We start from the raw sequence: 111,229 nt of genomic DNA, 5'->3' as shown, positions 1-111,229 counted from the left end.
TGGCAGCTTTTTCATAGAAAAAATCATAGCTTGTTAACGGTGCCTCATGATTCAGGATTCTTCTGAACTGATTTTCAATAGATGTGCGATGCACAGACCTTAGCAGGGAGGTATTGAAAGCGCGTTCGTTTTCGGCGAGCTGTAGGCGATTAGGGTCATATACGACGTCGCCGAGAGCTGACAGGATGTTGTCGGCTACTTCTTGAGGGAGGTCATCTATTATGTTTTGGTAGTAGTCTGCGTCTTGGCCGAGGGAATAAAAGTCGTCAGGCAACATGTCAAACTGCTGCGGGATTCTCTCTTCAGTCCACCCTTGGTTCTGGCCGACAAAGCCTATTTTAATGCTGCCCAGGGATTTCTCATTACCTTGCTCGTCAAAGAGGGTAATGCTAAATAATGTCTTGTGGCCGTAATCATCCCAGTTGTCTGGCTTTAGATAGCACGCATTGCGAGCCTGGCCTGGAAAATGGCTGCGCCATGCTAGCTTGTGGAATGTCAGTCTCATTGTGCTGGTCTCTCTTCGCTGTGAATCATCATTATGTATATTGTCATTTCGGAATTACATGTAATTGGATGACATGGGGGTGTGGTTGTCAGTTTTTTTCTAATAATCTTCTTCTGTTTTGTAACTCATTAATCAGCTTGGCGTCGATCCAGTAAGTACGAAAAAGGGAAGCGATAAATTCAAGATATGGCTGCAGTGCACATTACGGAGCAACGAGCACCGTGTCTACGGTTTGCCCTTGGTCGATTTCTGTTAGGTTCTGTACGAAAAGTACTGCCGTAGGCACCGCAGCGTGCAGGCCAGCGTGACCATAGCGGCAAAACTTCTTGCCAGCTTGTCGTAGCGAGTGCCAATCCTGCGGCTCTCCTTCAGCCAGCCGAACATCCGCTCGATGATGTTGCGCTGCCGGTATTTCGGGCGGTCGAACAGCCTTGGTAGGCCTGGCTTGGGCTTGCGTTTCATGGTTCGCAGCGGAATCACAGGCTGCATCCGGTAGCGGTCGCAGTACTGGCGCAAGTGCTCTGCATCGTAGCCCTTGTCTGCCAGCAACCAGCGGCAGCGCTTGCGAGGTCGGCCTGGCTTGCCAGGGATGCGAACCTGATCCAGGAGTGCCTGAGCATTCGAGATGTCGCTGGCCTGGCCCGGTGACAGCAAAAAGCGCAGAGGCACGCCGTTGGCATCGCAAACCATATGGATCTTGGTGGTCAGGCCACCTCTGCTGCGCCCCAGCGCATGGTCTACCGGCTCTTTTGGTCCCCCTTTTTCCCGGCGCCAGAAGAGGCTCGGGTTGCTCGCACCGCTGTGGAGTCAATCATCCAGGTATCCAGATCGATCAGCCCTTCCTGATTCAGGCGAATGTGCAGGCGCTCAAGTACCTGGTCGAACGTGCCGTCATCCCGCCAGTCACGAAAGCGCTGATACACCGTCGACCATGGGCCGAACCGCTCTGGCAGGTCGCGCCAGGCGGCACCTGAGCACAGGATCCAGAGGGTTCCGTTGAGCATCAGTCGGTCATCACTGCGAGGTCGCCCCATCTTCTGTTCGGGGGAAACCAGATCGGCGATCAACTCCCGCGGCGTCTGGGAGTTCGTAGCGCTTTGCCATGCGGGCCTCCAGCCTGTCATGGCGCCAATTCTACCCGTTCAGACTTTTCGTACAGAACCTAAGAAGCAATGGCAATAGAGCCCTTGCACCGCACTTTGCCTCATCTGAACGACTTACCGGAGCATATGCGTGCCCCATCCCCCATCTGAAACTCAGCACCTTGGCTTGCTGCTCAGTACGACATGGCATCATGTAGACTGCCCAGCAGTTAAGTGGGCGAAAGTTAAAATTTGAACCAGCTGAAATCGACACACCGATAGCAGTGAGTTCCGCTTGAAGCAGGAAATACCGCGCATGTCATAGGCGATCAATCGTGTCACCAAGTACACGCATGTCGCGTTCTTTGATGCTGCGACAAAACGGAACAGAGCGGCATTTCTCTATGAGGTGGTGACGGCATCCCCGCCGGTACACCACTCGCATACTCCTCACGTGCATCGGTGTTGGGTTCACATAGCAGACACGGTATCGAAGCGGCCTGACCAATCTTTTTAGTCGCACAGTTTTGAACGCGTCGACCAAGAGCACGTCATCGAACACGCTCACAAAGCCCTGTCACCCGTGGACCAACGGACAGGCCGAGCGCATGAAGAGAACCGTGAACGAGGCCACCATCAAATCGTTCCATTACCCGTGTTTTGATGCGCTGGAGACTCATGTGATGACCATTGTCACGACATGCAAACTTGCCAAGCAACTGAGGGCTCTACGGTAGCGTACCCCGCTCAAAACGATCAGGGATGCCCGGAATCGAGCACCGGACCGTTTCGAGCTTGGCCCGCACAACCGCTCCCCAGGGCTATACGCCTAGGGCCCCACAGAAAATAGTACATCTTCAGCAGGGGTTCTAATACACCTACGGCAAGAAGATGCTGCGCGAGATCGACAGCCGCGTGCGCTTCCTGCGCAAGCGCCTGGAGAACCTCAAGGTGGTCGACCAGCGTCCGGCCGACCCGGACAGGGTCTACTTCGGCGCCTGGGTGACTCTCGAGGACGAGGACGGCGAGACCGCACGCTACCGCATCGTCGGCCCCGACGAGCTCGACCTGCGGCAGAACCTGATCAGCATCGACTCGCCGCTGGCCCGCGCCCTGGTCGGCAAGGTCCTCGACGCCGAGGTGACGGTGCACACGCCGACCGGCGAGCGCACCTGGTACGTGGTGGAGATCGACTATCCCTGAGGCTCAGCGCCGACTGACGCAGCCGCGGCTCAGGCGCTCGTCCAGCGACAGCTTGCCGGCGCCATCGATCAGCAGCGCCACGCTGACGGCCAGCAGCGCCAGGGCGTATTCGTAGCCGTTGTTGGTGATGAAGAAGCCGTTGACCCAGTGCACGCTGAACATCGCCACCAGCGAGACCACCGCCAGCACCACAGCCGCCGGACGCACCAGCAGGCCGAGCAGCAGTGCCAGGCCGCCGAAGAACTCGCCGCTGCCGGCCAGCAGCGCCATCAGGTAACCGGGGGCCAGGCCGATCGACTCCATCCACTGGCCGACACCAGCCAGACCATGGCCGCCGAACCAGCCGAACAGCTTCTGCGCGCCGTGGGCCATGAAGGTCAGTCCGACCACCACGCGCAGCACGGTCAGACCATAGCCGCCGCGGGTGGACAGCAGGGAGGCACAGAAAGCATTCATGGACAGATCCTCATCAGATAGGTGATGAGGAGAATCTAGCCTAAAAATTCGAAGCGAAAGGCGCAAAAAACCCGGCAATAATATCCAAAATTCAGATGAATTCAGGGCTCCAGCCGATAACGCTCGCGGCTGTAGGCCAGGTGGTACTTGTTGACGCTGGCGACGTAGCTGACCACCCCCATGCCCAGACGCTCGGCGGCCACCCGCTCGACCTGGAAGAACCACTGGTTGGGATTGAGGCCGCGCCGCCGGGCCTCGGCGCGCAGGCTCTGCACCCGCTGCGGGCCGAGGTTGTAGGCGGCCAGGGTGAAGGCCAGGCGCTCGCGCTCGTTGAGCTGGGCGCCGGCGAAGTAGCGGCGGCGCAGCATCGCCAGATAGCGAGCGCCCGCCTGCACGTTGCCGTCGAGGCTGGCGATGTTGCCCACGCCGACGCTGCGCGCGGTGGCCGGGGTGATCTGCAGCAGGCCGCTGGCGCCACCGGCACCGCGCGCGCGCGGATTCAGGGTCGACTCCTTGTAGGCCAGCGCCGCCAGCAGCAGCCAGTCCAGCGACTGCGCCTGGGCATGGCGCATCAGGGTCGGGCGCACCCGCGCCAGGCGCTGGCGCTCGGTACGCCCGAGTGGCTGGTGCACCTTGTAGGAGCGCCGGTAGACGCGCTGGAAGGTCGCGTCCTGGTCGGCCGGCGCGCGGTAGTCGCGCAGGAAACGATCGACGCTGGCGCGCAGGTTGGGCGCCTGGCGATGCACGTACCAGCTCAGTTCGCCCCTGCCCAGCACCAGGTGGCGGTCGATGCGCAGCTTGGGCAGCACCTTGGCCCAGCGTTCGGCAATCGGCAGCTCCACCGCGGTCATCGGCAGGATGCCGGCGTGTACCATCTCCAGAACGTCTTCCACCGCCAGGGTGGGGTCCTGCCAGTCGGCGACGATCGGCGTCTTCAGCCCACCGTTGAGCTTCTGCAAGGCCTCGCGGATGGCGCTGCCGGCCGGCAGCGCCAGGCTGCGCCCGGCGAGCTGCTCGACCCGCTGGTAGCGGCGGTTGCCCTGGCGCGACACCACTACCAGCGCCACCTCGCGGCGGGTCGGCGCACTGGCGCGCACCGCCATGCCGGGGCGCGGCGCCAGCAGCTCGCCGGGCGCCACCAGGTCGCCCTCGCCGCGCAGCAACGCCGCCAGCAGTTGCTCCTTGGGCAGCGGGATCAGCTTCAGGCGCACCTCGCGCCCGTCGCGGGCTCCGCGGTTGAGGTACTGCTCGAAGGCGCGCAGGCGTCGGTACTCGACGCCGATCGGCTCGCCGCGCACCTCGCCGGAACTGTGCCGGCTCTGGTTGACCAGCACGCGCAGCTGCCCGCTGGCACGCACGGCCGCCAGGTCGCGGGCCGTCGCGCCCGCCTCCCAGCGCTCCGGCGGGCCGGCCAGACGTGCACTGGCGCCCGGTGGCCACAGCGCCAGCAGGATCATCAGCAGCGCCAGGCAGGCGGCCAGGCGGCTGCCGGCAACGTCTGTCTTGCGGTTAAATAGGCTGTTTTTCGTCAATCTCGAATTCCCTTCGGGGGCATTCGGCCAGGATACGGGGCCTGCACCATGCAACTGATCGACATCGGCGTCAATCTGACCCACGCCTCATTCGCCCGCGAGCGCGAGGCGTTCCTGCAGCGCGCGCAGGCTGCCGGGGTGTGCCAGATGGTGCTCACCGGGACCTCGCCGGAGGACAGCGAGGCCGCCCTGGCGCTGTGCCGCGAGTTCGACCCCGAGGGACGACGGCTGTTCTGCACCGCCGGTCTGCACCCGCACGAAGCCAGCCAGTGGAGCGCCGACAGCGCCCGCCGCCTGCGCGACCTGCTGGGCGAGGCGCCGGTGCGCGCGGTAGGGGAATGCGGGCTGGACTTCAACCGCGACTTCTCGCCGCGCCCTGCACAGGAGCGGGCGCTGGAGGAGCAGCTGGCGCTGGCCTGCGAGCTGGGCCGGCCGGTGTTCCTGCACGAGCGCGAGGCCAGCGAGCGCCTGCTGGCGATCCTGCGTCACTACCGCGACCGTCTGCCGGCGGCGGTGGTGCACTGCTTCACCGGCGAGAAACGCGCACTCTATGCCTATCTCGACCTCGACCTGCACATCGGCATCACCGGCTGGATCTGCGACGAGCGCCGCGGCACCCACCTGCACGAACTGGTGCGCGAGATCCCCTCCGACCGCCTGATGCTGGAGAGCGATGCCCCCTACCTGCTGCCGCGCACCCTGCGCCCGCGACCGAAGCACGGCCACAACGAGCCGGCGTTCCTGGTCGCGGTGCTCGAGGAAGTGGCCCGCCATCGCGGCGAGACGCCCGAGCAGCTGGCAGCACGCAGCACCGCCTGTGCACGTGCCTTCTTCGGCCTGCCGCAGCTCTGAGCGCCGGGCTCAGATGCCGCGTACCAGGCGCTGCTGCAACTGCAGCAGCGCCGCGTCGGACTCCACCTCGGCCGCTGCCAGCTCGCGCTGCCAATGGGCGAGGCAGGGCCGCAGATCCTCTTCCGCCTCGGCGCGCCGGCACCACTGCAGGCGGTCGTGCCAGTCGCCCAGCGCCGCCTGGGCAGCCTTGAGCGCATCGACCGGCACCGCCAGCTGCTGCGGCCAGGCCTCGGCGGCATAGCGCACGCGCTTGACCAGCAGGCGCAGGCGGTGACGGTCGTGGGCCGGATCGACCAGGGCGATCTGCAGACGCTGGCGCTGGCGCAGCAGGCGGCGGTGGACCTTCTTCTGCCCGCGCCTGAGCAGCCCTTCGCGGTCGGCCTCGCGCAGCAGCCCCGGCCACTGCCCGAGGGCATGCTGCAGATGGCTCAGCGCCGGTGCGGCGAGCAGGCGCGGATAGCCCCTGGCGAGCGCCCGGCGCCGGCGCTCGGCCGCCGCCACCTGGCCGGTCCGTTCCAGCTCGGCGGCCAGCACCTCCAGATCGCGCAGCGGGCTGCTGAGACGCCCGACCTCGGCGCTGACCGCCTCCAGGGTCTCGACGCCCGGCAGGCCACGCAGCGGGCGCAGCAGGCTGCGCAGCCGGCGCACGACGATCCGCAGGTCGTGCAGCGCCTCGCTGTCGGTACACGCCGCCAGCCGCGCCCCGGTAGCCACAAGCGCCACGTCGAGGGCTATGAAGCGCGCGATCAGCCGATTGACCTGGGCCGTCATGGACTTTCCTCCCGCAGCAATTGAGCGCTCTCAGATGGGCGAGCATAGCAGTTGTCCGGCGGCTGCCCGCCCGCGCCGTCCAGGGGGCGCAGCGGCGCATCCCGCCAGAGATGCGGCAGCCTGCGGCGCAGCCGGCGCAGGGCGCGACGCAGGGCCCCGGGGTCGGGGCTGGCGTCGGCATAGCGCTGCTGGGCGAAACGGCGGGCGAAGGCGTGGATTTCCTCGGCCTGGGCGGGCAGCGCCCGGGCGGCGCGCTCGGCGAAGGCCAGCGGCCCCTCCCCCGCCTGGCGACGCAGGCCGTGGCGCGCCAGCAGGCGCTCGAAGCGCTGATAGAGACGCAGCAGGGGATCGTGCTCGCGTTGCCACGGCTTGAGCAGCAACAACGCCAGGGCGCCCAGCAGCAGCGCCGCACTGGCGACCAGCAGCAGGCCCAGACGGCGGCCATCGACCTGGCCGAACCAGTCCCTGAGCAGCGCCAGCTGCGCCTCGCCCTGGTAACCGAGCACCTGGCGCTGCCAGGCGTAGTTGAGGCTGTCCCACGACAGGCGCAGGCTGTTGAGCCATTCGACGTGGCGGTAGCGCAGCGGCGACAGTGCCGTGCCGGCGCGGAAGGCATCCTCGGCCGGCAGCGCCTGCTCCAGGCCCTGCTCGATGCGCTCGGGCGCGACCTGGAAGGTGGGATCGACGCTCACCCAGCCGCGTCCGGGCAGCCAGTACTCGACCCAGGCGTGGGCGTCGAACTGGCGCACCATCACGTAGTTGCCGTCCGGGTTGTACTCGCCGCCCTGGTAGCCGGCCACTACCCGCGCCGGGACACCGGCGGCGCGCAGCACGAAGGTCATCGCCCCGGCGTAGTGGGCGCAGAAGCCGCGCCGGCTGTCGAACAGGAAGTGGTCCACCGTGTCGGCACCGGCCAGCGGCGGCTTGAGGGTGTAGAAGAAGCGTTCGCGGGCGAAGTGGGCCAGCAGCGCGTCTACCAGCGCCTGTGGCTGCGCATGTCGCTGGCGCAGCTGCGCCGCCCAGCGCCGCGCCCGCGGATTGCCGTCCTCCGGCAGCTGCAGGGCGACACCGAGGCGCGGGCTGGCCTGCGGCTCGCGCAGCGCCTGCGGCCAGGAGGTCACCCGGTACAGCAGGTTCTGCTCCACCGGGCGACGGCGCTGCAGGCGGAAGTCGCCCATCAGGCGGGTCTGCTCCAGCTCGGTGCGCGCGGTGTCGAGGGCGAACAGCCAGGGCTGGCCGCTCGCCTGCATGACGATGCTGTAGGACAGCGACGGTCCCTCGGCGCGCCAGGCCGGCTCGGCGCGCGGCGGCTCGGGCAGCTGCGACCAGCGCCGGCCGTCGAAGTGCTCGAAGGTCAGCGCGCGCCAGTACAGCTCGCTGCGCGGCGGCAGCGGGCCGTCGAAACTGGCGCGGAAGGCCAGCTCGGAGGACTGGCTGAGTTCGGCGATGTCGCCCGGCGTCATGCTCTCGGCCAGTCCGCGGCCGCCGCCCTCGCCCGCCATCGGCACCGACCACAGCGGCCCCAGACGCGGGAACAGCACGAACAGCACCAGCATCAGCGGCACCGCCTGCAGCAGCAGGCTGGCGGCCAGGCGCAGGGTCGGCCAGGGTTTCTCGCTCAGGCCGCTGTGCTGCAGGCCGATCAGCGCAGCCAGCAGCGCGATGACCGGCAGCAGGCTGTACAGCGCCGCCGGCAGGCTGTCGTCGAACAGGTAGCTGGTCAGCACCACGAAGAAGCCGAGGAACACCAGCACCAGGGCGTCGCGGCGGGTCTTCAGCTCCACCAGCTTGAGCAGGAAGGTGGACACCAGCAGCGCCACCCCGGCGTCCAGGCCGATCAGCGAACCGCGCGAGGCATACACGCCGACGGCCGCCGCCAGCAGCATGAAGCCCTTGGTCAGCGCACCCGGATAGGTGGTGCGCATGCGGAACACCTGGATGCGCCAGGTGGCGCACACCAGCCACAGGCCGGCGATCCACACCGGCAGGTGGCCCAGGTGCGGCAGGATCACCAGGGCCTGGGCCACCAGCAGCCAGAGCAGGCTGACGCGCGGAATCGCCGGGGAGGCCTTGCGGGCGCGCCACCAGCTCATGGCCGCGCCTCCCCCGGCCGTGCCGGCTGGCCGAACAGCGCCAGCTCGCGCAGGCACAGCTCGCGCTGCGCGGCGCCACTGGCCGGCGCCAGGCTCACCCCGGGCAGGCGCAGGCCGAAGGGCGCGTCATGGCGGGCCAGTTGCACCACCCAGTGGCAGAGCAGCGACAGGCGCGTCTCGCGGTCGCCGCCCAGGCTGTCGAAGTCCAGCCACAGGTCGTGGCCGTGCTGCTCGGCGAACTCCTTGACCAGCAGGCCCTGGCCGCGCGACCAGGCCTTCCAGTGCAGGCGCCGGCGCGAGTCGCCGCTCTGCCAGGGGCGCAGGCCCTCGAAGTCGTCGACACCGCTGCGCTGCGCCGTCGTGCCCGGCTCCTCGTCGTCCTCGCCGGCGCCACCGGCCGGCGGCAGTTCGCCGGGCAACGGACGCGGATAGACCAGCGCCGTCAGATCAAGGTCGACCCAGCTCCAGGCCACCAGCAAGCCGAGGGGAAAGCGGCTTTCCACCCGCAGGCGCGGCGCCCGCAGCCAGCCGCGGCGCTCGGCGAGCCGGAACAGCTCCAGTTCGACGCTGCCGTCGGGTTCGACGTCCACCTGCTGCAGGGGCGCGGGCGGCCAGCCGAGAGCGATGCCGCGGTGGGCGCGGCCGCTGCTCTGCAGGCGCAGGCGGAAACCGGCCTGCTCGCCGGCGAACACCGGCGGCGCCTCGCCGGCGCTCAGTTGCAGACCGGCGAGGTTGCGCCAGGTATGCAGGATGGTGACCAGCCCCACCGACAGCAGCAGGAAGGTCAGCCCGTAGGCCAGGCTGTTCTGGTAGTTGATCGCCGCCAGCAGCATCAGCAGCAGCGCCACGGCGAACACCAGGCCCTGGGTCGTGGGCAGGATGAAGATGCGCCGCTGATCCAGGCGCACCTCGCGGGCCGGCGGGATGCGCCGCTCCAGCCAGTGGTCGAGGCGCCGGGCGAACAGGCGGGCCGGCATCAGAGCGGCGTCACTTCACGCAGCAGCCACTGCACCAGGGCGCCGCCGCCATGCCCGGCCGGATCGGCGGCGTCGCGCAGGCGGTGGCCGGCCACCGCCGGCAGCACCGCCTGCACGTCCTCGGGGATCACGTAGTCGCGTCCGGCCAGCATGGCCCAGGCGCGCGCCGCGGCGAGCAGCGCCAGGCTGCCGCGCGGCGACAGGCCGAGGGCGAAGGCCGGCTGGCTGCGGGTCGCCTCGACCAGGCGCAGCACGTAGTCGATCACCGCCTCGCTGGCGTGGATGCCCGGCACCTCGGCCTGGATGCGCGCCAGCGCGGCGTGGTCGAGGACCGGCTCCAGCCGAGGCAGCAGGTCGCGGCGCGCCTCGCCCAGCAGCAGGGCCTTCTCGGCGGCGCGCGCCGGATAGCCGAGCGACACGCGCATCAGGAAGCGGTCGAGCTGCGATTCGGGCAGGGCGAAGGTGCCGCCCTGGCTCACCGGGTTCTGCGTGGCGATGACGAAGAACGGCTCGGGCAGCGGCCGGGTGGCGCCCTCGATGGTCACCTGGCGCTCCTCCATGGCCTCGAGCAGCGCGCTCTGGCTCTTCGGCGTGGCGCGGTTGATCTCGTCGGCCAGCACCAGCTCGGCGAAGATCGGTCCCGGATGGAAGGTGAACTGCCCGGTTTCGCGGTTGAACACCGAAGTGCCGAGGATGTCGCCGGGCAGCAGGTCGGAGGTGAACTGGATGCGCTGGTAACTGAGGCCCAGAACCCGGGCCAGCGCATGGCTCAGGGTGGTCTTGCCCATCCCCGGCAGGTCCTCCAGCAGCAGGTGGCCACGGGCCAGCAGACAGGCCAGAGCCAGGCGCACCTGCCGATCCTTGCCGAGCAGCACCTGATTGACCGCAGCCAGGCAGCTTTCCAGTTGGGTGCGCATGCGCGTTCTCCCTTCGCGTAAAGCCTTGATCGTACTGGGCATATGCCGCGAGGCAAAGCGCCGCGACGGAGAATTGCCAGACCGTGCACGCCCCCGGCGCCGTGCCGGTGCAGCCAACCCGGCGGCGGGGCTGAGCGGGCGGCAATGCCCCCGATTTCATTGCGGGATATTACAGCGCCGCAAACCGCTTGAACCGGGGGCTGCAGGGCGCTGTCCCGCTTTCGTCACATGCCGCGGGCAGGCTCGGAGCGCCCCCATGCGTGGACCGGACGCGCCGCCCTGGGTTAAGGTCGGGCCGCGGTTCGTCCGCCTCGACGGCCGCACAGGGCATTGAACGCGCAGTTATTTTCCCCGGGAGAAGGCGTATTCGGACAACAACAACCAGACACTCGAGGATGTGGAAATTGAAGGTTGGCTTGATTGGTTTCGGGCGTACGGGCAAGTCCGTCGCCTCCGTGCTGCTGCACAGCAGCGACACCACCCTGGAGTGGGTGATCCGCGGTTCGGCGAATCCGGAGAGACGCTCCGCCGCACAGTACCTGGACATCGACACCGACAACCCGGCGATGATCTTCGGCCATGACGAGATCGCCATGCGCGATCTGCTCGACCGCCAGCCGGTCGACGTGATCATCGACTTCTCCGGCCACGACGGCCTCGACCTCTATGCAGAAGAGGCGCGCGCACGCGGCATCGCGGTGATCAGCGCCATATCCCAGTACCCCGAGGAGCGCGTCGCGCAGCTGCGCACGCTGGGCGAGCACACCCGCGTGCTGTGGTCGCCGAACATCACCCTCGGCATCAACTTCCTGATCCTCGCGGCGAAGATCCTCAAGCAGATCGCTCCCGAGGCCGACATCGAGATCATCGAGGAGCACTTCGCCGCCAAGCCGGAGACCTCCGGCACCGCCAGGGTGATCGCCGAGACCCTCGACAAGTCGGCCGAGGACATCAAGTCGATCCGCGCCGGCGGCATCGTCGGCCGTCACGAGATCCTCTTCGGCTTCCCCTATCAGACCGTGCGCCTGAGCCACGAGTCGATCGCCCGCGAAGCCTTCGGCAACGGCGTGCTGTTCGCCGCCCGCAACCTGCTCAGCCGCGAACGCGGCTTCTACAGCATGCAGGACCTGCTGGAGCCCTATGTCCGCGAGCAGGTCGCCAACGGCTGAAGCACGTACAATCCAGAGGTAGCGGCCCCCGGTCGCGTCACCCGGGCGGCGAGCACAAGGAGACGGTCATGCCGGCAACGCCACAGGACTGGCACGCGCAGAGCCCCGAGCAGTGCCTGCAGCAGCTGGACAGCCGCAGCAGCGGCCTGAGCGCCGCGGAAGCCGCCAGGCGCCTGGCCGCGCACGGCCCCAACCGCCTGCCGGAAGTGCGCGGCCCGGGCTGGCTGCAACGCCTGCTGCGCCAGTTCCACAACCTGCTGATCTACGTGCTGCTGGGCTCCGCCGTGCTGGTGGGCCTGCTCGGCGAGTGGCTGGACTGCCTGGTGATCGTCGGCGTGGTGCTGATCAACGCCCTGGTCGGCTTCATCCAGGAGGGCAAGGCGGAACAGGCCATGCGCTCGATCCGCCAGCTGCTCACCCTCGACAGCCGCACCCGCCGCGGCGGCCTGAGCGCCCTGCTGCCGGCCGAGCAGCTGGTGCCCGGCGACATCGTCCTGCTCGAGGCCGGCGACCGCGTGCCGGCCGACCTGCGCCTGCTCGAGTGCCGCGACCTGCGCATCGACGAGGCGATGCTCACCGGCGAATCGCTGCCGGCCAGCAAGCAGGTGGCCGCGGTCGAGGCCGCCGCCAGTCTCGGCGACCGCAGCTGCCTGGCCTTCTCCGGCACCCTGGTCAGCGCCGGCAACGGTTGCGGCGTGGTGGTGGCCACCGGCGGCGACACCGAGCTCGGCCACATCAGCCACCTGCTCGGCAGCGTGGAGAGCCTGCGTACCCCGCTGCTCGACGACATGCAGCGCTTCGCCCGCCAGCTCACCCTGATCATCCTGCTGCTCGCCGGCTTCACCTTCCTCGTCGGCGTGTTCCTGCGCGGCTACTCCGGCGACGAGATGCTGATGGCCGCCGTGGGCCTGGCGGTGGCGGCGATTCCCGAGGGCCTGCCGGCGGTGCTGACCATCGTCCTCGCCCTCGGCGTGCAGCGCATGGCCCGCCAGCGGGCGATCGTCCGCCGCCTGCCGGCGGTGGAGAGCCTCGGTGCGGTGACGGTGATCTGCTCGGACAAGACCGGCACCCTGACCCGCAACGAGATGACCGTGCAGCAGGTGTTCACCGCCGCGCACAGCTACGCCATCCAGGGCGTCGGCTACGAACCCAGCGGCAACCTCACCCGCGAGGGGCTGGTCATCGAACCGCACCAGGCGCCCGACCTGCTGGAGCTGGCCCGCGCCGGCCTGCTGGCCAACGGCGCCAGCCTGCACCAGGGCAGCGAGGGCTGGCACATCAGCGGCGATCCCACCGAGGCCGCACTGCTGACCCTCGCCGGCAAGCTCGGCCTCAGTGACGGCGCGGAACTGGCGCGCCTGCCGCGGGTCGACGCCATTCCCTTCAGCCCCGAACTGCGCTGCACCGCCAGCCTGCACCACGACCATGCCGGCCACGGGCTGATCTACCTGTTCGGCGCACCGGAGCGGCTGCTCGAGCTGTGCAACCGCCAGTGGCACGACGGCAGCGCCGAACCGCTCGACCCGCGGGCCTGGCATGCCCGCATCGAGCAGGGCGCCGCCCACGGCCTGCGCATGATCGGTCTGGCCATGCGCCCGCTGGCGGCACCGCGGAGCGAGCTGGACTACGCCGACCTGCAAGGCGACTTCATCCTCCTCGGCCTGGTCGGCATGCTCGACCCGCCGCGTGCCGAGGCCATCGCCGCCATCGCCGAGTGCCGCAGCGCGGGCATCGCGGTGAAGATGATCACCGGTGATCATGCCGCGACCGCCGCGGCCATCGCCACGCGCCTGGGGCTGGCCGACGGCCCGCCGCTGACCGGCGCCGAACTGGACCGCATGGACGATGCCGAACTGGACACGCGCCTGGCCGGAACGGCGGTATTCGCCCGCACCAACCCAGCGCACAAGCTGCGCCTGGTCGAACGCCTGCAGGCGCGCGGCGCGCGGGTGGCGATGACCGGCGACGGGGTCAACGATGCGCCGGCGCTCAAGCGCGCCGACATCGGCATCGCCATGGGCATCAAGGGCACCGAGGCGGCCAAGGAGGCCGCGCAGATGGTGCTGGCCGACGACAACTTCGCCACCCTCGCCCACGCAGTGGCCGAAGGGCGCACGGTCTACGACAACCTGAAGAAGTCGATCCTGTTCATCCTGCCCACCAACGGCGGCCAGTCGCTGGTGCTGCTGGCCGCCATCGCCCTCGGCCTGACCCTGCCGATCACCCCGCTGCAGATCCTCTGGGTCAACATGGTCACCGCCGTGACCCTGGCGATGGCGCTGGCCTTCGAGCCGCCCGAGGGCGACCTGATGCGCCGCCCGCCGCGCGATCCGGCAGCCTCGCTGCTGTCCGGCCACATGCTGTGGCGCCTGCTGCTGGTCGGGGCGCTGCTGACCGCGGCCAGCCTGGGGCTGTTCCTGCATGCCCAGCAGCTCGGCCTGTCGCTGGAGCTGAGCCGCACCCTGGCGGTCAACGCCCTGGTGGCCGGCGAGATCGGCTACCTGTTCTGCGCGCGCCGGCTGAACGCCCCGGCCGCCTTCGGCGTGCGCGACAATCCGATGGTCTGGGTCATGGTTCTGCTGGTGGCGGCGCTGCAGCTGGCATTCAGTTGCTGGCCGCCGCTGCAGGCGCTGTTCGGCACCGCCAGTCCGGATGCCCGCGGCTGGGCCCTGGTGATCGCCGCCGGGTTGGCGGTGATGCTGCTGGTGGAGATGGAGAAGTGGCTGCTCGGCCGCTGGCGCCGGCGACGCTGAGCGAGGGGGCGGCTCCGCCGAGGAGCCGCCGCGGGGTTCACTGGTTCTGCAGCAGCTCGACGCGCAGCCGCGCGTGCATCTGCTCCTGACCGCCACCCCGGCACATGCCGCGCACCGGGCAGGCGTCGAGGTAGTCGAGGCCGACCGCCAGCTTGATGTGGCGCTCGGGTCGCGCCAGGCGGTGGGTGACGTCGAAGCTGTACCAGGCGCCATCGAGCCAGGCCTCGGCCCAGGCGTGGCTGGCCAGGTGGCGACTGTCGGCGGTGCACAGGTAGCCGGACACGTAGCGGGCCGGCACGCCCAGGCTGCGCGCGCAGGCGAGGAACACGTGGGTGTGGTCCTGACACACGCCGGCGCCGAGGGCGAAGGCCTGTGCCGCACTGGTCTCGACGCCGGTGGCGCCCGGGGTGAACGGCATGCGCTGGTACAGCGCCTCCATCAGCGCGCTCAGCGCCGCGCGGTCGCGGTGCACGCCGCAGCACTGGCGGGCGAAGTCACGCAGCACGGCGTCGGCCGCGGTCAGCCGGGTGCTGCGCAGGTAGGGCAACGGCGAGGCGGCGTCCGCCTCTCTGTCGCAGCGCTCGTCGATCTCCACGTGGCCATGGGCGCCGATGACGATGGCCTGGTGCGGACCGTCGAGGGTCAGCACATGGAGGATGTTGCCGTTGCCGTCGCGCTGGATGTTGGCCGCCCGCGGCAGCTCCAGCTGCCAGTCGAGCACGCGCTGGCGCGCGCTGTCCTGGGGCGTGAGGCGCAGGTACTGGACGCTGGCGCGCACCGGATCGGCGTAGCGATAGGTGGTGTCGTGGTGGATGGCGAGCCTCATACAGCCTCCAGGTAAGCACTGTGGATGGCGTTGCCCAGTTGGCGGACCAGCAGGATGTAGTCGTGGATCCACGCCTTGAGGCCTTCCTCGAGCACCTCCTCGATGCCGGTGAAGCGCAGGCGCGCCTCCAGTTCGGCGGCCATGCGCTGGGCCGGACGGCCGTTGGTGCCGGGAACCTCGGCGAGGATCTGGCTGAGGGCGGCGATGCAGCTGCGCAGCGAGCGCGGCACTTCGGCACGCAGCAGCAGCAGCTCGGCGACCTGGGCCTGCTTGGGCGAGCCGCGATAGAGGGCGGCGTGCGCCTCGTAGGCGGACAGCGCGCGCAGCAGGGCGCTCCACTGGTAGTAGTCGCGTGCGGTGGACGGGCAGGACGGCGCATCGCCCATCAGTTGGTTGCGCGCATCGAGCAGGCGCAGGGTGTTGTCGGCGCGCTCGAGGTAGGTGCCCAGACGGATGAAGCGCCAAGCGTTGCCGCGCATCAGGGTCCCTTCGGTGGCCCCGCGGAACAGGTGCGAGCGCTCCTTGACCCACTCGCAGAACTGGCTGGCGCTGAAGTTGGCCGGCGACTGGCCGGCGATGTGGCGCATCTCCAGCCAGGTGGCGTTGATGTTCTCCCAGATGTCCGCGGTGATCCGCCCGCGCACCGCGTGGGCGTTGGTGCGCGCCGCGCGCAGGCAGCTGTAGAGGCTGGCCGGGTTGTCGGCGTCGAGGGCGAAGAAGTGCAGGATGCGCTCGGCGTCCAGTTCGCCATGGCGCTCGAGGTAGGCGTCCAGGGTGCCGGTGATCAGCAGCGGCATGGCCAGCTCTTCCAGGCCGTCGCCACGGCCGCCCTGCGGCATCAGCGACAGCGAATGGCTGACATCCAGCATCCGCGCCATGTTTTCCGCGCGCTCCAGATAGCGCGACATCCAGTACAGATCGGCAGCAGTACGACTCAGCATGACTTTCCTCGCCTCAGACTTCGCGGGATTCGGTGGCGGTCGGCTCCTCGACCACCCAGGTGTCCTTGGTGCCGCCGCCCTGCGACGAGTTCACCACCAGGGAGCCCTCGCGCAGGGCCACGCGGGTCAGGCCGCCGGGCACCAGGCGCACCTGCTGGCCGGACAGCACGAACGGGCGCAGGTCGATATGGCGCGGGGCGATGCCGCTGTCGACGAAGGTCGGACAGGTCGACAGGCTGAGGGTCGGCTGGGCGATGTAGGCCGCCGGGTTGGCCTTGAGGCGGGCACGGAAGGCCTCGATCTCGGCCTGGCTGGCGGCCGGGCCGACCAGCATGCCGTAGCCGCCGGAGCCCTGGGTTTCCTTGACCACCAGTTGCTCGAGGTTGGCCAGCACGTGGGACAGCTCGGCCGGCTTGCGGCACTGCCAGGTCGGCACGTTGGCGAGGATCGGCTCCTCGTCCAGATAGAAGCGGATCATCTCCGGCACGTAGGGATAGATCGACTTGTCGTCGGCCACGCCGGTGCCGATGGCGTTGGCCAGCACCACGTTGCCGCTGCGATAGGCCGCCAGCAGGCCGGGCACGCCGAGCATGGAGTCGGGATTGAAGGCCAGCGGATCGAGGAAGGCGTCGTCGATGCGCCGGTAGATCACGTCCACCGGCTGCGGACCGCCGGTGGTGCGCATGAACACGCGCTCGTCGCGCACGAAAAGGTCGGCGCCCTCGACCAGTTCGACGCCCATCTCGCGGGCGAGGAAGGCGTGCTCGAAATAGGCGCTGTTGTAGCGGCCGGGGGTGAGCACCACAACGCTGGGGTTGTCGACCAGGCTGGAACTCTTGAGGGTGTCCAGCAGCAGGTTCGGATAGTGGTTGACCGGGGCGATGCGCTGGCCGGCGAACAGCTCGGGGAACAGGCGCATCATCATCTTGCGGTTTTCCAGCATGTAGGAAACGCCGCTGGGGGTGCGCAGATTGTCTTCCAGCACGTAGTAGGTGCCGTCGCCGTCGCGCACCAGATCCACCCCGGCGATGTGCGCGTAGAGGTTGTGCGGCAGGTCGAGGCCCTGCATGGCCAGCTGGTAGCCTTCGTTGGCCAGCACCTGCTCGGCGGGGATGATCCCGGCCTTGACGATGCGCTGGTCGTGGTAGAGGTCGGTGAGGAACATGTTCAGCGCACGCACGCGCTGGATGCAGCCGCGCTCGACCTGCTGCCACTCGCGGGCCGGGATGCTGCGGGGGATGGTATCGAAGGGGATCAGGCGCTCGGTGCCCTGCTCGTCGCCGTAAAGGGTGAAGGTGATGCCGGCACGGTGGAATAGCAGATCGGCCTCTCGTCGGCGCCGTTCCAGTTGCTCGGCCGGCGTGGCCGCCAGCCAGCGGGCAAAGGCCTGATAGTGCGCCCGGCAATCGCCCTGGGCGTCATACATCTCGTCGTACGTGCTGCGAACCATGCTCGCGGGCTCCCTGTTGTGCCACGTGACACGTACCCTGCAAGGGCCGCGCCAATTTTATAATTCCTTGTAAATCAAGAGCTTGGCGTTAATCGCTGCAGGCTGTGCTCCAAAAGGCAGCAGGCGCTTTCCATGCTCTCGGTGTCGGCGCTTCAAAAGGAGGCAGCCTCGTCGCCTCGCTGCACCAACCGTGATCGTATGAATAATTAACCCCCTTGCAGCAGCGGCTGCAAGGGGCGTCGGGTGAACGTGCGCAACCGCTCAGCGTGGCGGCTCTCCCACTTCCTGGGTGACGCCCCAGCCGTCCAGCACCCCCCCCAGGGGTGCCACCAGCACCTGCAGGACATGCTCGAAATCGTCGATGCCGGCATGGGTGGCATACATCACCTTGCTCACCTGCAGGTGCCAGGCGCCATCGCGCTCGACGACCTGGGCGTTCAGCGATTCGCCGCGAAAACTGCTGGCGGCCTGTCTTGCCCGTTCCTCGTCGGGGAAGATTGCATAGAACTCGATCGGATGAGCTCGGGCAAAGTCGAAGCCTCCCTCCTTCATCCGGCGCAAAACGGTGCTGCTGATATCGTGTGGAGCGATCGTAGCCATTGCCCGCACTCCTCGATTGTTCATCACCAGGAGAAAATCCACAGCCAATCCAGACTAGCCCCAAACCCCGCCGGCTGCATAGCCATCCTGCCAAATCCTGCGCTGCACGCCATGCCTCCCACCCCACCCGGCCGTTACCGGGCGACAGCGTCCACCACAGGGATGCACCGCACAACGAATACCGACATTTCCCATTTAAGCCGCTATCGAACGCCGATATTCAAACGCTCATTCGGGCACATCCGAATACGACAGAAAAGCATCTCGCCGAAGCGCCAGAAAACCGCAATTGCGGCAGGCAGTAAACTGCCAAAAACCCGCAGCGACATGCCGCAAGCGCAGTATCCGGACGCCGCGCAGCCGATTGCCAGGATCCGGACAGGCGCACGGCAGCGGCCTCCAGCCGCACGCTCGGCAGCACGGACAGGCGCGCAAGGCTCTCGCGACACAGGCCCGGCGGCACAGGGCATCCACGGTGGCCGTCGGGAATCCCGGGGCGTCATTCAAATTGCTGCCGCCAGATCTTCGACTGACCACCCACTCCAAATAAACGGACCATCCCGAAATTTCGTAATTTCATATATCCGGCAAATAGCGGCAATTTCCCCCTTTGCTAGCTTCAAGACTGCAGACACAAGAAACCAGCCAGCCAAGTTGATCCAGCCGATGTTTCTTGCGCAAGGAAAACTGCTGCCGACGGGAGGGAACTTATCTATCTGAAACCTGCTGAGAATACTCAACATGCATACCCTGCATTGCACCAGTGCATGTCGGGAGCACAAGGATTCGGTTGCTCGTCAGTCCCTCATCATCTTCGCCCTGTCGCTCGCCCTCCTCGCCGGCGATGCCTTCGCCGAGGTCAGCGAAAGCCTCAGCTACACCGACTACAGGGTCGAGGCCAACGGCAGGCAGTCGCTGTCCAAGCTGCTCGCCAACAGCTCGCCGATCCGCCACAAGGGCAAGACCTTCCATGCCTACACTACCTGGCGAATCAGCTGGCAATACCGCTGGGACAAGGACACCGACGGGGCCTGCAGGATCGCCCGGGTCTCCACCACCCTGGACACCACCATCCAGCTGCCGCGCCTCGACAACGCCAGCGCCCGCCAGCAGGAACAGTTCCAGCGCTACCTGGTCGCGCTGAGGCAGCACGAACTGGGTCACCACCACTACGGCCGACAGGCTGCCCAGGAGGTCGACCGTCAGTTGCAAGCGATGCCGGCGATGCCCGACTGCACGCGCCTGATCGCTGCCGCCAACCGGCTGGCCCATCACATCGTCGAGCGCTACAAGGACGAGGAGCGCACCTACGACCTGGTCACCGTGCATGGCCGCACGCAGGGCGCGCGCCTGGACTACTGAGCCACGGGCAGAGCGCGCGTCGATCTGGGATAATGCCGGCGCCGTGGCGTGATTGCACTCGCCACGGCGCCCTCCCCGATCCACCGCGTCCCCGATTGCCCCATGACCTTCCGACTGCGCCCGCTGGGCGAACCCGACATTGCCGCCGTACTGGCCATCCAGGCCGAGTCCTATGCCGAAGCGCTGCTGGAAAGCGCCGAGATCATCCGCCAGCGCCTGGCGAGCTTCCCCGAGCTGGCCTGGGGCGCCGAGGATGCCGAAGGCGTGTGCGCCTACCTGTTCGGCTATCGCTCGCGCGCCGGCAAGGTGACGCCGCTGGACGGCGTCTTCGCCGAGCCCGAGGCATCCGACTGCCTGTACCTGCACGACCTGGCGGTGAGCCGCCGCGCGGCCGGGCGCGGCATAGGCCCCGCGCTGGTGCAGCGCCTGCTGGAACACGGCCGCGCCAGCCGCCTGAAATATTCCGCGCTGGTTTCGGTACAGGACTCCCAGGCGTTCTGGAGCCGCCTGGGCTATGCGACCACCCGCGAGCTGGAGCACAGCCAGCAGCGCAACCTCGACTCCTACGGCGTGCCGGCGGTGTATATGGTCAGGCCGCTGCATTGAGGGCAGACTGGAGCCCCGTTCCAGTGCAGGAAGCCCCGCGATGCCCTCCATCGACAACGCCCTCACCACCCTCGTCGGCGTCCGCCATCCGCTGATCCAGGCACCCATGGCCGGCGGCGCGACTACCCCGGAGCTGGTCGCCGCGGTCAGCAACGCCGGTGCGCTGGGCTCCTTCGCCGCCGCCACCCTGGCGCCGGCGGCGATCCGCGAAGGCGTGGCGCGGGTGCGCCAGCTCACCGACCGGCCGTTCAACGTCAACCTGTTCATCCTCGACGAGCCGGCGCCCAGCGACGCCGAAGTCGCCGCCGCCCAGGCGCGCCTCGATCCGCTGCGCGCCGAACTGGGCCTGCCGCCCGGCGGCCGGCCGGCGCGCTTCTGCGAGGACAACCGCGCACAGATCGAGACCCTGCTGGAGCTGGCGCCGCCGCTGGTCAGCTTCACCTTCGGCATCCTCGACGCCGCCAGCGTGGCGCGCTTCCACGCCGCCGGCAGCCTGGTGATGGGCACCGCCACCACGGTGGCCGAGGCGCGCGCCTGGCAGGCGGTCGGCGCCGACCTGGTGTGCGCCCAGGGCTGCGAGGCCGGCGGACACCGCGGCAGCTTCCTCGGCGACCCGCAGCAGTCGTGCATCGGCCTGATGGCCCTACTGCCGCAGGTGGCGGCGGCGGTCGACATCCCGGTGGTGGCGGCCGGCGGCCTGATGGACGGCCGCGGCATCGCCGCCAGCCTGCTGCTCGGCGCCCAGGCCGCGCAGCTCGGCACCGCCTTCCTGTGCTGCCCGGAGTCGGGCATTCCGTCCATCTGGAAAGAGGCGATCCTCGTCGCCGGCGACGACAGCACGCGACTGACCCGCGCCTTCTCCGGGCGCCTTGCGCGCGGCATCGCCAACGAGTTCATGCACCGCTTCGCCGCCGAGGAACAACAGGTGCCGGCCTACCCGGTGCAGAACGCGCTGACCGGCGACATCCGCCAGGCGGCGCTGCGCCAGGGGCACAGCGAATACCTGTCGCTGTGGGCCGGCCAGGGCGTGGCCATGGCGCGCCGCCTGCCGGCCGCCGAACTGGTGCAGGCGCTGATGGCCGAGCTGGCCGCCTGCCAGCCCTGAGCAGGCGACCGCTCGGCGGAAAACCCGTACCGCGACCTGGCGGTCCCGGTGTGCGACCTATACTCAAATCAGAGCCGGATGATTCTGGACCCAACAACAACAAGTCCGGAATTGCCGACTCCAGGCCCTGCTCCCGAAAGGGAACAGGTGTCAGCCCTAGCAATCTGGAGGGCGCCATCATGTCCAGGTACTACATCGATTGCCGGAGTCATCCGGGCGACGTGAAGTGCACAGTGGCACTGGCTGCCGACACCAGGGAAGAACTGCTGGAAGCCGTTGTCGAGCACGGCCGCACCGTGCACGGTTACGCAGACACGCCGGAGTTCCGCAACCAGATCATGCAGGGGATGAAAGAAGGTACGCCACCTCTGGAGGCTGAAACGGCCAAGGCGGCGTGACCAGCGGCCCACCGGGAAGCCAGCCGTCTCCCGGGCCTGAACCCTCGGCAATGCGAGGCATGGCCAACGCACAGTCAGCAAGCGACGGCAGCAACCCGTCCGGAAACGAGAAGGGGCCCTGATCGGGCCCCTTCTCTTTTGTCGCGTCCGGACGTCAGTCGTTGCTCGGCTTGTGGATCGCCTGCAGCACGTACTGCGGCAGGGCGAAGGCGCCCTGATGGATGTCGGCGTTGTAGTAGCGGGTGACGATGCCGCTGCCGGCGAAACGCTGGTGCAGGGTTTCCAGCGACAGCTTGCGGTACTCGGGGTTGGTGCTGCCCCAGGCGAAGGTCATCGAGCCGCCGATGTAGGTCGGCACAGCGGCCATGTAGAAGTGCCAGTCGGCGAACAGGCCGTGCATGCGCCCGGCGGTGGTCTGCACTTCGGACAGCTGCATGAACGGCGTGCCGTTCTGGGTGACCAGGATGCCGCCGTCGTTCAGGCAGCGGCGGCAGGCCTGGTAGAAGTTCTCCGAGAACAGCACCTCGCCCGGACCGATCGGGTCGGTGGAGTCGGAGATGATCACGTCGAACTTCTCCTCGGTGGTGGCGACGAAGCGCATGCCGTCGTCGATCACCAGGTTCAGGCGCGGATCGTCGAAGGCGCCCTTGGAGTGGTTGGGCAGGAACTGCTTGCACATGTCGACCACGGTGCCGTCGATCTCGACCATGGTGATGTGCTCGACGCTGGCGTGCTTGGCCACCTCGCGCAGCATGCCGCCGTCGCCGCCGCCGATGATCAGCACGCGCCGGGCCAGGCCGTGGGCGAGGATCGGCACGTGGGTGAGCATCTCGTGGTAGATGAACTCGTCGGCCTCGGTGGTCTGGATCACGCCGTCCAGCGCCATCACCCGGCCCATGCGTGCGTTCTCGAAGATCACCAGATGCTGATGCTCGGTGCGCACTTCATGCAGCATGCGGTCGATCTGGAAGCGCTGGCCGTAGCCCTCGTAGAGTGTCTCGATGTAGTCGCTCATCCGCGTGTTCCTTGTAACCTGTTGAAGACAAAAGAAATTCTAGCCCGAAACGGCCGCTCCGGAAGCTGCCGCCACTGGCTTGAGTGTGGCGTTGCGGCATGACCGCCGCGTGGCAGGCGGCCCGTGCGCCGGGCCGCCTGACGGCTTCAGAAGCGCGCCGGCTCGACGGCGGCGAAGCTCGCCACGGTCGGGTGACCGGCCAGATCGCCGCCGTCGCGGGCCAGGCCGCAGGTGGCCATGCCGGCTTCGTGGGCGGCGTCCAGCTCCTGCACCACGTCGGAGAGGAACAGGATCTCGCCGGCCGGCTGGCCGATGGCGGCGGCGATGCGCGCGTAGGACGCCGCCTCGCGCTTGCCGCCGCTGGTGGTGTCGAAGTAGCCGGAGAACAGCGGGGTCAGGTCGCCCGCCTCGGAACAGCCGAAGATCAGCCGCTGCGCCTGGATCGAGCCGGAGGAATACACGTACAGGGCGTAGCCTTCGGCATGCCACTGGCGCAACGCCTCCACCGCATCCGGGTAGACGTGGCCCTTGAGCTGGCCGGCGCGGTAGCCCTGCTCCCAGACCATGCCCTGCAGGGCCTTGAGCGGAGTGGCCTTGCGGTCGGCGGCGATCCACTCGAGGAGGATGGCGATGACCCGCTCGACGTCGGCGTCGGCCTCGCCGCTCTCGGCGCGCACGGCCTCCAGCTGCGCGGCCACCGCCGGCTCCCCGGCGTGCTGACGAACGAAGTCCGGCAGGTGCTTCACGGCGAACGGGAACAGCACGTCGAAGACGAAGCTGACCGCGCTGGTGGTGCCCTCGATGTCGGTGAGGATGGTCTTGATCGGCACCGTCAGTCCTCCAGCCCCGGGAAGGATTTGGCGATGGCATCGCCGGTGAACTTCGCCACCCAGCCCTCGGGATTGTTGAACAGGCGGATGGCCACGAAGTGCGGCTCCTCGCCCATGTCGAACCAGTGCCTGGTGCCGGCCGGCACCGCGATCAGGTCGTTCTTCTCGCACAGCACCGCGTAGACGTACTCGCCGATGTGCAGGGTGAACAGGCCGCGGCCGGCGACGAAGAAGCGCACCTCGTCCTCGCCGTGGGTGTGTTCGTCGAGGAACTTGGCGCGCAGCTCGGCCTTCTGCGGATGGCTGCGGTCCAGGCTGATCACGTCGACGGTGACGTAGCCCTGTTCGCTCATCAGCTTCTCGATCTCGTGGTGGTAGGCGGCGATCACCTCGACCTGGCTGGCGCCGGGAGCGATGGGCGCACTGGCCTGCCAGCGCTCGAAGCGCACGCCGACCTCGGCCAGGGTGGCGGCGATGTCCTCGGCGTGGGTCAGCACCTTGTCCGGGTGGTTGGGGGTGGACTCGTGGTAGACGCTCAGGCGGCTCATGGGCGGTTCCTTGTTGAATCGGCTCGTTCAGCGACCCAGCACCTGGCGGGTCTTCAGTTCGCATTCGAAGAGGAATTCGAAGGCCTCGATCTGGCGCAGCGCATCGCTCATCTGCGGGCCCCAAGTGTAAAGGCCGTGGCCGCGGATCAGGTAGCCCACGCAGTCCGGATGCGTATCCAGCCATTGCTGGACCTTGCCGGCCAGACGGGCTATGTCCTGGTCGTTGTCGAAGATCGGCACCAGCACCTGGCCCTCGTGGGTGGTCACCCCGGCGAAGGCCTTCTGCAGCTCGTAGTCTTCCAGCAGCAGCTGGTCGCCCGCGGTCAGGCGCGACAGCACGGTGGCGTTGACCGAATGGGTGTGCAGCACCGCGCCGATGTCGGCGCGCCAGGCGTACAGCTGGGTGTGCAGCAGGGTCTCGGCCGAGGGCTTCTTGCCCGGCTCCAGGCTGTTGCCGGCCAGGTCGGTGGCCAGCACGTCGTTCTCGGTCAGCTGGCCCTTGTGCTTGCCGGACACGGTGAGCAGCGCCCGGTCGGCCGACAGGCGCGCCGAGTAGTTGCTGCTGGTGGCCGGCGACCAGCCGCGGCCGTAGAGGAAGCGGCCGGCCTCGATGATCTGCCGGGTGAGGATTTCGCGCTTGTCGGTCATCGGGGAGTCTCGAGGATCGGTGATTCAGGAAGCCTGCGCCGGCTCGCGCAGGCGCAGGGCGATGATAGCGGCAGCCGCCAGGGCCGCCAGACTGGCCAGGGCGAAGGTCCAGGCCGGGCCCAGGCTGTTCCAGCTGTAGCCGGCGTACAGCGCGCCGAGCGCGCCGCCGACGCCGGACAGCGCGGCGTACAGCGCCTGGCCCTGGCCCTGCTGGCGGGCGGCGAAGCTGTGGCGGACGAAATGGATGGCGGCGGCATGGAAGCTGCCGAAGGTGGCCGCGTGCATCACCTGCGCCAGCAGCAGCACCGGCCAGTGCTCGGCCAGGTTGCCCAGCAGCAGCCAGCGCAGCACCGCCAGCAGCAGGCTGGCGAGCAGCACCTGGCGCACCGAGAAGCGCACCAGCAGGCGCGCCATCACCAAGAACACGAGGATCTCGGCGACCACCCCGAGCGCCCACAGCCAGCCGATCTGGGTGCGGCTGTAGCCGAGGCTTTCCAGGTGCAGGGTGATGAAGGTGTAGTACGGCCCGTGGCTGAGCAGCATCAGCGCCACCGCGCCGTAGAACGCCGGCACGCCGGGGCGACGCAGCTGCTGCAGGAAGCCGCCGCGCTGCGCCTCGCTGGCGTGGCCCTGTGGCTGGGCGTTGGGGATCCACAGACTGCTGGCGGCGATGGCCAGCATGATGGCGGTCACCGCCCAGGGATAGGCATCCAGGCTGACCCGCTCGAACAGCGCGCCGAGGCCGACCACGGTGCAGATGAAGCCGATCGAGCCCCACAGGCGCACCTGACTGTAGCGCGCCGCCTGCTCGCGCAGGTGCGCCAGGGTGATGACCTCGAACTGCGGCAGCACGGCGTGCCAGAAGAAGGCGTGCATGGCCATCACCAGCGCCAGCCAGGCGTAGTCCTGGCGGTAGAAGATGCTGGCGAAGCTGAGCAGGGTCAGCAGCGCGCCGAGGCGCACGATCAAGAGACGCTGGCCGGTGACGTCGCCCAGCCAGCCCCACAGGTTGGGCGCCACGCAGCGCATCAGCATGGGGATGGCCACCAGCTCGCCGATGCGCGCGGCGGAGAAGCCGAGGTGGTGGAAATACAGGGCGAGGAACGGCGCCGTCGCCCCGAGCAGGGCGAAGTAACTGAAGTAGAAGCCGGACAGGCGCCAGTAGGGCAAGGCGGACGACATGTTCAGAGCGACACCGGCCGGATGAAGCGGGGCGTCATCCGGCCGGCGCCAGGACTCACAGCTGCGGCAGTACCGGAGTGCCGACCCGCACCTCGGCGTTCTGCGCGCGGTGGCGCAGCAGGTGGTCCATCAGCACGATGGCCATCATCGCCTCGGCGATCGGCGTGGCGCGGATGCCGACGCACGGATCGTGGCGGCCCTTGGTGATCACCTCCACCGGGTTGCCGTCGACGTCGATGGAACGGCCGGGGGTGGTGATGCTGGAGGTGGGCTTGAGCGCCAGGTGCGCGACTATCGGCTGGCCCGAGGAGATGCCGCCGAGGATGCCGCCGGCATGGTTGGACAGGAAGCCCTCCGGGGTCAGCTCGTCGCGGTGCTCGGTGCCGCGCTGGGCGACGCTGGCGAAGCCGGCGCCGATCTCCACGCCCTTGACCGCGTTGATGCTCATCAGCGCGTGGGCCAGCTCGGCATCCAGGCGGTCGAAGATCGGCTCGCCGAGACCCGGCGGCACGCCTTCGGCGACCACGGTGATCTTGGCGCCGACCGAATCCTGGTCGCGGCGCAGCTGGTCCATGTAGGCCTCGAGTTCCGGCACCTTGTCCGGGTCGGGGCTGAAGAAGGCGTTCTGCTCGACGCTGTCCCAGGTCTTGAACGGGATCTCGATCGGGCCGAGCTGACTCATGTAGCCGCGTACCTGGATGCCGAGGCCGGCCAGGTACTTCTTGGCGATGGCGCCGGCGGCGACGCGCATGGCGGTCTCGCGCGCCGAGCTGCGGCCGCCGCCACGGTAGTCGCGCAGGCCGTACTTGTGGTGGTAGGTGTAGTCGGCGTGGGCCGGGCGGAACAGGTCCTTGATCGCCGAGTAGTCCTTGGACTTCTGGTCCGTGTTGCGGATCAGCAGGCCGATCGGGCAGCCGGTGGTCTTGCCTTCGAACACGCCGGAGAGGATCTCCACCTCGTCGGCTTCCTGGCGCTGGGTGGTGTGGCGGCTGGTGCCGGGCTTGCGGCGGTCGAGGTCGCGCTGCAGGTCGTCCAGCGACAGCTCCAGCCCGGGCGGGCAGCCGTCGACGATGGCGACCAGCGCCGGACCATGGCTTTCACCGGCGGTGGTGACGGTGAACAGCTTGCCGTAAGTATTGCCAGACATGCAGGATGCTCCGCGGCGGGAAATTCGGGGGCGCAAAGTATACCCAAGCGCCCGCCCGCTGGGGAAACGCCGGCGCCCCGCCCTGCCCCTCGTCTGGAGTTCGCATGCCCCGCCTGTTCCTGCTGCTGACGCTGCTGCTCGCCACCGCCCTCGCCCAGGCGGCGCCGACGCGCATCCTGCAATGGCCGATGGCGCTACGGGTGCCCGGCGGCAGCCTGCACGGCACCCTGACCCTGCCCGAGCGCGACGGCGCGCTGCCGGTGGTGCTGATGATCGCCGGCTCGGGGCCGACCGACCGCGACGGCAACAATCCCGAGGGCGGCCACAACGACAGCCTGCGCCTGCTGGCCCGCGAGCTGGCCGGGCGCGGCATCGCCAGCCTGCGCTATGACAAGCGCGGCGTGGCCGCCAGCCGGGCGGCGGCGCCGCGCGAGGAGGAACTGAGCGTGGCGGCCTACGTCGCCGACGCAGTGGCCTGGGGCCAGTTGCTGAAGAGCGACCCGCGCTTCTCCCGGCTGATCCTGCTCGGCCACAGCGAGGGCGCGCTGATCGCCAGCCTGGCCGCGGCGGAGGCCGGCGCCGATGCGCTGGTCAGCCTGGCCGGCGTCGCCCGGCCGGTGGGCACGGTGCTGCGCGAACAGCTGGAGGGACGTCTGCCGCCGGCGCTGGCGGCGGAGACCGAGAGCGTCCTCGCCGCCCTGGAGCAGGGCCGGCAGACCGCCGAGGTCACCCCGGCGCTGCACGTGCTGCTGCGCCCGAGCGTGCAGCCCTACCTGATCTCGCTGCTGCGCCAGCGCCCGGCCGAGGCCTTCGCCCGGGTGACGGTGCCGGCGCTGATCGTGCAGGGCACCCGCGACTTCCAGGTCGGCGTCGAGGAAGCCCTGCTGCTCCAGCAGGCCAGGCCGGAGGCGCAGCTGCTGCTGGTCGAGGGCATGGACCATGTGCTGCGTATCGTGCCGAGCGGTGCCCGCCCGCTGGCCAGCTACGACGATCCGCGCCTGCCACTGGCGGCCGAGCTGGTGGAGGGGTTGGCGCGCTTCATCCTGCCCTGAGCCGGGCCTCAGCCCTGCAGGCGGGCCCGGAACAGCGCCTGATGCTGGCGGCACTGCTCGGCGCTGAGCACGAAGACGCCGTGGCCGCCGCGGGCGAACTCCACCCAGGTGAATGCCACCTCCGGGTAGGCCGCCTCGACGTGCACCTGGCTGTTGCCCACCTCGATCACCAGCAGGCCGTCGTCGGTGAGGTGGTCGGCGGCCTCGGCGAGCATGCGGCGCACCAGGTCGAGACCGTCCTCGCCACAGGCCAGGCCCATGGCCGGCTCGTGGTGGAACTCGGCCGGCATGTCGGCGAAGTCCTCGGCGTCGACGTAGGGCGGGTTGGAGACGATCAGGTCGAAGCGCTGGCCCGGCAGGCCGTCGAAGCCGTCGCCCTGCACGGTGTAGACGCGCTCCTCCACCTCGTGGCGTTCGATGTTGAGGTTGGCCACTTCCAGCGCGTCGAACGACAGGTCGGCGAGCACCACCTCGGCCTCGGGGAAGGCATGGGCGCAGGCGATGCCGATGCAGCCGGAGCCGGTGCACAGGTCGAGGATGCGCGCCGGGGCGCCCGCGAGCCAGGGGGCGAAGCGGCGCTCGATCAGCTCGGCGATCGGCGAGCGCGGCACCAGCACGCGCTCGTCGACGCAGTACGGCAGGCCGCAGAACCAGGCCTCGCCGAGCAGGTAGGCGGCCGGGATGCGCTCGTCGATGCGTCGCTGCAGCAGGGCGCGCACGGCGTCCAGCTCGTCGTCCTCCAGACGGCAATCGAGGTAGTCGGCCGGCATGTCCCACGGCAGGTGCAGGCCACCGAGCACCAGCTGGCGCGCCTCGTCCCAGGCGTTGTCGGTGCCGTGGCCGAAGAACAGCTCGGCCTCGTGGAAACGGCTGACGCCCCAGCGGATCAGGTCGCGGATGCTGTGCAGGCGGCTCGGGGTGGCGCTCATGGCGGGGGAATCCTCGGTGATGGGACGGGCATTCTAGCCGAAAGATCGCCGCCGCTCAGTCGCAGCGCTCGCCCGCCAGCGGCGCCAGGCCAGCCAGCCGAGGCGCATCGGCGGCGGCGCGCTCGGCCAGCCAGTCGGCCACCGCGCGAAAGCGCAGGGTCTGGCGCAGGTCGCGATGGCACAGCAGCCACAGCTCGCGGCTGAGTTCGACGCCGGACAGCCGGAACAATCCGGGCACCTCGCCGACCAGGCAGGGCAGCAGCGCCAGCCCGAGCCCGGCCTGGCAGGCGCGCTGCAGCGAGGTCACCGCGGTGACGCGCAGGCACAGGCCGCCCTGCGGGTCGAGCCGCTGCAGCCAGCGCGCCTCGGGCAGCTGGGCGAGGCCGTCGGCGTAGCCCAGCCAGGGCAGGCCGCGCCAGTCCTCCGCCCGCACGGCAGCGAAGCGCTCGGCGCCGTACACCGCGTAGCCGAGTTCGCCGACCTTGCGCATCACCAGCGCGGCATCCTGCTGCGGCCGCGCCAGGCGCAGGGCGAGGTCGGCCTCGTGGCGGGTGAAGGACAGGTCGCGGTTGTCGCCCAGCAGCTGCAGGTCGAGCTGCGGGTGGCGCGCGGCCAGCTCGGGCAGCTGCGGAATCAGCCAGTGGGCGAGGAGGAACTCCACCGAGGTCAGGCGCACGCTGCCGGCCACGCTCTGCGCCTCCTCGCGGGCGGCCAGCAGCATGCCCTGCACGTCGCCCTGCAGGGCGGCGGCGCGCTGCAGCAGCACCTCGCCGGCCGGGGTCGGCCGGTAGCGGCCGCTGTCGCGCAGGAACAGGCGCGCCTGCAGCGCCCGCTCGGCCGCCTGCAGGCGCCGGCTGACGGTGGTCGGGTTGACCGCCAGCGCCCGCGCCGCCGCGGCCAGGGTGCCGTGGCGCTCCAGCGCCAGCAGCACGGGAATGTCGTTCCAGTCGAAGGCCATCGCGGCTCCCTGCAAAAATGCATTTCCGGGCGGCAAGCCTGTGTCTTCAGCGCCGCCGCCGTCATGCCCACAATGGTCGCGTCCATCCCCTACCGGAGTACAGCATGAGCGACGCCAAGACCCTGTTCGAACTGACCGGCAGCAGCCACCCGGCCGCCAACCTCAGGCAGGCCACCCTGCTGATCATCGACGCGCAGAACGAGTACCGCAGCGGCGACCTGCGCCTGCCCGGCGTCGACGCCGCGGCCGCGCAGATCCACCGCCTGCTGGCAGCGGCGCGCGCCGCCGGCGCACCCGTGGTGCACGTGCAGCACATCGGCGTGCCCGGCTACCTGTTCGACCCCGAAGGCCCGCGCGGCGAGATCTTCGAGGAGCTGACCCCGCTGCCGGGCGAGGCGGTGGTGCGCAAGCCGCTGCCCAACTCCTTCGCCCGCAGCGAGCTGGATCGCGTGCTGCGCGAGCTGGGCCGCGAGGAGCTGGTGGTGGTCGGCTTCATGACCCACATGTGCGTCAGCGCCACGGTACGCGCCGCCAAGGACCTCGGCTATCGCAGCACGGTGGTCGCCGCCGCCTGCGCCACCCGCGACCTGCCGGGCATCGACGGCAGCCTGGTGGATGCCGCCACCCTGCACCGCGTCGAACTGGCCGCGCTGGCCGACCTGTTCGCCACCGTGGTGACCGACGCCGCGGCGCTCGGCGCCTGAGGCGCGGCAGGCTCTCCGCGCCGGCGCCGGTTCCGTTAGAATCGTGCGTCTGTCGCGGAGAACCAGCATGCAAGACGACGATTTTTCCCTGTTCCACAGCGAGATGCGCGGGGTCAAGCGCATCAGGGTCGAGGAACGCGCCGACACCGGCAAGCCGAAGGCCGACCGCCAGCAGGTCGCCCAGCGCCAGCAGAGCGCCATCCTCACCCAGCAGACCACCACGGTCGACGGTCTTTCCGACCTGTTCGTCATCGACGTCGGCGCCGAGGACGAGCTGTACTGGGCGCGCGACGGCGTGCAGGAAGGCCAGATGCGCAAGCTCAAGGCCGGGCAGATCGCCTTCGAGGGCAGCCTCGACCTGCACGGCATGAGTGTGGAGACGGCGCGCGCCACCCTGTGGGACTTCCTCGCCGAGGCGGCGCGCTTCGAGGTGCGCTGCGTGCGCATCACCCACGGCAAGGCGGCGCGCACCGACGGCCGCCGGCCGATGGTCAAGAGCCACGTCAACACCTGGCTGCGCCAGCACCCGCAGGTGCTCGGCTTCACCTCCTGCCTGGCCAAGCATGGCGGCACCGGCGCGGTCTACGTGCTGCTCAAGCGCACCATGCTGGAAGGCCGCGACGAATAGCGCCCGATGATGAGCCGCCTGCATCTGCGGCCTGCAGACGGCTCATCCGCCGGCCGCCGCACACTTGCCAGCAGCCGGGCAGCCCCCTACCCTGCGCGCCTTTGCCCAACCACAGGAAATTCCATGTCCCTGGAACAGCACTACACCGCGATCCTCGGCCTGCTCGGCGAGGACGTCGAGCGCGAAGGCCTGCAAGACACTCCCAAGCGCGCCGCCAAGGCCATGCAGTACCTCTGCCGCGGCTATGCGCAGAGTCTCGAGGAAGTCACCAACGGCGCGCTGTTCAGCTCCGACAACAGCGAGATGGTGCTGGTCAGGGACATCGAGCTGTATTCGCTGTGCGAGCACCATCTGCTGCCGTTCATCGGCAAGGCACACGTGGCCTACATCCCCAACGGCAAGGTACTCGGCCTGTCCAAGGTGGCACGCATCGTCGACATGTTCGCCCGCCGCCTGCAGATCCAGGAGAACCTCACCCGACAGATCGCCGAAGCGGTGCAGGAAGTCACCGGCGCCCTGGGCGTGGCGGTGGTGATCGAGGCCCGGCACATGTGCATGATGATGCGCGGGGTGGAGAAGCAGAATTCGGCGATGGTCAGCTCGGTGATGCTCGGCGAGTTCCGCGACAACCCGGCGACCCGCAGCGAATTCCTCAGCCTGATCCGCTGAACCGGAACCGGCCGCTCAGGCCGGTTTTTCGTCGGCCTCGGCCAGCTCGCCGGCGGCGGCGAAGAACACCCAGGCCAGCGCCGCCCCGGCGCCCAGGCCGAGCAGCAGCGCCGGCACCAGCAGCACCACGCTGGCCGCCGTGCAACCGGCGAGCAGCAGCAGCCAGGCGAACAGGCGCAGCGCCGGCCAGGGCTGGCGGATGCGCCGCAGGCGCAGGGCGAACCACACCAGGCTGAGCCCCAGGGCGACGGACAGGGCGAAATAGCCCAGCTGCAGGGCGCTTTCCGTGGTCCCCGCCGCGTGCTCGTCGAGCAGCGCGCCAAGACCGCTGGCCAGCAGGCCGAGCAGCATCTGCAGCGCCAGGGGCTGGCCCAGCCCGTGCAGGCCGTAGCGCGCCGCCAGCAGATCCCTGAGGCGCAGCAGCAGGTAGCCCCACAGCAGCACCAGCAGCAGGCTGAGCAGGTGAACGAAGGGCAGCGGCGGCAGCTGCGGATTGAACAGCCGCCACAACGCTACCAGCAGCAGCACCAGCAGGCCGGACAGGCAGCCCAGGCTCAGGGCGCCGAGCACGCGCAACTGGCCGCGGCTCCAGTCGCCGCCGGCGAAGGCCGGCGGCAGGTGCGGATCGAGCAGCGGCGCCCGGGGCGGACGGTAGGGGTCGTAGTCGCTCATCGCCGCGCGCCCTGCCTGCCTCTGCGAGCGCTGCCGGTCAGCCGCGCAGCTCGGCCACCACCGCGGCGAGGGCGGCAGCCGGGTCAGCGGCCTGGCTGATCGGCCGGCCGATCACCAGGTAGTCGGAGCCCGCATCCAGCGCCTGGCGCGGGGTGAGGATGCGGCGCTGGTCGTCCTGAGCGCTGCCGGCCGGGCGGATGCCCGGAGTGACCAGCTGCAGCTGCGGCTGGGCGGCCTTGAGCGCCGGCGCTTCCTGGGCGGAACAGACCAGGCCGTCGAGACCGGCCTGGGCGGCCAGGGCGGCCAGGCGCAGCACCTGCTCCTGCGGCTCGATGTCGAGGCCGATGCCGGCCAGGTCGCCGCGCTCCATGCTGGTCAGCACGGTCACGCCGATCAGCAGCGGCTTGGCGCCGCTGAGCGCATCCAGGGTCTCGCGGCAGGCGGCCATCATGCGCAGGCCGCCGGAGCAGTGCACGTTGACCATCCACACGCCCAGCTCGGCGGCGGCCTTGACCGCCATCGCCGTGGTGTTGGGGATATCGTGGAATTTCAGGTCGAGGAACACCTCGAAGCCCTTGCCGGCCAGCGTCTCGACGATCTGCGGGCCGCAGCGGGTGAACAGCTCCTTGCCGACCTTGACCCGGCACAGCTGCGGATCGAGCTGGTCGGCCAGGGCCAGCGCGGCTTCACGGTTAGGGAAATCCAGGGCGACGATGATCGGGGTCTGGCAGGACATGGGGCTCTCTCGGCAAGTCGGAACGCCGCGCATTGTAGCGCAAGCCCGCACCGGCGGGCGCCCGCGCACAGGGGGCGAGACAGCCGCGCGGGGCGGCGCTATGGTGGAGGCATCCCCATTCCCCAGCGGAGAACATCATGCCCTGGTATGCCTGGTTGTTTCTGGCCCTGGCCTTCGGCGCCGTGATCGGCAGCCTGCTGATGCTGCGCGACAGCGCCGACAAGATGCCCCTCAGCGAGGAGGAGCTGCAACGCATGCGCGAGCGCAACGCCGAACTGGAGGCCAAGGCGCGCCGCGAGGACGGCGAGGACGAATAGCCCCGCCACGGCCTGGCTCAGCGGCGGAAACGCAACTCCAGCTCGGCGCCTTCCACCGCATGCCAGCTGTCCTCGTCGGCCTCGCGCTCGTTGGTGATCAGCCTCCCCCCCAGCTCGAAGGACTGCGGCTGCTCGACCTTGTCGCCGAACAGCGGCGGCAGCAGGGGCTGCGGCTCGGTCAGCGGCAGCCCATCCTCGCCCGGCAGGCGCTCCAGCAGCTCGCCGGGCACGCTGAGATCCAGCGGCGCCAGGGGCAACGGCTTCTCGACCCTGGCAGCTGCCGCCGGGCGCGGCGGGCGCACGGCGGCAACGGCGGGCCGCGCCGGCTCGGCGGGCGCTGCCGGGGACTTCTCCGGCGCTTCGGCAGGCGCAGGCTCGACGGGTGGCGAGGCAGTCACGGGCGGCGCCGGCAGCGGCACCGCGCTTTCCTCCCGCACCGCCTCGCGAGGCGCCTCCGGTGCTGCCGGCTTGTCGCCATCGCAGGCCGCCAGCCCCGCCAGCAGCACACAGAAGAACACGCGCACGACGCTCATCGCAGGCCTCATGGGAAGATATGCCGGCACCGCGAACGCCGGCTCGGGCTGAACGCCATTCTCGCCAGTTCCGACCACGCGCACTACTCGCGCGGCGGAGCCAGGCGCCCCTGCTCGTCGGAAAACACGATCTCCACCCGACGGTTCTGCGCCCGACCGCGGGACGAGGCATTGGCCGCCACCGGGAAGGCGCCGCCATAGCCCTGCACCTGGATGCGTTCGGCAGCGATGCCGAGGTCGACCAGCACGTCCGCCACCGCCTGCGCGCGCGCGCGGGACAGGGCCAGATTCTCGGCGGGCTGGCCGCGGCTGTCGGTATAGCCCTCGATGCGCACCGTGCGCTGCGGGTTGAGCTGGAGGAACTGGAACAGCTTGAGCACCGTACGGTTGGCCGACGCCTTCAGCTCGGCGCGACCGGCATCGAACAGCACGTCGCCGAGCGACATCACCAGACCGCGCTCGGTCTCGGTGGTCGCCAGGCTGAGCATCTGCTCCTCCAGCCAGCGGCTCTGCTGCTGCACGCCGAGCAGGCGCGCCTCGCGCAGGGCCAGCTGCAGGCGCTCGCGCTCCAGCTGCAGGCGGGCCAGCTGCTCCTGCTCGGCGGCGAGGGCGCCGTGCTCGCGAGCGATGGCGCTGTAGCGCTCGCTCAGGTAAGCGTAGTGGGCGACGTCCTCCGTACTGCCCCAGTAGTCGGCCAGGCGCGTGGCGCGCTCCAGCGAGTCGCCGGCGCGCATCACGTCCTTGGGTGCGCTGGCCACCACGACCGAGTCCGTGGCCACCTGCCGGTAGCTGCTGCGCGCCTGCTCAAGCGCCTGCGGCGGGAGCTGGGCGGTGCCGCAGCCAGCCAGCAGGGCCAGCGCTGCGCAGCCCAGCGAGATCCGGAAGCCGCGCATCATGGCTGCTCCCCCAGCTGGGTACGCAGGCGGCGCAGCTCGTTGCGCAGCTCGGCGACCTGGGCGCGACTCTTGGCCGTCAGGGTCTGCGCCTCGGCGAGGCGGGCATCCAGCTCGGCGCGCTCGGCGAGCATGCGCGCCTGCCGGAACTCCTGTCGTTCGACCGCCTGGCGCGCAGCTGCCAGGCCCTCCTCGGCCTGGCGCAATTCCGCCTGCTCGGCGCCGGTACCGACCGCGCGGGCCTGCGCCAGCGCCTGCTCGGTAACCTGCAGCTGCGCCTCGGGCACCGGATCGCTGGCGCAGCCGGCCAGCAGCGAGAGTGCCAGCGCGGCACACATGCGTGAAATCATCGATAGAACGTCCTGCATCAGGGGGTAGCCGGCCGGCGCGCCTGGTTCTTCCAGCGCTCCATATTGCGATGCAACAGGGCCTGCGGCAGGCCGGCACTGCGAAATTCGGTCATTTTCCTGGCCAGCTGCCCACGCAGCCAGGGATCGTTGCACGCCGAGTTGTGCGATATCGCCAGGTACAGCGGCTCGCTGGCCAGCACCGGCTCCAGAGGCAGCAGCTCGCCGCCCAGCCCCTCGCGCTCGACCAGCGCACGCCCGGCCTGCCCTTCGAGCAGCAGGTAGTCGACCCGGCCCTGCTGCAGCTGCTGCAGGGCTTCGACCGCCTTGCCGGTGCGCCGGGCCTTGAACTGTTCGTCCGCCTGGCGCGCCAGCGCGACGGGGAAGTTGCCGGCATCCACCGCCAGGCCGCGATGGCTGGCCAGATCGGCGTAGCGCGTGAACAGCGGCGCCCTGTCGCGCTGGGTCCAGACCTGCACCGGCACATCCAGATAGGCCGGGTGGACGAAGTCGAACTGCTCGAGGCGCTCCGGAGTCAGGTAGCTGCCCACCAGCAGATCGACACGCCCGTTCAGGGCATCCGCCTCGGCTGCGGCGGCCTTGCCGCCGTAGAGCAGCTCGACGGTCACACCCAGTTCGCTGCCCAGCGCCTTGAGCAGGTCGGCGCCGGCACCGATCAGTTGCTGCGGGTTCTGCGGATCGCGCCACAGGTAGGGCGCCTGGTCGGGGTTGCCGGTGGCGATCAGCCGCTCGCACTTGCCGGCGGCCTGGACCTGGCTCGAACCGGCCAGGACCAGCAGCGCCAGGGCAAGGCGCGACAGGGTGGAACGGATGGGCATGGAAAACCTCGCAAGTCTTTACCGGCGCCCAGTGTAGGGCAGAGCCGGCCGCGACCGACAGACGGAAAGTCGGGCGATACAAAAAACCCGCTCCGGGGAGCGGGTTCTTTCGGGCGGTCAGGCGCTTACAGGGCCTTTTCCAGCTCGGGGACGATCTCGAACAGGTCGCCCACCAGGCCGTAGTCGGCGACCTGGAAGATCGGCGCCTCCTCGTCCTTGTTGATCGCCACGATCACCTTGGAGTCCTTCATGCCGGCCAGGTGCTGGATGGCGCCGGAGATGCCCACGGCGATGTACAGCTGCGGCGCGACGATCTTGCCGGTCTGGCCGACCTGCAGGTCGTTGGGCACGAAGCCGGCGTCGACGGCGGCGCGCGAGGCACCGACGGCGGCGCCGAGCTTGTCGGCCAGCTTGTAGAGCAGCTGGAAGTTGTCGCCGTTCTGCATGCCGCGGCCGCCGGAGATCACCACCTTGGCGGCGGTCAGCTCGGGACGCTCGGACTTGGCCAGCTCCTCGCCGACGAAGGCGGAAATGCCGGCATCGCTGCCGCCAGCCAGCGCCTCGATGGCGGCATTGCCGCCCTCGGCCGCCACGGCGTCGAAGCCGGTGCCGCGCACGGTGATGACCTTGACCGGCGCGCTCGACTGCACGGTGGCGATGGCGTTGCCGGCGTAGATCGGGCGCTTGAAGGTGTCGGCGCTCTCGACCTTGATGATCTCGGATATCTGATCGACGTCCAGCAGCGCGGCGACGCGCGGCAGCACGTTCTTGCCGGTGGTGGTAGCGGCGGCCAGCACGTGGCTGTAACCCTTGCCCAGCTCGGCGATCAGCGGCGCGACGTTCTCCGGCAGCTGGTGGGCGAAGGCGGCGCTGTCGGCGACCAGCACCTTGGCGACGCCGGCGACCTTGGCGGCAGCCTCGGCGACCGCGGCGCAACCCTGGCCGGCGACCAGCACGTGGACGTCGCCACCGATCTGGGCGGCGGCGGCCACGGTATTCAGGGTGGCCGGGGCCAGGGCGGCGTTGTTGTGTTCGGCAATGACGAGAATGGCCATCAGATCACCTTCGCTTCGTTCTTCAGTTTCTCGACCAGTTCGGCCACCGACTTGACCTTGATGCCGGCGCTGCGCGCGGCCGGCGCCTCGACCTTGAGGATCTTCACGGTCGAGGCGGTGGACACGCCGAGGGCGTCCGGAGTGACGGTCTCCAGCGGCTTCTTCTTGGCCTTCATGATGTTCGGCAGGGAAGCGTAGCGCGGCTCGTTGAGACGCAGGTCGGTGGTGACGATGGCCGGCAGCTTGAGCGCGACGGTCTGCAGGCCGCCGTCGATCTCGCGGGTGACGTTGACTTGGTCGCCATTCACTTCCACCTTGGAGGCGAAGGTGCCCTGGGCGAAGCCGGTCAGCGCGGCGAGCATCTGGCCGGTCTGGTTGTTGTCGCTGTCGATGGCCTGCTTGCCGAGGATGACCAGTTGCGGCTGCTCCTTGTCGACCACGGCCTTGAGCAGCTTGGCCACGGCCAGGGAGTTCAGCTCGTCGGCGGACTCGACCAGGATGGCGCGGTCCACGCCGAGGGCCAGGGCGGTACGCAGCTGTTCCTGGGCGGCGGCCGGCCCCACGGAGACGGCCACGATTTCGCTGGCGACACCCTTTTCCTTCAGGCGCACCGCCTCTTCCACGGCGATCTCGCAGAACGGGTTCATCGACATCTTGACGTTGGCGAGGTCGACGCCGGAGTTGTCCGCCTTGACGCGGACCTTGACGTTGTAATCGACCACTCGCTTGACAGCTACCAGAATCTTCATGGATTCCTCGTGTTCTCCGGTGAGTTGATATGGCGACGTCGGGGCTGCCGCCAGGCCGGGCTGCCCGCCGGATCGAACCGACTCTCAGCTGTACCGCGACCGACATAAACGCCGTATCTTGACGATATCACCCAGACCGGTCAATACGACAAAACTTCCACAGCACCGGCGCAGCCCTTTAAAATGGGCCCTTTCAGCCCACATGCAACAAAAGCTTGTACCGGCATTGCCGTCCGGCGTAAATATATTGCGCTGCACAAAAACCGCCTTGCGGATTCCAACAAGCAGATTGCCAGCCTTGAGTTAGGAGATAGAGAGAGTGGAACGCGAATACATGGAATTCGACGTTGTCATCGTCGGAGCGGGCCCTGCCGGCCTGTCCGCCGCCTGCCGCCTGAAGCAGAAGGCCGCCGAAGCCGGCCAGGAGCTCAGCGTCTGCGTGGTGGAAAAAGGCTCCGAAGTCGGCGCCCACATCCTCTCCGGCGCGGTGTTCGAACCGCGCGCGCTGGCCGAACTGTTCCCCGACTGGAAGAGCCTCGGCGCCCCGCTCAACACCCCGGTCAAGCGCGACGACATCTACCTGCTGAAGAGCAGCGAGGCCGCCACCAGGATCCCCGACTTCGCCGTGCCCAAGACCATGCACAACGAAGGCAACTACATCATCTCCCTGGGCAACCTGTGCCGCTGGCTGGCCCAGCAGGCCGAGAATCTGGGCGTGGAGATCTACCCGGGCTTCGCCGCCCAGGAAGCGCTGATCGACGAGCAGGGCGTGGTGCGCGGCATCGTCACCGGCGATCTGGGCGTCGACCACGAAGGCCAGCCGAAGGACGGCCTGTACACCCCGGGCATGGAACTGCGCGCCAAGTACACCCTGTTCGCCGAAGGCTGCCGCGGCCATATCGGCAAGCAGCTGATCCAGCGCTACAAGCTCGACGCCAGGGCCGACGCCCAGCACTACGGCATCGGCATCAAGGAGCTGTGGGAGATCGACCCGGCGAAACACGAGCAGGGCCTGGTGGTGCACACCGCCGGCTGGCCGCTCAACGACGACAACCCCGGCGGCTCCTTCCTCTATCACCTGGAGAACAACCAGGTGGTGGTCGGCCTGATCGTCGACCTGTCCTACAGCAACCCCTACCTGTCGCCGTTCGACGAGTTCCAGCGCTACAAGCACCATCCGGTGATCAGGCAGTACCTGGAGGGCGGCAAGCGCATCGCCTACGGCGCGCGCGCCATCTGCAAGGGTGGCCTCAACTCGCTGCCGAAGATGGTGTTCCCCGGTGGCGCGCTGATCGGCTGCGATCTGGGCACCCTCAACTTCGCCAAGATCAAGGGCAGCCACACCGCGATGAAGTCCGGCATGCTGGCCGCCGAGGCGATCGTCGAGGCGCTGGGCGCCGGGCGCGAGGGTGGCGACGAGCTGAACAACTACGTGAAGGCCTTCGAGGACAGCTGGCTGTACGACGAGCTGTTCCGCAGCCGCAACTTCGGCGCGGCGATCCACAAGTTCGGCGCCATCCTCGGCGGCGCGTTCAACTTCGTCGACCAGAACCTGTTTGGCGGCAAGATCCCGCTGACCCTGCACGACAACAAGCCGGACCATGCCTGCCTGAAGCCCGCCGCCCAGTCGACCAAGATCGACTACCCCAAGCCGGACGGCAAGCTGAGCTTCGACAAGCTGTCCTCGGTGTTCCTCTCCAACACCAACCACGAGGAAGACCAGCCCTGCCACCTGAAGCTGGCCGACGCCTCGATCCCGCTGGCGAAGAACCTGCCGCTCTTCGATGAGCCGGCGCAGCGCTACTGCCCGGCCGGGGTGTACGAGATCGTCACCCAGGAAAGCGGCGAGAAGAAGTTCCAGATCAACGCGCAGAACTGCGTGCACTGCAAGACCTGCGACATCAAGGACCCGGCGCAGAACATCACCTGGGTGGCCCCGGAAGGCACCGGCGGGCCGAACTACCCCAACATGTAAGCGCTCACAGAAAAGGCCCCGCGGGGCCTTTTTTGTTGTCCTTATTCGGGCTGCGGCGCGATGGGGAACAGCACGCCGTCGCTCCATACCCCCAGCCAGGCCTCGCCGTTGCGTTCGCAGGGTACCGCCAGCTCCACCAGGCGATAGAACACGTTGCGGTGGATCAGCGCCTCGAGGTTGGCGCGCACGTGCACGTAGGGCGACGGCTCGCCACTTTCCACATCGAGGACGAAGCGCAGCGGATGCTCGGCGCCGGCCGCCACCTCGTCGTCGACGTTGGTGCGAAAGCGCAGGCGCTGCGCCTCACCCTCGCCTTCCACGTCCATCGCCACCGCCACGAAAGGCGCATCGTCGACGCGGATGCCGACCTTCTCCACCGGGGTCACCAGGAAGTAGTCTTCGCCGTCGCGGCGCAGGATGGTGGAGAACAGCCGCACCATCGCCGGCCGGCCGATCGGCGTGCCCAGGTAATGCCAGCTGCCGTCGCGGGCGATGCGCATGTCGATGTCGCCGCAGAACGGCGGATTCCACAGATGCACCGGCGGCAGCCCGCCCTTGCTCGCCGGGATCTGCTGCAGCAGATCCCCCGCCTTGCTTCCCTCCGTCATCGCCATCTCCCCGTGCCTGCTGATGAACCGCCGGGACGACCTGCCGCCCGGACCGCCATGTATCATGCCGCAAACCGCCCATCAGCAGGAGCAGCGACTATGAATCCGTGGCACGACGAATTTCCCCAGGAAGCCGGCCTGCGCTACCTCAACCATGCCGCCGTGGCGCCCTGGCCGCGCCGGGCCAGCGCCGCGGTATGCGCCTTCGCCGAGCAGAACCTGCGCGTCGGCGCCCGCGACTACCCGCAGTGGCTGCAACTGGAGCAGCGCCTGCGCCAGCGCCTGGCGCGCCTGCTCAACGCGCCGTCGACAGCGGACGTGGCGCTGGTGAAGAACACCTCGGAGGCGCTGTCGTTCGTCGCCTTCGGCCTCGACTGGCGCCCCGGCGACCAGGTGGTGATCAGCGACCAGGAGTTCCCCTCCAACCGCGTGGTCTGGGAGGCGCTGCGCCCGCAGGGCGTCGAGGTGGTCGAGGTGGACATCGCCGGCAGCGACCCGGAAGCCGCCCTGATCGAAGCCTGCACCCCGCGCACCCGCCTGCTGGCGATCAGTGCGGTGCAGTACGCCAGCGGCCTGCGCCTGGACATGCCGCGACTCGGCGCCGGCTGCACCGAGCGCGGCGTACTGCTGTGCATCGATGCCATCCAGCAGCTCGGCGCCCAGCCGTTCGACGTGCAGGCCAGCGGCTGCGCCTTCGCCATGGCCGACGGCCACAAGTGGCTGCTCGGCCCGGAGGGGCTCGGGGTGTTCTACTGCCGCCGCGACCTGCGCGAGCAGCTCAGGCTGCACGAGTACGGCTGGCACATGCTCGAGGACGCCGGCAACTACGACAGGCGCGACTGGCAGCCGGCGAAGACCGCGCGGCGCTTCGAGTGCGGCAGCCCGAACATGCTCGGCGCGGTGGCGCTGGAGGCCAGCCTGGCGCTGCTCGAGGAAGTGGGAATGGCGCAGGTGGCGACGCTGATCGAGCAGCGCATCGCCCGCCTGCACGCGGGGATCGCCGCTCTGCCCGGCGCCCGCCTGCTGAGCCCGCAGGAGCCCGGGCGGCGCGCCGGCATCCTCACCTTCGCCCTGGCCGGTCGGGACAATGGCGAGCTGTTCGAGGCACTGAAGAAGGAACAGGTGGTGTGTGCCCAGCGCGGCGGCGGCATCCGTCTGTCGCCGCACTTCTACACGACGGAGACGGTGATCGAGGATACCCTGGCCCTGCTGCATCGGCTGGCCTGAACGGCGCAGCGGCTGCCGCATGGAGCCGCAGGGTCATCATCTGGCCAGCCTGATTCGGCGACGCACTCAGCAAGCGGGGAACTATTTCAAATCCGTTTTAAAACTGGGGGATTCCTGCCGGTAAAGTATCGAAGACTGGTCAATACTCACATTACTGATGTGCGGCACCTCCCCCCAAGTGCCCGTCAGGCGGAACGGCGTGGGAACGCCTGTTCCGGTTTCACTCCTAATGGTCTTGACCCGGATTCCCCCAGAACCCGGGTTTTTTTTGTCCGCCGTTTCAGCAGGACCGCGCCAGCGGGAACAGCCGCTCGAAGTTGGCGGTGGTCTGCGCGGCCAGAACCTCGCAGGAAACCCCGCGCAGGGTGGCGAGGAACTCGGCGACGTCGCGCACGTATTCCGGGAGGTTCGGCTTGCCGCGATGGGGAACCGGCGCCAGGTAGGGTGCGTCGGTTTCCACCAGCAGGCGATCGGCCGGCACCTGGCGGGCCACCTCGCGCAGCGCCTCGGCGTTGCGGAAGGTGACGATGCCGGACAGCGAGATGTAGTAGCCCATGTCCAGCGCTGCCCGGGCCATCGCCCAGTCCTCGGTGAAACAGTGCAGTACGCCGGCCTGCGCCAGGTCGGCCTCGCGCAGCATGGCCAGAGTGTCGGCGCGCGCCTCGCGGGTATGCACAATCACCGGCTTGCCGGTCTGCCGCGCCGCCTCCAGGTGCAGGGCGAAACCCTCGCGCTGCAGCGCCGCAGCCTCCGGCTGGTAGTGGTAGTCGAGGCCGGTCTCGCCGATGGCCACCACTCGCGGATGGGCCAGCTCGTGCAGCAGCCAGTCCAGCGCCGGCTGGCTGCCGGGCTCGAGATCCAGCGGATGCACGCCGATCGAGCAGTACACGTCCAGGTAGGTTTCCGCCAGCTGGCGCACGGCGCTGGCGTTGTCGGCGCTGACGCCGATGCACAGGAAGCGGCCGACGCCACGCGAACGGGCGGCCGCCAGCGCGGCGTCGAGCGAGCCGCCGTGGGCCTTGAGGTCCAGGCGGTCGAGATGACAGTGGGAGTCTACGAGCATGGTCACATGGTCAGGGTCGGGCGCTCGGACTTGAGCGCACCGGCGAGGTAGGTTTCGATCTTGTTGCGGGTGCTGCGGTCGCCGTCGTTGAACTGCACACCGATTCCGGCGGTGCGGTTGCCCTGGGCCCCTTTGGGAGTGATCCAGACCACCTTGCCGGCGACCGGGATCTTCTCCGGCTCGTCCATCAGGGTCAGCAGCACGAACACCTCGTCGCCCAGGCGATAGGTCTTGCTGGTGGAGATGAACAGGCCGCCGTTGCGCACGAAGGGCATGTAGGCCGCGTACAGCTGGGCCTTGTCCTTGAGAGTCAGGGTGAGGATGGCGTTGCGACCGCCGAGGGGTGGCATGCTCATGGGCAGGCTCCGTGGCCGATGCGGACTGCGATTCTAGCCTGCCGACGGCAGGCTTGCCCACCGTACCAGCAGGGCTTCGAGAAGCAGTGCGCGATTGAGATTGGCCTTGCCGAGCACCTTCTGCCGCTCGGCGAGCAGCCAGTCTTGCAGCGCCAGCACGGCGTTCGGCGGCGTGCGCCCGGCCAGCCAGCGCACCACCTTGTCCATCGGCTCCTCGGCCTCGCCCTCGGCGCCGGCCAGCTGGCAGCGCAGCACCTGCAGCAGCCAGGCGCAGAACCAGTCGAGCAGCAGCGCCAGCGGAATGTGCTTCCACGCCTCGGCCAGCTCGGAAGGCGCGGCCTGCTGCTTGAGCAGCTTCCTGATGCCCTCCTCGACCAGCGCACGCTGATCCAGCACCCCATCGCGGTGCAGCTGCAGGGCACGCAGTGGCGAACCGGTCGCCAGCGCGAGCAGGCGCCGATGCAGCGCCGGCTCCAGCTCCGGCAGCTGCGCAGCCAGCCAGGCACCGGCCAGCACCGGCGTCGGCAACGGGCAGGCCTGCTGCAGACAGCGGCTCCGGATGGTCGGCAGCAGGCGACTGGGCTGGTGGCTGACCAGCAGCAGCACGGTGTCGCCGGAGGGCTCCTCCAGGCTTTTCAGCAGGGCGTTGGCGGCGTTGAGGTTCATCGCCTCGGCCGGCTCGAGCAGGACCAGCTTGCGCCCGCCGAGCTGGGCGGTCTGGGCGACGAAATCCACCAGCTCGCGCACCTGGTCGACCTTGATCGGCTTGTCCGGCTCCTCCGGCTGCAGGTCGAAGAAGTCCGGATGGGTGCCGGCGCGCAGCAGCAGGCAGGCCTTGCAGCCACCGCAGGCGCCCTCCGCCGTCGGCGCCGCACACAGCAGCAGCGCCGCCAGGCGCTCGGCCAGGGCGCGCTTGCCGATGCCGGCGGGGCCGTGCAGCAGGTAGGCGTGGGCATGCTGCTGGCGGCGCGCAAGCTGCTGCCACAGCGCCTGCTGCCAGGGATAGGCCTCAGCCACGCGCGCGCTCCAGCAGCTCGGGCAGCAGGGCGTCGAGCTGGGCCTGCACCGCAGCGAGCGGCTGCGCGGCATCCAGCAGACGGTAGCGCGCCGGCGCCAGGCGCGCACGCGCCAGGTAGGTCTGGCGCACCGCCTCGAAGAAGTCCTGCGCCTCCTGCTCGAAACGATCCAGGCGGCCACGGGCGGCGGCGCGGGCCAGGCCGACTTCCACCGGCAGGTCGAACACCAGGGTCAGCTCCGGGCGCAGCTCGCCCTGCACGAAGCTCTCCAGCTGGGCGATGCGCTCCAGCGGCAGGCCGCGCCCGCCGCCCTGGTAGGCGTAGGTGGCGTCGGTGAAGCGGTCGCACAGCACGACCTTGCCGGCCGCCAGCGCCGGGCGGATGACCCGGGCCAGGTGCTGGGCGCGCGCGGCGAACACCAGCAGCAGCTCGGTGTCGGCCGCCATCGGCTCGTCGCTGGGCGCCAGCAGCAGCTCGCGGATGCGCTCGGCCAAGGGCGTGCCGCCGGGCTCGCGGGTCAGCAGCACATCGCAGCCTTGGCTGCGCAGGCGCTCGGCCAGGTAGTCGCGATTGGTGCTCTTGCCCGCGCCTTCGGGGCCTTCGAGGGTGATGAACAGACCGCTCACTGACTGTTTCCTTGTGGCGTGGCGGCCGGACTGGAACGGTAGTCCTCGCGCCGCTTGAGCTGGAATTCGCGCACCGCCCGGTTGTGCTCGTCGAGCGAGCGCGAGAAGACATGGGTGCCGTCGCCGCGGGCGACGAAGTACAGACTGTCGCCGCCGGCCGGATTGAGCGCGGCGCGGATCGCCTCGCGGCCGACCATGGCGATCGGTGTCGGCGGCAGCCCGGGATTGGTGTAGGTGTTGTAGGGCGTCGCCTCGCGCAGGTGCGCGCGAGTCAGGTTGCCGGCATAGCGCTCGCCGAGACCGTAGATCACCGTCGGATCGGTCTGCAGCAGCATGCCCTGACGCAGTCGACGGACGAACACCCCGGCGATCTCGGGCCGCTCGTGGGCAGCCCCGGTTTCCTTCTCCACCAGGGACGCCATGATCAGCGCCTGGTAGGCATCCTTGTAGGGCAGGCCCTCGGCGCGCTGGCGCCACTCCTCGTCGAGCACCTGATCCAGCCGCTCGTGAGCCTGGCGCAGCAGATCGATGTCACGCATGCCGCGCACGTATCGGTAGGTATCGGGAAAGAAACGCCCCTCGGGATGCTGGCCGGCGAAGCCGAGGCGCTGCATCACGGCGGCATCGTCGAGGCCGGCCAGGGTCTGCTCCAGACGCTCCTGGCTCGCCAGCGCCGCGCGCAACTGGCGGAAGCTCCAGCCCTCGACCAGGGTCAGGCTGTAACTGACCACCTCGCCACGCTGCCACTGGGCCAGCAGGTCGCGCGCGGTCTGCCCGGGGGCGAGGCGATACTCGCCACTGTGCAGGCCCTTGCCGTCGAGATTGAAGCGCCAGTACAGGCGCAGCCACAGCGCGCCGTCCAGCACGCCCTCGTCCTCGAGCCTGGCGAGCAGGCCGCCGGGGGTCGCGCCGGCCGGTACCTCGAGCAGGCGCTCCTCGCTCAGCGCCAGCGGCTGCTCGAGGGCCACATGCTGCTGCCAGCCGGCGAAAACCAGCAGCAGGCCTGCCAGCATCAGCCCGCCTTCCAGCAGGTACAGCAGAAAACGTTTCACGATCAGGCATCCACCAGGTCGGACAGCAGACCCTGCAGTTTACGGGTCAGCCCGCCCAGCGGCCAGCCGTGCCCCTCCAGCGCTACCACCGGCCAGATGCCGTACTGGCTGTTGCAGAGGAACACCTCGTCGGCAGCCAGCAGGGCCGGATAGTCGATATCCTCGATGCGCGTGGCGATGCCCGCCTGCGCGGCGCGGGCGAGGATCTCCGCACGCATCACGCCGGCCACGCCGCAGCGCGCCAGCGCGGGCGTCAGCAGCTCGCCGTCGCGCACCACGAACAGGTTGCTGAACACGCCCTCGACCACCCGGCCGCTGGCGTCGCGCATCAGCCCCTCGGCACAGGCCGGGTCCTGCCATTCGGCGCGGGCGAGGACCTGCTCGAGGCGATTGAGGTGCTTGAGCCCCGCCAGCAGCGGCTGCTCGGCCAGGCGGGTGGCACAGGGAAACAGGCGGATGCCCTGTTCGCGGTGGCGCGCCGGATAGGCGGGCGGCGGACCGCCGGAGAGGATGCGCCGGCAGCGGGCGTCGGCCGGCGGCGCGTAGCCGCGCAGGCCGTCGCCGCGGGTGACGATCAGCTTGGCCACGCCGCTGCCGAGCTCGCCGGCGAAGGCCAGCAGCTCGGCGCGCACCAGCGCCAGGTCCAGCGGCAGGGCGAGGCGCCGGGCACCCTCGCCGAGGCGCTGCAGATGGCGCTCGAGCAGGAGCAGGCGGCCGCGGCGCACGGCGATGGTCTCGAACAGGCCATCGCCGTAGGCCAGACCGCGGTCGCTCAGCGGCAGGGCGTCCGCCGGGCGACCGTCGATCCAGGTCAGCCCCATCAGCCGGCGAAGCGGCGGAACACCAGGGTGCCGTTGGTGCCGCCGAAGCCGAAGGAGTTGGACACCGCCACGTCGATCGGCATCGCCTGCGCCTGGTGGGCGACGAAGTTGAGGTCGCAGCCCTCGTCCGGCTCGTCGAGGTTGATGGTCGGCGGCGCCACCTGGTCGCGCAGGGCGAGGATGCTGAAGATCGCCTCCACCGCACCGGCGGCGCCCAGCAGGTGGCCGGTCATCGACTTGGTCGAGCTGACCGCCAGGCTGTGGGCGTACTCGCCGAACACGCGCTTGACCGCCGCGCACTCGGCCAGGTCGCCGGCCGGGGTCGAGGTGCCGTGGGCGTTGATGTACTGCACCTGCTCCGGGTTCAGGCCGGCGTCACGCAGGGCATTCTGCATGCAGCGCGCGGCGCCGTCGCCGGTCTCCGGCGGCGCGGTCATGTGGTAGGCGTCACCGCTCATGCCGAAGCCGACCAGCTCGGCATAGATGCGCGCGCCGCGGGCCTTGGCGTGCTCCAGCTCTTCCAGCACCAGGGCGCCGGCGCCGTCGGCCAGCACGAAGCCGTCACGGCCGCGGTCCCAGGGGCGGCTGGCACGGGTCGGCTCGTCGTTGCGGGTGGACAGGGCCCGGGCTGCGCCGAAGCCGCCGAGACCCAGGCCGCAGGTGGCCATCTCGGAGCCGCCGGCGATCATCACGTCGGCCTCGCCGTAGGCGATGTTGCGCGCCGCCATGCCGATGCTGTGGGTGCCGGTGGTGCACGCGGTGGTGATCGCGTAGTTGGGACCCTGTGCGCCCAGATGGATCGACAGGAACCCGGAAATCATGTTGATGATCGAGCCCGGCACGAAGAACGGCGAGATGCGCCGCGGCCCCTGCTCGTGCAGCGACCTGGCGTTGTTCTCGATGTTGGTCAGGCCGCCGATGCCCGAGCCCATGGCCACGCCCACGCGCTCGCGGTTGGCGTCGGTGACCTCCAGGCCGGCGTCGCGCACCGCCTGCAGGCTGGCGGCCATGCCGTACTGGATGAAGAGGTCCATCTTGCGAGCTTCCTTGGCCGGCAGGTAGTCCTCGACATTGAAGCCCTTGACCGAACCACCGAAGCGGGTGGCGAAAGCCGAGACATCCATATGCCCGATCGGACCGATGCCACTCTGCCCGGCCAGCACGCCCTGCCAACTGCTGGCCACATCCGGGCCGAGGGGTGACAGCATGCCAAGACCGGTGACCACGACGCGTCTACGCGACACAGCGCTCTCCTCTTGTTGATCCACTACAGCGACGAAGCGTGGCCAGACCAGCGCCACCACTTCCTTTTACCCAAAGAAAAACCGCACGTCTTTTCAGGGACGTGCGGCTTTTTCCGGTCGGAACCGACGATTACTTACTGCTGGCCGTGAGCATTGATGTAATCGATGGCTTCCTGAACGGTGGTGATCTTCTCAGCCTGCTCGTCCGGGATTTCGGTCTCGAATTCTTCCTCGAGAGCCATGACCAGCTCCACGGTGTCCAGGGAATCAGCGCCCAGGTCTTCCACGAAGGAAGCGCTGTTGGTCACTTCTTCTTCTTTAACGCCAAGCTGCTCGGCAACGATTTTCTTGACGCGTTCTTCGATGGTGCTCATATCTCGTTCTCACTCCTATGGAGAGTTCCATGTAGCTGGTGGCGGCTAGTGTATAGAAAGGGTTTTCAGCTTTTCAAGCAAAACCCTTGCCGGCCTGCCGAAGCGCATTTTTTCGCCCGCCAGGAAAACTGCCTTGCAAAACAACCACATGGCGCTTTTTCGGGGATGCCGCCATTGCCGCCGGCACGGGGCCGGCGGCACTTTTTTACATGTACATGCCACCGTTGACCGGGATGGTCGCGCCGGTGACGTAGGCGCCACCCTCGCCGGCGAGGAAGCCTACCACGCTGGCGATCTCCTCCGCCTGCCCCAGACGCCCCAGCGGAATCTGGGTCAGCAGGTTCTGGCGATGCGCTTCCGGCAGGTCGCGGGTCATGTCGGTATCGATGAAGCCCGGCGCAACCGCATTGACGGTGATGTTGCGCGAGCCGACCTCACGAGCCAGGGCGCGGCTGAAGCCTTCCACGCCGGCCTTGGCCGCCGCGTAGTTGGCCTGACCGGCATTGCCCATCGAGCCGACCACCGAACTGATGTTGATGATCCGGCCCCAGCGCGCCTTGGTCATGCCCTTGAGCACGGCCTTGGACAGGCGGTAGATGCTGGTCAGGTTGGTGTTGATGACGTCGCTCCACTCCTCGTCCTTCATCCGCAGCATCAGGTTGTCGCGGGTGATGCCGGCGTTGTTCACCAGGATGGCCGGCTGGCCGAGGTGCTGCTGGATGTGCTCGAGGGTCTGGGCCACCGACTCGTCACTGGCGACGTCGAGGACCAGGCCGGCACCTTCGATGCCAGCCGCCTTGAGGTACTCGGCGATGCGCTCGGCGCCGGCGGCGCTGGTGGCGGTGCCGATGACGATGGCGCCCTGGCGGCCCAGCTCCAGGGCGATGGCCTGGCCGATGCCGCGGGTAGCGCCGGTGACCAGGGCCACCTTACCTTGCAGACTCATGGGGTGTTTCTCCTGATGTTCAGGCCAGGGCCGCACGGGCGGCGGCGAAGGCCTCGGGGGTATCCAGATTGTGGGTGTTGACGCCCTTGGCGCAGCGCTTGTTGAGGCCGGACAGGACCTTGCCCGGGCCGCACTCGACCAGCTCGGTCACACCGCGTTCGGCCAGGGTCACGATGCTCTCCACCCAGCGCACCGGGCTGTACAGCTGCTCGAGCAGGTCGCGCTTGAGCGCGGTGAGATCCGCCGGCACCTGAGCACTGGTGTTCTGCACGATGGCGATCTGCGGGGCCTGCCAGTCGATGGCATCCACTGCTGCCGCGAACTTCTCGGCCGCCGGACGCATCAGCGCGCAGTGCGACGGCACGCTCACCGGCAGGGCCATGGCGCGCTTGGCGCCCCGGGCCTTGCACGCCTCGATGGCGCGCTCGACCGCTGCCGCGGCGCCGGCGATCACCACCTGGCCCGGCGCGTTGAAGTTGACCGCACTGACCACCTCGCCCTGCGCCGCCTCGGCACACGCGGCGCGCACGGCGTCGTCGTCCAGGCCGAGAATCGCCGCCATGCCGCCCTGACCGGCCGGCACCGCCTGCTGCATCAGCTGGCCACGCAGCTCGACCAGCTTGACCGCATCGGCGAAGGGCAGGCAGCCTGCAGCCACCAGCGCCGAGTACTCGCCCAGGCTGTGACCGGCGACGAAGGCCGGCTGCGCGCCGCCCTCGGCCTGCCACAGGCGCCACAGGGCGACGGAGGCGGCGAGAATGGCCGGCTGGGTCTTGTCGGTCTGGTTGAGCTGCTCGGCAGGGCCTTCCTGGATCAGCGCCCAGAGGTCGTAGCCCAGGGCTGCCGAGGCTTCGGCGAAGGTCTCGCCGATCACGGCGTGCTGCGCACCCAGCTCGGCGAGCATGCCGACAGTCTGGGAACCCTGACCGGGGAAAACGAAAGCGAGGGAAGAAGACATGGAGCAAGTCCCTTGTGTACTTGTTCGTCAGGAGGACTGCGCCACCCGAGGCAGCGCAGCGGACTGACAGTTGGATGACAGGCGTTGACCTGCGGTCACACCCGGGCAATTAAAGCAGCAGATGCTCGAGGCGCCCATGCAGGCGCTGCGGCAGGTTCTCGTCGACTTCCGCCAGCGCCCGCCGGATGGCGGCGCGGAAACCTTCCGGCCCGGCGCCGCCGTGGCTTTTTACCACAATGCCCTGCAATCCGAGAAAGCTCGCGCCGTTATGCCGCGCCGGACGCAGCTCGCCCTGCAGCTCGCGCAGCAGCGGCAGCGCCAGCAGGCCGGCCAGGCGGGCGAACGGCCCAGCGCGAAAGCGCGCGGCGATACGCGCAGCGATCATCGCCGCAAGCCCCTCGCTGGCCTTGAGCACGACATTGCCGACGAAGCCATCGCAGACCACCACGTCGGCGTCGCCGCGATACAGGCCGTCGCCCTCGACGAAACCGACATAGTTGAGCGCGCGCGCCTGCTGCAGCAGGCTGGCCGCCAGCTTGACCGTCTGACTGCCCTTGATCTCCTCGGTGCCGACATTGAGCAGCGCCACCCGCGGATTCGCCACACCCTGCGCCTCGGCGGCGACCGCCCCCATGACGGCGAACTGGTAGAGGTTCTCCGCACTGCAGTCGACGTTGGCGCCGAGATCCAGCAGCAGGCAGCTGCCGCGCAGGGTGGGAATGGCGCTGACCATCGCCGGCCGGTCGATACCCGGCAGGGTCTTCAGCACATGCCGCGACAGCGCCATCAGCGCACCGGTATTGCCGGCACTGACGCACGCCTGGGCCGCGCCACTGCGCACCAGTTCGAGGGTCTGACGCATCGAGGAGTCGAGCTTGCCACGCAGCACCTGCGCCGGACGTTCGTCCATCGCAATCACTTGGCTGGCGGGATGCACGAGCAGGCGGGAGCGATCGACAGAGGCGTGCTCTGCAATCAACTGCTCTATGAGGGCGGGTTGGCCGACGAGGATCAACCGCAGGGAGGAGTGCTCGGCCAGGCTGGAAATGCAGGCCGGAACAATGCAGTGGGGACCGAAGTCCCCACCCATTGCATCGATCGCGAGGACCGGAGCGACCAAGATTACTCGGTGGCGCCCTTGTCGATCACCTTGCGACCACGGTAGACACCTTCCGGGCTGACGTGGTGGCGCAGGTGAACTTCACCGGTGCTCTTCTCGACGGACAGTGCGTTGGCCTCGAGCGCATCGTGGGAACGACGCATGTCGCGAGCGGAACGAGACTTTTTGTTCTGTTGAACAGCCATTTGAGTTAACTCCTAAACGTTTGGGTCACGTTTCAACTGCGCCAGTACATCGAACGGGTTGGACCGCGAAACCTCGTTGACGCTCGGTTCTGGTGCTGCTGCAAAGCCTGCTGGATGCTGGCATGCATCGGGTTCGTGGGCCGGGACGATGGGGAGCGCGAGCAGCAGCTCGTCCTCGACCAGTTCGATCAGGTCGAGCGGTTCCTCGCCCACTTCCAGCGCGTCGTAGCTTTTCGGCAGGGAGTCCGCCGAAGCACCTTCCCGCAGCACGGCATAGACGAACTCGCTGTGCACCGGAAGGGTCGCCGGCTCCAGACAACGCTGGCACACCATCTGCACCTCGACCTCCAGTTCGCCGCGCATGACGATCAGCCCCTGCTCGTCACGACCGAACTCGAGACGAACATGGACGCTGCCGGCATCGCTGACCAACTGCTCGCACAACCGCGAAAACTGCTTGATCGGCAACTCACCCTCGAGGGTGGCGCCACGATCGGCCAGCTTTCGCGGATCGACGTGAGGTGGAATCGGCCCTTTCAACATAAGCGCGCCATTCTAGGGATACCCCTTTTAACTGTCAAAGAAATTTCCTTGCGTGCAGCAGGCCACCCGGACGCCTAGAATCGCCGGCAAATCCCGTGGAGATCGCCATGCTGCCCCTGGTACTCGCATCCAGCTCGCCCTACCGCCGCACCCTGCTCGAACGCCTGCACCTGCCGTTCGACTGCCAGTCGCCGGACATCGACGAAAGCGCCCTGCCCGGCGAACATCCCGAGCAACTGGTCCGCCGCCTGGCCGAACGCAAGGCCCGCGCCCTGACCGACCGATACCCCCGACACCTGATCATCGGCTCCGACCAGGTCGCCGCCCTGCCCGACGGCCGCATCCTCGGCAAGCCGCACGACTTCGCCCGCGCCCGCGAGCAGCTGCACGCCGCCAGCGGCAGCAGCGTGACCTTCCATACCGGCCTGTGCCTGTTCAACTCGCAGAGCGGACAGGCCCAGGTCGACTGCATTCCATTCACCGTGCACTTCCGCGAGCTGGACGAGGCGCGCATCGAGCGCTATCTGCACCTCGAGCAGCCCTACGACTGCGCCGGCAGCTTCAAGTCCGAGAGCCTCGGCATCAGCCTGTTCCGCGAAACCTGCGGCAGCGATGCCACCAGCCTGATCGGACTGCCACTGATCCGCCTGGTCGACATGCTGCTCGCCGAAGGCGTGCAGATCCCCTAGCAGATCGACCCCGGCCGCTCAGTGCAGCGCCGGGGCACGCCAGCCCATCCACAGCGAGACCTGCTCGGCGACGCCGGCGCCGAGCTTCTTGGCGAAGCGGTCGATCGGCGACTCCTTCTCGGTGAAGTCGACCAGATTCTTCTCGCCGACCACCTCGCGCGCCACGTAGCCGGCACTACCCAGACCGTCGATCAGCCCCAGCTCGAGAGCCTGCTCGCCGGACCAGACCAGGCCGGAGAACAGCTCCGGATGCTCCCGATCCTTCAGACGCTCGCCACGCCCCTGCTTGACGCTGGCGATGAACTGCTTGTGGGTGGTATCCAGCACCGCCCCCCAGAAACGGGTTTCCTCCTCCTTCTGCGGCACGAACGGATCGAGGAAGGTCTTGTGCTCCCCGGAGGTATAGGTGCGCCGCTCCACGCCCAGCTTCTGCATCGCCTCGACGAAGCCGAAGCCCGAGGCGGTCACCCCGATGGAGCCGACCAGACTGGCCTTGTCGGCATAGATGGCATCGGCCGCACTGGCGATGTAGTAGGCGCCGGAGGCACCGAGATCGGTGATCACCGCATACAGCTTGATGTCCGGGTGCTCGCCGCGCAGGCGACGGATCTCGTCGTAGATGTAGCCCGACTGCACCGGGCTGCCACCCGGACTGTTGATGCGCAGGACCACGGCCCGGGTGTTCTTGTCCTTGAAGGCCGCACGCAGGCTGCCGACGATATTGTCGGCACTGGCCCTCTCCTCGTCGGCGATCACCCCACGCACATCGATCAGCGCCGTGTGCGACTTGAGCGCCGCCGCCCTGTCCAGACTCGCCCAGGGCGAGAACAGGAACAGCGCCCCGAACACGTAGAGAAAGCCGAGACTCTTGAAGAAGATGCCCCAGCGCCGCGCCCGGCGCTGCTCGACCACTCCGGCCAGCACCGCCTTCTCCAGCAGCTTCCAGGTCTTTTCGTCACCCGAAGCCGCCACCGCTTTCCATTCATCCGACTGCATGCTCGCCAACCTCCCTTCTCTCGCGATTGCACTCCTGCCCCAGCCACTGCCCGAGGCCGGCAAAGCGCTCGATGGCCAGGTGCGGACGATACTCCTGCAGCACCGTCAACGGCTGCGCACCGTATCCCACCGCCACCGCGGTCATGCCGGCATTGTGCGCCATCAGCAGATCGAAGGGCGAATCGCCGACCATCAGCGCCTGCGCCGGCGCCACCCCGCAGTGCGCGAGGATCTCGCGCAGCATGCGCGGATCGGGCTTGCTCGCCGTCTCGTCGGCGCAGCGGGTGATATCGAAGAAGTCCAGCCAGCCATGCCCGGCCAGCACCCGGTCCAGACCGCGCCGACTCTTGCCGGTGGCCACCGCCAGGCGATAGCCCTGCGCGCGGAACGCCAGCAACGACTCCAGCACGCCGTCGAACAGCGGCGACGGCGTGCTTTCCAGGCACAGATAATGGTCGCTGTAGACCTGACGGAATACGGCGATGTCCGCCTCGCTCTCCAGCGCGGGATACAAGGCACGGATCGCCTCCGGCAGACCGAGACCGATGATGCCGCGAATGGCCACCTCGTCCAGCTGCGGCAGGCTGCAGGCATCGGCCGCTGCGCGCATCGACTCGACGATCCGCGCCACGGAGTCGACCAGCGTACCGTCCCAGTCGAACACCAGCAGCTGGTAGTCAGGCATCCAGGCGCTCCAGGGTCTGCGCCCACACCTCGTCCACCGGCGCCTCCAGCGCCAGCACCTCGCCGTCGGGCAGGGTCACACGCAGCGCATGGGCATGCAGGAACAGGCGCTTGCCGCCCAGCTCGCGGATCTCGCGGGTGAAGTCGTCGTCGCCGTACTTGCTGTCGCCGGCGATCGAATGACCGGCATGCTTGGCGTGCACGCGGATCTGATGCGTGCGCCCGGTGATCGGGCTGGCCTCGACCAGGGTGGCGAAGTCGCCGAAGCGGCGCATCACGCGGAACTCGGTCAGCGCGTCCTTGCCCTCGGGATCGACCTCGACCATCCGCTCGCCCGAGCGCAGGTTGTTCTTCAGCAGCGGCGCGCTGACCTTTTTCTTCGAGGTCGGCCAACTGCCGCGCACCAGCGCCAGATAGCGCTTGTCGACGCCATCGCCGCGCAGCGCCTCGTGCAGGTGGCGCAGCATGCTGCGCTTCTTGGCGATCATCAAAAGCCCCGAGGTATCGCGATCCAGACGATGCACCAGCTCGATGTCCTTGGCCTCCGGGCGCAGCTGGCGGAACGCCTCGATCACCCCGTAGTTCAGCCCGCTGCCGCCGTGCACGGCGATGCCGGCCGGCTTGTTCAGCACGATCAGCGCCTTGTCCTCGTAGACGATGGCCGCCTCGAGGCGCTGCAGCAGCCCCTGGGCCAGCGGCTCGGGCTCGTCGCGCTCGGCCACGCGCAGCGGCGGCACGCGCACCACATCGCCAGCCTGCAGCTTGTACTCGGGCTTGATCCGCCCCTTGTTCACCCGCACCTCGCCCTTGCGCAGGATGCGGTAGATCAGGGTCTTGGGAACACCTTTCAACTGGGCCCGGAGGAAGTTGTCGATGCGTTGTCCGGCGAGTTCCGGCTGCACTTCGAGCAGCTGGACGCCGGTGGAGATTTGCGAGGGAGTTGTCATGCGCGAATCATAGCAATTTTTCCCTGAATTGAAGCATTTAATGATTGCTGCTATATTCCGGCAGCCGTCAAAAGCGGCACTCCGCGCGAACGCAAGGCAGACTGCCTGCCGCCGGACACACAATCACTGGACGCCAGGCCGTCCGACGGGTCGCCCGCGCAAGCATTCATGGCGACTCGGAAAACCAGGCCTTGAGACACATGAGGTGCGAAACGCCCGGCGTTTCGCGCAAATGCTAACCCGCTACGGATTCAGCGAGCGGCACCCCGATTCTCAGGGAATACGTGCAGGGCGGAGATGCACAAACGACGGACTGCGTAGCACTCGACTTTCCAGACGCCTTGATCGTCCGCAGCGTTGTTTGATTCCTCCTCCTGAATGAGTGCTTCTGTACCCACAGTTAGCAGGAGCCGCCAGTCGCGCGCAGGCCCAATCGCCTGCGAGGCTTGACAAGGGCAACGGCCAGACCGTTCCCGGCGCACCTGACACCGACCACGAGAGTCGTGCGTGCCAACCGCCGTTTCCGGCAGCCCGGAAACCATTGGTACTACATGAAAAGAATGCTGATCAACGCAACTCAGCCCGAAGAGTTGCGTGTTGCCCTGGTCGACGGCCAACGCCTGTTCGACCTCGACATCGAGTCGGGCGCTCGCCAGCAGAAGAAGGCCAACATCTACAAGGGCCGCATTACCCGCGTCGAACCCAGCCTCGAGGCCGCCTTCGTCGATTTCGGCGCCGAGCGCCACGGCTTCCTGCCGCTCAAGGAAATCTCCCGCGAATACTTCATCAAGGCCCCCGAGGGTCGCGTCAACATCAAGGACGTGCTCAAGGAAGGCCAGGAAGTCATCGTCCAGGTCGAGAAGGAAGAGCGCGGCAACAAGGGCGCGGCACTGACCACCTTCATCAGCCTGGCCGGCCGCTACCTGGTGCTGATGCCCAACAACCCGCGCGCCGGCGGCATTTCCCGCCGCATCGAGGGCGAGGAGCGCAACGAACTGCGCGAGGCGCTCAACGGCCTCAACGCCCCGGGCGACATGGGCCTGATCGTGCGCACCGCAGGCCTCGGCCGTTCCAGCGAGGAACTGCAGTGGGACCTCGACTACCTGGTGCAGCTGTGGACCGCGATCAAGGAAGCCTCGCAGGGTCGTGCCGCGCCCTTCCTGATCTATCAGGAAAGCAACGTCATCATCCGCGCCATCCGCGACTACCTGCGCCAGGACATCGGCGAAGTGCTGGTCGACAGCATCGAGGCCCAGGAAGAGGCGCTGAACTTCATCCAGCAGGTGATGCCGCAGTACGCCAGCAAGATCAAGCTGTACCAGGACAGCGTGCCGCTGTTCAACCGCTTCCAGATCGAGAGCCAGATCGAGACCGCCTTCCAGCGTGAAGTGAAGCTGCCGTCGGGCGGCTCCATCGTCATCGACCCGACCGAGGCGCTGGTGTCCATCGACATCAACTCGGCGCGCGCCACCAAGGGCAGCGACATCGAGGAAACCGCGCTGCAGACCAACCTGGAAGCGGCCGAGGAAATCGCCCGCCAGCTGCGCCTGCGCGACATCGGCGGCCTGATCGTCATCGACTTCATCGACATGACCCCGGCGAAGAACCAGCGCGCCGTCGAGGACCGCGTGCGCGAATGCCTCGAGGCCGACCGCGCCCGCGTCCAGGTCGGCCGCATCTCGCGCTTCGGCCTGCTGGAGATGTCCCGTCAGCGCCTGCGCCCGTCGCTCGGCGAGACCAGCGGCGTGGTCTGCCCGCGCTGCAACGGCCAGGGCATCATCCGTGACGTCGAGTCGCTGTCGCTGGCCATCCTGCGCCTGATCGAGGAAGAAGCGCTCAAGGACCGCACCGCCGAGGTCCGCGCCCAGGTGCCGATCCCGGTGGCCGCCTTCCTGCTCAACGAGAAGCGCAACGCCATCACCAAGATCGAGCTGCGCACCCGTGCACGCATCGTCATCCTGCCCAACGACCATCTGGAAACCCCGCATTTCGAAGTGCAGCGCCTGCGCGACGACAGCCCGGAAGCGCTGGTCGGCCAGTCCAGCTACGAGATGACCCCGACCGAGGTCGAGGAAGTCCAGCCGGTCGCCGCCACCCGCACCCTGGTGCGCCAGGAGGCAGCGGTGAAGACCGTCACCCACGAGCGTCCGGCACCGCAGGCGGTGGAAGCGCCTGCCGCCCCGGCACCGACCCCGGCACCGCAGGCGGCCCACCCCACTCCCGAGCCGAGCCTGTTCAAGGGCCTGATCCGCTCGCTGGTCGGTCTGTTCGCCGGCAAGGAAGAGCCCAAGCCGGCGGCCGAAGCTCCTGCCCAGCCGAGCGCCGGCGAGCGCCCGGCGCGTAGCGAGGAGCGCCGTGGCGGCCGCCAGCAGAGCCGTCGCCGCGATGGCGAGCGCGCCGAGCGCCAGCCGCGCGAGGAGCGCCAGCCGCGCGAGGAGCGCAAGCCGCGTGAAGAGCGCCAGCCCCGCGAGGAGCGTCAGCCGCGTGAAGAGCGCAAGCCGCGTGAGGAACGCCAGCCCCGCGAGGAACGTCAGCCGCGTGAAGAGCGCCAGCCCCGCGAGGAGCGTCAGCCGCGTGAAGAGCGCCAGCCCCGCGAGGAGCGTCAGCCGCGTGAGGAGCGCCAGCCCCGCGAGGAACGTCAGCCGCGTGAAGAACGCCAGCCCCGCGAGGAGCGTCAGCCGCGCGAAGAACGCCAGCCGCGTGAAGAGCGTCAGCCGCGTGAGGAGCGCAAACCTCGCGAGGAGCGCGAAGAACGCCCGGTAAGCGAGGAGACCGTTGCCCGCGAGGAGACCGGCGTCGTCGAGGCAGAAACCGCGGAAGCCGGTGCTACCCGCCGCGAGGAGCGCAGGGCGCGTGGCGAGCGTCCGCCGCGTCCGGCCCCCGAAGAGGAAAGCGCCGAGCAGGCGGCCGAGGAACTGGAGGGGCTCGAGGAGGAGCCGGGCCAGGACGAGCAGGAAGGTGAAGGCGAACGCCCGCGCCGCCGCTCGCGTGGCCAGCGTCGCCGCAGCAACCGCCGCGAACGCCAGCGTGAAGCCGGCATCGAGGAACTGACCGTCGAGGAAGTCAGCCCGGCTGCTGCCGCAGGCGAAGCCGTCGCACCGACCGTCGCTACCGCCATCGCCGCGGCGGTGGCCGTGGAGGCCGCCGTCGAAGAAGCCGTCAGCGCAACGCCCACTGCGGTGGAGGACGACCAGGCCGCCGTAGCGGTCAGCGAACCACTGCCGGTCGTCGAGACTGCACAGGCCATCGAGACCGTCGCAGTCGCCCAGCCGCAAGAGGCCGCCGCCGAGGCGATCGACAGCGAAGCGCCGGCGACCGAAACTCGCGAGGAAGCTGCTGCGGCGGGTGGACGTGCGCCCAACGATCCGCGCGAGCGTCGCCGCCGCCGTGAGGCCGAGCGTCAGGCCCGCGAGGCCGCCGCCACCCAGGAGGCTGCTGCCCCGGCTCAGGTAGAGCCTGCCCCGCAGGCGGCGATCGAGGCCGAACCGACCGTAACCGCGCCTGAGGCCGCGACCGAAACTCCGGTCGAGGCTCCGCTGGCCACTGGCAGTGAAGCCAGGAATGCTCCTGTCGAGGCCGAGGCCCAGCCGGGCGAAGCGCAGGCCGCCCCGGCAGCCGACGCGGAAGCCGCCCAACCGACTGGCGAACCGGCAGCCGAAGCGGTGAGCGTCGAGACCGCTCCGGTCAGCCAGCCCGAGGAGGAGCGCAAGCCCCAGGCCTGACGGCCCGGGCAGCGCCCAGCAAAAAGGGGGAATGCCTTGGCATTCCCCCTTTTTTGTCTGCCGACTGGAAGACAAGGCCGGCGACAGGCCCCGCAGCCACGCCTCAGCGGACGACCGGCTCGATCTCCAGCTCGACACCGAAACGGCTGCGGATATCCGCCTGGATGCGCTGCGCCAGCGCCAGCAGCTCGCGCCCGCTGGCCCGGCCGTAATTGACCAGCACCAGCGCCTGCAGGGCATGCACCCCGGCATCGCCGTCGCGATGCCCCTTCCAGCCGGCCTGCTCGATCAGCCAGCCGGCCGCCAGCTTCACCAGTCCTTCGCCAGCGGGATAGCTGACCAGCCCCGGCCACTGCGCGCGCAACTGCGCCGCCTGAGCCTCGCCCACCAGCGGGTTCTTGAAGAAGCTGCCGGCATTGCCCAGCACCTGCGGATCGGGCAGCTTTTCCGCGCGGATGGCGCAGACTGCCCGACTGACATCCAGCGCCGTCGGCAGGGCAATGCCCTGCACCTGCAGGCGCTGGCGCAGCGGGCCGTAATCCAGATGCAGGGCCGCCGCACGGCTCAGGGCGAAGCGCACGCGCAGGATCAGCCAGCGGCCGCTCTCGCGCTTGAAGCGGCTGTCGCGGTAGGCGAATTCGCACTCCCCGGCCTGGAACTCGCGCAGCTCGCCGCTCAGGCGATCCAGGGCGACCAGGCTGTGCAGCACGTCCTTGAGCTCGACACCGTAGGCGCCGATGTTCTGCATCGGCGCGGCGCCCACGGTGCCGGGAATCAGACTGAGGTTCTCCAGCCCGGCCAGGCCCTGCTCCAGGGTCCAGAGCACGAAGGGATGCCAGGGCTCGCCGGCCTCGGCCTCGACCAGCACCTGACCGCCCGCCTCGCCCAGCAGGCGCCGGCCGCGACTGGCCATGCGCAGCACGAAGGCGTCCAGATCGGCGGTCAGCAGCAGGTTGCTGCCGCCGCCGATCACCATCAGCTCGGCGTCCTGCGCGGTGGCGGCCGCCAGCGCCTGGCGCACCTCGGCCTCGTCATGCGCCTCGGCGAACCAGCGCGCCGCGACATCGACGCCGAAGGTGTTGCAGGCCTTCAGCGAGTAATGCTCATGGATGATCAGGCTCACAGGCGCTCCCGGATCTGTTCGATCAGTCGGTGGCAGGCCAGCTCGACCAGGTCAAGCACCTGCTCGAAGCCGTCGGCACCGCCGTAGTAGGGGTCGGGCACCTCGTGCTCGGCCAGGCCGCCGCGGCGCAGGAACAGGTCCAGCTCGGCATCGCCCTGGGCCGGGCGCAGGCGGCACAGCTCGCGCAGGTTGTCGTGATCCATGGCGAGAACCCAGTCGAAACGGGTGAAGTCCTCGGCCTGCACCTGGCGGGCACGCAGCTCGTGCAGGCGGTAGCCGCGCTGCTCGGCGGCGGCGCAGGTGCGCGGGTCGGGCGCCTTGCCGACGTGCCAGGCGCCGGTTCCGGCGGAATCCACCTGCACCCGGTCGGCGAGGCCGGCCAGCTGCAGCTTGTGGCGCATCACCCCCTCGGCGGTCGGCGAGCGGCAGATGTTGCCGAGGCAGACGAACAGCAGGCGCACGTCAGGCTCCCAGCAGCTGGCGGACGCGCTGCAGGTCTTCCGGGGTATCGACGCCGGCCGGCGGCGCCTCGAGGGCGTCGGCGACATGGATGCGCACGCCGTGCCAGAGGGCACGCAGCTGCTCCAGGCACTCGGTGTCCTCCAGCCAGCACGGGCCCCAGGCGACGAAGTCGTGAAGGAAGCCGGCGCGGTAGGCGTAGATGCCGATGTGACGACGGAACGGCACGCCCTCAGGCAACTGCCCGCGCTCCGCGGCGAAGGCATCGCGCGCCCACGGCAGCGGCGCACGGCTGAAGGTCAGCGCCAGGCCGCTGGCGTCGGCGACCAGCTTGACCACGTTGGGATTGAACAGCAGCGCTGCATCCTGGATCGGCTCGGCCAGGGTGGCGATGCCGGCCTCGGCATGGGCGGCCAGGTTGGCGGCCACCTGGTCGATGATCGCCGGCGGAATCAGCGGCTCGTCGCCCTGCACATTGACCACGATGGCCTCGTCGGCCAAGCCGAGCTGGACGGACACCTCAGCCAGGCGGTCGGTGCCGGAGTTGTGGTCGGCACGAGTCAGCAGCACCTCGGCACCGAACGCCTGGCAGGCCTCGACGATGCGCGCATCGTCGGTGGCCACCACCACGCGGGTCGCGGCGCTCTTCTTCGCCTGCTCCCAGACGTGCTGGATCATCGGCTTGCCGGCGATGTCCTGCAGCGGCTTGCCAGGCAGGCGTGTGGAAGCATAGCGGGCAGGAATGACGACGACGAAGTCCATGCTCATTTGTCCAGGCGCTCGTCGACGGTCAGGGTGCGCGCCTCGCTTTCCAGCATCACCGGGATACCGTCGCGCACCGGGAAGGCCAGGGCGTCGGCTCTGCAGATCAGCTCGGACTTGTCGTCACTGAGCTTGAGGGGGCCCTTGCACAGCGGGCAGGCGAGAATGTCGAGCAGTTTGGGGTCCATGGTCCGCTCCAGGCAGAGGAATCTGGGGGGACCCGCGCGCATCAACGCGGCAACAGGCGTTCGAGCTGGCCGTCGAACCAGGCCACGAAGGCCGGTGATGGCTGGCCATCGACCGCCAGATACCACCAGTCTGCGGCGGCGAATCCCCGGCATTTCACCGCATCCTTCTCGGTCATCAGCAGCGGCAGGGCCGGGGCGAAGCGCAGATCCTCGGGGCCGTAGGCCGCGTGGTCGGCGAAGGGATGCGGAACCGGGCGCCAGTGTAGCGCCTCGAGGGTCGCGAAGAAACGCTGCGGGTTGCCGATGCCGGCCACCGCGTGGACCGCCTGCCCTGCCGGCAGATGATCCAGCGGGCGACGCTCGCCGCTGGCCAGGTTGACCAGGGCGCTCGGGCGCAGGTTGAAGGCGAAGCCTGCCGCGCCGTCACCGGCAGCACCGTTGACCAGACAGGCATCCACCGCAGCCAGGCGCTCCAGCGGCTCGCGCAGCGGCCCGGCCGGCAGGCAGCGACGGTTGCCGAGGCCGCGGGCGGCGTCGATCAGCACCAGCTCCAAGTCGCGGGCCAGACGGTAGTGCTGCAGGCCGTCGTCGCTGAGGATCAGGTCCAGCGGCTCCTGCTCGAGCAGGGCCCGCACCGCGCGGGGACGGTCGGGGTCGATCACCAGCGGCACGCCGCTGCGCTCGACGATCATCAGCGGCTCGTCGCCAGCCTCGGCGGGACTCTGCCCGGCGCGCACCCGCCACGGCAGGCTGGGCGGGGCAGCGCCGTAGCCGCGGCTGACCACGCCGACGCGCAGGCCACGGGCGCGGCAGTGCTCGATCAGCCAGAGGATCAGCGGCGTCTTGCCGGTGCCGCCGACGGTGATGTTACCGACCACGATCACCGGCAGCGGCGCCCGCCAGGCCGGCTTGCGCCCGCTGAGGAAGTCGCCGCGCCGCCGTTCGACCACCCGCCGGTAGAGGACCTCCAGCGGACGCAGCAGGACCAGGGCCGGATGGCCCTGGTACCAGGCAGCGGTGAGGCGCTCGGCCAGGCGCATCAGGGCTTGGCCGGCTGCGCTTCGACGGTGGTGATGCGCAGGTGCGCGAAGCCCAGCTTGCCGGCCGCGTCCATGGCGGTGATCACCGCCTGGTGCGGGGTGCGCGCGTCGGCGCTGATCACCAGCGGCAGGCTGCTGTCGCCGCCGGACTCCTTCTGCAGCGCGCTGCTCAGGGTCGCCAGGTCGCTCTTCACCAGCTGCTGGCCGTTGAGCGCATAGCTGCCGTCAGCGGCGATGGTCACCTCCAGCTTTTTGAGCTGGGTCTCCTGCACCGGCGTGGCGCTGTCGGCCTCGGGCAGGTCGATCTTCAGCTGGGTCTCGCGGGTGAAGGTGGTGGTCACCACGAAGAACAGCAGCAGGATGAACACCACGTCGATCAGCGGCGCCAGGCCGATCTCGACGTTCTCCCGCGGTTTGCGTCGGAATTTCACCGCTTGCCGCCCTCGCCCAGATCGACGTCACGGTCGCCCTGGACCACTTCCACCAGGCGGATGGCTTCCTGCTCCATGCCGACCACCAGCTCGTCGACGCGACGCTGCAGGTAGCGGTGGAAGAACAGCGCGGGGATGCCGACGAACAGACCGGCGGCGGTGGTGATCAGCGCCTTGGAGATGCCGCCGGCGAGCACCGGCGCGTTGGCCATGCCGCTGCCCATGAAGCCGCTGAAGATCTCGATCATGCCCAGCACGGTGCCGAGCAGGCCGAGCAGCGGGGCGATGGCGGCGATGGTGCCGAGCGCGTTGAGGTAGCGCTCCAGGTCATGGATGACCCGCGCAGCGGCTTCCTCGATGCACTCCTTCATGATGTCGCGACCATGCTTGGAGTTGGCGAGACCGGCGGCCAGCACCTCCCCCAGCGGCGAGGAGGCGCGCAGCTCCTTGAGTTTCTGGCTGTCCAGCTGCTTGTCCTGGATCCAGCGCCATACCTGGCCCAGCAGGTTCGGCGGGGTGATCCGCGCCGGACGCAGGGTCCACAGGCGTTCGGCACTGATGCCGATGGCCGCGATCGAACAGAGAATGATCGGCAGCATCATCCAGCCGCCGGCTTTGACCAATTCCCACACAGTAACAACCCCCTGAAAAAAGTGGCGCAACTCTAGCACAGCGCGCTCGCCATGCCGCCCGTCTGGGTTCTCATTTTTCCCGCCAGAAACGCGCCTGCGCGCGCTCGCCGGCGACCGTCCCATGGCGGCCGAGCCACAACTGCAGCGCCCCCTCGGCGGCGCTGTCGTGGATGCGCACGCCGGCGGCCCGAAAACGCGCCACCACCTGCGGATGCGGGTGGCCGAAGGCATTGTTCCAGCCCCGCGAGAACAGCACGCCGCGCGGCGCCACCGCGGCGATGAACTCCGCCGACGACGAACTGCGACTGCCGTGGTGGGGCGCCAGCAGCCAGTCGGCGCGCAGATCGCGGCCACTGCCCAGCAACGCGCGCTCGCCGCTCGCGGAGATGTCTCCGGTGAGCAGCAGCCGCTCGCCGCGCGCCTCTACCAGCAGCAGGCAGGACGCATCATTGCCGTCGCCGCTCATCTGCCAGGTGGTGAAACGCACGGCGTCCCATTGCCACTGCTCGCCATCGCGACAGGGCTCGACGGCGTATGGCAGACGCTGTCGCGCCGCCTCGCCGGCGAGCAGGCGGGACGCCGGAAGACCGGCCAGCACGCTGCCTGCCCCGCCGGCATGATCCTGGTCGGCATGGCTTAGCAGCAGCGTGTCGAGCCTGCCGACGCCCTGCCTGAGCAGGAGCGGCAGCACCACCTTCTCTCCCGAATCGAACCCGCGCGCGGCCGGGCCGGCGTCGTACAGCAGAGCGTGAGCGCTGGTGCGTACCAGCACCGCCAGCCCCTGCCCGACATCCAGCACGCGCACCTCGGCCTCGCCGCTCGGAATGCCGGCCGCGGCGGGAAACAGCAACGGCAGCGGCATCAGGGCGCCGAACAGGCGCAGCGGCAACCCGGCCGGCAGCAGCGCCAGCAGGACGCCGCCCAGCCCGAGCAGCACCGCCCAGCCAGGCGCAGCGGCGAACTGCCGGGCCGGCGCCAGCTCGGCGAGCCAGGCGAGCAGGTCGAACAGCAGGTCGAGCTGCAGCCCGGCCAGCCACAGCAGGCTGCTGCCCACCCCGGGTAGCGGCAGCAGCAGGGTCCCGAGCAGGGCCAGCGGCACCACGCCGACACCGACCCAGGGCACCGCCAGCAGGTTGGCCAGCGCGCCGGTGAGACTGACCGGCAGGCCGAGCGCCAGCAGCAGCGGCAACAGGCCGAGAGTCATCGCCCACTGCGCGCGCGGCAGCACCCGCCAACCGGCGGCCGGCGCCAGGCGGCCGCTGAAGCACCAGGCCAGCAGCGCCACCGCGCCGAACGACAGCCAGAAACCCGGTTGCAGGCTGGCCAGCGGCTCGACCACCAGCACCAGGGTCAACGCCGCCAGCAGCGGCAGCCAGACGCCCAGGCTGCGGAAGCGCCAGCGCCACAACAGCACCACCGCCAGCATGACGCAGGCCCGCTGCACCGGCACCTCGAAGCCGGCCAGCAGGCCGTAGGCGAGCGCACCGGCCATCGCCAGGCCACAGGCGCAGGGCAGCCAGGGCCAGCCCCGCGGCCACCAGCCGCGGCGGAACAGGCCGAGCACCAGCGCATACAGCAGACCGGCCAGCAGTGCCACGTGCTGACCGGAGATCACCAGCAGATGGGTGGTGCCGGTGGCCTGCAGCACCTGCCAGTCCCCTTCGCCGAGCCCCGAACCGTCGCCCAGCACCAGTGCCGCCAGGGCCCCCTCCCGACCATGTGCCGGCGCCGCCAGCAGCGCACTGCGCAGGCGATCGCGCCAGCCTTGCGGCCCGTCCGCGGCGCTCAGCCGCTCGCCGGCCTTGACCGAGCCGGTGGCGCCGACGCGACGTGCCGTCAGCCAGGCCTCGTAGTCGAAACCCTGGGGATTGACCAGACCGCGCGGGCGCTTGAGTTGCACCGCCAGGCGCCAGACCTCGCCGGCCGCCAGCGGTGGCGCTCCGTACCAGGACAGGCGCAGGCGCTGGGGGAGGCTTGCGCGGCGCGAGCGGGCCTGCTCGATATGGAAGCGGGTAACGCCCACCTCCCGCTCCGGCAGACCGACGATCCGCCCCTGCAGCCACAGGGTCCGGCCATCCAGTTCGGCGGCCAGGCGGTCGTCCAGCGCCAGCTGCGCCGAGCCGCAGGCCCAGCCCAGGCCGAGCAGGAACAGCGCCAGTGGATAGCCGCGGGTCGGCAGCAGCGCCACCCCCACGACCGCCAGCGCGACGAGAGCCGCCGCCGGCGGCAAGGCCGGCAGGAAACGCAGGCACAGCAGCCCGCCACAGAGCGCGATCAGTCCCGTGCGCATGGATTCATCCCTGAATCGGCCGGCGCTGCGCGCCGCTGAAATTCTGTTACAGATCCCCGGACAGTCCATCCGGATTTTTGTTCCGCCCGGTCCACCACCGGGAGAATCAGTGCATAATACCGGCGCTTAGTCGCCGTCGAGAGCCCCCATGCCGCGCCGAATCTTCAAGCGATACATGCCCGACCCGGAGCGCATCAGGGGCGACAAATCCCTGCGCTTTCTCGGCAAACTGATTCACGATCCCAACCTCTGGCACCTCAATCGCCACTCGGTGGCTCGTGCCATGGCCGTGGGCCTGTTCGCCGCCTTCATCCCGCTGCCGATGCAGATGCTGCTGGCCGCCTCGCTGGCCATCCCGCTGCGCGGCAACCTGCCGATCTCCATCGGCCTGGTCTGGCTGACCAACCCCATCACCATGCCGCCGGTGTTCTACTGCACCTACAAGATGGGCGCCTGGCTGATGCACGTGCCACCGATCACCCTGCCCGAGCACCTGAGCATGGAGTGGATCACCCACGAGCTGAGCACCCTGTGGCAGCCGTTCCTGCTCGGCTCGGTGATCACCGGCCTGATCTGCTCCATCCTCGGCTACTGCCTGACCATGACCTACTGGCGCTGGTGGGTACGCCGCAGCTGGCATAAGCGCCAGCTCCTGCGCCGCCAGCAGGGTCACTCCTGATCCCGGTCGGTGTCAGCCCCGCCTGGGCCGACACCGACTCTCCCCTACTCCGCCAGTACCAGCCGCCCGCCTTCCAGGCGCAGCACGCGGTCCATCTGCCGCGCCAGGGCGATGTCGTGGGTCACCACCAGGAAGGCGGTGTGCAGCGACGTGCTCAGCTCCTGCATCAGCTCCTGGATGCCGCGCGCGGTGTGCTGGTCGAGGTTGCCGGTGGGCTCGTCGAGCAGCACCAGCGCCGGCCGGTTGACCAGCGCGCGGGCGATGGCCACGCGCTGGCGCTCGCCGCCGGAAAGCTCGGCCGGCTTGTGGCCCAGACGATGCCCCAGCCCGACCCGCTCCAGCAGCGCCGTGGCCCGCTGGCGCGCCTCGCCGATCGGCATGCGTCCGATCAGCAGCGGCATGCACACGTTCTCCAGCGCATTGAACTCCGGCAGCAGGTGGTGGAACTGGTAGACGAAGCCCATGGCGCGATTGCGCAGCAGGCCGCGGGCCTTCTCGTTGAGCGCCGACAGCTCCTCGCCGGCCAGCCAGACGCTGCCCTCGCTGGGAGTATCGAGGCCGCCGAGCAGGTTGAGCAGGGTGGTCTTGCCCGAGCCGGAGCTGCCGACGATGGCCACCCGCTCGCCGGGCTGCAGCGCCAGCTCGACGCCCTTGAGCACCTCCACCGACTGCGGACCCTCCTCGTAGCACTTGCCGAGGTTGCGGCACAGCAGCACCGCCTTGTCGTTACTCATAGCGCAGGGCCTCCGCCGGCTGGGTGCGCGCCGCGCGCCAGGCCGGGTACAGGGTGGCAAAGAAACTCATCAGCAGCGCGGCCGAGCAGATCAGCACCACATCCTCCACGCGCAGCTGCGACGGCAGGTAGTTGATGAAATACACGTCCGAACTGAGGAACTTGCGCCCCAGCAGGTTCTCCAGCGCCGCCACCCACTGGGTGACGTTGAGCGCGGCGATCACGCCGAGCACGCCGCCGATCAGGGTGCCGACCACGCCGATCACCGAACCCTGGACCATGAACACCAGCATGATCTGCCGCGGGGTCATGCCCAGGGTGCGCAGGATAGCGATGTCGGCCTTCTTGTCGGTCACCACCATGACCAGGGTGGAGATGATGTTGAACGCGGCCACCGCGACGATCAGCAGCAGCAACAGGGCGATCATGGTCTTCTCCATCTGGATCGCCTGGAACAGGCTGCCGTGGCTGCGCGTCCAGTCGCGGGCGACGTAGTCGCCTTCGCTGAAGCCGGTGGCGATCTCCCAGGCCACCTGCGGCGCCTTGAACAGATCCTTGAGCTTCAGGCGCACACCCTCCACCTGGTTTTCCTGCCAGCGCGACAGGCGCGCGGCATCGCCGATGTGGATCAGCGCCAGCGAGCTGTCCAGCTCGGCGCCGACCTTGAACACGCCGACCACGGTGAAGCGCTTGAGCCGCGGGAACACCCCGGCCGGGGTCACCGAGGCCTCGGGCAGGATGAAGGTCAGCTTGTCGCCGACATTGACGCGGAAACGCCGCGCGGTGATCTCGCCGATGACAATGCCGAACTCGCCGCTCTTCAGAGCCTCCAGGCTGCCCTGCACCATGTGCTGGTCGATGATCGAGACGTTCTTCTCGGCCTCCGGCAGCACGGCGTTGACCAGTACCGGCTGTGTCCCGCCGCTGTGGGTGAGCATGCCCTGCAACTGGCTGAACGGTGCCACCGCCACCACCTCGGGGTGCTTGGCCACCCTGGCGGCCAGCGTCTGCCAGTCGTCGATCGGCTGGTAGCTACTGATGGTGGCGTGCGGCACCATGCCGAGGATGCGCGTGCGCAGCTCGCGGTCGAAGCCGTTCATCACCGACAGCACTAGGATCATCACCAGCACGCCGAGGGCGAGGCCGACCATCGAGGTCAGGGAAATGAACGAGATGAAGTGGTTGCGGCGCTTGGCACGCGTGTAGCGCATGCCGATGAATACGGGTAAGGGTCTGAACATGCTCGGGTTGCCTTGCGGGCGAAGGGAAGACGTCCGTTTGTCACGCCGGCGGCGGGAACTCGCTACAGACCACACCGGCGGCCGGCAGTTCGCCGGACGGGCGGCAGTCTACCGCAACGCCGGTCGCCACGCACCGACGGCGACCCCGACCTCTCCCCAAAGCGGCGGCGGCATGCTAGAAGGCTGCATCAGCCTGATTGCGCAAGGAGCAGTCGTGACCCTCATCTACGGCCATCGCGGCGCGCGGGGCGAAGCCCCGGAAAACACCCTCGCCAGCTTCCAGCGCTGCCTCGAGCAGGGCGTGACCCGCTGCGAGCTGGACCTGCACCTGTCCGCCGATGGCGAACTGATGGTGATCCATGACCCGACGCTCAGGCGCACCACCGGCCAGCGCGGCAAGGTGGCAGCGCACAGCGCCGCCGAACTGGAGCGCATGGACGCCCGCGTCGGCGGTCCGGCCTGGCCGCAGCCCTGCCCGATCCCGCGCCTGCGCACGCTGTTCACCCATTGCGACTTCGAGCACTGGCAGCTGGAGGTCAAGAGCGCCTCGCGCGAGCGTGCGGCACGCACCGTGGAGGCGATCGCCGCACTGACCCGCGAGCTCGGCCTCGGCCACCGGGTCACCGTGACCAGCAGCTCGCGCACCGTGCTGCGCGCCCTGCAGGAACTGGCCCCGCAGTTGGCCCGCGGCCTGGTCGCCGAGTACGCCTGGCTGGATCCGCTGAAGGTCGCGCAGCGCTACGGCTGCGGCCTGCTGGCGCTGAACTGGACGCTGTGCAGCCCCGAGCGGTTGCGCAAGGCGCAGCAACAGGGGCTGCACGTGTCGGTGTGGACGGTCAACGAGCCGGCGCTGATGCGCCGGCTCGCCGACTTCGGCGTGGACAGCCTGATCACAGACTTTCCCGGTTTGGCCAGCGCCACCCTCGGGAATCGCTGAGCGGCCAGTCTCCGACCGGCTCAGGCCACCGGTCGGAGCCGCTCAAAAAAGCCGGTTGAGGCCGTCGAACGCCGCCACCCGATAGGCTTCGGCCATGGTCGGGTAGTTGAAGGTGGTGTTGATGAAGTACTTGATGGTGTTCGCCTCGCCCTTCTGGTTCATGATCGCCTGACCGATGTGGACGATCTCCGAGGCCTGGTAGCCGAAGCAGTGCACGCCGAGGATCTGCAGGGTCTCGCGATGGAACAGGATCTTCAGCATGCCCACGCGCTCGTTGGAGATCTGCGCACGCGCCATCGACTTGAAGAAGGCCTTGCCCACCTCGTAGGGAATCTTCTCCTTGGTCAGCTCCTGCTCGTTCTTGCCGATCGAGCTGATCTCCGGGATGGTGTAGATGCCGGTCGGCACGTCATTGATGAAGTGCCAGCTGTCGTCCTCGACGATGCTGCCGGCCGCCGAACGGCCCTGGTCGTAGGCGGCGCTGGCCAGGCTCGGCCAGCCGATCACGTCGCCGGCGGCGTAGATGTTCGCCACGCTGGTGCGGTAGTGCTGGTCGACGGCGATCTGCCCGCGGCTGTTGGCCTCGATGCCGACGTTTTCCAGGGCCAGCTTGTCGGTATTGCCGGTGCGACCGTTGCACCACAGCAGGGCGTCGGCCTTGATCTTCTTGCCGGACTTCAGATGCAGCACCACGCCGTGGTCGAGGCCCTCGATGCGCTCGTACTCCTCGTTGTGGCGGATCAGCACGTTGTTGTTGCGCAGGTGGTAGCTCAGCGCATCGGAGATCTCGTCGTCGAGGAAGCTGAGCAACTGGTCGCGGTTGTCGATCAGGTCGACCAGCACGCCCAAGCCGCTGAAGATCGACGCGTACTCGCAGCCGATCACTCCGGCTCCGTAGATGATCATCCGCCGCGGAGTGTGGCTGAGGGTGAGGATGGTGTCGCTGTCGTAGATGCGCGGGTGACTGAAGTCGACGTCGGCCGGACGGTAGGGGCGCGAGCCGGTGGCGACCACCACCTGCTTGGTGACCAGCTTCTCCACCACGCCGTTGTGGGTCACCACGTCGATGGTGTTGGCATCGGCGAAGCTGGCGGTGCCGGTGAACACGTCCACGCGGTTGCGCGCGTAGTAGCCGGTGCGCGAGGCGACCTGCTTGTCGATGACCAGCTCGGCGCTCTTCAGCACGTCGGGGAAGGAGAACCAGCGCGGCTCGCCGATCTGGCGGAACATCGGGTTGGTGTTGAACTGCAGGATCTGCCGCACCGAGTGACGCAGGGCCTTGGAGGGAATGGTGCCGAGGTGGGTGCAGTTGCCACCGACCAGCTTGCGGCTATCCACCACCGCCACCTTGCGTCCGTTCTTGGCGGCGCTCATCGCCGCGCCCTCGCCCGCCGGGCCCGAGCCCAGCACCACCACGTCATAGTTGTAGACAGCCATCGACTACTCCTTCAGGGACAAACTGCAGCCCGCCTCGGGCGGGCCTCACATCCGCCGCCGCGCGAGCCCGGTCCTGAGGCCGGCCCGCTGGCGGGCGGGAAATAAAAAAGGGGCAGTGTCGTCACTGCCCCGTCGGGGTCATCTGCTGCGGGTCGCGTCGTAAGCCTGGGCCGCGCCCGGCTTGCCGTCACCCTCGCTGTTGGCTTCCTCGCATTTCTGGGTATCGCCGCCGCAGATCGGGCACTCGTCCTTCTCGATGCCGAGGTTGGCGATGCCGCCGCAGGAGCCGGCGATGGGCTTGCGGCCCATGATCACGCCGATCGCCATGCCGAACACCACCAGCAGCATGAGCGCAAAAACCAGTAACCAGGTCATGGTCGTTCCCCTTGCGCTGCCGTCAGCGCGTCAAAAGCCTTGGTTGCGTGGGTCACGTAGCCTTCGTCCTCGCGGGTCACGAAGAAGGCCGCGATGCCCTGCCGCTCCGCCCAGCGTACGCCCTCTTCCGGACCGAGCACCATCAGCAGGGTGGACAGGCCGTCGGCCAGCAGGGCCTTGGGATGCAGCACGGTCACCGCCGCCAGGCGGTGGGTGATCGGCGCACCGCTGCGCGGGTCGAGGGTGTGCGAGTAGCGCCGGCCATTTTCCTCGAAGTAGTTGCGATAGTCACCCGAGGTCGACACGCCGTAGCCATCCAGGGCCAGCACCTTCTGTGCCACCCGCTGGTCGTCGCGCGGCGCCTCGATGGCGATGCGCCAGGGCGTGCCGTCCGGCTTGCGCCCGCGCGCCTTGAGCTCGCCGGTGGCCTCCACCAGGTAGCTGGCCACGCCCTGCTGCTCCAGCCAGGCGGCGATGCGGTCCACCGCGTGGCCGGCGGCGACGCTGTTGAAGTCCACCTGGACCTTGGCGTCCTTGCACAGCTGCTCGCCGTCGATGCGCAGGTGCTGGTGGCCGACGCGCTGGCGCGCCTCGGCGATGGCCTCGGCACTGGGCACCTGCTCGCCGCGCGACTGGGGCCCGAAGCCCCACAGGTTGAGCAGCGGCTCGATGGTCAGGTCGAAGGCGCCGTCGCTCTGCAGCGACAGGCCCTCGCCCAGGCGCACCAGCTCCAGCACGTCTGCCGGCATGGCCTGGCAGGTGCCGGCCGGCGCGCGGTTGAACTGCTCGATCAGCGAGTCGTCGCGGTAGGTGGACATCTGCTGGTCGACCTCGGCGAGGATCGCCTCGACCCCGGCCTGCAGGGCCTGCGCATCGGCGACGCCGTCGCCGCGCACGTACTTGACCGAATAGGTGCTGCCCATGGTCGGCCCGCCGAACGACTCCAGCGGATCGGAAAACTGGCAGCCCGCCAGCGCTGCCGCACAGGCGACAGCGATGACGGGCTGCAGGAGACGCACTAGCGACATCGACACTAGCCGCCGAAGTCGTCGAGCAGGATGTTCTCCCGCTCCACGCCCAGGTCGAGCAGCATCTTGATCACCGCGGCGTTCATCATCGGCGGACCGCACATGTAGAACTCGCAGTCCTCGGGCGCCGGATGGTCCTTCAGGTAGTTCTCGTAGAGCACGTTGTGGATGAAGCCGGTCAGGCCGGTCCAGTTGTCCTCGGGCTGCGGGTCGGACAGCGCCAGGTGCCACTGGAAGTTCGGGTTCTCGGCCTGCAGCTGGTCGTACTCCTCGACGTAGAACGCCTCGCGCATCGAGCGAGCGCCGTACCAGAAGCTCATCTTGCGCGTGGACTTCAGGCGCTTGAGCTGGTCGAAGATGTGCGAGCGCATCGGCGCCATGCCGGCGCCGCCACCGATGAACACCATCTCGTTGTCGGTGTCCTTGGCGAAGAACTCGCCGAAGGGTCCGTACACGGTGATCTTGTCGCCCGGCTTGAGGTTGAACACGTAGGAGGACATCTTGCCCGGCGGGATGTCGTCCTTGCCCGGCGGCGGCGAGGCGATGCGGATGTTGAACTTGACGATGCCCTTCTCTTCCGGGTAGTTCGCCATGGAGTAGGCGCGAATGGTCGGCTCGTCCACCTTCGACACGAAACGCCACATGTTGAACTTGTCCCAGTCGCCGCGGTACTCGGGCTGGATGTCGAAGTCCTTGTAGTTGACCACGTGCGGCGGGCACTCCAGCTGTACGTAGCCGCCGGCGCGGAAGTCCACGCTCTCGCCGTCCGGCAGGCGCAGGGTCAGCTCCTTGATGAAGGTGGCCACGTTGGGGTTGGACTCCACCGTGCATTCCCACTTCTTCACGCCGAAGACTTCTTCCGGCACCTCGATGTGCATGTCCTGCTTGACCGGGGTCTGGCAGGACAGGCGCCAGCCGGCCTTGGCCTCGCGCTTGGTGAAGTGCGACTCCTCGGTCGGCAGCATCTCGCCGCCGCCCGACTCGACGATGCACTTGCACTGGGCGCAGGTGCCGCCGCCGCCGCAGGCGGAGGACAGGAAGATGTTGTTGGCGGCCAGGGTCTGCAGCAGCTTGCCGCCGGCCGGTACGGTGATGGTGCGCTCGCCGTTGATGAGAATGTTCACGTCGCCGCTGGACACCAGCTTGGCGCGGGCCATCAGGATGATGACCACCAGCGCCAGCACGATGGCGGTGAACATGCCGATGGCGAGGAAGATTTCATAGTTCATCTGTTCTTCCCTTCCTTAGAGCTGCACGCCGGAGAACGACATGAAGCCCAGCGACATCAGGCCGATGGTGATGAAGGTGATGCCCAGCCCCTGCAGGCCGGCGGGCACGTCGCTGTACTTGAGCTTCTCGCGCACGCCGGCGAGCACGGCGATCGCCAGTGCCCAGGAGAAGCCCGAGCCCAGGCCGTAGACCACGCTTTCCGAGAGGTTGTAGTCACGCTCGACCATGAACAGCGAGCCGGCCATGATCGCGCAGTTCACCGTGATCAGCGGCAGGAACACGCCCAGCGCGTTGTAGAGCGAGGGCACGTACTTGTCCAGCAGCATCTCGAGGATCTGCACGATGGCGGCGATCACGCCGATGTAGCTGAGCAGGCCGAGGAAGCTGAGATCGACGTCCGGCAGGCCGGCCCAGGCCAGCGCCCCTTCCTTGAGCAGGTAGGTGTACAGCAGGTTGTTGGCCGGCACGGTGATGGTCTGCACCACCACCACGGCGATGCCGAGGCCGATCGCCGTCTCCACCTTCTTGGAAATGGCAATGAAGGTACACATGCCGAGGAAGAAGGCCAGCGCCATGTTCTCCACGAACACGGCCTTCACGAACAGGCTGATGTAGTGTTCCATCAGTAGGCCTCCTTGCTAACGTGCGGAGCCATCTTGTAGCTGGGCCTCTCGACCTGGGCGGTCTTCCAGGTGCGCAGGCCCCAGATGATCAGGCCGATCAGGAAGAACGCCGAGGGCGGCAGCAGCAGCAGGCCGTTGGGCTGGTACCAGCCGCCGTCGTTGATCACCGGGATGATCTCGAAGCCGAGCAGCTTGCCGGAGCCGAACAGCTCGCGGACCACGCCGAGGATGATCAGCATGGCGCTGTAGCCCAGGCCGTTGCCGATGCCGTCGAAGAACGACAGCACCGGCGGGTTGGCCATGGCGAAGGCTTCGGCGCGGCCCATCACGATGCAGTTGGTGATGATCAGGCCGACGAACACCGACAACTGCTTGGCCAGGCTGAAGGCATAGGCCTTGAGCACCTGGTCGACCACGATCACCAGCGAGGCGATGATCACCATCTGCACGATCATGCGGATCGAGCTGGGGATCTGGCTGCGCACCAGCGAGATGAACAGGTTGGAGAAGCCGGTCACCAGGGTCAGGGCGATCGACATCACCAGCGCGGTCTTCAGGTTGGAGGTCACCGCCAGCGCCGAACAGATGCCGAGGATCTGCAGACCGATCGGGTTGTTGTGGACGATGGGGTTGAGCAGGACTTCCTTGATTGTGGGTTTGGACATGATCAGGCCTCCCCGGCACGCAGGTTAGCAATGAAGGGACCGAAGCCGTCCCGGCCCAGCCAGAACTGCAGCAGGTTGTGCACGCCCTTGCTGGTCAGGGTCGCGCCTGCCAGGCCGTCCACCTGATGACCGGCCTGCGGACTCTGCGGATCGACACCGCCCTTGATGATGGCGATGTTCGGCTGGCCCTGCTCGTCGAACAGGGTCTTGCCCCGCCACAGCGCCTTCCATTTCGGGTTGTCCACCTCGCCGCCCAGACCCGGGGTCTCGGCGTGCTGGTAGAAGCCGAAGCCGGCCACTGTGTTGAGGTCGCCCTTGACCGCCATGAAGCCGTGCAGGGTCGACCACAGGCCGTAGCCGCGCACCGGCAGGATCAGGGTTTCCAGCTTGCCGTCGGCCTCCACCAGGTAGACGGTGGTGAAGCGCTCGCGGCGCTTGATCGAGGCGATGTCCTGGGCGCCGCTGAGGGCGTCGGACAGCTTCGGATCCTTGGCCGCCTTGAGCGGATCGAAGGTCGCCGCATCCTGGGCGTCGCTGAACTTGCCGGTCTGCAGATCGACCACGCGGGCGCGGATGCGCTCGGCGAACAGCTGCTTGACCTGCTTGCCGGACATCTCGGCCTCACCCAGGCCGGCGATGGCCAGGATGCTGCGCTGCTTGTCCAGCTGGCGGTTCTCGACCTGGGTCGGTTTCAGTGCCACGGCCGCGCCGGCGACGAACACCGAGCACACCAGGCAGACCACCAGCGCCACCATGAGGGTGCGGACGGTGGATTCCTTTTGACTAGACATTGCGTGCCAGCCTCCGCTTGATATTGGCCTGAACGACGAAGTGGTCGATCAGCGGTGCAAACAGGTTGGCGAACAGGATCGCCAGCATCATGCCTTCCGGGAAGGCCGGGTTGACCACGCGGATCAGCACCACCATCAGGCCGATCAGCGCGCCGAACAGCCACTTGCCGGTGTTGGTCATCGACGCCGAGACCGGGTCGGTGGCCATGAACACCATGGCGAAGGCGAAGCCGCCGACCACCAGGTGCCAGTACCAGGGCATGGCGAACAGCGGGTTGGTGTCCGAGCCGATGACGTTGAACAGGGTGCTGGTGGCGATCATGCCGAGCATCACGCCGGCGACGATGCGCCAGGCGGCGATCTTGGTCAGCAGCAGCACCGCGCCGCCGAGCAGGATGGCCAGGGTGCTGGTCTCGCCGATCGAGCCGTGCTCGAAGCCGAGGAAGGCATCCATCCAGGTGATGCCCTGGCTAGCGATCGCCTCGACGCCGCCGGCGGCGGCCAGGCTCAGGCTGGTGGCGCCGGCGAAGCCGTCCACCGCGGTCCACACGCCGTCGCCGGAGATCTGCGCCGGGTAGGCGAAGAACAGGAAGGCGCGGCCGACCAGGGCCGGGTTGAGGAAGTTCTTGCCGGTGCCGCCGAACACTTCCTTGCCGATCACCACGCCGAAGCTGATGCCCAGCGCGACCTGCCACAGCGGGATGGTCGGCGGCAGGATCAGGGCGAACAGCACCGAGGTGACGAAGAAGCCTTCGTTGACCTCGTGGCGACGGATGGAAGCGAACAGCACTTCCCAGAAGCCGCCGACGATGAAAGTCACCAGGTAGATCGGCAGGAACCAGGCCGCGCCCTGGATGAAGCAGTCCCACAGGCTGCCCGGGTCGAAGCCGGCCAGCGCGCCGATCAGGCTGAAGCGCCAGCCATCCTGCGCCGCCAGCAGCTCGGGGCTCTGGGCGAAGACCAGGTTGGCCTGGTGGCCGACGTTCCACATGCCGAAGAACATCGCCGGGAAGGTGCACAGCCAGACGGTGATCATCATGCGCTTGAGGTCGATGCCGTCGCGCACGTGGGCGGTGGTCTTGGTCACGCTGCCGGGGCGATAGAAGAAGGTGTCCACGGCCTCGTAGAGGGCGTACCACTTCTCGTACTTGCCGCCCTTCTCGAAGTTGTGCTCGATCTTGTCGAGGAAATCACGCATTCCCATGGTCAACCCTCCTTCTCGATGCGATTCAGGTTATCCCGCAGGATCGGGCCGTATTCGTACTTGCCGGCGCAGACGTAGCTGCACAGCGCCAGGTCTTCCTCGTCCAGCTCCAGGCAGCCGAGCTTCTGCGCCATCTCGGTGTCACCGACGATCAGGTAGCGCAGCAGCTGGGTGGCGAGGATGTCCAGCGGCATCACTTCCTCGTAGTTGCCCACCGGCACCATGGCGCGCGGGCTGCCGTTGGTGGTGGTGCTGAACGGGAACTTCCTGTCGCCCATCAGCTTGGAGACGAACACGTTGAGCACCGAGTGCTTGTTCACCCCGGCGCGCAGGTAGTGCAGCATCTCGCGGTCGTTGCCCTCGCGCAGGCAGGACACCTGCAGATGGTAGCGACCGAGGTAGGCGCAGGCGCCGCGCGAAGTGCGGCCACCGAACACCGAGCCGGAAATCACCCGGTTGTGGCCGGACTGCAGCTCGCCGGCAGTCAGCTCCTGCAGGCTGGCGCCCAGGCGGGTGCACACCAGGCGCGGCTTGTCCACCACCGGACCGGCCAGGGCGACCACGCGCTCGACCCACAGCCGGCCGCTGGTGAACAGCTTGCCGACGGCGATGACGTCCTGGTAGTTGATGGTCCACACGCTCTTGGTCGCGCTGACCGGATCGAGGAAGTGGATGTGGGTGCCGGGCAGGCCGGCCGGATGCGGCCCGGCGAAGCTCTCGGTGGTCACCCCGGCAGTGCCCTCGCCGGCCAGGCTGACGCCTTCGGCCTTGCACAGGAACACCTTGGCCAGGCGCGCCAGCACCTTGAGGCCGCTCTCGAAGTCCGCCGCATGTTCGCCGATGATCACCGCCGGATCGGCGGCCAGCGGATTGGTATCGATGGCGCTGACGAAGATCGAGCTGGGCACGGCGTCGACCGCCGGCACCTTGCTGTACGGGCGGCTGCGCAGGGCGGTCCACAGGCCGGAGGCCTGCAGGTTGTCACGCACTTGGGCCGCGTCGAGGCTGGCCAGTTGGCCGGCCGGGTAGCTGGCGAAAGTAAGCTGCTCGTCGCCATCCACGTCGATGACCACGGACTGCAGCACGCGCTGCTCGCCGCGGTGGATGGCGCTCACCACACCGGCGGCTGGCGCGGTGTAGTTCACCCCGGGGGTCTTCTTGTCGGAGAACAGGACCTGGCCGAGTTTGACTCGATCACCGACCTGCACCTGCATCGTGGGCTTCATCCCGTGATAGTCGAAGCCAACGAGCGCCACGCTGCGCACGGGCCGGGCGGCCTCGATGCGTTGCGCGGGTGCGCCGGTGATGGGCAGGTCCAGACCACGTTTGATTTTTATCATACGTATTGCCCAATCACTGTGTATGAAACGAATAGGGTTACCGGCACGACATGAGCCAGCGACGACTGCCCCCTCTGCCAGCCATCATCGACGTCGAACCGGAAATACCCCGTGCAAAAATCCGAACGATTATAAGGACCCCCTCACCCGCTGGCCACCGAAGCCGCCGTTTAATTGGGGCAAACAGTAACAAGCAGATACAAGAGCCCCTCACAAGTGTCTGTCCGGAAAAGAAAAACGGGAGCCGAGGCTCCCGTTTTTCAGACCGCAGCAGCGCGGATCAGCGCGGGAAGGACGGCGGGTTGACCCCGGCCATGTCCTCCAGCACGCGCACCACCTGGCAGCTGTAGCCGAACTCGTTGTCGTACCACACGTAGAGCACGACGCGGTTGTCGTTGCAGATGGTGGCTTCGGCGTCGACGATGCCGGCATGGCGGGAACCGACGAAGTCGGTGGACACCACTTCCGGCGAGTTGGTGAAGTCGATCTGCTTGTGCAGCTCCGAGTGCAGCGCCATGTGGCGCAGGTACTCGTTGATCTCCTCGCGGCTGGTGGCCTTCTCCAGGGTCAGGTTGAGAATGGCCATGGAGACGTTCGGCGTCGGCACGCGGATGGCGTTGCCGGTCAGCTTGCCCTTGAGCACCGGCAGGGCCTTGGCGGCAGCGGTGGCGGCGCCGGTCTCGGTGATCACCATGTTCAGCGGTGCACTGCGGCCGCGGCGATCGCCCTTGTGGAAGTTGTCGATCAGGTTCTGGTCGTTGGTGTAGGAGTGCACGGTCTCCACGTGACCATGGGCGATGCCGAACTTGTCGTAGACGGCCTTCAGCACCGGCACGATGGCGTTGGTGGTGCAGGAGGCGGCGGACAGTATCTTGTCGTCGGCGCCGATCAGGCCATGGTTGATGCCATGGACGATGTTCTTGATCTCGCCCTTGCCCGGCGCGGTCAGGATCACGCGGGCGGCGCCCGGGCACTTCAGGTGCTGGCCCAGACCCTCGGCGTCACGCCACTTGCCGGTGTTGTCGACGACGATGGCGTTGTTGATGCCGTAGGCGGTGTAGTCGACGGTGGTCGGGTCGTTGGAGTAGATCACCTGGATCAGGTTGCCATTGGCGAGGATGGTGTTGTTCTCCTCGTCGATGGTGATGGTGCCGTTGAACGGACCGTGCACCGAGTCGCGACGCAGCAGGCTGGCACGCTTGACCAGGTCGTTGGCGGCACCCTTGCGCACGACGATGGCACGCAGGCGCAGGCCGTCGCCGCCGCCGGTCTTCTCGATCATGATGCGCGCCAGCAGGCGACCGATGCGACCGAAGCCGTACAGCACCACGTCGGTGCCTTCGCGCTGCTCGCTGCCCTGCTTGCCGACCACTTCGGCCAGCTCCTCGCGCACGAACTGCTCGGCGCTGCGGCCGTTGCCTTCGTGCTTGAACTTGACCGCCAGGCGACCCAGGTCGACGGAGGCGGCGCCCAGCTCCAGCTGACCCAGGGCCTGCAGGATCGGGAAGGTGTCATGGACCGACAGCTCGGCGTCGTCGATCTGGCGGGCGAAGCGGTGCGCCTTGAGGATGCCGATTACCGAACGGTTGATCAGGCCGCGGCCGTAGATCGAAGTCACCACATTGTTGTTGCGGTAGAGCTGGCCGATCAGCGGAATCATGGCCTCTGCGAGGGCCTCGCGATCAATCCACTCACCAAGGCACTGGTCGGTCTTCTGGGTCACGGGCGGTACCTTCCACATGTAGGGGATAACAAAAAAGGGCTACATTATGACGGCGCCAGCGCTTTCGGGCAACGTGCCGCGCGCGGCACTGACAGTCGGCGCGAGGCCCCGCTACAATCCGGACTTTGTCGCCATCCAGAGCCGCCCGTGACCGTACTGCGTCTTCCGAGCCTGCCGGCCGCCGCCGGCAAACAACACTGGGGCAACCTGCCCGGCGCCGCCCAGAGCCTGGCCATCGCCGAGGCCGCCAGCCGCAGCCAGCGCTTCACCCTGCTGCTGACCGAAGGCAGCCAGAGCGCCGAGCGCCTGCAGGAGGAGCTGCGCTTCTTCGCCCCCGACCTGCCGGTGCTGCACTTCCCCGACTGGGAAACCCTGGCCTACGACGTGTTCTCGCCGCACCAGGACATCATCTCCCAGCGCATCGCCACCCTCTACCGCCTGCCGGAACTGAAGCACGGCGTGCTGGTGGTACCGATCGCCACCGCCCTGCACCGCCTGGCGCCGCCGCGCTTCCTGCTCGGCTCCAGCCTGGTGCTGGACGTCGGCCAGCGCCTCGACGTCGACGACATGCGCGCGCGCCTGGAGGCGGCCGGCTACCGCTGCGTGGACACCGTCTACGAGCACGGCGAGTTCGCCGTGCGCGGCGCGCTGATCGACCTCTACCCGATGGGCAGCGAACTGCCCTACCGCATCGACCTGTTCGACGACGAGATCGAGACCCTGCGCACCTTCGACCCCGAGAGCCAGCGCTCGGTGGACAAGGTCGACTCGATCCGCCTGCTGCCGGCGCGCGAGTTCCCGCTGGAGAAGAAGGCGGTGGCCGACTTCCGCGCGCGCTTCCGCGAGCGCTTCGACGTCGACTACCGGCGCTGCCCGCTGTACCAGGACCTGTCCAGCGGCCTGGTGCCGGCCGGCATCGAGTACTACCTGCCGCTGTTCTTCGAGGCGACCGCCACCCTGTTCGACTACCTGCCGGCCGACACCCAGGTGTTCTCGCTGCCCGGCATCGAGCACGCCGCCGAGCAGTTCTGGAGCGAGGTGCGCAGCCGCTACGAGGATCGCCGCGTCGACCCCGAGCGGCCGCTGCTGCCGCCGGCCGAGCTGTTTCTGCCGGTGGAGGACTGCTTCGCCCGTCTCAAGGACTGGCCGCGCATCGTCGCCGACCAGCGCGACCTCGAGCCAGGCGTCGGCCGCGAGCGCTTCAATGCGCGCGCCCTGCCCGACCTGGCGATCCAGGCCAAGGCCGGCGAGCCGCTGGCCGCGCTGCGCCGCTTCATCGAGGAGTACCCGGGACGGGTGCTGTTCTGCGCCGAATCGGCCGGACGCCGCGAGGCGCTGCTGGAGCTGCTCGCCCGCCTCAAGCTCAAGCCCAGGGAAGTCGACGGCTGGGCTGCCTTCGCCGCCGACGGCGAGCGTCTGGCGATCACCATCGCCCCGCTCGACGAGGGCCTGCTGCTCGACGAGCTGGCGCTGATCCCGGAAAGCCCGCTGTTCGGCCACCGGGTGATGCAGCGCCGCCGCCGCGACCGGGGCCAGGGCGGCGGCGACAACGTGATCAAGCACCTCACCGAGCTGCGCGAAGGCGCGCCGGTGGTGCACATCGACCACGGCGTCGGCCGCTACCGCGGCCTGGTCACCCTCGAGGTGGAGGGCCAGCCGGCCGAGTTCCTCATGCTCGAGTACGCCGAGGAGGCCAAGCTCTACGTGCCGGTGGCCAGCCTCGACCTGATCGCCCGCTACACCGGCAGCGACGACGCCCTGGCGCCGCTGCACCGCCTCGGCTCGGAAACCTGGCAGAGGGCCAAGCGCAAGGCCGCCGAGCAGGTGCGCGACGTCGCCGCCGAGCTGCTCGACGTCTACGCCCGCCGCGCCGCCCGCCAGGGCTTCGCCTTCAGCGACCCGCACGCCGACTACGAGACCTTCAGCGCCGGTTTCCCGTTCGAGGAGACTCCGGACCAGCAGGCCGCCATCGAGGCGGTGCGCGCCGACATGCTCAGCGCCAAGCCGATGGACCGCCTGGTGTGCGGCGACGTCGGCTTCGGCAAGACCGAGGTGGCCATGCGCGCCGCCTTCATCGCTGTCCATAGTGGGAAACAGGTGGCGGTGCTGGTGCCCACCACACTGCTCGCCCAGCAGCACTACAACAGCTTCCGCGACCGCTTCGCCGACTGGCCGGTGAAGGTCGAGGTGATGAGCCGCTTCAAGTCGGCCAGGGAAGTGCGCGAGGCCGAGCAGCTGCTCGCCGAGGGCAAGGTCGACATCGTCATCGGCACCCACAAGCTGCTGCAGGACGACGTGAAGTTCAAGGATCTCGGCCTGGTCATCATCGACGAGGAGCACCGCTTCGGCGTGCGCCAGAAGGAGCAGTTCAAGGCCCTGCGCAGCGAGGTGGACGTCCTCACCCTGACCGCCACGCCGATCCCGCGCACCCTGAACATGGCAGTGTCGGGCATGCGCGACCTGTCGATCATCGCCACCCCGCCGGCGCGCCGCCTGTCGGTGCGCACCTTCGTCATGGAGCAGAACAAGCCGACCATCAAGGAGGCGCTGCTGCGCGAGCTGCTGCGCGGCGGCCAGGTCTACTACCTGCACAACGAGGTGTCGAGCATCGAGAAGTGCGCCGCCGAGCTGGCCGAGCTGGTGCCCGAGGCGCGCATCGGCATCGGCCACGGCCAGATGCGCGAGCGCGAGCTGGAGCAGGTGATGAGCGACTTCTACCACAAGCGCTTCAACGTGCTGGTGGCCTCGACCATCATCGAGACCGGCATCGACGTGCCCAGCGCCAACACCATCATCATCGAGCGCGCCGACAAGTTCGGCCTGGCCCAGCTGCACCAGCTGCGCGGGCGGGTCGGCCGCAGCCACCACCAGGCCTACGCCTACCTGCTCACCCCGTCGCGCCAGCAGATGACCGAGGACGCGCAGAAGCGCCTGGAGGCCATCGCCGGCGCCCAGGACCTCGGCGCCGGCTTCGTGCTAGCCACCCACGACCTGGAGATCCGCGGCGCCGGCGAGCTGCTCGGCGAGGGCCAGAGCGGGCAGATCCAGGCGGTCGGCTTCACCCTGTACATGGAGATGCTCGAGCGCGCGGTCAAGGCGATCCGCAAGGGCGAGCAGCCCAACCTCGAGCAGCCGCTGGGCGGCGGCCCCGAGGTCAACCTGCGCCTGCCGGCACTGATCCCCGAGGACTACCTGCCCGACGTCAACGCCCGCCTGATCCTCTACAAGCGCATCGCCTCGTGCACCGACGAGAATGCGCTGAACGAGCTGCAGGTGGAGATGATCGACCGCTTCGGCCTGCTGCCGGAGCCGACCAAGCACCTGATGCGCCTGACCCTGCTCAAGCTCAGGGCCGAGCAGCTCGGCATCAGGAAGGTCGAGGCCGGCCCGCAGGGCGGGCGCATCGAGTTCGCCGCGCATACCCCGGTCGACCCGCTGACGCTGATCAAGCTGATCCAGGGCCAGCCGACCCGCTACAAGTTCGAGGGCGCCACCCTGTTCAAGTTCGTGGTGCCGATGGAGCGCCCGGAACAACGCTTCAACACCCTGGAGGCGCTGTTCGAGCGCCTGACCCCGTCCGCTGCCTGAAGGAAATGCCCATGCTCCGACTGCTCCGCCCCCTGCTGGCCTCGCTGCTGCTGATCGCCCCCGCGGCCTTCGCCGAAGCGCTGTACCAGGTCGAACTGATCGTCTTCCGCCAGGCGGAAAAGGCGGTGCCGGCCAGCCAGCCGGCGCCGGAAGACTGGGCCGGCAAGGCCGCCGCCCTGCCCACCACCGCCCAGCGCAGCCCGGCGCTGACCGGCGAGGCCGAGAAGCTCGCCGCCAAGGGCTACCAGGTGCTGCTGCACCAGGCCTGGCAGCAGGACGTCACCGGCAGCCCGGCCGCGGTGCGCTTCAGCACCGGCAAGGAGCGCGACGGCCACTTCCCGGTCGAGGGCGTGCTCGATCTCGCCCAGGGCCGCCAGCTCGAACTGAAGCTGACCACCTGGGTCAACCGGTTCAACGCCGAGGGCTTCCTCGCCGGCAGCGAGCGCCTGCAGATCGCGCGGCGCCTGATCCCCGGCCAGCTGACCTACCTCGACCACCCGAGCCTGGGCGCGCTGATCCGCGTCAGCCCGCTCTGAGCCGGACCCGGACGGCAAAAAGGGCGGCAGATCGCGGATCTGCCGCCCTTTTTCATTGCCGCGACGGAACGCTCAGCCGGCCAGCACGCGCTGCAGCACCGCCTTGACCTTGTCCATGCCGTCGGCCAGCGCCTGCTCGATCTCGGCCATGGTGATGATCCCGGTGGACTTGCCGGCCGCCGGGTTGACCACCAGCGCCAGGCAGGCATAGGGCAGCTCCAGCTCGCGGGCCAGCGCCGCCTCGGGCATGCCGGTCATGCCGACGATGTCGCCGCCGTCGCGCTCCAGGCGGGCGATCTCCGCCACCGTCTCCAGGCGCGGCCCCTGGGTGCAGGCGTACACGCCACGGCCGCTGAAGTCACAGCCCTCGGCGCGCAGGGCGGCGATCAGCTGCTGGCGCAGGGCCTCGTCGTAGGGATGACTGAAGTCGATGTGGGTGACGTGGTCCAGCTCACCCTCGAAGAAGGTCGAGCCGCGGCCCCAGGTGTAGTCGATCAGCTGGTGCGGCACGCAGAAGTGGCCGGTGCCCATGGCCGCGTGGATGCCGCCCACCGCGTTGACCGCGAGGATCGCCTCGGCGCCGCCCTCCTTCAGCGCCCACAGGTTGGCGCGGTAGTTGACCTGGTGCGGCGGGATGCGGTGCGGATGGCCGTGACGGGCGAGGAACAGCACCTCGCGGCCGCCGAACTCGCCGCGCAGCACCTCGGCCGACGGCTTGCCCCACGGCGTATCCAGGCTGACGGCCTCGCGGATGGTCAGCCCTTCGAGCTGGGTCAGTCCGGTACCGCCGATGATGGCTACAACGCTCATCCAGTTCTCCTCAAGATCAGATCAGTCCGGCGGCGCGCAGCGCGCCCGCCGCTTCGAGCCAGCGCGGCTGGCTCCGGTAATCCTGGCCCGGCCAGGCCTGCGCGCGCATGCGCGCCAGACGCACGGCCGGCTGCACACCGCGCCGCTGCAGATAGGTCAGCGCCAGCTCGGCGGCACCACGGTCGTTGCACACCAGCGCCATGTCGCAACCGGCATCCAGCGCCGCCGCCACCCGCGCATCGGCGGCGCCGGCGACGTGGGCGCCGGCCATGCTCAGGTCGTCGCTGAAGATCACCCCGCGGTAGCCCAGCTCGCCGCGCAGGATGTCCTGCAGCCAGCGCCGCGAGAAGCCGGCCGGCTGCGCGTCGACCTGCGGGTAGATCACGTGGGCCGGCATGATGCCGTCGAGCTGCCCCGCCAGGGCAACGAAGGGCTTGAGATCGCAGGCGCGGATCTCGTCCAGCGAGCGCTCGTCGCGCGGGATGGCCACGTGCGAATCGGCCTCGGGCCAGCCGTGGCCGGGGAAATGCTTGCCGGTGGCGGCCATGCCGGCGGCGCGCATGCCGGCGATGAAGGCCGCGGCCAGCTCGCTGACCCGCGCAGGGTCGCTGCCGAACGAGCGCGAGCCGATCACCGTGCTGCGCCCGTGGTCGAGATCGAGCACCGGGGCGAAGCTGAAGTCCAGCCCCACCGCCAGCACTTCGGTGGCCATCAGCCAGCCGCACAGCCCGGCCAGACGCCGCGCATCCGGCGCGGCGGCCAGCGCCTGCATCGACGGCAGGCGCACGAAGCCCTGGCGCAGGCGCTGCACCCGGCCGCCCTCCTGGTCGACCGCCAGCAGCAGATCGGGACGGATGGCGCGGATGGCCGCGCACAGCTCGCGCACCTGCTGCGGGTGCTCGATGTTGCGGGCGAACAGGATCAGGCCGCCCACCTCGGGCTGGCGCAGCAGGTGGCGGTCCTCGGCGCTCAGCCAGGTGCCGGCGATATCCAGCATCAGCGAACCAGACATGGAAACTCCTCAGGCAAGCGCGGCCAGCCGCCACTGCGGCTGCGGTGCCTCGTCGATGATCACGGAACAGTGCGGCGGCACCCGCTCGAACAGCTCGACCAGGTCGACATTGCGCAGGCGGATGCAGCCGTGCGAGCGCGCCTCGCCCATCGGCTCGCTGTCCGGGGTGCCGTGCAGGTAGATGTAGCGGCGGAAGGTGTCGACGCCGCCGAGGCGGTTGCGCCCCAGCTCGCAGCCGCTCAACCAGAGAATGCGGGTGAGGATCCAGTCGCGCTGCGGAAACTGCGCCGCCAGCGCGGGCGACCAGATCTCGCCGGTCCAGCGCCGGCCGACCAGCACCGCGCCCTCCGGCAGGCCGGCGCCGATCCTGGCGCGCACCTGATGGCGGCCGCGCGGCGTGCAGCCCGAGCCCTGGCGCTCGCCCGGGCCGTTGAGCGCGGTGGAAACCGGCAGGCGCAGGCGCAGGGCGCCGCCGGCGAAGCCGTACAGGCACTGGTCGGCGATGGAAATGTGCAGCAGATCGAGCATGGCGGTGGCGGCAGTCATGGGGCCGCTAGCTTAGCCGATCCACCCGCCGCCGGCACCCACGGGTTAGTTGCCGTGATTGTTCGTCCTGGGACGCGGACGCCGGCGGGCGGCGATCAGCGCCGGATCGGCCAGCACCGTCTCGGAGCGCATGCCGGCGGCCAGGAACGGCACCATCAGCTCCAGCACCTGCTCGGTCGAGGTGTCCGTGCCGAAGTCGGCCTGGGCGATGCCGCGCAGCGCCTGGATGCCCGCCATGCTGAAGATCGCCGCGCCCAGCATGAACTGCGCGCGCCAGAACAGCTCCAGCGGCGGGATGCCCGGCACCGCATCCTGCAGCAGCTGCTGGTAGCGGCGGAACACCTTGCCGTACAGGCCGCCGAGATAGGCGTGCAGCTCGCGCTGGTTCTGCCGTATCGCCATGCCCAGCAGGCGCATGAAGGCGGTGAGCTTGGCACTGCTCCCGGCCACTCCCAGCGCCTGCGCCACCAGCAGCTCGAGCAGCTCCTCGAGGCTGGCGGCCTGCCCCTGGCGACGATCCAGCTCGCGCTCGAGACGCAGGCAGAGCGGGCCGAGAAACCGCACGAACACGGCCTGGATCAGCGCCTCCTTGGAGCCGAAGTGATAGTTCACCGCCGCCAGGTTGACCTCGGCCTTGCTGGTGATCAGCCGCAGCGAGGTTTCCGCGAAGCCCCTTTCCGCAAACAACTGCTCAGCCGCATCGAGAATACGCTCGACCGTCTCCGACTGGACCATGACCACTCCCATTGACCGAACAGCCGTTTGAAACCTTGGTTTCAATCTATCACTCTGTCAAGTATGGCCAGCTGCCCGTTCGTCCGCCAGAGAGGCGCGTCAGACGGGGCAAACAGCTTGCCTGCACCGCCGCCCTGTATATACTTCCAGCCACTGGATATAAAGACAGAGCCCGGCCCATGCAGAAACTGACCCCGCGCCAAGGCGAGATCCTGGCCTTCATCAAGAGCTGGCTGGAAGAGCACGGCTATCCGCCGACCCGCGCCGAGATTGCCCAGCAGCTGGGCTTCCGCTCGCCCAACGCCGCCGAGGAACACCTGCGGGCGCTGGCGCGCAAGGGCGCCATCGAGATGATCCCCGGCGCCTCGCGCGGCATCCGCATCCCCGATGCCGAGCCGGCGCTGCGCGAGGGCGAACTGCCGATCATCGGCCGGGTCGCCGCCGGCGCGCCCATTCTCGCCGAACAGCACATCGAGGACAGTTGCCGGATCAGTGCGGAGTTCTTCCACCCGCGCGCCGACTTCCTGCTGCGCGTGCGCGGCATGAGCATGAAGGACGTGGGCATCCTGGACGGCGACCTGCTCGCCGTGCACGCCTGCCGCGAGGCGACGAACGGGCAGATCGTGGTGGCACGGATCGGCGACGAGGTGACGGTGAAGCGCTTCCAGCGCCGCGGCAAGCGCGTGCAGCTGCTGGCGGAGAACCCGGAATTCGCCCCGATCGTCATCGACCTGGACAAGCCGGATCAGGAGTTCGTCATCGAAGGGCTGAGTGTCGGCGTGATCCGCCGCTGAAACCCGGCCCGGGAGAGGACCCGCAGGATACCCTGCGGGCTGCGCCGGGAGAGGCAGCGCCTCAGTGCAGCACGCGCGGCTCCTCACCGTACTCGTGCTCGTAGTCGCCGTCAGCCATGCTGCCGGCCATCTGCACCCCGAGATTGAACATGGCCTTGGCCACCTCGATGTGCTGCCCCTGCAGAAAGGCCTTGGCCTCCTCGGAAAACTCGAGGGTCACCAGCGCCTCCTCATCGTCGCCGCGACGCAGGACGATACGGCCATCGGGCAATTCCACGATTTCCAGGAAGGATGTCGGCATGGGTGGGGTGCTCCGCGAAAAAAGGCCGGCATTGTAGCAGTGCCGGGCGTCACACCCTAGCGCCGCGACAGGCGGCGCGGCGCGCTCACCACTCGCTCATGCCCTCGCGAAAACGCATCGCCAGCTGCTTGATGCGCTGCTGCCAGTCGACCAGCGTGGCCAGATCCAGATCAGCCTCCTCTTGGGTGCCGACATCGACTGCACTGATCAGCGCCAGGGCCGGATCGACCTTGGCCTTCTTCGCCTCGCGCGGCGGCTCGAACAGGGCGCGCCAGGCTGCCAGCAACTGCCCCAGCCAGCTCTGCCGCTCCTGCGCCAGCTCGACCAGCTCGGCCAGTTCCGGACTCGGCGCCGCCTCCAGCACCTCGCGACTGAGCAGTTGCTCGACCTGGGCGGCTCCCGCCTGCGGCAGGCGGTAGTAGCCGGCGATCTCGTGGCACAGCCCCAGCACCGCACCGTAGAGGTGGAACAGCGCGCTCTCGCGGGCGGCCTGCACCTGGGTGGTGAGGTTCAGCGGCCGGGCCGCCTCGGCGGCGCGCCAGGCGTCCAGCGCCAGGCTGGCGAAGTAGATCTTCTGGTTGGTGCGGGTATACAGCTCGTTGGCCATGGGTGGACTCCTCGACAGAATCCCCAGTATACGCCGCGCCAAACGAAACCGGCCGGGGCGTCTGCACGCACCGGCCGGCTCCACATCAGCGCGACGAGGTCAGCGCTTGTCTTCCACCTGCCACTTGCCGTCGGCGTAGAAGGCACGCCAGCCGCTGGGCTTGCCGTCCACCTCGCTCTGCACGTACTGCTCCTTGGTCTTGCGGCTGAAGCGGATCACCGCCGGGCGGCCGTCCGGGTCCTGCTGCGGCGCCGAGAGCAGGTAGTGGTACTTGGCATCCAGTTCCTCCCTGTGCGGGATCAGCTCGCTGACCAGCGGCGCGCGGGTTTCGCGGTTCTTGGGGAACTGGCTGGCGGCGAGGAACAGCCCCGAGGCGCCGTCGCGCAGCACGTAGACGTCGTCGACCTTGGCGCAGCGCAGTTCCGGCATCTTGATCGGGTCGATCTTCGGCGGCGCCGCCTCGCCGCTCTTGAGCAGCTTGCGGGTGTTCTTGCAGCTGGCGTTGGTACAGCCGAAGAACTTGCCGAAGCGGCCGGTCTTGAGCTGCATCTCGCTGCCGCACTTGTCGCACTCGAGGCTCGGCCCCTCGTAGCCCTTGATGCGGTACTGGCCTTCCTCGATCTCGTAGCCCGAGCAGTCCGGGTTGTTGCCACAGATATGCAGCTTGTGCTTCTCGTCGAGCAGGTAGGCGTCCATCGCGGTGCCGCACTTGGCGCAGCGGTGCTTGCCGCGCAGCACGCGGGACTCGGACTCGCCCTCGTCGTCGGCGGCGATCTCGTCGCCCGGCACCAGGTTGACGGTGGCCTTGCAGCGCTCCTTGGGCGGCAGCGCGTAGCCGGAGCAGCCGAGGAACACGCCGGTGGAGGCGGTGCGGATCATCATCGGCCGGCCACACTCCTTGCACGGAATGTCGGTGAGGGTCGGCAGGTTGGCGCGCATCCCACCCTCGCTGGCCTCGGCGGACTCGAGCTTCTTCCTGAAGTCGCCGTAGAACTCGTCGAGCAGGTGCTTCCACTCGCGCTCGCCCTGGGCGACGTCGTCGAGGTGCTCCTCCATGTCGGCGGTGAAGCCGTAGTCCATCAGGTTGGCGAAGCTCTCCGCCAGGCGCTCGGTGACGATCTCGCCCATCTTCTCGGCGTAGAAGCGGCGGTTGTGCAGGGTGACGTAGCCGCGGTCCTGGATGGTGGAGATGATCGCCGCATAGGTCGACGGCCGGCCGATGCCGCGCTTCTCCATCTCCTTGACCAGGCTGGCTTCCGAGTAGCGCGCCGGCGGCTTGGTGAAGTGCTGGGTCGGGTCGAGCTTGAGCAGCTCGAGACTGTCGCCCTGGGCCATCTCCGGCAGCACGTCGTCCTCGCCCGGCTTGCTCTGCGCCGGCAGCACGCGGGTGAAGCCGTCGAACTTGAGGATGCGGCCCTTGGCGCGCAGCTCGTAGTCGCCGGTCTTGACGGTGACGCTGGTGGACAGGTATTCGGCCGGAGGCATCTGGCAGGCGACGAACTGGCGCCAGATCAGCTCGTAGAGACGCTCGGCGTCGCGCTCCATGCCGGTCAGTTGGGTCGGCCGCAGGTTGACGTCGGACGGGCGGATCGCCTCGTGCGCTTCCTGGGCGCCTTCCTTGCTGCTGTAGAGGTTCGGCTTGGCCGGCAGGTACTGCTGGCCGAACTCGCCCTCGATGAAGCCGCGCGCCATGTCGATGGCGTCCTGCGACAGGTTGGTCGAGTCGGTACGCATGTAGGTGATGTAGCCGGCCTCGTACAGGCGCTGGGCCATCATCATGGTCTTCTTCACCCCGAAGCCCAGGCGGGTGCTGGCCGCCTGCTGCAGGGTGGAGGTGATGAACGGGGCGCCCGGGCGGGACGAGGTCGGCTTGTCCTCGCGCTTGACCACCTGGTAGGCGGAAGCCTTGAGCGCGGCCACGGCGGCCATGGCCTGGGCCTCGTTGAGCGGCTTGAAGGCCTCACCCTTGTGGCGGGCCACCTCGAAGCGCACCGCGGCCTGCTGCGCAGTGGCCAGGTCGGCATGCAGCTCCCAGTACTCTTCCGGAACGAAGGCGCGGATCTCCTTCTCGCGCTCGACCACCAGCTTGACCGCTACCGACTGCACGCGGCCGGCGGACAGGCCGCGGGCGATCTTGGCCCACAGCAGCGGCGAGACCATGTAGCCGACCACACGGTCGAGGAAGCGCCGGGCCTGCTGGGCGTTGACCCGGTTGATGTCCAGTTCGCCGGGCTGGGAGAAGGCTTCCTGAATCGCCTTCTTGGTGATCTCGTTGAACACCACGCGCTTGTAGCGGCCCTCGTCGCCGCCGATGGACTCGCGCAGGTGCCAGGCGATCGCCTCCCCTTCCCTGTCCAAGTCGGTTGCGAGGTAGATGGTGTCGGCATCCTTGGCCAGGCGGCGCAGCTCCTCGATCACCTTCTCCTTGCCGGGCAGGATCTCGTACTGGGCCTTCCAGCCATGCTCGGGATCGACGCCCATGCGCGCGAACAGCTGGCGCTTGGCCTTTTCCTTGGGTGACAACGCCGGGGCCTCGGCCGCTGCAGCCTTGCCGCGCTTGGCCGGCTCCTTGCTGGCCGAGCCGCTGGTGGGCAGGTCGCGGATATGGCCGATGCTCGACTTCACCACGTACTGGTTGCCCAGATACTTGTTGATCGTCTTGGCCTTGGCCGGCGATTCCACGATGACCAGAGATTTGCCCATGAATCGGAAGGTTCCTGAAAAGAAGTCGAGATGAACGGCGGGGGCCTCAGGCGCAGAATATGCAAATAAATGTAGCCGCGCCCTGATAAGGCCACGCTATATATAGTGGCCCGCACAACGAGGTCAAGCGCGCGGCGGGACCCGGTCGTCCTCAGCGTAGCGAAATTCCACGCTTTCACCGCGCTCCAGGGCAAAACGCGGCCGGCACTCGCCGTCCACCTCCACGCTCTCGACGAACATCGCCAGCGGCCTGACCCACAGGCCGAAATCGCCGTACAGCGCCTGGTAGATCACCAGCTCCTCCTCGGTCTCCGAGTGGCGGGCCACCCCCAGCACACGGTACGGGTTGCCCTTGTAGTGACGGTAAAGTCCGGTTTGCAGCGTCATGTTCGCCTCGTCGATGGCACGGCCGAAAAAACCGAAGGCCGAAGCATGATGGCCCCGGCCTTCCTTCCCATGGGGATCAGACGCGCTCGAAGACGGTCGAGATACCCTGGCCGAGGCCGATGCACATGGTGGCCAGCCCCAGGGTGCCGCCGCGCTGCTTCATCACGTTGAGCAGGGTGCCGCAGATCCGCGCCCCGGAGCAGCCGAACGGGTGGCCGAGGGCGATGGCGCCGCCGTGCAGGTTGACCTTGTCGTCCAGCCTGCTCAGCAGCTTGAGATCCTTGAGCACCGGCAGCGCCTGGGCGGCGAAGGCCTCGTTGAGCTCGACGAAGTCGATGTCGTCGATACTCAGGCCGGCGCGCTTGAGCGCCTTGCGCGTGGCCGGCACCGGACCGTAGCCCATGATCGACGGATCGACGCCGGCCACCGCCATGGCGCGCACCCGCGCCAGCGGCTGCACCCCCAGCTCGCGGGCGCGCTGACCGCTCATCACGATCATGCACGAGGCGCCGTCGGTGATCTGCGACGAGGTCCCGGCGGTCACCGTTCCGTTCTTCGGGTCGAATACAGGCTTCAGTTCGGCCAGCGCTTCCAGGGTGGTTTCCGGACGGATGGTCTCGTCGTAGTCGAACACCCGGAGGAAGCCCCGCTCGTCGTGGCCTTCCATGGGAATCAGCTCGTCCCTGAAGCGGCCCTCGACGGTGGCCTGGTGCGCCCGCTGCTGCGAGCGGTAGCCGAAGGCATCCTGCGCCTCGCGGGTTATGCCGTGCATCTTGCCGAGCAGCTCGGCGGTCAGCCCCATCATCCCGGCGGCCTTGGCCACGTGCAGGGACAGCTGCGGGTTGACGTCGACGCCGTGGGTCATCGGCAGGTGGCCCATGTGCTCGACGCCGCCGACCACGAAGACCTCGCCGTTGCCGCTCTGGATGGCCTGGGCCGCGCTGTGCAGGGCGCTCATCGACGAGCCACACAGGCGGCTGACGGTCTGCGCGCCGCTGGTGTGCGGGATCGGCGTCATCAGCGCGGCCATCCGCGCGATGTTCCAGCCCTGCTCGAGGGTCTGGTTGACGCAGCCCCAGATCACGTCCTCGACCTCGCCCGGATCGACCTGCGGGTTACGCGCCAGCAGCCGGGTGATCAGTTGCGCGGAGAGGCTCTCGGCGCGGGTGTGGCGGTGCATGCCGCCCTTGGAGCGGCCCATCGGCGTGCGGCCGAAGTCGACGATCACCACGTCTCTCGGATTCAGACTCATGAATTCACTCTCCAGTGGTGACAGGCTCAGGCGAAGAACCGGCGGCCTTCGCTGGCCATGGCGCGCAATCCGGCGGTCGGCAGGTACAGCGGGCCGAGGTCGGCGTGGCGCTCGGCACGGGCGACGAATTCGGCCGCGCCCAGGCTGTCGATGTAGCGCAGCGCACCGCCGCGGAACGGCGGGAAGCCGATGCCGTAGACCAGGCCCATGTCCACCTCGGCAGGGCTGGCGACTATGCCGTCCTCCAGGCAGCGCACCGCCTCCAGGCACAGCGGCAGCATCATGATGTCGACGATGTCCTCGTCGGTCAGCTCGCGCGGCGTGCCTGCCAGCGGCGCCAGCACGGCGGCCACGCTCGGGTCGGCGCCCCTCCTCGGCTTGCCGCCCTTGTCGGTCTCGTAGGCGTAGAAGCCGCGACCGCTCTTCTGGCCGAGGCGGCCGGCCTCGAACAGCGCGTCGATGGCGCTGCGCCAGTCGTCCTTCATCCGTTCGGGGAAGCCGGCGGCCATCACCGCGCGGGCGTGGTGGGCGGTGTCGATGCCGACCACGTCGAGCAGGTAGGCCGGCCCCATCGGCCAGCCGAACTTTTCCATCACCCTGTCGATGCGCAGGAAGTCGATGCCGGCCGCCAGCAGGCGGACGAAGCCGCCGAAATAGGGGAACAGCACGCGATTGACCAGGAAGCCGGGGCAGTCGTTGACCACGATCGGCGTCTTGCCCATCCGGCGCGCGTAGGCCACGGTGGTGGCGATGGCCGCCTCGCTGGTCTTCGCGCCGCGGATCACCTCGACCAGCGGCATCATGTGCACCGGGTTGAAGAAGTGCATGCCGCAGAAGTTCTCCGGACGCTGCAGCGCCTGCGCCAGCAGGTCAACCGAGATAGTCGAGGTGTTGGTGGCGAGGATGGCGTCGGTGCGCACCTGTCCCTCCACCTCGGCCAGCACTGCCTGCTTGACCCTGGGATTCTCCACCACCGCCTCGACCACCAGGTCGACGGCGGCGAAATCGCCGTAGGACAGGGTCGGGCGGATGGCGTTGAGCGCCGTGGCCATCTTCTCCGCACTCAGGCGACCCTGCTCGACGCGCTTGCCGAGCAGCTTGGCGGCCTCGCCGAGGCCGAGCTGCAGCGCCTCCTCGCGGATGTCCTTGAGCAGGATCGGCGTGCCCTTGACCGCCGACTGGTAGGCGATGCCGCCACCCATGATGCCGGCGCCGAGCACCGCGGCCAGGCGCACCGCGCGGGCGTCCCCGTCGAGGGTCTTGGCCTTGCGCTTGAGTTCCTGGTCGTTGAGGAACAACCCGACCAGGCTGCGCGCCACCTCGCTCTTCGCCAGCTTGACCAGGCCCTGCGACTCGATCTCCAGCGCCTTGTCGCGGCCATGGCTGGCCGCCTTCTGCATGCTGCGGATCGCCTCCACCGGCGCCGGGTAGTGCGGCCCGGCCTGGCCGGCCACGTAGCCCTTGGCGCTCTCGAACACCAGCATCTGCTCGATCTGCGCCAGCCTGAGCTTCTCCAGCTTGGGCCGGCGGCGCGCCAGGTGGTCGAGCTCGCCGTCGGCGGCCCGCCGGCACAGGTCCAGCGCCGCCTCGCGCAGCCGCTCGGGAGCGACCACGGCATCCACCACGCCGACCTTCAGCGCGCTGGCCGCGTCGTGCTCCTTGCCGCCGCAGATCCACTCGATGGCGTTGTCGGCGCCGACCAGCCGCGGCAGGCGCACGGTGCCGCCCCAGCCGGGATGGATGCCCAGCTTCACTTCCGGCAGGCCGATCGTGGCGCCCTCGGCCATCACCCGGAAGTCCGCCGCCAGGCACATCTCCAGGCCGCCGCCGAGGGCGACGCCGTTGATCGCCACCACCGTGGGCACCGGCAGGTCCTCGAAGGCGCTGAAGATGCGGTTGGTGTCGAGGTTGGCGGCCAGCAGCTCGTCCTCGGGCAAGGCGAACAGGCCGAGGAACTCGCCGACGTCGGCGCCGACGATGAAGCCGTCCTTCGCGCTGCTGACCAGCACCGCGCGCAAACCCGCCTCGCCGCGCAGGGCGTCCACCGCCTCGCGCAGCTCGCCGAGGGTCAGGCGGTTGAACTTGTTGACCGACTCGCCGGCGAGGTCGAAACGCAGTTCGGCGATGCCGTCGCCGAGCGCCTCGACTCCGATGGCCTTGCCCTGATAAATCATCGTCCGATCTCCATGCGATGGAAGCTTGAGCCAGCGCCGCTTTCTGGCCGGCAGCCCGGCGGCCTCCAGCAAGGATAGCCGCCGGCCCCGCGCCGGCGTTCATACAGGCGTTCGATCCCTGACCACACCCTCGAAGAATTCGCCAGCCTTGTCAATCGGCCTTGGGCAGGCCCGGGCGGAACGTGAAACGGGCGGAACTGACGGATGTCATGACCGCAGCGCGGAGTTGCTGCATGATGGGCATGCAGGCTGGCCGCAAGCGGCGCCTGAGCCATACTGGATGCATTCCCTGCACGGAGAACCGAAATGAATTACCAACACCTGCTGGTTGCTGTCGACATGACCGACGATTGCCATACCGTGATCGAGCGCGCCGTCGAACTGGCCAAGTGCTGCAATTCGCGCCTGTCGCTGGTCCACGTGGTCGAGCCCATGTCCATGGCCTTCGGCGGCGACGTGCCGATGGATCTCTCGGCGCTGCAGGAGCAGCAGATCGATCAGGCGCGCAAGCAGCTGGAATCCTTCTCCGCCAGCCACCCGGAACTGACCAAGGACAACAGCCACCTGGCCTTCGGCCAGCCGCGCCAGGAGATCCACCGTCTGGCCAGCGAGCAGGGCTGCGACCTGATCGTGGTCGGCAGCCACGGCCGCCACGGCCTGGCCCTGCTGCTCGGCTCCACCTCCAACGACGTGCTGCACGGCGCGCCCTGCGACGTGCTGGCGGTGCACCTGAAGAAGGCGTGAGCAGGACGATCAGCGTCGCGCCGGGCCTTGCACCCGGCGCGAGCCGGTCGATCAGAACAGCCCCAGGTCGGCGCCGCCGTTCATCACCAGCGGACGGATCTTGCTGAGCTGGGCTTCCAGCGAATAGGACACGCTGGAGGACATGGAGAAGAAGCTGAGGAAGGCCTTGAGGTTGGAGTCGCCCTCGCAGGTGTCGTGGATGCGCTGCCAGAAGGCCTGATTGACCAGCTGCAGTTGCTGGTAATGGCGGATCAACCCCTTGAGTTCCCAGTCGGCATGCCGCCCTTCGCGCATGTTGTAGTACTGGCGCATCAGGTACAGCGACACGGTGCGCAGGATGAATTCCTGGTTGCTGGCGAACGGCAGATGCTGCTGGGCCATGGGCTTGAGGCGGCAGAGCATCGGGCAGGCGCTGGTGGCCATCAGCACGCCGAGCAGCGAACGCAGCGCCCCTTCCAGGCTGACTTCCTTGCAGTACTCCCGCTCGGTGGTGATCACCCGCACCTGAGCCTTCTTGAACGCCGGCAGGCCACGGAAGTCCTCGATCACGCGATGCAGGTCGACCGCCGCCGGACAGTAGGTGTGGAGCACCTCGTTGAGCGGGCAGTTGCTGCACTTCTCGTGATCCAGCCGTGTCCAGCGCGGCGCCTCGGCCACCTGCGCCGGGTCGTAGCTGCGATCGAGTTCAACCCGGTAGTTGAACTCGTGATTGTCGTCCAGGGTAATCCTGTACTCGATGGTCATTCCCTACTCCGTGTCCGTTGCCAGGTACATCAACCTTCCAGCTCGGCCCAGCGCTCCAGCAGGCGATCCAGCTCGTGCTGGAGATGCTCCAGCCGGGCCAGGGCCGCATGGGTCTGCTCCTGGGGCCGCAAATAGAAATCGGGATTGGCGGTCTCTTCCTGAAGGGCGGCCTGCTCGCTCTCCAATGCCTCGATCTGTGCCGGCAGCGCGTCCAGCTCGCGCTGCTCCTTGTAGCTCAGCTTCCTGCGGGCGGCGGCCACCGGGGGCGCCGCCTTCTCGACCGGCGCCGGCTTGCTCTCCGCCTGCGGCTTGCCCTCCGCCTCCTTGCCGACGCCGAGCAGACGCGGCGAACCGCCCTGGCGCAGCCAGTCCTGATAACCACCGACGTACTCGCGCACCCGGCCCTCGCCCTCGAACACCAGCGTGCTGGTCACCACGTTGTCGAGGAAGGCACGGTCGTGGCTGACCATCAGCACGGTGCCGGGGAAGCCGAGCAGCACTTCCTCGAGCAGCTCGAGGGTTTCCACGTCCAGGTCGTTGGTCGGCTCGTCCAGCACCAGCAGGTTGGCCGGCTTGCTGAACAGCTTGGCCAGCAAGAGTCGTGCCCGCTCGCCGCCGGACAGCGCCTTGACCGGCGAGCGCGCGCGCTGCGGGCTGAACAGGAAGTCGCCGAGGTAGCTGAGCACATGGCGGTTCTGGCCGTCGATGGTAATGAACTCGCGGCCCTCGGCAATGTTGTCGATCACTGTTTTCTCAGGTTCGAGCTGATGACGCAGCTGGTCGAAGTAGGCCACCTCCAGCTTGGTGCCGATCTTGATGCTGCCGGCGGTCGGCTGCAGTTCGCCGAGCAGCAGCTTGAGCAGGGTGGTCTTGCCGGTGCCGTTGGCGCCGAGCAGGCCGATGCGGTCGCCGCGCTGCAGGACCATGGAGAAGTCGCGGATCAGCGGCTCGCCGCCGGGATGGGCGAAGTCGACGTTCTCGGCGACTATCACCTGCTTGCCGGACTTGTCCGCGGTCTCCAGCTGGATGCTGGCCTTGCCCTGGCGCTCGCGACGCTCGGCGCGCTCGGCGCGCATCGCCTTGAGCGCGCGCACGCGGCCCTCGTTGCGGGTCCGCCGCGCCTTGATGCCCTGGCGGATCCACACCTCTTCCTGGGCCAGGCGCTTGTCGAACAGCGCGTTGGCCGCCTCCTCGGCCGCCAGCTGCTGCTCCTTGTGCACCAGGAAGCTGGCATAGTCGCCGTTCCAGTCGATCAGGTGGCCGCGGTCCAGCTCGAGGATGCGGGTGGCCAGGCTCTGCAGGAAGGCGCGATCGTGGGTGATGAACAGCACCGCGCCGTTGAAACCGAGCAGCGCCTCCTCCAGCCAGGCGATGGCACCGATGTCCAGGTGGTTGGTCGGCTCGTCGAGCAGCAGCAGGTCCGGCTCGGCGACCAGCGCCTGGGCCAGCAGCACGCGGCGGCGCCAGCCGCCCGACAGCTCGGCCAGGGTCTTGTCGGCCGGCAGCTGCAGGCGGCTCAGGGTGTTCTCCACCAGCTGCTGCAGGCGCCAGCCGTCACGGGCCTCCAGCGCCTGCTGGACGCGCGACAGCTCGGCGAGATCGTCGTCGCCGTGGATGTGCTGGGACAGGTGGTGGTAGCGGGCGAGCAGCTCGCCGACCTCGGCCAGGCCCTCGGCGACCACGTCGTAGACGCTGCGCTCGTCGGCCGCCGGCAGCTCCTGGGGCAACTCGCCGATGCGCAGGGTCGGCGCACGCCAGATCTCGCCGTCGTCCGGACGCTGCTCGCCCTTGACCAGCTTGAGCAGGCTGGACTTGCCGGTGCCGTTGCGACCGATGATGCATACCCGTTCGCCCCGTGCGATCTGCCACGACACCCCGTCCAGCAACGGTGTGGCACCGTAGGCAAGGGACACGTCGGTGAACTTGAGCAGGGTCATGGGCACAGCCTCCACAGGAATGGCCGCGCATTCTACTCCTACTCGCCCTTTGCCCACACGGGGCATGGTGTTTTTCCTACACGGCCCGGGGAATTCCCCCCACAGCGTGTTTCCGCCCGGCCGGCGCTAGGAGTGCCGGCCGGGCCGCGCTAAGCTTGTCCCCATCGCCCCATCCTGCCCGAAGTACCGGATTTGCCATGCGCGCCCGCCCGTTCGTCCTGCTCGTCTGCCTGCTGGCCAGTCTCGGCCTGCCCCCCTCCTTCGCCCACGCCGCGTCCCTCGCGCAGCAGCGCGCCATGTACGACGAGGCCAAGCGCGCGCTGGACAAGAACGATCCGGGTCCCTACCTGCGCTACCGCCAGGCCCTGCGGGACTACCCGCTGGAACCGCACCTGGCCTACGACGAGCTGACCCTGCGCCTGAAGAGCGCCAGCAACCGCGAGTTCGAGACCTTCCTCGCCGAGCACGGCGACCTGCCGCAGATCGGCTGGATGAAGCTGCGCTGGCTGCGCTGGCTGGCCGAGCGTGGCGAATGGCAGACCTTCATCAAGCATTACTCGCCGGCGCTGGAGCTCGCCGAGCTGGACTGCCTGATGGGCGAGTACCTGTTCCGCCACGGCAAGGCGGCCGATGGCGCCATCGTCGCCAGGCGCCTGTGGCTGGTCGGCAAGTCGCAGCCCAACACCTGCGACCGCCTGTTCGACCTGTGGCGCGCCCAGGGGGGACTGACCGAGGAACTGCGCTGGCAGCGCCTGAAGCTGGCCGCCCAGGAGCGCAACTACGGCCTGGCCGGCCACCTGCAGAAGACCCTCGGCAGCCTCGCCGCCCAGGGCCAACTGCTGATCGACGTGGCGCAGAAGCCCGAGTTGCTGGCGCAGCGCCAGCGCTTCGCCGGCAACGACCGCCATACCGCCGACGCGGTCGGCCTCGGCCTGCGCCGGCTGGCGCGGCAGAACCCGGAGCAGGCGCTGGCCCTGCTCGAGGACTACAGCCGCCAGCTGCCGTTCTCCAGCGAGGAGAAGGTGGCCATCGCCCGCGAGATCGGCCTGACTCTGGCGCGGCGCTTCGATTCGCGCGCGTTGCGGGTGATGAGCCAGTACGACCCCGAACTGCGCGACGACACCGTCAGCGAATGGCGCGCCCGCCTGCTGCTGCGCCTCGGCCGCTGGGCCGACGCCCACCAGCTGACCCGACAGATGCCCGGCGATCTGGCCGGCACCAGCCGCTGGCGCTACTGGCAGGCGCGCAGCCTGCAGCTGGCCCAGCCCAACAGCAAGGACCCGATCCGCCTGTACCTGCCGGTGGCCGGCGAGCGCGACTTCTACGGCTTCCTCTCCGCCGACCGGATCAACGCGCCCTACCAGCTCAACCACAAGCCGATGGCCATCGACCCCAGGGTGATGCAGAAGGTGCGCAACACCGCCGGCATCCGTCGCGCCCTCGAGTTCCATGCCCGCGGGCAGATCGGCGACGGTCGCCGCGAGTGGTACCACGTCGCCCGCCTGTTCAGCCGCGAGGAGCTGGTGGCGCAGGCGCGCCTCGGCTACGAGATGGAGTGGTACTTCCCGGCGATCCGCTCGATCAGCATGGCGCAGTACTGGGACGACCTCGACGTGCGCTTCCCCATGGCCCACCAGGGCACCCTGACCCGCGAGGCGCGCAGCCGCGGCCTGCATTCGAGCTGGGTGTTCGCCATCACCCGCCAGGAAAGCGGCTTCATGGCCGACGCCCGCTCCCACGTGGGCGCCATGGGCCTGATGCAGCTGATGCCGGCCACCGCCAAGGAAACCGCGCGACGCTTCGGCATCCCGCTGCGCTCGCCGCAGCAGGCGCTCAACCCCGACGTCAACATCCAGCTCGGCGCCGCCTACCTCAGCCAGGTCTACGGCCAGTTCGGCGGCAACCGCATCCTCGCCTCGGCCGCCTACAACGCCGGCCCGGGCCGGGTGCGCCAGTGGCTGAGCGGCAACGAGAGGATGCCGTTCGACATCTGGATCGAGACCATCCCCTTCGACGAGACCCGCCAGTACGTGCAGAACGTGCTGTCCTACTCGGTGATCTACGGCGAGAAGCTCGGCGCTCCGCAGAAGCTGGTGGAATGGCACGAGCGCGAGCTGGGGCCGCAGTAAACCCCAAACGTCGTCCGTCGATGCAAAGCCTGTAGGGGCGAATTCATTCGCCTGCGCGGCTCTGTCAGGCGAATGAATTCGCCCCTACAGGGCCACCCTCAATCCAGCAGGGTCACCGGCATGCCCACCTCCAGCACGCCGGTGCCGCGCTGGATCAGGTTCTGGCCGAAGTACACGCCGTCGGCGTCGCGCCGGTAGCTGGCCAGGGTGCGCAGCGGCTCGCCGTCGTCCGAGCGCTCGCCGCTGTGCGGATCGAGGGTGGGGATGGCGCAGCGCGAACACGGCTTGACCCGCTCGAACTCCACGGCGCCGATGCGCAGGCGCCCCCAGCCGTCCTCGGCGTAGGGCGCGGCGCCCTCGATCACCAGGTTGGGGCGGAAGCGCAGCATCTCCAGCGGCCGGCCGACCCGCGCCGACAGGTCGTCCAGCGAGCCCTGGCCGATCAGCAGCAGCGGGAAACCGTCGGCGAAGCCCACCTTGTCGCCGACCTGCGCATAGGCGGTGTCCACCTGGCGGGCGCGGCTGGCCGGCACATGCACCAGCCGGCAGTCCTGGCCGAGGCAGGCGCTCAGCCAGGCCGCCGCCGCGTCGCCGGCATCCGGCGCCTCGAGGCTGTCGCGCCACACCGTCACCCCGCGCAGCGCCAGGTCGGCCAGCGGCACCGTCACCAGCAGCGGCGCCCGCTCCGGGGCGCTCAGCTCCAGGGTCTCGCCATCCCGCCAGCGCGCGCCGATCCGCGCCATACCGGGGAGCTGGCGCTGGGTCAGGAAGCGGCCGCTCGCGCTGTCCACCACCATCCAGCGGCGGTCGCCGGCCAGGCCGAGATCGTCGACCTCGGCACGCTGCAGCAGCTCGCCGCCGAGGGATTTGACCGGGAAACGGTAGAGCGCGGAGAGTCGCAGCATGATCGCCATCCATTCGAGGAAAGACGCTTTATAAGGCGCCGGCGCCGGGCTCACAAGGCGCCGCCCGGTAATGGATCAGGTTGTGGAACAGCAGCGGTGCGCTGCCGCCGTTGCGATAGGTATGCGGCCGGTCGGCGGCGAAGCGCAGGCCCTCGCCGCAGGCGACGCTCTGCCAGATGCCGTCGACGCAGATCTCCAGCGTGCCATTGAGCGGGATCACATGCTCGGTGACTCCGGCGGCATGCGGCACCGACTGGTGGCAGGCGCCCGGCTGCAGCTCGACGACCAGAAACTCGCTGCCCAGCGCCGGATCGAAGGGAAACAGCGTGCGCACCTGGATGCTGCCGTCATCCGTCGGCCAGTCGCCACCGACGCTGCTGCGCAGCAGCGCACCGTCGTCGGCCGGCGTCTCCTCGAGCAGGCCGGAAAACGAGACGTGGAAGCCGGCGGCGATCTTCCACAGCGTGGCCACCGTCGGGCTCGACTCGCCGCGCTCGATCTGGCCGAGCATCGCCTTGCTCACCCCGGTGGCCTGTGCCGCACGGTCCAGGCTCCAGCCCTGCGCCTGGCGCAGCGCGCGCAGCCGCGCGGCGATCCGCTGGTTGATATCCGTCATCACGCTCCTCCGCCCTTGTGCGCTATAGCGCACAAGGGGTAACTTGTCCACATCGTGCGCAATAACGCACAAAGTCGCCCATCCCTCAAGTCCGAGGATCGCCCATGTCCCGTTTACCGGCACCCAGCCATGTCAGCGCCGGCCTGATCGCCGTGCTGGTCGGCTTCACCAGCTCGGCGGTGATCATCTTCCAGGCCGCCGCCGCGGCCGGCGCCGACGCCGCCCAGGTCAGCTCCTGGCTGTGGGCGCTGTGCCTGGGCTGCGGTCTGACCAGCATCGGCCTGTCGCTGCGCTACCGCGCGCCGGTGCTCACTGCCTGGTCGACCCCCGGCGCCGCCCTGCTCGCCGGCAGCCTGGGCGGCCTGGGCATGGGCGAGGCGGTCGGCGCCTTCCTGTTCAGCGCCGCGCTGATCACCCTGAGCGGCGTCACCGGCCTGTTCGCCCGGCTGATGCAGCGCATCCCCCAGGCGCTGGCGGCGGCCATGCTGGCCGGCGTGCTGCTGCGTTTCGGTCTCGAGCTGTTCGGCGCCTTCGAGCAGCAGGCACTGCTGGTCGGCAGCCTGTTCCTCGCCTACCTCGCCGGCAAGCGCCTGCTGCCGCGCTACGCGATCCTGCTGGTGCTGCTGCTCGGCATCGGCCTGGCCTGGCGGCTCGGCCTGCTGCGCTGGCAGGCGGTCGAGCTGGCCGTGGCGGTGCCGCAGTTCGTGCGCCCCGAGTTCTCCTGGGCGGCGCTGGTCGGCGTCGGCATCCCGCTGTTCGTGGTGACCATGGCCTCGCAGAACCTGCCCGGCGTGGCGGTGCTGCGCACCGCGGGCTACGAGCGGGTGCCGGTGTCGCCGCTGATCGCCTGGACCGGGCTGGCCAGCCTGCTGCTGGCCCCCTTCGGTGGCTTCGCCATCAATCTGGCGGCGATCACCGCGGCGATCTGCGCCGGCCCCGAGGCCGGCCAGGAACCACAGCGGCGCTACTGGGCGGCGGTCTGTGCCGGCAGTTTCTACCTGTTGATCGGCCTGTTCGGCGCCACCGTGGCCAGCCTGTTCGCCGCCTTCCCGCAGGCCTTGATCCTCGCCATCGCCGGGCTGGCGCTGCTGGTCACCCTGAGCAACAGCCTGGCCGGCGCCCTGCAGGACGTGCGCCAGCGCGAGCCGGCGCTGATCACCTTCCTGGTCACCGCCTCGGGGCTGAGCCTGCTCGGTGTCGGTTCGGCGTTCTGGGGACTGGTCGCCGGCGGGCTGGCCAGCGTAGTGCTGAATGGCCAGCTGAACCGTAGGGTGGGTTAGGCCGCAGGCCGTAACCCACCCTACGCTCGCACGTACCGCCAGGCGTCTACAGCGCCAGCAACCGCTCGCGCAGCTTCTGGATCTCGTCGCGCAGCTGCGCGGCGGCCTCGAACTCGAGGTCGCGGGCCAGCTCGTACATCTTCTCCTCCAACTGGCGGATGCGCTTGGTGATCTCGCTCGGCGAGTTGAGCGCCGCCTCGTAGCGGGCGCTCTCCTCCGCCGCCCTGGCCGCCGCGCTGCGCTTGCGGCTGCGCGCGCCGGGCACCACGGCGCCCTCGAGAATGTCCTGCACGTCCTTCTTCACGCCCTGCGGCACGATGCCGTGCTTCTCGTTGAAGGCGATCTGCTTGGCACGGCGCCGCTCGGTCTCGTCGATGGCGCGCTGCATCGAGCCGGTCACCTGGTCGGCGTAGAGGATCGCCCGACCGTTGAGGTTGCGCGCGGCGCGGCCGATGGTCTGGATCAGCGAGCGTTCGCTGCGCAGGAAGCCTTCCTTGTCGGCGTCGAGGATCGCCACCAGCGCCACCTCGGGCATGTCCAGGCCCTCGCGCAGCAGGTTGATGCCGACCAGCACGTCGAAGGCACCGGTGCGCAGGTCGCGGATGATCTCCACGCGCTCGACGGTGTCGATGTCCGAGTGCAGGTAGCGCACCCTGACGTCGTGGTCGCCCAGGTAGTCGGTGAGGTCCTCGGCCATGCGCTTGGTCAGGGTGGTGACCAGCACGCGCTCGCCGGCGGCCACGCACTTGCGGATCTCCGAGAGCAGGTCGTCGACCTGGGTGGTGGCCGGGCGCACTTCCAGCTGCGGGTCGACCAGCCCGGTCGGGCGCACCACCTGCTCGATCACCCTTCCGGCGTGCTCGGCCTCGTAGGGGCCGGGGGTGGCGGAGACGAAGATGGTCTGCGGACTGGCCGCCTCCCACTCCTCGAACTTCATCGGCCGGTTGTCCAGCGCCGAGGGCAGGCGGAAGCCGTACTCCACCAGGGTTTCCTTGCGCGAACGGTCGCCCTTGTACATGGCGCCGATCTGCGGCACGGTGACGTGCGACTCGTCGATCACCAGCAGGGCGTTGTCCGGCAGGTAGTCGTACAGGGTTGGCGGCGCCTCGCCCGGCGCGCGGCCGGACAGGTAGCGCGAGTAGTTCTCGATGCCGTTGCAGTAGCCCAGTTCGAGGATCATCTCCAGGTCGAAGCGGGTGCGCTGCTCCAGGCGCTGCGCCTCGACCAGCTTGTCGTGCGCGCGCAGGTACTCCAGGCGCTGCCTGAGTTCGACCTTGATGTTATCCACCGCCTCCAGCAGCGCCTCACGCGGGGTCACATAGTGGCTCTTGGGATAGAAGGTGAAGCGCGGCAGCTTGCGGATCACCTCGCCGGTCAGCGGATCGAAGGCGGCCAGGCTTTCCACCTCGTCGTCGAACAGCTCGATGCGGATCGCCTCCAGCTCCGATTCGGCCGGGTAGATGTCGATCACGTCGCCGCGCACGCGGAAGGTGGCGCGGGCGAAGTCCATGTCGTTGCGGGTGTACTGCAGCTCGGCGAGGCGGCGCAGCAGCTCGCGCTGGTCGAGCCGGTCGCCGCGGTCGACGTGCAGGACCATCTTCAGGTACGACTCGGGATCGCCGAGGCCGTAGATCGACGACACGGTGGCGACGATGATCGCGTCCGGCCGCTCCAGCAGCGCCTTGGTCGCCGACAGGCGCATCTGCTCGATGTGGTCGTTGATCGAGGCGTCCTTCTCGATGTAGGTGTCGGAGGACGGTACGTAGGCTTCCGGCTGGTAGTAGTCGTAGTAGGAGACGAAGTACTCCACCGCGTTGTCGGGGAAGAAGCTCCTGAACTCGCCGTACAGCTGCGCGGCCAGGGTCTTGTTGGGGGCGAGGACCAGCGTCGGCCGCTGCACCCTGGCGATCACGTTGGCGATGCTGAAGGTCTTGCCCGAGCCGGTCACGCCGAGCAGGGTCTGGTGCGACAGCCCGGCCTCGAGGCCCTCGACCATCTGGCGGATCGCCTCCGGCTGGTCGCCGGCGGGTTTGAAGCGGGTGACAAGCTTGAACCTGGACATGTGCGTACCCTGAAAGGACAAACTCCCGCGGCAACGACCACGGCTGACAGTGCTCCGCCAGCAGCGACCATATGTCGCACCAACGGCCGTTTTCGCCGCACCTGCGTATCGCCGCACCGGGATGGTGCTGTCTATAATATCGCCCCGTCTGCGCAACCCCCTAGCCCAGTGATGGCTGGGCGTTGCATCCGCCCGTCACCCTCATACTCACAGAGCTGCCGCACATGAGTCTGTTCTCTGCCGTCGAAATGGCGCCCCGCGACCCCATCCTGGGCCTCAACGAAGCCTTCAACGCCGACACCCGCCCGGGCAAGATCAACCTGGGCGTAGGCGTGTACTTCACCGAAGAAGGTCGCATTCCGCTGCTGCGCGCCGTGATCGAGGCCGAGAAGGCCCGCCTGGAAGCCCGCGCGCCGCGCGGCTACCTGCCGATCGAGGGCATCGCCGCCTACGACAGCGCCGTGCAGAAGCTGCTGTTCGGCGAGGACTCGCCGCTGCTGGCCGAAGGCCGCGTGGTCACCACCCAGTCCCTCGGCGGCACCGGCGCGCTGAAGACCGGCGCCGACTTCCTCAAGCGCCTGCTGCCGGACGCCGTGGTGGCGATCAGCAACCCGAGCTGGGAGAACCACCGCGCGCTGTTCGAATCCGCCGGCTTCCCGGTGCAGAACTACAGCTACTACGACGCCGCTACCCAGGGCGTGAACCTGGCCGGCATGCTCGCCGACCTGCGCGCCCTGCCGGCGCAGTCGATCGTCGTGCTGCACGCCTGCTGCCACAACCCGACCGGCGTCGACCTGTCTTCCGCCGACTGGAAGCAGGTGCTGGAAGTGGTCCGCGAGCGCAACCACGTGCCGTTCCTCGACATCGCCTACCAGGGCTTCGGCGACGGCATCGCCGAGGACGCCGAGGCGGTGCGCCTGTTCGCCGACTCCGGCCTGCAGTTCTTCGTCTCCAGCTCGTTCTCCAAGTCGTTCTCGCTGTACGGCGAGCGCGTCGGCGCGCTGTCCATCGTCACCGCGTCGAAGGAAGAAGCCGGCCGCGTGCTGTCGCAGGTCAAGCGCGTGATCCGCACCAACTATTCCAACCCGCCGACCCACGGCGCCAGCGTGGTCGCCGCGGTGCTCAACAGCCCCGAACTGCGCGCCATGTGGGAAGAGGAACTGGGCGAGATGCGCAGCCGCATCAAGCAGCTGCGCAACGGCATGGTCGAGCAGCTGGCCGCCCTCGGCGCCAAGCGCGACTTCGGCTTCGTCGCCCGCCAGCGCGGCATGTTCTCCTACTCCGGCCTGACCGGCGAGCAGGTCGAGCGCCTGAAGAACGAGTTCGGCATCTACGCCGTCGGCACCGGCCGCATCTGCGTCGCCGCGCTGAACAGCAAGAACCTCGAAGTGGTCACCCGCGCCATCGTCGAGGTGCTCTGATCCGCAAGGCGAAGTCGACACCGCAAGGGTGTTGACTTCGCCTTAGAAATCAGTAAGATACGCCTCGTTGTTCCGCGATAGCTCAGTCGGTAGAGCAAATGACTGTTAATCATTGGGTCCCTGGTTCGAGTCCAGGTCGCGGAGCCAGATTCGAAAGCCCTTGGTGAAAGCCAAGGGCTTTTTTTATCGCCCGGCGACTCACTCTTCCAGGCCAAGGGTCCGTCGCCAGTCGCGCGCGAAGCGCGCCTGCAGTCCCAGGCGGTCGATCCGCCAGCGGGCCGGCCAGGGCTCCAGGGGCTCCACCCGCACCAGCAGGACGCGCGCCGCCGCGCCGAACGGCGGCTGCAGCTCGGCCGGCATCGGTACGGCATCGTGCGCCTCGCCGCGTACCCGCGCCGCCCGCGTCGAACCGTCGGGAAGGTACAGGGTCAGCGCCTGCCCGGCCCGGCCGTAGCCGGCCTGCCGCGCCGGCAGGTACACCCACACCTGCACGTCCTGCCGGCGCTCCAGGCTCAGCAGCAGCAGCCCCGGAGCGACCCCCTCTCCCGCCGCCACCGCCACGTCGAGCACCCGCCCGGCTTCGGGCGCGCGCACCTCGAGGGCCGCCAGGCGCCGTTCGAGCCACTGCCGCTCCAGCCGGCGCTGGACCGCCTCCGCCGGCTCGACGCGCAGCTGGCGCTGCTCGAACTGCAGCAGCTCATGGCGGCGTGTCGCCAGGACGCTCTCGGCCTGCAGCAGCTCGCCGCGGGTCGCGGCATCGAGGGCGAACAGGCGACGCAGCTCGGCCAGACGCCGTTCGGCCGCCCCCTGCGCTTCCTGCAATACCTGCCGCTCGCGCTGCGGCAAGCCATGGGCATCCGACGGCGCCTGGTCCGGCTCGGCCAGCAGCGCCAGGCGCTCGCGCCACTGCGGATTGTCCAGCCGCAGCAGCGGCGCGCCGGCTTCCACCGTCTGCCCCGGGACGACCAGCACCTCGCGGACCTGTGCGCTGTCGAAGGCGCGCAGTTGCAGGATCGGCACCAGCAGGCGCGCCGGCGCCTCCACGCGCAGCGTCGACCACAGCCAGCGCCCGCCCAGCCACAGCAGCGGACTGGCCACCAGCAGCAGGATCAGGTACCAGCGCAGGCGGAAGGCCAGGCGCCTGCCCGGCGCATAGAGCACCCGCAGCCCCTGGTCCTCGGTCGGCCGGCTTTCCTTGGGGCTGTCGAAACGGATCTTCATCGGCGGCGCCTCAACGGGGATAGTGTGGCCAGGCCTGCCAGTCGACGCCGCCCAGCGCCGTGCCCTGCAGCCGCGTCTGCCAGCGGCGGACCTGCTCCTGCAGCTCGCCGCGGCTGCGCCCGGCCAGGCTTTCGCTCGCCGGCAGCTGCGGCTCGACGCTCTGCGCCAGACGAAAGCGCAGCGCCGGCCAGCGCCGGGCGATATCTTCCGCCAGGGCGGCGCTGCGCCCGGTGTCGGCGGTGTAGATCATCAGGCTGACCTGGCGGACGCCCAGCCCCGGCAGCGCACAGGGCACGCAGGGCGTGCCGGGGTCGGCGGCGAACCAGCGGTGGTGGCTGGACAGCTCCACCGGCCAGGGACTGCTGCGCACCGCCAGCGCCAGGGTATCCAGCCAGTCCTGCAGGCGCTGGCCGGGCACCGGCCAGCCGAGCTGCTCCACCTCCAGATCCAGATGCAGACCGGCGAAGGGCAGCCCGGCCAGGCGCGCCAGCAGCAGCCCCAGCTCGCTGCGCTGCCCGCTGCGCAGCCAGTCCGGTTCGCCGAGCAGCAGCAGCGGCTCCAGGCCGGCGGCGCGCGCCTCTGCCAGCAGCGCCCGCAGCTCGCCTTCGAGCGCGTCCAGGCGTGCGACCTGCGCCGCGCTCAACCCCAGGTACAGGCGCTGCATGCCGGCCTCGCGCAGGGCGCGCAGCTCGGCGGGCCGGCGCTGGCGATCGAGCAGCGCGCGGCTGTCCCAGACGTACACGCCCTGGCGCCAGTCGGCGCCCTCCTCCACGGCCTGCGCCCAGTGCTCGCGGGCAGTGCCGAGCAGCGGCGCGGCGGCGGCATCGTCGGCGAACAGACGCAACTCCGCCTCGGCCAGCCACAGCCCGTGCCAGGCCGCGACCTGTTGCAGGCTGACCTCGTGCAGCTCCAGCTCGGCTTCCTGGCGGCGCGCCATGCCGGCCTCGCCCTCCAGAGCGTCGCGCAGGCGCCGCTCGACCGTACGGCGGCGGGCGACCTCCCGTTGCTCGCCCTGCCACTGCAGCGCCTCCAGCGCCAGCCGATGGCTGCGCAGGGCCTGCGCCAGGCTGCGGCGCAAGTCATGGCGCTCGGCCTCCAGCGCCGCCTCGGCGGCCCGGTAGCGCGCCTCGCCCTCGCGTTGCCGGGCATTGCCGTAGCCGAGCAGGTCCAGGGGCGCGGACACGTCCAGGCTGGCGACCCAGTCGCCGCCGGACTGCCGGGTGCCGCTGCGCCGCTCGAAATCGCGGCTCAGGCTGACGCTCGACTCCAGCAGCGCATACCAGGGCAGCTCACGCTGGCGTCCCGCTTCGGCCAGCCGGCTGTGCCGCTCGGCCAGCTGCGGATGGCGCTCGAGCCCCTCGAGCCAGGCCGCCAGGGGCTGCGGCCGGCTGGCCAGCGGCTCGGCCTGCGCAGTGCTCGCCGGCGCGAGCGCGCGCCCGGCCAGCACGCCCAGCCAGTCGAGCGCCTGCATCCGGGCGGCGTCCGCCGCGGCGCAGCGCCGTTGCAGGGCGCGCCAGCGGCTGCGCAGCGCGTCGGCTTCGGCCGGCAGCATCCAGCCGGCCTGGCGGCGCGCCTGCAGGGCGTCCTGCGCCGCCGGTGCGGCATCCGCCAGCGCATGGCACAGGCGCTGCTCCTCCTGCGCCCGCCACCAGTCGGCATAGGCGCTGCGCACCTGCAGGCGCTGCCCGGCGCGCAGCAGGGCCAGGCGCAGACGCTGGCGCTCCTGCTCGTCCAGGCCGGACTGCACCTGCGCCAGCCGGCGGTGCAGGCTGCCGAGCAGCGGATGGCGCACGCCGAGGGCCAGGTTGCGCCCGTGATAGTCGTCGCGCCGCTCGCTGTCGTTCAGTTCGTGGTAGCGGCCGGCGCTGGCCGCGCCGAACAGCTGCCAGCCGGCCTCGGCCCGGCGCTGCTCGACGACGGCCGCCTGCGCCGCCAGCTCGGCGACGAGCTGGCGCTCGGCGGGCGCAGGCGGCAAGCCGTTCAGCAGCTCGTCCAGCGCCAGCGGCGCGGCCTGCAGCGAAGCGGACAGGCACAGCGCCAGCGGCAGCAGCGGTATTCGTGCCATTCAGAACCTCTTGCCCCTCTTCAGCACCCACCAGGGCGCCATGCCGCTCTCCTCGTGGCCGCGGCGCAGCATCTCGTTGAGTATGGCCACCGCGCTCCAGCAGCGCATGAACAGCATGCACGGCGGGAACAGCAGGACCAGCGGGGCCAGCCGGAGGTCCTCGCGCAGCCGTTCGGAGACCGCCAGCAGCAGGACGGCGTAGAGCAGCAGGGTGACGCCCAGATAGACCAGGTAGATCAGCGCCCCGAGCAGCAGCAGGCGCGGCCAGGGCAGCAGCAGCGGACCGATCAGGCAGTAGCCGAGGATGATGAAGGGCAGCACCAGCTGGAAGAACAGGCCGGTGAACAGGGTGACCAGGAAGTTCGGCCAGCCGAGCTGGCGCGGCGCCAGGCTGTGGCGGTGCTTGCGGATGTACAGGAAGTACAGGTCGCCGTCCCAGCGCAGGCGCTGGCGCAGCAGCTGGCCGAGGCCGACCGGCACGTCGGTGTGGCCGACCGCGGCCGGCTCGAAGGGAATGCGCAGCGGCGC

At 68.8% G+C, this 111,229-nt stretch carries 107 protein-coding genes, 1 tRNA gene and 2 pseudogenes (2 of these 110 cut by a window edge); 27 read left to right on the top strand and 83 right to left on the bottom strand.

What is annotated here, in order from left to right; all coding sequences use genetic code 11:
* Both SK095_RS01280 and SK095_RS01275 read right to left on the bottom strand, forming a co-directional pair.
* On the bottom strand, nt 1–505 hold the 5' portion of the coding sequence (locus SK095_RS01280; RefSeq protein ID WP_236574807.1) for an AAA family ATPase. Its footprint begins 1,079 nt before the window's first position; only the first 505 of its 1,584 coding nucleotides appear in the window; it begins with the start codon at nt 503–505; its stop codon lies beyond the left edge, outside the window.
* A 252-nt stretch (nt 506–757) separates the two neighbouring features.
* Nucleotides 758–1,609 (bottom strand): annotated as a pseudogene (locus tag SK095_RS01275) (IS5 family transposase).
* Between the two features lie 851 nt (nt 1,610–2,460).
* Between SK095_RS01275 and greB the strand changes: the two are divergent.
* Nucleotides 2,461–2,790, top strand: a pseudogene (greB, locus tag SK095_RS01270) (transcription elongation factor GreB); the annotation flags it as partial.
* 3 nt (nt 2,791–2,793) lie between these two features.
* Here greB and SK095_RS01265 read toward each other — a convergent pair.
* Together SK095_RS01265 and SK095_RS01260 are read right to left on the bottom strand one after the other, a co-directional pair.
* Nucleotides 2,794–3,246, bottom strand: coding sequence for a DoxX family protein (locus SK095_RS01265; RefSeq protein WP_320547616.1), 453 nt, complete (start codon nt 3,244–3,246; stop codon nt 2,794–2,796).
* 101 nt (nt 3,247–3,347) lie between these two features.
* Nucleotides 3,348–4,727, bottom strand: a complete 1,380-nt coding sequence (locus tag SK095_RS01260; protein WP_320548856.1) for a transglycosylase SLT domain-containing protein — start codon at nt 4,725–4,727, stop codon at nt 3,348–3,350.
* A gap of 99 nt (nt 4,728–4,826) precedes the next feature.
* Between SK095_RS01260 and SK095_RS01255 the strand changes: the two genes are divergently transcribed.
* Nucleotides 4,827–5,630, top strand: a complete 804-nt coding sequence (locus SK095_RS01255; RefSeq protein ID WP_201487071.1) for a TatD family hydrolase — start codon at nt 4,827–4,829, stop codon at nt 5,628–5,630.
* 9 nt (nt 5,631–5,639) lie between these two features.
* On the opposite strand, the gene SK095_RS01250 is transcribed toward SK095_RS01255, so the two are convergent.
* Genes SK095_RS01250 through SK095_RS01235 form a run of 4 tightly spaced genes read right to left on the bottom strand, consistent with a single transcriptional unit; the run spans nt 5,640 to nt 10,388 of the window.
* The gene (locus tag SK095_RS01250; protein ID WP_320547615.1) at nt 5,640–6,401 is read right to left on the bottom strand and encodes a CHAD domain-containing protein; all 762 of its coding nucleotides are present in this window, start codon (nt 6,399–6,401) and stop codon (nt 5,640–5,642) included.
* On the bottom strand, nt 6,398–8,494 hold the full coding sequence (locus tag SK095_RS01245; RefSeq protein WP_136490372.1) for a DUF3488 and DUF4129 domain-containing transglutaminase family protein: 2,097 nt from the start codon (nt 8,492–8,494) through the stop codon (nt 6,398–6,400). Before SK095_RS01245 ends, SK095_RS01250 begins: the two co-directional genes overlap by 4 nt.
* On the bottom strand, nt 8,491–9,471 hold the full coding sequence (locus SK095_RS01240; RefSeq protein WP_136490371.1) for a DUF58 domain-containing protein: 981 nt from the start codon (nt 9,469–9,471) through the stop codon (nt 8,491–8,493). Before SK095_RS01240 ends, SK095_RS01245 begins: the two co-directional genes overlap by 4 nt.
* The gene (locus tag SK095_RS01235) at nt 9,471–10,388 is read right to left on the bottom strand and encodes an AAA family ATPase (protein WP_136490370.1); all 918 of its coding nucleotides are present in this window, start codon (nt 10,386–10,388) and stop codon (nt 9,471–9,473) included. The genes SK095_RS01240 and SK095_RS01235 overlap by 1 nt, the downstream gene beginning before the upstream one ends.
* A 404-nt stretch (nt 10,389–10,792) precedes the next feature.
* Between SK095_RS01235 and SK095_RS01230 the strand changes: the two genes are divergently transcribed.
* Nucleotides 10,793–11,557, top strand: a complete 765-nt coding sequence (locus SK095_RS01230; RefSeq protein WP_136490369.1) for a 4-hydroxy-tetrahydrodipicolinate reductase — start codon at nt 10,793–10,795, stop codon at nt 11,555–11,557.
* 68 nt (nt 11,558–11,625) lie between these two features.
* On the top strand, nt 11,626–14,310 hold the full coding sequence (locus tag SK095_RS01225; protein ID WP_320547614.1) for an HAD-IC family P-type ATPase: 2,685 nt from the start codon (nt 11,626–11,628) through the stop codon (nt 14,308–14,310).
* Nucleotides 14,311–14,347: 37 nt separating this feature from the next.
* Here the strand turns inward: SK095_RS01225 and SK095_RS01220 are convergent, their stop codons facing one another.
* From SK095_RS01220 to SK095_RS01205, 4 genes are all read right to left on the bottom strand, one after another.
* The gene (locus tag SK095_RS01220) at nt 14,348–15,136 is read right to left on the bottom strand and encodes a transglutaminase family protein (RefSeq protein ID WP_320547613.1); all 789 of its coding nucleotides are present in this window, start codon (nt 15,134–15,136) and stop codon (nt 14,348–14,350) included.
* A complete protein-coding gene (locus SK095_RS01215; RefSeq protein ID WP_320547612.1) occupies nt 15,133–16,077 on the bottom strand; it encodes an alpha-E domain-containing protein in 945 nt (314 codons plus the stop codon). Before SK095_RS01215 ends, SK095_RS01220 begins: the two co-directional genes overlap by 4 nt.
* 13 nt (nt 16,078–16,090) lie before the next feature.
* Nucleotides 16,091–17,527, bottom strand: coding sequence for a circularly permuted type 2 ATP-grasp protein (locus tag SK095_RS01210; RefSeq protein ID WP_320547611.1), 1,437 nt, complete (start codon nt 17,525–17,527; stop codon nt 16,091–16,093).
* A gap of 261 nt (nt 17,528–17,788) precedes the next feature.
* Complete coding sequence (locus SK095_RS01205; RefSeq protein ID WP_136490364.1) at nt 17,789–18,127, bottom strand: ribonuclease E inhibitor RraB; 339 nt, start codon at nt 18,125–18,127, stop codon at nt 17,789–17,791.
* 741 nt (nt 18,128–18,868) lie between these two features.
* On the opposite strand from SK095_RS01205, the gene SK095_RS01200 reads away from it, so the two are divergent.
* From SK095_RS01200 to SK095_RS01185, 4 genes are all read left to right on the top strand, one after another.
* Nucleotides 18,869–19,489: a DUF922 domain-containing protein gene (locus SK095_RS01200; protein WP_201487080.1), complete on the top strand. Its 621-nt coding sequence runs from the start codon at nt 18,869–18,871 to the stop codon at nt 19,487–19,489.
* 123 nt (nt 19,490–19,612) lie between these two features.
* Nucleotides 19,613–20,095 carry a GNAT family N-acetyltransferase gene (locus SK095_RS01195; RefSeq protein ID WP_136490377.1) on the top strand — a complete coding sequence of 161 codons (483 nt, stop codon included), beginning with the start codon at nt 19,613–19,615 and terminating at the stop codon, nt 20,093–20,095.
* A gap of 40 nt (nt 20,096–20,135) precedes the next feature.
* Nucleotides 20,136–21,200, top strand: a complete 1,065-nt coding sequence (locus SK095_RS01190; protein WP_320547610.1) for an NAD(P)H-dependent flavin oxidoreductase — start codon at nt 20,136–20,138, stop codon at nt 21,198–21,200.
* A gap of 179 nt (nt 21,201–21,379) precedes the next feature.
* Nucleotides 21,380–21,598, top strand: coding sequence for a DUF1059 domain-containing protein (locus SK095_RS01185; RefSeq protein WP_136490361.1), 219 nt, complete (start codon nt 21,380–21,382; stop codon nt 21,596–21,598).
* Nucleotides 21,599–21,752: 154 nt separating this feature from the next.
* On the opposite strand, the gene speE is transcribed toward SK095_RS01185, so the two are convergent.
* The 6 genes from speE to aroC form a co-directional block, all read right to left on the bottom strand.
* Nucleotides 21,753–22,613 carry a polyamine aminopropyltransferase gene (gene speE / locus SK095_RS01180; RefSeq protein ID WP_320547609.1) on the bottom strand — a complete coding sequence of 287 codons (861 nt, stop codon included), beginning with the start codon at nt 22,611–22,613 and terminating at the stop codon, nt 21,753–21,755.
* 146 nt (nt 22,614–22,759) lie between these two features.
* Nucleotides 22,760–23,443 carry an acireductone synthase gene (gene mtnC, locus SK095_RS01175; RefSeq protein ID WP_320547608.1) on the bottom strand — a complete coding sequence of 228 codons (684 nt, stop codon included), beginning with the start codon at nt 23,441–23,443 and terminating at the stop codon, nt 22,760–22,762.
* Between the two features lie 2 nt (nt 23,444–23,445).
* Complete coding sequence (locus SK095_RS01170; protein WP_201487086.1) at nt 23,446–23,991, bottom strand: 1,2-dihydroxy-3-keto-5-methylthiopentene dioxygenase; 546 nt, start codon at nt 23,989–23,991, stop codon at nt 23,446–23,448.
* 27 nt (nt 23,992–24,018) lie between these two features.
* Nucleotides 24,019–24,639 carry a methylthioribulose 1-phosphate dehydratase gene (locus SK095_RS01165; RefSeq protein ID WP_201487088.1) on the bottom strand — a complete coding sequence of 207 codons (621 nt, stop codon included), beginning with the start codon at nt 24,637–24,639 and terminating at the stop codon, nt 24,019–24,021.
* Nucleotides 24,640–24,663: 24 nt separating this feature from the next.
* Nucleotides 24,664–25,821: an MFS transporter gene (locus SK095_RS01160; protein ID WP_320547607.1), complete on the bottom strand. Its 1,158-nt coding sequence runs from the start codon at nt 25,819–25,821 to the stop codon at nt 24,664–24,666.
* Between the two features lie 55 nt (nt 25,822–25,876).
* The gene (gene aroC / locus SK095_RS01155; RefSeq protein ID WP_320547606.1) at nt 25,877–26,968 is read right to left on the bottom strand and encodes a chorismate synthase; all 1,092 of its coding nucleotides are present in this window, start codon (nt 26,966–26,968) and stop codon (nt 25,877–25,879) included.
* Nucleotides 26,969–27,072: 104 nt separating this feature from the next.
* Between aroC and SK095_RS01150 the strand changes: the two genes are divergently transcribed.
* Nucleotides 27,073–28,020, top strand: a complete 948-nt coding sequence (locus tag SK095_RS01150; RefSeq protein WP_320547605.1) for an alpha/beta hydrolase — start codon at nt 27,073–27,075, stop codon at nt 28,018–28,020.
* Nucleotides 28,021–28,028: 8 nt separating this feature from the next.
* On the opposite strand, the gene prmB is transcribed toward SK095_RS01150, so the two are convergent.
* Together prmB and SK095_RS01140 are read right to left on the bottom strand one after the other, a co-directional pair.
* The gene (gene prmB / locus SK095_RS01145) at nt 28,029–28,949 is read right to left on the bottom strand and encodes a 50S ribosomal protein L3 N(5)-glutamine methyltransferase (RefSeq protein ID WP_320547604.1); all 921 of its coding nucleotides are present in this window, start codon (nt 28,947–28,949) and stop codon (nt 28,029–28,031) included.
* Nucleotides 28,950–29,004: 55 nt separating this feature from the next.
* A complete protein-coding gene (locus tag SK095_RS01140) occupies nt 29,005–29,907 on the bottom strand; it encodes a LysR family transcriptional regulator (RefSeq protein ID WP_320547603.1) in 903 nt (300 codons plus the stop codon).
* Between the two features lie 104 nt (nt 29,908–30,011).
* On the opposite strand from SK095_RS01140, the gene SK095_RS01135 reads away from it, so the two are divergent.
* The 3 genes from SK095_RS01135 (at nt 30,012) to folE (ending at nt 31,908) form a co-directional block, all read left to right on the top strand.
* Nucleotides 30,012–30,611: a cysteine hydrolase family protein gene (locus SK095_RS01135; RefSeq protein WP_320547602.1), complete on the top strand. Its 600-nt coding sequence runs from the start codon at nt 30,012–30,014 to the stop codon at nt 30,609–30,611.
* 67 nt (nt 30,612–30,678) lie between these two features.
* On the top strand, nt 30,679–31,239 hold the full coding sequence (locus SK095_RS01130) for a Smr/MutS family protein (protein ID WP_136490350.1): 561 nt from the start codon (nt 30,679–30,681) through the stop codon (nt 31,237–31,239).
* Between the two features lie 123 nt (nt 31,240–31,362).
* Nucleotides 31,363–31,908: a GTP cyclohydrolase I FolE gene (gene folE / locus SK095_RS01125; protein WP_320547601.1), complete on the top strand. Its 546-nt coding sequence runs from the start codon at nt 31,363–31,365 to the stop codon at nt 31,906–31,908.
* Between the two features lie 15 nt (nt 31,909–31,923).
* Here the strand turns inward: folE and SK095_RS01120 are convergent, their stop codons facing one another.
* Nucleotides 31,924–32,580: a hypothetical protein gene (locus SK095_RS01120; RefSeq protein WP_320547600.1), complete on the bottom strand. Its 657-nt coding sequence runs from the start codon at nt 32,578–32,580 to the stop codon at nt 31,924–31,926.
* A 37-nt stretch (nt 32,581–32,617) separates the two neighbouring features.
* Entirely contained in the window at nt 32,618–33,316 is a 699-nt protein-coding gene (gene pyrF, locus SK095_RS01115) for an orotidine-5'-phosphate decarboxylase (RefSeq protein WP_136490347.1), read from the bottom strand.
* 137 nt (nt 33,317–33,453) lie between these two features.
* Between pyrF and SK095_RS01110 the strand changes: the two genes are divergently transcribed.
* Nucleotides 33,454–33,633, top strand: coding sequence for a DUF2897 family protein (locus SK095_RS01110; protein ID WP_136490346.1), 180 nt, complete (start codon nt 33,454–33,456; stop codon nt 33,631–33,633).
* 17 nt (nt 33,634–33,650) lie between these two features.
* Here SK095_RS01110 and SK095_RS01105 read toward each other — a convergent pair whose 3' ends face one another.
* The 6 genes from SK095_RS01105 to SK095_RS01080 all read right to left on the bottom strand — a co-directional run bounded on the left by SK095_RS01105 (nt 33,651) and on the right by SK095_RS01080 (nt 38,049).
* A complete protein-coding gene (locus tag SK095_RS01105; protein ID WP_320547599.1) occupies nt 33,651–34,166 on the bottom strand; it encodes a hypothetical protein in 516 nt (171 codons plus the stop codon).
* Nucleotides 34,167–34,249: 83 nt separating this feature from the next.
* A complete protein-coding gene (locus SK095_RS01100; protein WP_136491767.1) occupies nt 34,250–35,062 on the bottom strand; it encodes an OmpA family protein in 813 nt (270 codons plus the stop codon).
* Nucleotides 35,059–35,409, bottom strand: a complete 351-nt coding sequence (locus SK095_RS01095) for a DUF4398 domain-containing protein (RefSeq protein ID WP_136491768.1) — start codon at nt 35,407–35,409, stop codon at nt 35,059–35,061. The genes SK095_RS01100 and SK095_RS01095 overlap by 4 nt, the downstream gene beginning before the upstream one ends.
* Before the next feature lie 17 nt (nt 35,410–35,426).
* Nucleotides 35,427–36,245 carry a substrate-binding periplasmic protein gene (locus SK095_RS01090; protein WP_320547598.1) on the bottom strand — a complete coding sequence of 273 codons (819 nt, stop codon included), beginning with the start codon at nt 36,243–36,245 and terminating at the stop codon, nt 35,427–35,429.
* 125 nt (nt 36,246–36,370) lie between these two features.
* Nucleotides 36,371–37,300: an electron transfer flavoprotein subunit alpha/FixB family protein gene (locus SK095_RS01085; RefSeq protein ID WP_136491770.1), complete on the bottom strand. Its 930-nt coding sequence runs from the start codon at nt 37,298–37,300 to the stop codon at nt 36,371–36,373.
* Nucleotides 37,300–38,049, bottom strand: a complete 750-nt coding sequence (locus SK095_RS01080; protein WP_136491771.1) for an electron transfer flavoprotein subunit beta/FixA family protein — start codon at nt 38,047–38,049, stop codon at nt 37,300–37,302. The genes SK095_RS01085 and SK095_RS01080 overlap by 1 nt, the downstream gene beginning before the upstream one ends.
* 319 nt (nt 38,050–38,368) lie before the next feature.
* On the opposite strand from SK095_RS01080, the gene SK095_RS01075 reads away from it, so the two are divergent.
* Complete coding sequence (locus SK095_RS01075; protein ID WP_320547597.1) at nt 38,369–40,024, top strand: electron transfer flavoprotein-ubiquinone oxidoreductase; 1,656 nt, start codon at nt 38,369–38,371, stop codon at nt 40,022–40,024.
* Between the two features lie 41 nt (nt 40,025–40,065).
* Here SK095_RS01075 and SK095_RS01070 read toward each other — a convergent pair whose 3' ends face one another.
* Nucleotides 40,066–40,632: a DUF1285 domain-containing protein gene (locus tag SK095_RS01070; protein WP_136488837.1), complete on the bottom strand. Its 567-nt coding sequence runs from the start codon at nt 40,630–40,632 to the stop codon at nt 40,066–40,068.
* Nucleotides 40,633–40,731: 99 nt separating this feature from the next.
* Here SK095_RS01070 and SK095_RS01065 point away from each other — a divergent pair, with 99 nt between their 5' ends.
* Nucleotides 40,732–41,859, top strand: coding sequence for an aminotransferase class V-fold PLP-dependent enzyme (locus tag SK095_RS01065; protein ID WP_320547596.1), 1,128 nt, complete (start codon nt 40,732–40,734; stop codon nt 41,857–41,859).
* Nucleotides 41,860–42,139: 280 nt separating this feature from the next.
* On the opposite strand, the gene SK095_RS01060 is transcribed toward SK095_RS01065, so the two are convergent.
* From SK095_RS01060 to SK095_RS01000, 13 genes are all read right to left on the bottom strand, one after another.
* Nucleotides 42,140–42,922 (bottom strand): TatD family hydrolase, encoded by a 783-nt coding sequence (locus SK095_RS01060; protein WP_320547595.1) that lies wholly within the window; start codon nt 42,920–42,922, stop codon nt 42,140–42,142.
* 2 nt (nt 42,923–42,924) lie between these two features.
* Nucleotides 42,925–43,278 (bottom strand): PilZ domain-containing protein, encoded by a 354-nt coding sequence (locus tag SK095_RS01055; protein WP_136488840.1) that lies wholly within the window; start codon nt 43,276–43,278, stop codon nt 42,925–42,927.
* 33 nt (nt 43,279–43,311) lie between these two features.
* Nucleotides 43,312–44,295, bottom strand: a complete 984-nt coding sequence (locus tag SK095_RS01050; protein ID WP_136488841.1) for a DNA polymerase III subunit delta' — start codon at nt 44,293–44,295, stop codon at nt 43,312–43,314.
* Entirely contained in the window at nt 44,288–44,920 is a 633-nt protein-coding gene (gene tmk / locus SK095_RS01045) for a dTMP kinase (RefSeq protein ID WP_320547594.1), read from the bottom strand. Before tmk ends, SK095_RS01050 begins: the two co-directional genes overlap by 8 nt.
* On the bottom strand, nt 44,917–45,975 hold the full coding sequence (mltG, locus tag SK095_RS01040) for an endolytic transglycosylase MltG (RefSeq protein ID WP_414153876.1): 1,059 nt from the start codon (nt 45,973–45,975) through the stop codon (nt 44,917–44,919). Before mltG ends, tmk begins: the two co-directional genes overlap by 4 nt.
* The gene (gene pabC, locus SK095_RS01035; protein WP_320547592.1) at nt 45,975–46,793 is read right to left on the bottom strand and encodes an aminodeoxychorismate lyase; all 819 of its coding nucleotides are present in this window, start codon (nt 46,791–46,793) and stop codon (nt 45,975–45,977) included. Before pabC ends, mltG begins: the two co-directional genes overlap by 1 nt.
* Nucleotides 46,793–48,037 carry a beta-ketoacyl-ACP synthase II gene (fabF, locus tag SK095_RS01030; protein WP_320547591.1) on the bottom strand — a complete coding sequence of 415 codons (1,245 nt, stop codon included), beginning with the start codon at nt 48,035–48,037 and terminating at the stop codon, nt 46,793–46,795. Before fabF ends, pabC begins: the two co-directional genes overlap by 1 nt.
* Before the next feature lie 134 nt (nt 48,038–48,171).
* A complete protein-coding gene (gene acpP / locus SK095_RS01025) occupies nt 48,172–48,411 on the bottom strand; it encodes an acyl carrier protein (protein ID WP_090348699.1) in 240 nt (79 codons plus the stop codon).
* A 205-nt stretch (nt 48,412–48,616) separates the two neighbouring features.
* Nucleotides 48,617–49,357: a 3-oxoacyl-ACP reductase FabG gene (gene fabG, locus SK095_RS01020; RefSeq protein ID WP_136488846.1), complete on the bottom strand. Its 741-nt coding sequence runs from the start codon at nt 49,355–49,357 to the stop codon at nt 48,617–48,619.
* Nucleotides 49,358–49,376: 19 nt separating this feature from the next.
* Nucleotides 49,377–50,315, bottom strand: coding sequence for an ACP S-malonyltransferase (gene fabD / locus SK095_RS01015; protein ID WP_320547590.1), 939 nt, complete (start codon nt 50,313–50,315; stop codon nt 49,377–49,379).
* A 109-nt stretch (nt 50,316–50,424) separates the two neighbouring features.
* Nucleotides 50,425–51,435: a phosphate acyltransferase PlsX gene (gene plsX / locus SK095_RS01010; protein ID WP_136488848.1), complete on the bottom strand. Its 1,011-nt coding sequence runs from the start codon at nt 51,433–51,435 to the stop codon at nt 50,425–50,427.
* A 2-nt stretch (nt 51,436–51,437) separates the two neighbouring features.
* Nucleotides 51,438–51,620: a 50S ribosomal protein L32 gene (gene rpmF, locus SK095_RS01005; protein WP_136488849.1), complete on the bottom strand. Its 183-nt coding sequence runs from the start codon at nt 51,618–51,620 to the stop codon at nt 51,438–51,440.
* 12 nt (nt 51,621–51,632) lie between these two features.
* Entirely contained in the window at nt 51,633–52,163 is a 531-nt protein-coding gene (locus SK095_RS01000; RefSeq protein WP_320547589.1) for a YceD family protein, read from the bottom strand.
* 107 nt (nt 52,164–52,270) lie between these two features.
* Between SK095_RS01000 and SK095_RS00995 the strand changes: the two genes are divergently transcribed.
* Entirely contained in the window at nt 52,271–52,852 is a 582-nt protein-coding gene (locus SK095_RS00995) for a nucleoside triphosphate pyrophosphatase (protein WP_320547588.1), read from the top strand.
* A gap of 18 nt (nt 52,853–52,870) precedes the next feature.
* On the opposite strand, the gene SK095_RS00990 is transcribed toward SK095_RS00995, so the two are convergent.
* The 3 genes from SK095_RS00990 to rluC are packed head-to-tail and all read right to left on the bottom strand — an operon-like array spanning nt 52,871 to nt 55,479.
* A complete protein-coding gene (locus SK095_RS00990) occupies nt 52,871–53,848 on the bottom strand; it encodes a S49 family peptidase (RefSeq protein ID WP_320547587.1) in 978 nt (325 codons plus the stop codon).
* Nucleotides 53,835–54,533 (bottom strand): HAD-IA family hydrolase, encoded by a 699-nt coding sequence (locus SK095_RS00985; protein ID WP_320547586.1) that lies wholly within the window; start codon nt 54,531–54,533, stop codon nt 53,835–53,837. Before SK095_RS00985 ends, SK095_RS00990 begins: the two co-directional genes overlap by 14 nt.
* Complete coding sequence (gene rluC / locus SK095_RS00980) at nt 54,526–55,479, bottom strand: 23S rRNA pseudouridine(955/2504/2580) synthase RluC (protein ID WP_201486334.1); 954 nt, start codon at nt 55,477–55,479, stop codon at nt 54,526–54,528. Before rluC ends, SK095_RS00985 begins: the two co-directional genes overlap by 8 nt.
* Nucleotides 55,480–56,030: 551 nt before the next feature.
* Between rluC and rne the strand changes: the two genes are divergently transcribed.
* Complete coding sequence (gene rne, locus SK095_RS00975; protein ID WP_320547585.1) at nt 56,031–59,201, top strand: ribonuclease E; 3,171 nt, start codon at nt 56,031–56,033, stop codon at nt 59,199–59,201.
* Between the two features lie 103 nt (nt 59,202–59,304).
* Here the strand turns inward: rne and murB are convergent, their stop codons facing one another.
* The 8 genes from murB to SK095_RS00935 form a co-directional block, all read right to left on the bottom strand.
* On the bottom strand, nt 59,305–60,324 hold the full coding sequence (murB, locus tag SK095_RS00970) for a UDP-N-acetylmuramate dehydrogenase (protein WP_320547584.1): 1,020 nt from the start codon (nt 60,322–60,324) through the stop codon (nt 59,305–59,307).
* Nucleotides 60,321–60,785 (bottom strand): low molecular weight protein-tyrosine-phosphatase, encoded by a 465-nt coding sequence (locus SK095_RS00965; protein ID WP_320547583.1) that lies wholly within the window; start codon nt 60,783–60,785, stop codon nt 60,321–60,323. Before SK095_RS00965 ends, murB begins: the two co-directional genes overlap by 4 nt.
* 1 nt (nt 60,786) lies before the next feature.
* The gene (kdsB, locus tag SK095_RS00960; protein ID WP_320547582.1) at nt 60,787–61,551 is read right to left on the bottom strand and encodes a 3-deoxy-manno-octulosonate cytidylyltransferase; all 765 of its coding nucleotides are present in this window, start codon (nt 61,549–61,551) and stop codon (nt 60,787–60,789) included.
* On the bottom strand, nt 61,548–61,733 hold the full coding sequence (locus SK095_RS00955) for a Trm112 family protein (RefSeq protein WP_136488858.1): 186 nt from the start codon (nt 61,731–61,733) through the stop codon (nt 61,548–61,550). Before SK095_RS00955 ends, kdsB begins: the two co-directional genes overlap by 4 nt.
* A gap of 41 nt (nt 61,734–61,774) precedes the next feature.
* Nucleotides 61,775–62,773, bottom strand: coding sequence for a tetraacyldisaccharide 4'-kinase (gene lpxK, locus SK095_RS00950; protein WP_320547581.1), 999 nt, complete (start codon nt 62,771–62,773; stop codon nt 61,775–61,777).
* Complete coding sequence (locus SK095_RS00945) at nt 62,773–63,204, bottom strand: biopolymer transporter ExbD (RefSeq protein WP_320547580.1); 432 nt, start codon at nt 63,202–63,204, stop codon at nt 62,773–62,775. Before SK095_RS00945 ends, lpxK begins: the two co-directional genes overlap by 1 nt.
* The gene (locus tag SK095_RS00940) at nt 63,201–63,836 is read right to left on the bottom strand and encodes a MotA/TolQ/ExbB proton channel family protein (RefSeq protein ID WP_136488861.1); all 636 of its coding nucleotides are present in this window, start codon (nt 63,834–63,836) and stop codon (nt 63,201–63,203) included. Before SK095_RS00940 ends, SK095_RS00945 begins: the two co-directional genes overlap by 4 nt.
* 70 nt (nt 63,837–63,906) lie before the next feature.
* Nucleotides 63,907–66,126, bottom strand: a complete 2,220-nt coding sequence (locus tag SK095_RS00935; protein ID WP_136488862.1) for a DNA internalization-related competence protein ComEC/Rec2 — start codon at nt 66,124–66,126, stop codon at nt 63,907–63,909.
* 148 nt (nt 66,127–66,274) lie between these two features.
* On the opposite strand from SK095_RS00935, the gene SK095_RS00930 reads away from it, so the two are divergent.
* Entirely contained in the window at nt 66,275–66,805 is a 531-nt protein-coding gene (locus tag SK095_RS00930; RefSeq protein ID WP_136488863.1) for a DUF2062 domain-containing protein, read from the top strand.
* Between the two features lie 44 nt (nt 66,806–66,849).
* Here SK095_RS00930 and lolD read toward each other — a convergent pair whose 3' ends face one another.
* Together lolD and SK095_RS00920 are read right to left on the bottom strand one after the other, a co-directional pair.
* Complete coding sequence (lolD, locus tag SK095_RS00925; RefSeq protein ID WP_136488864.1) at nt 66,850–67,539, bottom strand: lipoprotein-releasing ABC transporter ATP-binding protein LolD; 690 nt, start codon at nt 67,537–67,539, stop codon at nt 66,850–66,852.
* Nucleotides 67,532–68,779: a lipoprotein-releasing ABC transporter permease subunit gene (locus tag SK095_RS00920; protein ID WP_320547579.1), complete on the bottom strand. Its 1,248-nt coding sequence runs from the start codon at nt 68,777–68,779 to the stop codon at nt 67,532–67,534. The genes lolD and SK095_RS00920 overlap by 8 nt, the downstream gene beginning before the upstream one ends.
* A 214-nt stretch (nt 68,780–68,993) precedes the next feature.
* On the opposite strand from SK095_RS00920, the gene SK095_RS00915 reads away from it, so the two are divergent.
* Nucleotides 68,994–69,716, top strand: coding sequence for a glycerophosphodiester phosphodiesterase (locus SK095_RS00915; protein WP_136488866.1), 723 nt, complete (start codon nt 68,994–68,996; stop codon nt 69,714–69,716).
* A gap of 42 nt (nt 69,717–69,758) precedes the next feature.
* Here SK095_RS00915 and sthA read toward each other — a convergent pair whose 3' ends face one another.
* From sthA to SK095_RS00865, 10 genes are all read right to left on the bottom strand, one after another.
* Nucleotides 69,759–71,153, bottom strand: a complete 1,395-nt coding sequence (gene sthA / locus SK095_RS00910) for a Si-specific NAD(P)(+) transhydrogenase (protein WP_136488867.1) — start codon at nt 71,151–71,153, stop codon at nt 69,759–69,761.
* Nucleotides 71,154–71,291: 138 nt separating this feature from the next.
* The gene (gene nqrM / locus SK095_RS00905) at nt 71,292–71,528 is read right to left on the bottom strand and encodes a (Na+)-NQR maturation NqrM (RefSeq protein WP_136488868.1); all 237 of its coding nucleotides are present in this window, start codon (nt 71,526–71,528) and stop codon (nt 71,292–71,294) included.
* Nucleotides 71,525–72,556 (bottom strand): FAD:protein FMN transferase, encoded by a 1,032-nt coding sequence (locus tag SK095_RS00900; RefSeq protein WP_320547578.1) that lies wholly within the window; start codon nt 72,554–72,556, stop codon nt 71,525–71,527. Before SK095_RS00900 ends, nqrM begins: the two co-directional genes overlap by 4 nt.
* A 5-nt stretch (nt 72,557–72,561) precedes the next feature.
* The gene (nqrF, locus tag SK095_RS00895) at nt 72,562–73,785 is read right to left on the bottom strand and encodes an NADH:ubiquinone reductase (Na(+)-transporting) subunit F (RefSeq protein ID WP_136488870.1); all 1,224 of its coding nucleotides are present in this window, start codon (nt 73,783–73,785) and stop codon (nt 72,562–72,564) included.
* Nucleotides 73,786–73,800: 15 nt separating this feature from the next.
* Nucleotides 73,801–74,409 (bottom strand): NADH:ubiquinone reductase (Na(+)-transporting) subunit E, encoded by a 609-nt coding sequence (nqrE, locus tag SK095_RS00890; RefSeq protein WP_136488871.1) that lies wholly within the window; start codon nt 74,407–74,409, stop codon nt 73,801–73,803.
* Nucleotides 74,409–75,074 (bottom strand): NADH:ubiquinone reductase (Na(+)-transporting) subunit D, encoded by a 666-nt coding sequence (locus tag SK095_RS00885; protein WP_414153866.1) that lies wholly within the window; start codon nt 75,072–75,074, stop codon nt 74,409–74,411. The genes nqrE and SK095_RS00885 overlap by 1 nt, the downstream gene beginning before the upstream one ends.
* A gap of 2 nt (nt 75,075–75,076) precedes the next feature.
* Nucleotides 75,077–75,865: a Na(+)-translocating NADH-quinone reductase subunit C gene (locus SK095_RS00880; RefSeq protein WP_201486328.1), complete on the bottom strand. Its 789-nt coding sequence runs from the start codon at nt 75,863–75,865 to the stop codon at nt 75,077–75,079.
* Entirely contained in the window at nt 75,858–77,069 is a 1,212-nt protein-coding gene (locus tag SK095_RS00875) for an NADH:ubiquinone reductase (Na(+)-transporting) subunit B (protein ID WP_136488874.1), read from the bottom strand. Before SK095_RS00875 ends, SK095_RS00880 begins: the two co-directional genes overlap by 8 nt.
* A gap of 2 nt (nt 77,070–77,071) precedes the next feature.
* Complete coding sequence (locus SK095_RS00870) at nt 77,072–78,409, bottom strand: Na(+)-translocating NADH-quinone reductase subunit A (protein WP_320547577.1); 1,338 nt, start codon at nt 78,407–78,409, stop codon at nt 77,072–77,074.
* 280 nt (nt 78,410–78,689) lie between these two features.
* Nucleotides 78,690–80,150 carry a glyceraldehyde-3-phosphate dehydrogenase gene (locus SK095_RS00865; RefSeq protein WP_136488876.1) on the bottom strand — a complete coding sequence of 487 codons (1,461 nt, stop codon included), beginning with the start codon at nt 80,148–80,150 and terminating at the stop codon, nt 78,690–78,692.
* A gap of 129 nt (nt 80,151–80,279) precedes the next feature.
* Here SK095_RS00865 and mfd point away from each other — a divergent pair, with 129 nt between their 5' ends.
* A complete protein-coding gene (mfd, locus tag SK095_RS00860; RefSeq protein WP_320547576.1) occupies nt 80,280–83,720 on the top strand; it encodes a transcription-repair coupling factor in 3,441 nt (1,146 codons plus the stop codon).
* A gap of 11 nt (nt 83,721–83,731) precedes the next feature.
* The gene (locus SK095_RS00855) at nt 83,732–84,256 is read left to right on the top strand and encodes a CsiV family protein (protein WP_320547575.1); all 525 of its coding nucleotides are present in this window, start codon (nt 83,732–83,734) and stop codon (nt 84,254–84,256) included.
* A gap of 72 nt (nt 84,257–84,328) precedes the next feature.
* Here SK095_RS00855 and SK095_RS00850 read toward each other — a convergent pair whose 3' ends face one another.
* From SK095_RS00850 to SK095_RS00835, 4 genes are all read right to left on the bottom strand, one after another.
* Nucleotides 84,329–85,066, bottom strand: a complete 738-nt coding sequence (locus SK095_RS00850) for an S-methyl-5'-thioinosine phosphorylase (protein WP_320547574.1) — start codon at nt 85,064–85,066, stop codon at nt 84,329–84,331.
* A 16-nt stretch (nt 85,067–85,082) separates the two neighbouring features.
* Nucleotides 85,083–86,078 (bottom strand): beta-N-acetylhexosaminidase, encoded by a 996-nt coding sequence (gene nagZ / locus SK095_RS00845; protein ID WP_320547573.1) that lies wholly within the window; start codon nt 86,076–86,078, stop codon nt 85,083–85,085.
* Between the two features lie 9 nt (nt 86,079–86,087).
* A complete protein-coding gene (locus tag SK095_RS00840) occupies nt 86,088–86,606 on the bottom strand; it encodes a L,D-transpeptidase (protein ID WP_320548855.1) in 519 nt (172 codons plus the stop codon).
* A 63-nt stretch (nt 86,607–86,669) separates the two neighbouring features.
* Nucleotides 86,670–87,359: a TetR/AcrR family transcriptional regulator gene (locus SK095_RS00835; RefSeq protein WP_136488881.1), complete on the bottom strand. Its 690-nt coding sequence runs from the start codon at nt 87,357–87,359 to the stop codon at nt 86,670–86,672.
* Nucleotides 87,360–87,538: 179 nt separating this feature from the next.
* Between SK095_RS00835 and lexA the strand changes: the two genes are divergently transcribed.
* On the top strand, nt 87,539–88,153 hold the full coding sequence (lexA, locus tag SK095_RS00830) for a transcriptional repressor LexA (protein WP_320547572.1): 615 nt from the start codon (nt 87,539–87,541) through the stop codon (nt 88,151–88,153).
* A 61-nt stretch (nt 88,154–88,214) separates the two neighbouring features.
* On the opposite strand, the gene SK095_RS00825 is transcribed toward lexA, so the two are convergent.
* From SK095_RS00825 to fadB, 6 genes are all read right to left on the bottom strand, one after another.
* On the bottom strand, nt 88,215–88,454 hold the full coding sequence (locus SK095_RS00825) for a hypothetical protein (protein WP_136488883.1): 240 nt from the start codon (nt 88,452–88,454) through the stop codon (nt 88,215–88,217).
* A gap of 85 nt (nt 88,455–88,539) precedes the next feature.
* The gene (locus tag SK095_RS00820) at nt 88,540–89,061 is read right to left on the bottom strand and encodes a DUF6586 family protein (protein ID WP_320547571.1); all 522 of its coding nucleotides are present in this window, start codon (nt 89,059–89,061) and stop codon (nt 88,540–88,542) included.
* Nucleotides 89,062–89,160: 99 nt separating this feature from the next.
* The gene (gene topA, locus SK095_RS00815; RefSeq protein WP_320547570.1) at nt 89,161–91,764 is read right to left on the bottom strand and encodes a type I DNA topoisomerase; all 2,604 of its coding nucleotides are present in this window, start codon (nt 91,762–91,764) and stop codon (nt 89,161–89,163) included.
* A gap of 123 nt (nt 91,765–91,887) precedes the next feature.
* Nucleotides 91,888–92,151 (bottom strand): DUF1653 domain-containing protein, encoded by a 264-nt coding sequence (locus SK095_RS00810; protein ID WP_136488886.1) that lies wholly within the window; start codon nt 92,149–92,151, stop codon nt 91,888–91,890.
* Nucleotides 92,152–92,227: 76 nt separating this feature from the next.
* On the bottom strand, nt 92,228–93,403 hold the full coding sequence (gene fadA / locus SK095_RS00805; protein WP_320547569.1) for an acetyl-CoA C-acyltransferase FadA: 1,176 nt from the start codon (nt 93,401–93,403) through the stop codon (nt 92,228–92,230).
* Nucleotides 93,404–93,429: 26 nt separating this feature from the next.
* Nucleotides 93,430–95,577, bottom strand: a complete 2,148-nt coding sequence (fadB, locus tag SK095_RS00800; protein ID WP_320547568.1) for a fatty acid oxidation complex subunit alpha FadB — start codon at nt 95,575–95,577, stop codon at nt 93,430–93,432.
* A 306-nt stretch (nt 95,578–95,883) separates the two neighbouring features.
* Here fadB and SK095_RS00795 point away from each other — a divergent pair, with 306 nt between their 5' ends.
* Entirely contained in the window at nt 95,884–96,321 is a 438-nt protein-coding gene (locus SK095_RS00795) for a universal stress protein (RefSeq protein WP_136488889.1), read from the top strand.
* Between the two features lie 51 nt (nt 96,322–96,372).
* On the opposite strand, the gene SK095_RS00790 is transcribed toward SK095_RS00795, so the two are convergent.
* Both SK095_RS00790 and SK095_RS00785 read right to left on the bottom strand, forming a co-directional pair.
* Nucleotides 96,373–97,065 (bottom strand): DUF6901 family protein, encoded by a 693-nt coding sequence (locus tag SK095_RS00790; RefSeq protein WP_136488890.1) that lies wholly within the window; start codon nt 97,063–97,065, stop codon nt 96,373–96,375.
* A 29-nt stretch (nt 97,066–97,094) separates the two neighbouring features.
* Nucleotides 97,095–99,002, bottom strand: coding sequence for an ATP-binding cassette domain-containing protein (locus SK095_RS00785; RefSeq protein WP_320547567.1), 1,908 nt, complete (start codon nt 99,000–99,002; stop codon nt 97,095–97,097).
* 197 nt (nt 99,003–99,199) lie between these two features.
* Here SK095_RS00785 and SK095_RS00780 point away from each other — a divergent pair, with 197 nt between their 5' ends.
* The gene (locus tag SK095_RS00780; protein ID WP_320547566.1) at nt 99,200–101,131 is read left to right on the top strand and encodes a transglycosylase SLT domain-containing protein; all 1,932 of its coding nucleotides are present in this window, start codon (nt 99,200–99,202) and stop codon (nt 101,129–101,131) included.
* A 98-nt stretch (nt 101,132–101,229) separates the two neighbouring features.
* Here SK095_RS00780 and SK095_RS00775 read toward each other — a convergent pair whose 3' ends face one another.
* Together SK095_RS00775 and SK095_RS00770 are read right to left on the bottom strand one after the other, a co-directional pair.
* The gene (locus tag SK095_RS00775) at nt 101,230–102,036 is read right to left on the bottom strand and encodes an MOSC domain-containing protein (RefSeq protein WP_320547565.1); all 807 of its coding nucleotides are present in this window, start codon (nt 102,034–102,036) and stop codon (nt 101,230–101,232) included.
* A 28-nt stretch (nt 102,037–102,064) separates the two neighbouring features.
* On the bottom strand, nt 102,065–102,652 hold the full coding sequence (locus SK095_RS00770; protein ID WP_320547564.1) for an XRE family transcriptional regulator: 588 nt from the start codon (nt 102,650–102,652) through the stop codon (nt 102,065–102,067).
* Nucleotides 102,653–102,756: 104 nt separating this feature from the next.
* On the opposite strand from SK095_RS00770, the gene SK095_RS00765 reads away from it, so the two are divergent.
* A complete protein-coding gene (locus SK095_RS00765; RefSeq protein WP_320547563.1) occupies nt 102,757–103,932 on the top strand; it encodes a benzoate/H(+) symporter BenE family transporter in 1,176 nt (391 codons plus the stop codon).
* 46 nt (nt 103,933–103,978) lie between these two features.
* On the opposite strand, the gene uvrB is transcribed toward SK095_RS00765, so the two are convergent.
* Nucleotides 103,979–105,994 (bottom strand): excinuclease ABC subunit UvrB, encoded by a 2,016-nt coding sequence (gene uvrB / locus SK095_RS00760; RefSeq protein ID WP_320547562.1) that lies wholly within the window; start codon nt 105,992–105,994, stop codon nt 103,979–103,981.
* Nucleotides 105,995–106,218: 224 nt separating this feature from the next.
* On the opposite strand from uvrB, the gene SK095_RS00755 reads away from it, so the two are divergent.
* Both SK095_RS00755 and SK095_RS00750 read left to right on the top strand, forming a co-directional pair.
* Nucleotides 106,219–107,415, top strand: a complete 1,197-nt coding sequence (locus SK095_RS00755) for an amino acid aminotransferase (RefSeq protein ID WP_136488897.1) — start codon at nt 106,219–106,221, stop codon at nt 107,413–107,415.
* A gap of 71 nt (nt 107,416–107,486) precedes the next feature.
* Nucleotides 107,487–107,562: transfer RNA gene (locus SK095_RS00750), tRNA-Asn, on the top strand.
* A gap of 51 nt (nt 107,563–107,613) precedes the next feature.
* Here SK095_RS00750 and SK095_RS00745 read toward each other — a convergent pair.
* The 3 genes in view from SK095_RS00745 to SK095_RS00735 are tightly spaced (at most 10 nt apart) and all read right to left on the bottom strand, a layout consistent with a single transcriptional unit that may run on beyond the window.
* Nucleotides 107,614–108,636, bottom strand: coding sequence for an HlyD family secretion protein (locus SK095_RS00745; protein ID WP_136488898.1), 1,023 nt, complete (start codon nt 108,634–108,636; stop codon nt 107,614–107,616).
* Nucleotides 108,637–108,646: 10 nt separating this feature from the next.
* Nucleotides 108,647–110,701: a TolC family protein gene (locus SK095_RS00740; protein ID WP_320547561.1), complete on the bottom strand. Its 2,055-nt coding sequence runs from the start codon at nt 110,699–110,701 to the stop codon at nt 108,647–108,649.
* Nucleotides 110,702–111,229 carry the 3' end of a glycosyltransferase family 2 protein gene (locus SK095_RS00735; RefSeq protein WP_136491605.1) on the bottom strand. 777 nt of this gene lie beyond the right edge of the window, so only the last 528 of its 1,305 coding nucleotides appear in the window; its start codon lies beyond the right edge, outside the window — the gene reads right to left on this strand; its stop codon occupies nt 110,702–110,704.

Origin of the sequence: Pseudomonas sp. AN-1 (genome assembly GCF_034057115.1) — a bacterium.
Classification (GTDB): domain Bacteria; phylum Pseudomonadota; class Gammaproteobacteria; order Pseudomonadales; family Pseudomonadaceae; genus Geopseudomonas.
The sequence above is the reverse complement of the archived record's forward strand: the minus strand, read 5'-3'. Positions and strand labels throughout refer to the sequence as shown.

Bases quoted from the DNA above. Each gene is read 5' to 3' on its own strand.
- SK095_RS00775 (WP_320547565.1), bottom strand. From the start codon at position 102,036: ATGCTGCGACTCTCCGCGCTCTACCGTTTCCCGGTCAAATCCCTCGGC.
- SK095_RS00855 (WP_320547575.1), top strand. From the start codon at position 83,732: ATGCTCCGACTGCTCCGCCCCCTGCTGGCCTCGCTGCTGCTGATCGCC.
- SK095_RS01170 (WP_201487086.1), bottom strand. From the start codon at position 23,991: ATGAGCCGCCTGAGCGTCTACCACGAGTCCACCCCCAACCACCCGGAC.
- SK095_RS01150 (WP_320547605.1), top strand. From the start codon at position 27,073: ATGCCCCGCCTGTTCCTGCTGCTGACGCTGCTGCTCGCCACCGCCCTC.
- SK095_RS00820 (WP_320547571.1), bottom strand. From the start codon at position 89,061: ATGGCCAACGAGCTGTATACCCGCACCAACCAGAAGATCTACTTCGCC.
- SK095_RS01080 (WP_136491771.1), bottom strand. From the start codon at position 38,049: ATGAAGATTCTGGTAGCTGTCAAGCGAGTGGTCGATTACAACGTCAAG.
- rluC (WP_201486334.1), bottom strand. From the start codon at position 55,479: ATGACAACTCCCTCGCAAATCTCCACCGGCGTCCAGCTGCTCGAAGTG.
- SK095_RS00900 (WP_320547578.1), bottom strand. From the start codon at position 72,556: ATGTCGCTAGTGCGTCTCCTGCAGCCCGTCATCGCTGTCGCCTGTGCG.
- SK095_RS01060 (WP_320547595.1), bottom strand. From the start codon at position 42,922: ATGCTCGTAGACTCCCACTGTCATCTCGACCGCCTGGACCTCAAGGCC.
- SK095_RS00885 (WP_414153866.1), bottom strand. From the start codon at position 75,074: ATGTCCAAACCCACAATCAAGGAAGTCCTGCTCAACCCCATCGTCCAC.
- SK095_RS01110 (WP_136490346.1), top strand. From the start codon at position 33,454: ATGCCCTGGTATGCCTGGTTGTTTCTGGCCCTGGCCTTCGGCGCCGTG.
- SK095_RS01120 (WP_320547600.1), bottom strand. From the start codon at position 32,580: ATGAGCGACTACGACCCCTACCGTCCGCCCCGGGCGCCGCTGCTCGAT.
- SK095_RS01240 (WP_136490371.1), bottom strand. From the start codon at position 9,471: ATGCCGGCCCGCCTGTTCGCCCGGCGCCTCGACCACTGGCTGGAGCGG.
- fabD (WP_320547590.1), bottom strand. From the start codon at position 50,315: ATGTCTTCTTCCCTCGCTTTCGTTTTCCCCGGTCAGGGTTCCCAGACT.
- SK095_RS00755 (WP_136488897.1), top strand. From the start codon at position 106,219: ATGAGTCTGTTCTCTGCCGTCGAAATGGCGCCCCGCGACCCCATCCTG.
- fadA (WP_320547569.1), bottom strand. From the start codon at position 93,403: ATGAGTCTGAATCCGAGAGACGTGGTGATCGTCGACTTCGGCCGCACG.
- topA (WP_320547570.1), bottom strand. From the start codon at position 91,764: ATGGGCAAATCTCTGGTCATCGTGGAATCGCCGGCCAAGGCCAAGACG.
- SK095_RS00875 (WP_136488874.1), bottom strand. From the start codon at position 77,069: ATGGGAATGCGTGATTTCCTCGACAAGATCGAGCACAACTTCGAGAAG.
- lpxK (WP_320547581.1), bottom strand. From the start codon at position 62,773: ATGCGCCTGGCCGAGCGCCTCACCGCTGCCTGGTACCAGGGCCATCCG.
- lexA (WP_320547572.1), top strand. From the start codon at position 87,539: ATGCAGAAACTGACCCCGCGCCAAGGCGAGATCCTGGCCTTCATCAAG.
- SK095_RS00920 (WP_320547579.1), bottom strand. From the start codon at position 68,779: ATGTTCAGACCCTTACCCGTATTCATCGGCATGCGCTACACGCGTGCC.
- nagZ (WP_320547573.1), bottom strand. From the start codon at position 86,078: ATGTCTGGTTCGCTGATGCTGGATATCGCCGGCACCTGGCTGAGCGCC.
- SK095_RS00990 (WP_320547587.1), bottom strand. From the start codon at position 53,848: ATGCAGTCGGATGAATGGAAAGCGGTGGCGGCTTCGGGTGACGAAAAG.
- pyrF (WP_136490347.1), bottom strand. From the start codon at position 33,316: ATGTCCTGCCAGACCCCGATCATCGTCGCCCTGGATTTCCCTAACCGT.
- SK095_RS00955 (WP_136488858.1), bottom strand. From the start codon at position 61,733: ATGGACCCCAAACTGCTCGACATTCTCGCCTGCCCGCTGTGCAAGGGC.
- SK095_RS01200 (WP_201487080.1), top strand. From the start codon at position 18,869: ATGCATACCCTGCATTGCACCAGTGCATGTCGGGAGCACAAGGATTCG.
- SK095_RS01250 (WP_320547615.1), bottom strand. From the start codon at position 6,401: ATGACGGCCCAGGTCAATCGGCTGATCGCGCGCTTCATAGCCCTCGAC.
- SK095_RS01210 (WP_320547611.1), bottom strand. From the start codon at position 17,527: ATGGTTCGCAGCACGTACGACGAGATGTATGACGCCCAGGGCGATTGC.
- SK095_RS00935 (WP_136488862.1), bottom strand. From the start codon at position 66,126: ATGCGCACGGGACTGATCGCGCTCTGTGGCGGGCTGCTGTGCCTGCGT.
- SK095_RS01225 (WP_320547614.1), top strand. From the start codon at position 11,626: ATGCCGGCAACGCCACAGGACTGGCACGCGCAGAGCCCCGAGCAGTGC.
- prmB (WP_320547604.1), bottom strand. From the start codon at position 28,949: ATGAGCGCCACCCCGAGCCGCCTGCACAGCATCCGCGACCTGATCCGC.
- SK095_RS00880 (WP_201486328.1), bottom strand. From the start codon at position 75,865: ATGTCTAGTCAAAAGGAATCCACCGTCCGCACCCTCATGGTGGCGCTG.
- SK095_RS00785 (WP_320547567.1), bottom strand. From the start codon at position 99,002: ATGACCCTGCTCAAGTTCACCGACGTGTCCCTTGCCTACGGTGCCACA.
- SK095_RS01190 (WP_320547610.1), top strand. From the start codon at position 20,136: ATGCCCTCCATCGACAACGCCCTCACCACCCTCGTCGGCGTCCGCCAT.
- SK095_RS00870 (WP_320547577.1), bottom strand. From the start codon at position 78,409: ATGATAAAAATCAAACGTGGTCTGGACCTGCCCATCACCGGCGCACCC.
- fabG (WP_136488846.1), bottom strand. From the start codon at position 49,357: ATGAGTCTGCAAGGTAAGGTGGCCCTGGTCACCGGCGCTACCCGCGGC.
- pabC (WP_320547592.1), bottom strand. From the start codon at position 46,793: ATGGGGCTGACCTGGATCGACGGTCGCCCGGCGGACGCCCTGCCGCTG.
- SK095_RS01220 (WP_320547613.1), bottom strand. From the start codon at position 15,136: ATGAGGCTCGCCATCCACCACGACACCACCTATCGCTACGCCGATCCG.
- SK095_RS01100 (WP_136491767.1), bottom strand. From the start codon at position 35,062: ATGATGCGCGGCTTCCGGATCTCGCTGGGCTGCGCAGCGCTGGCCCTG.
- SK095_RS00765 (WP_320547563.1), top strand. From the start codon at position 102,757: ATGTCCCGTTTACCGGCACCCAGCCATGTCAGCGCCGGCCTGATCGCC.
- SK095_RS01245 (WP_136490372.1), bottom strand. From the start codon at position 8,494: ATGAGCTGGTGGCGCGCCCGCAAGGCCTCCCCGGCGATTCCGCGCGTC.
- SK095_RS01140 (WP_320547603.1), bottom strand. From the start codon at position 29,907: ATGGCCTTCGACTGGAACGACATTCCCGTGCTGCTGGCGCTGGAGCGC.
- SK095_RS01185 (WP_136490361.1), top strand. From the start codon at position 21,380: ATGTCCAGGTACTACATCGATTGCCGGAGTCATCCGGGCGACGTGAAG.
- SK095_RS01205 (WP_136490364.1), bottom strand. From the start codon at position 18,127: ATGGCTACGATCGCTCCACACGATATCAGCAGCACCGTTTTGCGCCGG.
- SK095_RS01085 (WP_136491770.1), bottom strand. From the start codon at position 37,300: ATGGCCATTCTCGTCATTGCCGAACACAACAACGCCGCCCTGGCCCCG.
- SK095_RS00930 (WP_136488863.1), top strand. From the start codon at position 66,275: ATGCCGCGCCGAATCTTCAAGCGATACATGCCCGACCCGGAGCGCATC.
- SK095_RS01165 (WP_201487088.1), bottom strand. From the start codon at position 24,639: ATGACCGACAAGCGCGAAATCCTCACCCGGCAGATCATCGAGGCCGGC.
- SK095_RS01000 (WP_320547589.1), bottom strand. From the start codon at position 52,163: ATGTTGAAAGGGCCGATTCCACCTCACGTCGATCCGCGAAAGCTGGCC.
- lolD (WP_136488864.1), bottom strand. From the start codon at position 67,539: ATGAGTAACGACAAGGCGGTGCTGCTGTGCCGCAACCTCGGCAAGTGC.
- SK095_RS01160 (WP_320547607.1), bottom strand. From the start codon at position 25,821: ATGTCGTCCGCCTTGCCCTACTGGCGCCTGTCCGGCTTCTACTTCAGT.
- rpmF (WP_136488849.1), bottom strand. From the start codon at position 51,620: ATGGCTGTTCAACAGAACAAAAAGTCTCGTTCCGCTCGCGACATGCGT.
- SK095_RS00850 (WP_320547574.1), bottom strand. From the start codon at position 85,066: ATGAGCGTTGTAGCCATCATCGGCGGTACCGGACTGACCCAGCTCGAA.
- nqrM (WP_136488868.1), bottom strand. From the start codon at position 71,528: ATGACCTGGTTACTGGTTTTTGCGCTCATGCTGCTGGTGGTGTTCGGC.
- SK095_RS00865 (WP_136488876.1), bottom strand. From the start codon at position 80,150: ATGTGGAAGGTACCGCCCGTGACCCAGAAGACCGACCAGTGCCTTGGT.
- SK095_RS01065 (WP_320547596.1), top strand. From the start codon at position 40,732: ATGAATCCGTGGCACGACGAATTTCCCCAGGAAGCCGGCCTGCGCTAC.
- SK095_RS01255 (WP_201487071.1), top strand. From the start codon at position 4,827: ATGCAACTGATCGACATCGGCGTCAATCTGACCCACGCCTCATTCGCC.
- SK095_RS01215 (WP_320547612.1), bottom strand. From the start codon at position 16,077: ATGCTGAGTCGTACTGCTGCCGATCTGTACTGGATGTCGCGCTATCTG.
- SK095_RS00825 (WP_136488883.1), bottom strand. From the start codon at position 88,454: ATGCCGACATCCTTCCTGGAAATCGTGGAATTGCCCGATGGCCGTATC.
- acpP (WP_090348699.1), bottom strand. From the start codon at position 48,411: ATGAGCACCATCGAAGAACGCGTCAAGAAAATCGTTGCCGAGCAGCTT.
- aroC (WP_320547606.1), bottom strand. From the start codon at position 26,968: ATGTCTGGCAATACTTACGGCAAGCTGTTCACCGTCACCACCGCCGGT.
- SK095_RS00840 (WP_320548855.1), bottom strand. From the start codon at position 86,606: ATGCTCGATCTGCTGCACATTTCCATCGCCGACCAGTGCCTGTACGGC.
- folE (WP_320547601.1), top strand. From the start codon at position 31,363: ATGTCCCTGGAACAGCACTACACCGCGATCCTCGGCCTGCTCGGCGAG.
- SK095_RS01105 (WP_320547599.1), bottom strand. From the start codon at position 34,166: ATGAGCGTCGTGCGCGTGTTCTTCTGTGTGCTGCTGGCGGGGCTGGCG.
- kdsB (WP_320547582.1), bottom strand. From the start codon at position 61,551: ATGAGCATGGACTTCGTCGTCGTCATTCCTGCCCGCTATGCTTCCACA.
- SK095_RS00985 (WP_320547586.1), bottom strand. From the start codon at position 54,533: ATGCCTGACTACCAGCTGCTGGTGTTCGACTGGGACGGTACGCTGGTC.
- sthA (WP_136488867.1), bottom strand. From the start codon at position 71,153: ATGGCTGTCTACAACTATGACGTGGTGGTGCTGGGCTCGGGCCCGGCG.
- SK095_RS00745 (WP_136488898.1), bottom strand. From the start codon at position 108,636: ATGAAGATCCGTTTCGACAGCCCCAAGGAAAGCCGGCCGACCGAGGAC.
- SK095_RS00790 (WP_136488890.1), bottom strand. From the start codon at position 97,065: ATGACCATCGAGTACAGGATTACCCTGGACGACAATCACGAGTTCAAC.
- nqrF (WP_136488870.1), bottom strand. From the start codon at position 73,785: ATGAACTATGAAATCTTCCTCGCCATCGGCATGTTCACCGCCATCGTG.
- SK095_RS01265 (WP_320547616.1), bottom strand. From the start codon at position 3,246: ATGAATGCTTTCTGTGCCTCCCTGCTGTCCACCCGCGGCGGCTATGGT.
- SK095_RS01070 (WP_136488837.1), bottom strand. From the start codon at position 40,632: ATGACGGAGGGAAGCAAGGCGGGGGATCTGCTGCAGCAGATCCCGGCG.
- rne (WP_320547585.1), top strand. From the start codon at position 56,031: ATGAAAAGAATGCTGATCAACGCAACTCAGCCCGAAGAGTTGCGTGTT.
- SK095_RS01055 (WP_136488840.1), bottom strand. From the start codon at position 43,278: ATGAGCATGCCACCCCTCGGCGGTCGCAACGCCATCCTCACCCTGACT.
- SK095_RS00995 (WP_320547588.1), top strand. From the start codon at position 52,271: ATGCTGCCCCTGGTACTCGCATCCAGCTCGCCCTACCGCCGCACCCTG.
- SK095_RS00810 (WP_136488886.1), bottom strand. From the start codon at position 92,151: ATGACGCTGCAAACCGGACTTTACCGTCACTACAAGGGCAACCCGTAC.
- SK095_RS01135 (WP_320547602.1), top strand. From the start codon at position 30,012: ATGAGCGACGCCAAGACCCTGTTCGAACTGACCGGCAGCAGCCACCCG.
- SK095_RS01130 (WP_136490350.1), top strand. From the start codon at position 30,679: ATGCAAGACGACGATTTTTCCCTGTTCCACAGCGAGATGCGCGGGGTC.
- SK095_RS00835 (WP_136488881.1), bottom strand. From the start codon at position 87,359: ATGGTCCAGTCGGAGACGGTCGAGCGTATTCTCGATGCGGCTGAGCAG.
- SK095_RS01095 (WP_136491768.1), bottom strand. From the start codon at position 35,409: ATGATTTCACGCATGTGTGCCGCGCTGGCACTCTCGCTGCTGGCCGGC.
- SK095_RS01235 (WP_136490370.1), bottom strand. From the start codon at position 10,388: ATGCGCACCCAACTGGAAAGCTGCCTGGCTGCGGTCAATCAGGTGCTG.
- SK095_RS01090 (WP_320547598.1), bottom strand. From the start codon at position 36,245: ATGCCCATCCGTTCCACCCTGTCGCGCCTTGCCCTGGCGCTGCTGGTC.
- nqrE (WP_136488871.1), bottom strand. From the start codon at position 74,409: ATGGAACACTACATCAGCCTGTTCGTGAAGGCCGTGTTCGTGGAGAAC.
- uvrB (WP_320547562.1), bottom strand. From the start codon at position 105,994: ATGTCCAGGTTCAAGCTTGTCACCCGCTTCAAACCCGCCGGCGACCAG.
- speE (WP_320547609.1), bottom strand. From the start codon at position 22,613: ATGAGCGACTACATCGAGACACTCTACGAGGGCTACGGCCAGCGCTTC.
- fadB (WP_320547568.1), bottom strand. From the start codon at position 95,577: ATGATTTATCAGGGCAAGGCCATCGGAGTCGAGGCGCTCGGCGACGGC.
- SK095_RS00740 (WP_320547561.1), bottom strand. From the start codon at position 110,701: ATGGCACGAATACCGCTGCTGCCGCTGGCGCTGTGCCTGTCCGCTTCG.
- SK095_RS00795 (WP_136488889.1), top strand. From the start codon at position 95,884: ATGAATTACCAACACCTGCTGGTTGCTGTCGACATGACCGACGATTGC.
- SK095_RS00770 (WP_320547564.1), bottom strand. From the start codon at position 102,652: ATGACGGATATCAACCAGCGGATCGCCGCGCGGCTGCGCGCGCTGCGC.
- SK095_RS00780 (WP_320547566.1), top strand. From the start codon at position 99,200: ATGCGCGCCCGCCCGTTCGTCCTGCTCGTCTGCCTGCTGGCCAGTCTC.